The organism is Natronospira elongata (assembly GCF_034931365.1).
GTDB lineage: Bacteria > Pseudomonadota > Gammaproteobacteria > Natronospirales > Natronospiraceae > Natronospira > Natronospira elongata.
Genome location: NZ_JAYGII010000002.1, coordinates 1 through 115,343, shown reverse-complemented (window position 1 = coordinate 115,343; position 115,343 = coordinate 1). Strand labels below are relative to the sequence as shown.

Genomic DNA, 115,343 nt, shown 5'->3' with positions numbered 1-115,343 from the left:
ATCCACCGGCATGCCACGCCCATCGTCACGGACTTCCAGGGAGCCATCCTTGTTCAGGATCACATGGATCAGCTTGGCATGGCCGGCGATGGCCTCGTCCACGCTGTTATCAATGACTTCCTGGGCCAGGTGGTTGGGGCGCGTGGTGTCGGTATACATGCCCGGCCGCTTGCGGACGGGCTCGAGGCCGGTGAGAACCTCGATACTGGCGGCGTCGTAGGTCTGGTTCATGGGACCTCAGTGTTCCAACGTGGCGATTGGCCGGATTCTAAACGAGGGCCCGGCTCGACAACAGGGCTTGACGGGAAGGCTTTTCCCGGCTCTCGCCGTTCACTTTCAATTGGGATCCGCGACCGAACGCTTTTGAAGGGGCCCAGCAAATGAGTCATGACGTAGCCAAGGGGTGGATCCGGCGTATCGAGTTCCATCAATAAAACACAGGCCCTGCCCACCGAAAGGGCAGGACCTGCATCAACGAGACTCAGTCGCCGTGGACATCTTCACCCGGCGATCCGGTGAACAGGCCTGACAGTCGCTCCAGCTCGTTGACATCCAGTTGGCCAACAGCGCGCTGCAGGCGAAGGGTATCCAGCAGGTAGGCATAGCGAACCTGGCTGAGCTCTGCGCGGGCATTAGCCAGCTCCCGGCGGGCATTGAGCAGGTCCACAGTGCTGCGACTGCCCACTTCCACGCCGACTTCCGTGGCCTCCACCGCGGTTTCCCCTGACCTCACGGCCTGCCGCAGGGCACTGACCCGGGCGACCCCGGAACGAATCCCCAGGAAGGAATCCCGCGTCTCGCGCCGAACTTCCCGGGTCGCCAGTTTGACGCCGGACCAGGCCTCCCGCTCGGCAGCCCGCGCCTCACGGATCCGGGACGTGTTTTCTCCGCCCGTGAACAGGGGCACGTTCAGCTGCAACTGAATGTTGTCATCAACGGTATCCCGATTGACGAAGGGGTTATCGTCACTGCTGGTATCCACCCAGCGCCGGCTGGCTACCAGATCCAGGGTGGGATAACGCCCTCCCCTGGCCTGCCGGACGCGTTGCTGGGAGGCCTCGGCCACGAACTCCGTGGCCTTGAGTTCCGGGTTGGTCTCCAGGGCTCGCGACACCCAGAAATCGATGTCCTCGGGATCCGGCAGGCGCGGCTCCACTTCCCGCACCGGCGGTTTCACGTCCCGGATGTAGCGCCCGGTGAGCTCCAGGAGGGCTTCCCGGGCCACCTCCACCTCCCGCTCGGCGGCGATTTCATCGGACAGCGCCCGGTCATGAGCCGCCCGGGCCTCTTCCACATCCGTGCGCGAGGCAGTGCCAACCTCACGAGCAAACTCGGCCCGCTCCTTTTCCATCTCGAAGGCTTCCCGGGTGGTACGCCGAGTGTCCAGGGTGTCCTTGGCCGCCAGCAGATCGAAATAGGCACCGGCGGTGCGAATCAGCAGGTCCTGCAGGGCGCCTTCATACTCTGACTCGGCCTGTGCCACCCGGGCATCGGCCTCGCTTAGACCTACCCAGCGATCCCAGCGAAACAGGGTTTGACGCACTTCGATGCCATAGCTGGTGGAATCCACGGTGGTCTCAATATCCTGCAGGCCAAGATTCCCCTGGGCATCAAACCCGATCTGCTCACCATCCTGCCGTGATTGCTCCACCGCGGCAGTCAGTGACACCGACGGCAACAAGGCTGCGCGAGCCTGGGGCCTGGCCTCCCTGGCCTGGTCCAGACGTGCCCGAGCCTGGGCAATGCGTGGATCGTTGTCCACGGCCAGCTGATAGACCGCCATCAAGCCAGGTGTCTCATCATTGCCATTATCGGCGGCCAACCCTGGGCCCGTCGGCAGGGCTACCAGCAATGACAGCGTCACCGTGATCAAGCCTTTCCCTAGAACGCTCATTTCTCAATCCCCCATCAAGAGGTGGACAGATCCGGCTGGGCACGCTTGCGAGCAAGCCGGTTCTCCACAAGTGAGTAGGCGCTGGGAATCACGACCAGCGTCAGCAGGGTGGAAGCCATCATGCCGAAGATGATGGAGACACCCATGGCGGTATTTCCCTGAGCACCCGGCCCTGTATCCAGAGCTGCCGGCACCATGGCCAGAATCAGAGTCAGCGAAGTCATCAATACGGGCCGAAGACGAATGGGGCAGGCTTCCTGCAAGGCCTCATCCACACTCATGTTCCGTTTATCCCTGAACTGGTTGGTCAGATCGATGAGAAGAATCGAGTTCTTGGTCACCACGCCGATCAGCAGCACCATCCCGATCATGGAATAGATATTGAGGCTTTGTCCGGTGATGAACAGCCCAATAAAGGCCCCAGTGATTGCCAACGGCATGGCCAGCATGACGATGACCGGCTGAATGAATGAGTTGAACTGGCTGCCCAGCACCATGTAAACCAGAATAATGGCCACCGCAAAGACAAACAGGATGGCCGTGATGGTGCGCTGGAATTCTCGAGCCTGGCCGATAATGGAGACGTTGTATCCCAATGGCAGGGCCTCTGCCGCCAAGGCATCCACTTTCTCCACTGCCTCGCCCAATGGAACTTCAGGATCCACATAGAAGGCGGCACCATACTCGAGATTGAAACGGGTAATGACAGCCGGACCCACGTCCTCCTCGAGGCTGGCGAGTTCATCCAGTCTCACCAGACCGCCATCGCCGGTTCTCAGCTGAATGCGCTCGATGTCCTCGATGACCCGGAACTGATCTTCCCGGCCTTTCAGACGAACGTCATAGCGTTCACCACCACCAAAGTCGTCGTCATAACGGGCCACATCGATGCCACCGACCAGAACATTCACCGCCCGGGCAACGTCAAAGGTGCTGATCCCCAGCTGCCTGGCCTTGTCACGATCCACATCAAGACGCAGTTCTGGCTGGTCCAGGCGAAGATCCAGATCCACCCGACCCATCCCCGGTTCATCGTTCAGTCGATTCTCGAAATCCCGAGCCAGTCTGGCGACCTCGTCCATATCCGGACCCTGAAGGAAAAACTGCAGGGGTTCGCCACGCTGGCCACCAATCAGGCTTGGGGGCGCTGCAAAGGCACGAACACCGGCCAGGTCCTGAAACTCTGCCGAAACTCGAGCCATGACCTCCTGCTGGCTGGCCTCCCGATCGGCGTAGTCCTTCAGGCGTACGAAGAGAATCCCCTGGTTGACCTGCCCCTGGCCCTGACCCAGACCAATGGCAGCAAAGAAGCGATCAACCTCGGGCTGTTCAGCGATGATGGCTTCGATCTCACGCAGCTTCTGATCACTGTAGTTGATGCTGGACCCCAGGGGGACGCGGTAACTGACCACGAACTGCCCCTCGTCTTCTTCGGGCGCGAATTCGCCCCCCAGGCTGCCGGCCAGATAGAAGGCCGGGATCACCAGCCCCAAAGCCAGCAGCAGCACCATGCCCCGATGCCTCAACGCCCGTTCCAAAAGCCCCCGATAAAAGCGATCCATGGCCCGGAAACCGTTCTCCAGCACCCAATAGGTCTTGCCGTGGGCCTTGGGCACATGAAGGAAACGGGAACACAACATGGGTATGAGCGTCAGCGCCACGAAGGTGGAAGCAATGATCCCGAAGACCACCACCACGGCAAATGACTCGAAGAACCGACCGATGATCCCCTCCATGAAGATCACCGGACCAAAGATGGATATCAGAGACAGGGACGAGGCAATGATGGCAAAGAAGACCTGATTCGAGCCTTCCACTGCTGCCACCACGGCATCTTCATTGCCCTCTTCCCGGTGTCGGTACACGTTTTCCAGCACCACAATGGCATCATCCACCACCACCCCGATCAGGAGCAGGATGGCCAGCATGGTCATGGAATTGAGCGTATAGCCGAAGAAGTAGATCACCGCCACCACGGCCAGCAGAGAGACCGGTATGGAGGCGGCAATGATCAGGGTGGAGCGCATGCTCTTGAGAAAGACCCACATCACCAGGGCTGCCAGAAGCACGGCGATAATCAAGGTCCTTTCAAGATTGTCGATCAGGCTATTGATAAAGATGGATTGGTCGGAGGAAACCGTTAGCGTCATCCCAGGGGGTAGCTGGGGACGGATTTCCTCATCCACTCGCTTGCGAATCTCATTGACGATTTCCACGGTATTGGTGCCGGCAATCTTGACCACACCAATGCCAATCGTGGGTTCCTGATTGAATCGCGCCAGACGGCGGTAGTCTTCCAGGCCATCCACCACTTCGGCCACATCACCGAGCCGGACCAGATGGCCGTCACGCTCGGCGAGAATCATCTGCTCCAACTCTCGTGGATCGTCGTATTCCAGATCCAGCTTGATCAGATGTTCCCGCTGATCTCCCACCAGGAAACCACCCGGCAACTGAAAGTGTTCCGCCTGAAAGATGTCGATGACATCGTTGACGGTCAAGCGCTCGGCAGCCAGGGCAATCATATCCAGCTCCACCCGGATATTACGCTCCCGGCCACCGCCGATAATCACATCACCCACGCCCGACACGGTTTCCAGGCGGCGGCGGATATTGTTGTCCGCATAATCGGATAACTGCTGCAGCGTCCGATCACCCTGGAGTGACAGCCACATGATGGGGCTTGCATCCGCCTCCACCTTGCTGATGATGGGGTCTTCTGCGTCCGCCGGAAGCTGATTGACCACTTCGCGAACCTTGGCCTGGACCTCATTGAAGGCCACGTCAATATCCACGTCCAGGTCAAAGGTGATGGTGACGGCCGAGGTACTGGGCGATGAAGTGGATTGAAGGTCATCAATGCCCGGCACGGTATTCACCGCCCGCTCAATCTCCCGGGTCACGCTGGCATCCATGATATCCGGGTCGGCGCCCGGCATGACGGTAACCACCGAGATAATGGGGAAATCAATATCCGGCAGGCGGTCGGTACCAATGTCGTTGTAGCCAATGAGCCCGAACAGGACCAGAACGGCGCTCATCATGAACGCCATTACATGACGTCTGACGGAAAACTCCGGCAAGGTCATATCAGCCCTCCTCCCGGACGCGGACACGGGCGCCATCGGAGAGGAAATTGGCTCCTTCGGTGATTACCTGTTCCTCACCGTCCAGGCCTTCCCGGATCTCGACCCATTCGGATGTACGCACACCCACTTTGACCGACCGCTCCCGGGCCTCACCATCTTCGACGATGTAAACCACTTGCCCGCCCGGGCGCTGGACCAGACTCAGGACCGGAACCCGCATGGCATCGGCTCGCTCTTCCAGGACCACCCTGGCTTCAACCGTCATGCCGGGCCTCCAATTGCCGGGATTGTCGAACTCGACGATGACCCGCAAAGACCGGGACGATGGGTCCACCGCCGGCCGCAGGCGGGTCACGCGGCCTTCTGCCTCGCCATGACGACCACCCCGGGGGGAGAGGTGGACGACCATGTCTCGCTCAATGCGATCCGACAACCGCTCGGGGAAGGACACCACCGCGCGAAATCGGTCCATGGGTTGAATACTGAAGGCGGGATTGCCCGCCTGGATGAATCCCCCTTCGGACACCATGCGCTCGTCCACGATCCCGTCCACGGGAGCGTGAATGTCGGTCAACCGCAGATCCCGCTCTGCCTGGCGGAGCTGATTGCGCGCACTCTCCAACTGCTGGCGAGCGCCATCCAGCTCGGCTTGCACCCCATCCTTGTCCTGCTCGGTGGCGTACTCTCGTTCGGATAGGCGCTGCAGTCTTGCCAGGTCCAGTTCGAGCTGGCGAATTCGCGCTTCAAGACGACCCACCTCAGCCGCCGCCACCGCCCGGCCGAGCTCAAAGGGCTCACGGTCGATTCGGGCCAGAACCTCGCCTTCGGCGACCTCGTCCCCGACATCATGCTCGATGCGCACGATCCTGCCGGAAACCTCGGCGGCCACCACGGGGCGAGTAAATGTCTCCACCGTTCCCACCGACCGTTCCTGCTCCTGAACAGTGGCCCGTTCCACCGTCTCGGCACGAACCGGTGTCCCAGGACTGGATTCCTCGTCGTTGCCGTTCTCTTCCTGCTCACCACAGGCGATCAGCAGCAGCGGCAGAATCAACAGGCTCAATAGTCCGAGTCTCGGCTGGATCTTGTTCATCAATCGTCCTCACGCTTGGATGGGTGCGATTCGTCCCTGGACTTGTCGTTTCGGGGGGCATTACATAAACAACCGGTGACCAACAGGCCGGCCATTCGGCGACTGAAGAGATCCGGATCGCTGCCCGCCTCCAGGCCGGGCAGACCGGAAACCACACAGCAGCCCTCGTGGAACTTGACCCCGGCATCCATCAGAATCCAGGCCAGAAGGGCCGTATCGGTATCGGGATGCAACTCGCCGCGCTGGGCCCGCTCATCGAGCAGCCCCTTGAGCCGGCAATAGGGCCGACTGAAGACCTCGCCCACCAGGGCCAGACCATCCGGGCTGCCCTGGAGGAGCTCTCTGCGCACCAGCCGCAACAATTGGTCCCCTTCCGCCAGAAGGTCAATCTGCTGGCGGATGAAGCCAGCCATGCAATCACTCAGATCACCGTCTCGCCAGGCCTGCTCTTCCACCAGCCACAGGGCCCGCTCGGCAACCTGCCACAGAACCCCCTGGTACAGCGCTTCCTTGCTGGGGAAGTGATGGAAGATGGTCGCCTTGCCGACACCGGCCTCACGCGCAATTCGGGCAATGGACACCCCGTCCACGCCATGCTCGGCGAAGAGATCGGTGGCCACCTCGATGATGCGGTGGGCCCCCTCAGACAGGGACTGCGCTGACTGGCTGGCGTTCATGTATGATTGATCCCGATTGCATAGACCGACCGTTCGGTCGGGTGCGGGCCAGTATAGCGGCTGGCGCAATAATGTCCAGTCAAAGCGCAAGCCCTGTACAATAGTGGGCTTTCGTTGAACGTCCAAGGCTCCCGGGCAGGAAGCAAATCATGGCCGAGAAGAAAGAAAAACTCGATTTTGAACAGTCCCTTGCAGAGCTGGAAGGTATCGTTGAACGGCTTGAGGGGGGTGAGCTGAGCCTGGAGGAATCCCTCAAGGCCTTCGAGAGCGGCGTCGGTCTGACGCGCCAGTGCCAGAAGGCCCTGGAGGAAGCCGAGCAGAAGGTGAGCAAGCTGGTGGGCAACGGTAGCAAGGCAGGATTGGCACCGTTCGGGAATGAGGATGATGGCGACAAGGGCTGACAGCGCGCAGGCAAGCGCCACGCTGCGGGAGCGAATCGAGTCGGTGCTGTCAGCCTCTCTGCCCCGAGAGGGTGATCCCCGCTTGCTGGAGGCCATGCGCTACGCCGTAACCGGCGGCGGCAAGCGCTTGCGTCCCTTGCTGGTCTACCATGCCGGCCATATGGCCAATGCCCCCATGGAGCGGCTGGATGCCGTCGCCGCCGCCGTGGAAATGGTCCACGCCTATTCCCTCATCCATGACGATTTGCCGGCCATGGATGATGACGACCTCCGCCGCGGCCAGCCCACCTGCCATGTGGCCTTCGACGAGGCCACGGCCATCCTGGCCGGGGATGCCCTGCAGGCTCGGGCCTTCGAGATCCTCGCCGGAATCGAGCACCCGGAAGCCTCCCGGGTGGTGGAGATGATTGGCCGACTGGCTCGAGCCGCGGGCCCGGCAGGCATGGCCGGCGGCCAGGCCATGGACCTGGCCCTGACCGGACACAGTGGCGACCTCGCTCACCTGGAGCACCTGCACCGACTGAAGACCGGGGCACTGATCGAGGCATCGCTGATGCTGGGGGCCCTGGCCGCGGACCAACGCAAGGGGGCGCTGGAACAGCAATTGGACACGCTGGGCCAGACCATCGGCCTGGCCTTCCAGATCCAGGATGACGTCCTGGATGTGATCAGCGATACCGATACCCTGGGCAAGGCCCAGGGCGCGGATGCGGCCCGGGACAAACCGACCTTTGCCTCCCTGCAGGGCGTGGAAGCTGCCGAGACCCGCTTCCGTTGCCTTTACCAGGAGGCCATGGAGCAGCTCGCCGACGCCGGCCCCCGAGCAGTCGGCCTACAGGAACTGATTCGACAGATGCGCGACCGGCGCCATTAGGCACCGTTTGATAGACGCCCCCCGCTCAGCGGATAATTGACCTCCTGACCCGACAACGCAGGCGACGATGACCGACAGCGACCACCAATACCCCCTGCTCGACCGGATCCAGACACCGGCCGATCTCCGTGCCCTGCCCCGCAGCGAACTGCCTCGGGTCGCCGAGGAACTGCGTCAGTACATGGTCCAGACCTTGAGCGGCAATGGTGGCCATTTTGCTGCCGGCCTCGGGGTAGTGGAGCTCACCCTCGCCCTGCACTATGCCTATCAGACGCCCGAGGACCGGATCGTCTGGGACGTAGGCCACCAGGCCTACCCCCACAAGATTCTCACCGGGCGGCGGGAACAACTGGCCACCATTCGCAAAGTCGGCGGCCTGGCCCCCTTCCCCAAGCGCGAGGAGAGTGAGTACGACACCTTCGGTGTGGGCCATTCCAGCACCTCGGTGAGCGCGGCCCTGGGCATGTCCCTGGCCAACCGCGCCCAGGGCGGCAGCCGCAAGGTTGCTGCAGTCATCGGCGACGGCGCCATGACCGCCGGCATGGCCTTCGAAGCCCTCAATCACGCCGGCTCCACCAAGGCGGACATGTTGATCATTCTCAATGACAACGACATGTCCATTTCAGAAAACGTGGGCGCGCTGTCCAATTACTTCTCCCGCGTCCTCTCCAGCCGCCTCTATGGCGGTTTCCGGGAAGGCAGCAAGAAGGCGCTCGAAGCCTTGCCCCCCCTGCGGGAACTGGTTCGTAAATCCGAGGAGCACTTCAAGGGTCTGGTGGCGCCGGCCAGCCTGTTCGAAGAGCTGGGCCTGAATTACATCGGCCCGGTGGATGGCCACGATGTGGAGACCCTGGTGGAAACGCTGGAGAATCTCCAGCAGCGGCCCGGCCCCCAGTTCCTGCATGTGGTCACCCGCAAGGGCAAGGGCTATGGCCCGGCCGAGCTGGACCCGATCACCTGGCATGGTCCCGGCAAGTTTGATCCGGAGACCGGGGAAATGGCACCCAAGGGTGGCGGCGGGCCCAGCTATTCCCAGGTCTTTGGGCAATGGGCCTGCGACATGGCGACCGAGGATGAGCGTTTTGCGGCCATCACACCGGCCATGCGGGAGGGCTCCGGTCTGGTGGAATACCACAAGCGCTTCCGGGACCGTTACTACGATGTGGGCATCGCCGAACAGCACTCGGTGACCCTGGCCGCCGGCCTGGCCTGCGAGGGCATGAAGCCGGTGGTGGCGATCTACTCCACCTTCCTGCAGCGGGCCTATGACCAGGCCATTCATGATGTGGCAGTCCAGAACCTGCCGGTGCTGTTCGCCATTGACCGGGCGGGCCCCGTGGGCGGCGACGGCGCCACCCACGCCGGCAGTTTCGATATCAGCTTCCTGCGCTGTCTGCCCAACATGAGCGTGCTGGTGCCGGCGGATGAAAATGAATGCCGGCAACTGCTCTACACGGCCTGGCAGCACAATGGCCCCACGGCGGTGCGCTATCCCCGCGGCAAGGGGCCCGGTGTGGCCGTCAGTGAGACCATGGAGGCCCTGCCCTGGGGGCGGGCGGAACAGCGCCGCACCGGCAAGGGCCCGGCACTGCTCAATTTCGGCGCCCTGCTGGACCGCAGCCATGAGGCCGTGGAATCCCTGGACATGGGCGTCTGGAACATGCGCTTCGTGAAACCCCTGGACCTGGAAGCGGTCCAAAAAGCCGCACAAGACCATGGCGCCCTGGTGACGCTGGAAGACAACAGCAGCCAGGGTGGCGCGGGTACGGCAGTACTGGAAGCCCTGGCGGCAGCCGGTATTCGTTGCCCGGTGCTTACCATCGGCTTGCCGGACGCCTATCTGGGACATGGCTCCCGGGACGATGTGCTGGCCGAGGCCGGCCTGACTGCCGAGGGCATCCGGGAAAAGATCGAGAAATGGTGGGCGGGACTGGACCGCAAGGGCAACAAACAGCGCCTGGTTTCCTGAAGCCGAAACCTGAGCAAAGAATCATGAACGCGTAAGGATGGAACAATGAGCAAGCCGACCGCACAGCAGGCCAAGGTGACCGTGATCGACGATGTACAGGGCAGCGCCGATACCCGGCGAATCCCCATCAACAAGGTGGGTATCAAGGATATCCGCCACCCCGTGCGCGTGCGCGACCGCTCGGGGGGCGAGCAGCACACCATTGCCAACTTCAACATGTATGTGGACCTGCCCCATGACTTCAAGGGCACCCACATGTCCCGCTTCGTGCAGATCCTGGAAAACCAGGAACGGGAAATCACGGTCCGGTCCTTCAAGGACATGCTCTCCGGCATGACCGAACTGCTGGAGGCCGACTCCGGTCACATTGAAATGAGCTTCCCTTACTTCGTCAACAAGAAGGCGCCGGTCTCCGGCGTGGAAAGCCTGATGGATTACGAGGTGAGCTTCATCGGGGAACGGATCAAGGGAGAGAACCGCATGACCACCCGTGTAGTGGTGCCGGTCACCAGCCTCTGCCCTTGCTCCAAGAAGATCTCCGATTACGGCGCCCACAACCAACGCTCCCACGTCACCGTGACTGCCCGCACCCGGGACTTTGTCTGGATTGAGGAGCTGATTGACCTGGTGGAAGCGGAGGCTTCCTGTGAGTTGTTCGGCCTGCTCAAGCGGCCCGATGAAAAATGGGTGACCGAGCGGGCCTATGACAACCCCAAATTCGTCGAGGACATCGTTCGCGATATCGCCGTCGCCCTCAACAAGGATGATCGCATTGCGGCCTACACCGTGGCCTCGGAAAACTTCGAGTCCATTCACAATCACTCCGCCTACGCCCTGATCGAGAAGGACAAGGAGGCGGAGGAAGGCTGAGGTAAGCTCTAAGGAACCTCTGATTATCGGGCCGGCAGCCTTCCCGAAGACTGCCGGCTTTTTTGTGGCTGTGAATTGCCTGCCACGCACTTGGCTCGCGGCTGAATCCACTCCTGCATTGGCTGCGATGGAAACCTGGGGTCACGCATGCTGAAAATATCCAACAGCGTTGTCATTCCGGAGGACGAGATCGAGCTGACGGCGGTTCGCTCACGTGGCGCGGGCGGGCAAAACGTGAACAAGGTGGCGACAGCAATTCAGCTACGGTTCGACATCGCCGCGTCCTCCCTGCCGGCTGTCTACAAGGAACGCCTGCTGGCCCTGAGCGATCATCGCATCACCAAGAGTGGCCTGGTGGTGATCAAGGCGGACGAGACCCGCAGCCAGGAAGACAACAAGGCTGCCGCCCTCGCCCGCCTGCAGCAACTCGTTCGCAGCGTCGCCGCCACCCGCAAGAAACGCCGCCCCACCAAACCCAGCAAACGGGCCAAGGCCCGCCGGGTGGACGAAAAAAAACAACGGGGCAAGAACAAACGACTCCGCAAACCACCTTCCATGGATTAAGGCGGCCTCACGCAAAGACGCCAAGACGCAAAGAAATTCAAAAGAATAATTTATCGCGCGGAGACGCGGAGGCCCAGAGAATGATTATTGTGGTCGTCGACAAGGAAGGCAGGTGCTGGAAACGCTCCAACCTCTCGGCAGTGCTATCGGCTAGCGAGGATCGAGGCTAAAGCCTCTCCCACAGTCAGGTAATGAAAGCTGACCCTGGCAGACAATGGCCATTGCCCTGGAATGGTCGGGGCAGAAATGCCCCTCCCACAACACAGACTCCTCTCTGCGCCTCCGCGTCTCTGCGCGAGAAAAATAAAATTCCTTCTTTGCGTCTTGGCGTCTTTGCGCGAGGCAATCTTTTGAATGTCTTCACCTAAGGCGCTCAGCTACTCAGGCGGGCCAGGAGCATGCGGAGGAATTGGCGCATGAAGCGGAGCTGACAGTCGGTGGAGCAGCGGTCGATGGCGGTGGCGGTAAGGCGGAGGACTTCGGTGTCCTCGTCGGCGACGATATTGTGCTCCCGTCGAGCACCCTCCAGATAACCGGCCTCGCCAAAGCACTGCCCCTGCTGGAAGCGACCAATCACCTGGCCATCGCGGTAAACACTGGCAACGCCGTTGACCACGATGAAGAAGCTTTGATCCAGCTCCCCGGCCTGGACGATCACATCGCCCGCCTTGTACTCCTCCCAACTGCCGGCGTTGAGCAGCTCCCAGATATCCGGATAGGCGAAATCCCGAAAGAAATCACGATGGCGCAACTGCCGGAAACGCTCCTGCTCGACCATCTGCTGGCGCAGGCGGGCGGCCTGCTTGAAGGCCTGGGACAGGTCGGCGGCAAACTCCAGACCCGAGCGATAACGGCGGGCGGGCTGCTTTTCCAGGGCCCGATTGACGATGCGCTCCAGGGCCGGCGGCACTTCTTCACGGAGACGATGCACGGGCAGCGGCGAGGCGTAGGTCACCTGCTGGCGGAGCTTTTCCAGGGAATCCCCGTAGAAGGGGCGCTTGCCGGTCAGCAGTTCATAGAGAACCACGCCCAGGGCGTAGAGGTCCGTTTCCCGGGTGGCAATGTGCTTGCCCAACTGCTCGGGGGCCATGTAGCTGGGCGAGCCGATCAGGCCACGCACCTTGCTGAGACTGCCCTGTTCGGTACGGGCCACACCAAAATCCGCCAGTCGGATGTCGCCATTGCGCGTGACCAGGATGTTGCCGGGCTTCACATCCCGGTGGATCACCCCCTGACGATGGGCGTATTCCAGGGCGCGGGCACACTTGAAGGCCACTTCCACCGCCTTGCCGATGGGCAAGAGGCGGTCGGGATGAGTGTGCTCGGTCAAGGGCCGGGCCCCGTCCACATACTCCATGACGATGTAGCGGGCATCGTCCAGTTCACCGGCATCGAGAATGGGGAGAATATTGGGATGATCCAGCATCCCCGCCATCTGGGCTTCGTTGAAGAACAGCCGGCGGCGGACATCGGCCTCTTCGGGGGTGAGTTCGCTGTCGGAGGCGTAGAGCTTTACCGCTACATCCTGCCCCCGATAGGAGTCGTGGCAGAGATAGACGGTACTGGTGGTACCACGCCCCAGCTCACGGGCAACGACATACTTGCCAATACGTCTCGGTGCCGGTTTTTCCAGCGCAACAATGCGATTCTTGCCCGACCCTGAACTCATTTCGTCCCCTCAGAGCATGGCGTGAGTGAAGTCCCCCACGTGCCAACTATAGCCTATCCAGAGCACCAGTCCGGCCATGACTGCCGCGATGATGTCATCCAGCATGATACCCAGCCCGCCATGGACATGGCGGTCCAGCCAGCGGATGGGCCAAGGCTTGACGATATCGAAAAAGCGGAACAACAGATAGCCCGCCACCAGGGTGAGGGGGTTGATGGGTACCAGCAGCATGGTCACCAGCCAGCCGCCGATCTCGTCCCAGACGATACCGGGATGGTCATGGCTGTCCAGGCGCCGGGCGCTTTCACCGCAGATCCATATCCCCACCAGACACACGGCTACGGCAAGGGCCAATTGCGCCATGAAGTGCCATTGGGCCGAGAGCAGCAGAAAAGGCAGTGCCGCCAGGGTCCCTACCGTTCCCGGCGCCTTGGGAGACAGGCCCAGGCCGAAACCGAAGGCAAGAAAATGCACCGGGTCAGTAAAAACCTGCCGTGCCGGGGGCATGGGCGCGTGCTTACGCATCCGTCTCTCCAAAATGGGAAAAGCCCGTTGGCGGGCTGACCCGCTCACCCTCGGCATTGCGGATCTGGAGCCCGCGCTGCTCGACGATGCGACCGATCCGCTGCAGGGTCAGCCCCGCCGCCTGAGCCGAGGACTCCAGGGCCTCGACCTGATCCGGTCCGGCGGTGCAGAGGATTTCGTAATCATCGCCGCCGGCCAGGGCCAGCTCCGGCGCTTCCTCGGCCGCATGGGCGCGCAGGGCCGGGGAGAGCGGCAACTGGTCCAGGGCCAGCTCGGCCCCAACGCCGCTCTCCCGCAAAAGATGGCCGAGATCGGCACAGAGACCATCGGACAGATCAATGGCCGACGTCGCATATCGGGCCAGGGGTTCACTCAGGCCCAGACGGGGCTCCGGGTAGAGATAGCGGGCCAGCAGGCTGCGCTCATGCTCATTGATGACATGATCGTCGCCCAGGGCGATATCCAGGCCGGCGCGGGCATCGCCCAGGGTGCCGGAGACCAGCAGCCAGTCACCGAGACGGGCGCCCCGCCGCGTCACCACCGCCTGCCCCGCCCGCCCCAGCAGGCTGACCGAGGCCGCCAGCGGACCGCGAGTCATGTCACCGCCGCCCAGCACGACCCCGGCTCGCTCGGCCAGCTCAAAGAATCCCGCGCAGAAACCCTCCAGCCACTTCTCATCCGGCGTTTCATCCAGGCTCAGGGACAGCAGGGCCCAGCGCGCCGTGGCGCCCATGGCCACCAGATCACTGAGATTGACGGCCAGCACACGATGGCCGACGGCATGAGCGGGGGCATCCGTGGGAAAGTGAACCCCGGCATTGATGGTGTCGATCGCCCAGACCAGTTCCCCGGCCTCGACCCGAAGTACGGCTCCGTCATCACCAATCCCCACCGGGAGATCGTCGGCGGCCTGGACCCGCTCGCGGAATAGCCTTCTGATCAGCTCGAATTCCCGCTGACTCATGACTCGCCTTCGGATCTGGTCGGCTTTCGATACCAGCGGGGGTAGTGCTCGCGAACCACGGGTCCGTCGGAGCGCAGGGCGTGGCAGGAATCGATATGGCGGGGCTTGCCGCGACTTTCCACGGTGGGGTCCTTGCGCTTCAAGGGCGCAATGGTCTGAAAGGCGACAATGGCCAGATTATCCAGCAGGGTCACCAGATGGGTGCAGCCCTGCACGCCCCCGACCCGCTCGCGCATGGCCCTGGACCAGCCGGGCTTGACCACCAGCCCCTCGACACGGCGGAAGGCGGCTACAATCTCCGGACAGACCGCGAAGGGATGGTCGCTCATCATGGCCTCGACCCGGTGGATGCGAAAGTCATCATCCAGGGTCATGCGCAGACCCATGCGGTGAATGAACTCCCCCGGTTCCAGGCGGCCCCGGTACTGATTCTCGAAGGGATAGGCCTTTTCGTCGGTCAGCCGTCCCTCGATGTCCCAGAGACCGTCCTCACGCTGAAAGCCTTCACAGATGATCCGCCGCTCGTGAATCTTGCGGCGGGCAGCGGGTTGGCTGAGCTCCTGTGCACTGGCCTGAGTCATGGCAGTCCCGCCCCGTCAGCGGCCGGCGCCGCGTTCCAGTTTGCGCAGTTCGGCGGAGGCCTTGTCGAGCACGGCATTGATGAAGCGGTGACTGTCCTCGGCGCCGAAACGCCGGGCCAGGGACACCGCCTCGTCCAACACCACCCGCCAGGGCACCTCCAGGTGTTCCTGCAGTTCGTGGGCGGCCACCATCAGGATGGCCCGCTCCACCGGGTCCAGCTGCACCTCCGGGCGATCCAGATAATCGGCATAAACGCCCTTGAGCCGGTCCGGGTCACCAATGCAGGCCCGCACCAGCCCGTCGAAATACTCGCCGTCGGCCTTGTCCATGCCCTCGTCCTCATGGAACTGGGCGAGCAGATCAGCGGTGTCGGTGGCCGCCAACTGCCACTGATAGACCGCCTGCACGGCCAGATGGCGGGCCTTGCTCCGGCGCTTGATCAGCTCCCGCTCACGGAGCTGGGCCTGTTTGTCCTGGGGGCTTTGTTCGCTCATTTGCCCTCGATCCGGCGCAGCAGGTTAACCATCTCGATCACGGCCGTGGCCGCTTCCACACCCTTGTTGCCGGCCTTGGTGCCGGCCCGCTCCACCGCCTGTTCGATGGTGTCAACGGTCAGCACGCCAAAGCCCACCGGCAGACCGCTGTCGTCGGCGACCCGCCCCAGGCCACGGCTGCATTCGCCACAGACATAATCGAAATGGGGCGTGGCGCCACGGATCACGCAGCCCAGGGCGACGATGCCATGGTAGTCGCCCGTGGCCGCCACCCGGCGAGCCACCAGGGGCAGCTCCCAGGCACCCGGCGCGCGAATGATGTCGATATCCGCATCAGCCGCGCCGTGACGCTTTAGGGCATCCACGGCCCCCTCCACCAGGCGCTCCACGATGAAACCGTTGAAGCGGGTGGCAAGCACCGCGAAGCGGGCCTTTTCGACCACCATCTCGCCTTCGATCGTCTTTCTCTCGGTCATTTTTCTGATTCCTGCTGTAAAAGGGTCTTCACCACAGACTACACAGGGTAGCCCGGAGATACCTCACAAGGACACCGCGATCAGCTATCGCTGGTACCCACGTATTCCACCACTTCCAGGCCGAAGCCGGAAATGCCCTGCATGCGCTTGGGTGCCGACAGCACCTTCATCTTGCGCACCCCAAGGTCAGCCAGGATCTGGGCCCCGATGCCGTAGGTCCTGAGCACCGTGGCACCGTCCTCGCCCGGGGCCTCGTCGGGCTCGGGCAGGTCGGGGCCGTGCTGGAGGCGCTCGATCAGATCCCGGGGGTTATCCTCGGGCCGCAGAATCACCAATACCCCGCCATCCTCGGCAATGCGGCGCATGGCATTGCGCAGCGGCCAGCCCATGGACTTCCATTCAATGCCCACCACATCGCCGAGCGTGTCCTGCAGATGCACGCGCACCGGGGTGGGGGTCTCCGGCTTGATCTCCCCCCGGGTCAGGGCGATGTGCACGGTCTTGTGCAGATGATCCTCGTAGGCGTGCAGATCGAACTCCCCGAACTCGGTGGGCACCTTGCGGGAATAGATCCGCTCCACGGTGTGCTCCGTGTCCATGCGGTGCCGGATCAGGTCGGCAATGGTGCCCATCTTGAGCCCGTGCTCCCTGGCGAACTTCTCCAGATCCGGCCGCCGGGCCATGGTCCCGTCCTCGTTGAGGATCTCGACAATGGTGCAGGAGGGAATCTGGCCCGCCATGCGCCCGAGATCACAGCCGGCCTCGGTATGGCCGGCCCGGGTCAGCACGCCGCCCGGCTGGGCCATGATGGGAAAGATGTGCCCCGGCTGAACCAGGTCCTCGGGGCGGGTCTCGGGGTCCACCGCCACCTGCACGGTACGGGCCCGGTCATGGGCGGAAATGCCGGTGGTGACCCCCTCGGCGGCCTCGATGGAAACCGTGAAGTTGGTGCCGAAGGAGGCATCGTTCTCGCTCACCATCAGGGGCAGGCGCAAGCGCTGGCAACGCTCCCGGGTCAGGGTGACGCAGATCAGGCCCCGGCCATAACGGGCCATGAAGTTGATGTCCTCGGGGGTGACCTTTTCCGAGAGCATCATCAGATCGCCCTCGTTCTCCCGGTCCTCGTCATCCACCATGATGACCATCTTGCCGGCCTGCAGGTCGTCGATGATTTCGCTGATGCGGTTGAATGCCATGATTATCCAGCTAGTCCAGAGGTAAGAATCAGTTGCCCTTGTCCGCCAGCAGATCCGTGCGCAGGCTGCCATCGGGCTGACGGGCATCCAGGCCCATGAGGCGTTCCAGATAGCGGGCCACCAGATCAATCTCGATATTGACCCGGGTGCCCACCTGGCAGCGGTCCAGATTTGTCTTTTCCAACGTATGGGGAATGATGTTGACCCCGAAGCGTCGACCGCTGACTTCATTGACGGTCAGGCTGATGCCGTCAATGGCAATGGAGCCCTTGCGGGCCACGTACTTCTCAAGCCTGCCGGGCAATTCAAAGCCAAAGCGCCAGGAGGCCCCCTCGCGCCGGCGTTCCACGCAGCGCGCCAGCCCGTCCACATGCCCGGTGACAAAATGCCCGCCCATGCGAGTACTCGGGGTCAGCGAGCGTTCCAGATTGACCGGGTCGCCCTCGCGCAGATCACCCAGGCTGGTCAGGGACAGGGTCTCGCCGGAGACGTCGGCGGCAAAGCCGGCCTTGTGCGGCGCCAGCGCCGTCAGGCAGCAGCCGTTGACGGCCACACTGTCGCCCTCGGCAATGTCCTCCATGCCAAGACCGCTGGTATCAATGTCCAGGCGCGCATCCTGCCCCTGGCGACGCAGGGCCCGAACCCGCCCCTGGCCTTCAATCAAACCGGTGAACATCAATCGTCTCCGTTTCTCGGCCGCAGCAACAGCCGCAGATCCTCTCCCACCTGTCGCAGATCCCGGATCTCCAGCCGCACTCGATCCTGCATGGCCTCCAGGCCCGGCAGCTCAAACAGCCCGCGCCCATCGGCGCCCATGAGATGGGGCGCCAGATAGAGGCAGATTTCATCCACCAGGCCCGCCTCGAGCAGGCCACCGGCAAGACCGGCACCCGCCTCCACCATGACTTCATTGGCCTCGTCCTGTTTCGCCAGACTGGCCAAAACAGCCGACAGGGCCGGGCGGCGGCCGGGAAAATCCCGCACCGTGGCCCCCGCCGCGGTCAGCGCCTGGCGCCGCTCCGGGGCGGCCTGCCCGGCGGCCATGATCAGCACCGGGCCGGCAGTGGAAAACAGGGCGGCATCCGGCGGCGTGCGCAATTCACTGTCCAGTACCACCCGCAGCGGCTGGCGCTCCAGCCCCGGCAGGCGCGGATTGAGGCGCGGGTCATCCGCCAGGACCGTGCCAATCCCGCTCATGACCGCCGAGGAGCGGGCCCGGCGACGGTGGACATCGTCCCTGGCCGCCTCGCCACTAATCCAGCGGCTCTCGCCGCTGGCCATGGCGGTGCGCCCGTCCAGGCTGGCGGCCAGCTTGACCGTGACCCAGGGCCGCCCATGCCGCATGCGGTGGAAAAAGCCCCGGTTGAGCGCTTCGGCCTCGGTCGCCAGTACGCCGGTCAACGTGTCGATGCCGCGCTCGGCCAGATAGGCCATGCCCCGGCCGGCCACCTGGGGATTGGGATCCGCTACCGCCGCCACCACCCGAGCCACGCCGGCCTCGGCCAGCGCCACACAGCAGGGCCCGGTCCGCCCCTGATGAGCACAGGGCTCCAGGCTGACATAGGCGGTCGCCCCGCGGGCCGCCCCACGGGCGGCCTGGATGGCATGAATCTCGGCATGGGCCTCGCCGGGGCGCTCATGCCAGCCCTCACCCACCATCTCGCCGTCACGAACCAGCACACAGCCCACGCGCGGGTTGGGGTCGGTGCTGTACTCGCCGCGAGCGGCCAGTACCAGGGCCCGCCGCATCCAGCGGATATCCGCGGAGGTGGGTGCGGCGGTCATTTCCGCCACTTGCCCCGATTGCCGTTGGCATCCGGCAACAGGGTCAGTTGTTGCCGCTTGAGCGCCGGGTCCGGGGTGGCGCGCAGGCGTTCGATTTCCTCGCTGAAGGCCTCCACGTCCTGGAAGCTGCGATAGACCGAGGCGAAGCGCACATAGGCCACCTCATCCAGGCCCCGCAGCTCGTCCATCACCCATTCCCCGATCTGTCGGGACTTGACCTCCCGCTCGCCGGTGGCGCGAATGCGGTGCATGATCCGCGCCAGGGCCGCGTCCACCGCCTCGGTATCCACGGGGCGCTTTTCCAGCGCCCGGGTCATGCCGGCCCGGAGTTTCTCTTCATCGAAGGGCACCCGTGAGCCGCCCTCCTTCACCACCCGGGGCATCACCAGCTCGGCGCTCTCGAAGGTGGTAAAGCGTTCGCCGCAGCGGCCACACTCCCGCCGCCGGCGCACCTGACTGCCCTCGCCCGCCAGCCGGGAGTCGATCACCCGGGTATCCTCGAAATTACAGAAGGGACAGTGCATCGCTCACCACCGGTCAGGCCGGTTGCCGTTCAGTCGCCGTAGACAGGGAAGCGCCGGCACAGCTCCAGGACTTCCTGCTTGACGCGCCGGACCCGGCCCTCGTCGTTGACGTCTTCAAGCACCACCGCAATCCAGTCGGCAAGCTGCTCCATCTCCGCCTTGCCCATGCCGCGGGTGGTCACCGCCGGCGTGCCGATACGCAGACCGCTGGTCACGAAGGGCGAGCGGGGGTCATTGGGCACGGTGTTCTTGTTGACCGTGATATTGGCCCGGCCGAGTGCTGCATCCGCGTCCTTGCCGCTGATGTCCTTGTCGATCAGATCCAGCAGGAAGAGATGGTTGTCGGTCCCGCCGGACACGATCTTGTGGCCACGAGCGGCCAGGGAATCGGCCAGGGTGCGGGCGTTGTCGATCACCTGCTGCTGATACTGCTTGAACTCCGGCTTCAGGGCCTCCAGGAAGGCCACGGCCTTGGCCGCGATCACATGCATGAAGGGCCCGCCCTGGGTCCCGGGGAAGATCAGCGACTGCAGCTTCTTGGTGATTTCCTCGTTCTTGCGCGCCAGGATCAGCCCGCCACGAGGCCCGCGCAGGGTCTTGTGGGTAGTGGTAGTCACCACATCGGCATGGGGCACCGGGTTGGGGTAGAGGCCCGCGGCGATGAGGCCGGAGACATGGGCCATGTCCACCACCAGATAGGCGCCCACGCTGTCGGCGATCTCCCGGAATTTGGCCCAGTCCATCACCCGGGAATAGGCCGAGAAACCGGCAACGATGACCTTGGGCTTCTGCTTGCGGGCCAGCTCGGCCACCTGATCGTAGTCCACCTCACCCGTGTCCGGGTTGAGGCCATACTGCTCGACGCTGAACAGCTTGCCGGAGAAATTGGGCTTGGCGCCGTGGGTCAGATGCCCACCGTGGTCCAGGCTCATGCCCAGCAGGCCGTCGCCGGGCTTCATCAGGGCCAGATAGGTGGCGGCATTGGCCTGGGAGCCGGAATGGGGCTGCACATTGGCGTAATCGGCCCCAAAGAGCTGCTTGGCCCGCTCAATGGCCAGATTTTCGGCCACGTCCACATGCTCACAGCCACCGTAGTAGCGCTTGCCCGGATAGCCCTCGGCGTATTTATTGGTCAGCACCGAGCCCTGAGCGGCCATGACCCGCGGGCTGGTGTAGTTCTCCGAGGCAATCAGCTCGATATGCTCTTCCTGGCGGCGGCGCTCGGCCTCCATGGCCTCGTGAAGTTCGCTGTCGAATCCGGCAATCGTCATGTCTTTGCTGAACATGGCGTGATTCCTTGGTCTGGGCGATGAACGGGAAAGCCCGCATTGTAACCGAGACGGGCGGCGAGCCCTAGCCAGGGGCGGGATGGGGGGCAGGGGTCAGGGGTCAGGGGTCAGGGGTCAGGGGTCAGGGGACCAGTGGAAAGCCACGGAGAAGAAGTGGCGATCCATTGCGCAGGGAGAGCCTGGACATTTCCGTCCATATAAAGACTGAAAGAAAAGACAGGAGTGAAGTGGATTGTATTTGTCCGACAATCGGCCCCGAAAAGGGCGTCATTGGGAGCCCGGGCAGATTGGTTGCGGCACTGAGAACTACCAGGGAAATTCCCGATAGCCATAACCGCACGGAACACCAAGCGCAAACTGTGGCTGCTCCCACTGGCCAAAATCTACAGATCATGGGCTACCACCGGCACACCCCCCTACCAACCCAAGAAGTCCTTGCAGGCACTCAAGATGAACAACTGTAGTGGGAGAAGCCACCAAGATTGAACAATTCCAGTGGCTTCCGCTGATTGTATTGCGATTCCACTGCGCTGGACTGTTCAGCATAGGGCTGGGTCAAGACCGCCTGGAGGTCTCTCAGGGGCTGGTATTCTCCCTGTGCGGCTTTTTGATAGGTGGGCACGACCAGCCATTCGCGCATGGTGTATTTCGGGTTCACGGCCTTCATCCGGCGTGAGCGTTCTTCCATTGAAGTCGAGCCTGTACTCTCCTCGGCTTTGATTCTTGCTCTCCACGCTGAAAGCCATTGAGTCCATCGCTCCGGGATGCCCTCCCAATTCCCACCGCGGGCTTCGTGGACTGAGCGATAGAAACCTTTCTCGAGTGATTCGATCGTTTCCGGAATCGACGAGAGCTCCCGGAAGAAGATCGTGTAGTCCACCGGGGTTTCCATCATTAGCTGGACCAGTTGCTTGAACAGCTCGGGCTCGAATTCATCGAGCCCCAGTTTCGCGGCCCACATCGTTCGCATTTCGGTCCCCATTACCTGGGGGAATTCGCTTCGAATGCCTTCGAGCTGCTCCAGTTCATCGGGATGATCTACCAATAGAGGCTGCATGGCCGAGCAGAAGCTGTCGAAGTTCTTCTCCGCCGCGACGGGCTGGTTGAAGAATGAGAAATGCTGGCCCCCACCGGTCCAGGGCTGAAAATACGCATCAAAGGCCTCGCAGAACCCGAAGGGCCCGTAATCCAGGGTGTATCCACCCGCGGCACAGTTGTCGCTGTTGAAGTTACCCTGGCAGTAGCCAACCCGAATCCAATTGGCCACCAGAGCCGCAAGACGGCTGCGAAACTCGCGGGCGAGCATCAACACCCTGGCAGGCACCGGCAAACCCTGATCAATTGCAGCTGGGTATTCACGATCAATCAGATGGGTCACCAACTGCCCCAGTTCGCCCAATGCGCTGGGGTGTGCCTGCTGTCTGGCCCGCCGAGCGAACAGCTCCAGTTGCCCCACGCGAATAAAGGAAGGGGCAACTCGGGTGGAGATGGCAACCGGTTCTTCAAGCAGCTGATCGGGTTCCCTCGAACGGGATCCCTCGGAGTACCAGGGACGCATCACTGTCTCGGTTTTGGATACGTAAAGGCTCAGGGAGCGCGAGGTGGGTACGCCAAGCGCGTGCATATGTTCCTGGGCCAGGAATTCGCGCACACTGGAGCGAAGAACGGCACGACCGTCCGCGCCCCGACAGTATGGGGTTCTGCCGCCGCCTTTTAGCTGCATCTCCCAGCGCCGGCCATTGTTGACCATTTCCAGTACCGAGATGGCCCGCCCATCGCCATAGCCATTGCCCGTCTGGAAGGGGCACTGCTGGGTAAATTCCGTGCCGTAGATGGAGAGCGCATAGCCGCATGCCCAACCGACGGGTCTCATGGACTCGGGCACGACGGAAAGGTCTCCGGAGAACATGGCCATGAAGTCCGGTGATTGGGCCAGGCGGTCAGAAAAGCCCAGCTCCCGAAACAGTTCCGGGCTGTGGGCCGCATAGGCCGGGTTTTCGATGGGTGTCGGCCTGACCGGAACGTAATGGCCTGAAAACACCTGCCTGGGCTGATGATCCTGGCCCTCGGGGTCCGCATCCGGATCACGGACCAGATTCTCCATCAGTGAATAGTCTGCCAGTGGAGCCACGTCTTCGAGGCAGGTGATGTCTGTTTCGCCTTGGCGAACGGCTTGATTGCTCATCGCGGACTCTCCAGATCGGGGCAACAACCACTCTACTCCACCGGTCAAGTGGCTCCAATCACCTGGCCGTCACCCCCACCATGCTCAGAAGACATTTGCGAGGATCAAGCCGAGCAACAGCAGCCCAATGCAGGCCCAGCCGAAAATATTGATGTACTGCCTGTTCTGAACGATCAGCGATGCTGGCGCAATCAATGCAGGCAGCACCCACCACAACGACAGGAAAAGCGCCTGGTTTCCGGTAACACCGGATACGCCGATCAGGTACAGGCCGCATCCGAATGCCACGGCAACGGCAAGTGCGATGAATCGACGCTTGGGCGGCAGGCCTTGTGAGGGGGCATCTTTGTCTTCGCGCACACGGGAGAAGAAAATCACGAAGGCTGCGATGGCAAAAAGCGTCGACAGTGACCCGACGGCAAAAGCCGTAAGCACCACCGGACTGTCGATTGTGGCAACCGTCGCGGTGAGGCTCATCCAGGAGAGCAGGGTCAGGACAAGCGCTACGACAATCAGCCCTGCCAGCCGCTTCCCATAGGAGTCATTACCCAAGCTATCCATTTTTCTTCTCCTTGCACATGCTTCCACGAAGCCAATCGCTTGTGGCTATCCATTCTCTGTGGTTGAAGTCAGATCCAGAACAAGCAATACATTGTCCGTCCTCTGCCTGTCTCCCCCCTGGCAGCATTTAAGCATCATTGCTCTCTATCAGGGCCGACAGAACCGCTGACCAGGCAATACCGATGTTCTGGCGGTTGTAGCCTCCGCCGCCGGTGGCCAGGAGGCGGCCCTGGGCGTGGCGGTCGGCGATGCGGGCGAGGCTGAGGGTGGCGTGGCGGTGGGGCTCGTCGCTGAAGCGCAGGTGAGTGATGGGGTCGCCGGCGAGGGGGTCGGCGCCGCACTGAAGCAGGATGAACTCGGGCTGGTGGGACTCGAGGAAGTCTTCCACCTGGGCCCAGGCTTCGAAGAACTCGCGATCCCCCGCGCCCGGTGCGAGGGGGATATTGAGCTTGCTGCCGGCGGCGGCGCCCTCGCCGGTCTCTTCGGCGGCGCCGGTGCCGGGGAAGAGGAAACGGCCGTCTTCGTGAATATCGGCGAAGATCACTGCCGGGTCATCCTCGAAGCCGTAATAGACCCCGTCGCCATGGTGGGCGTCAATATCCACATAGGCCACTCGCGCCAGGCCATACTGGCGGCGCAGGTGCTCGATGACGACGCCGCAGTCGTTGTAGACGCAGAAGCCGGAAGCGGCGTCGCGGGCGGCATGGTGGAGGCCGGCGATGGGGACGAAGGCGCGCCTGGCCTCGCCGCGCATCAGGGCATCGGCGGCGGCCACGGCGGTGCCCACCACCCGCAGGGCGTCCTCGTGAATGCCGGCCTGGGCCGGGGTGTCACCCCCGTCCAGGTAGCCGAGGCCATCCGCACTGCGGCGGGCGACAAAATCCACATACTCGTCGGTATGGAACAGGCGAGCCTGGAAATCATCGCCCTCCACCGGCTCACGGTGGCTGACGCGCGCCAGCAGGCCCTGATCGTCGGCCGCCTTGAGAAAGGCATCCTGGCGATCCGGGCCGAAGGGATGACCGTCGCCGAAACCGTAGCGGCGCAGACTCTCGCCACTAAAAAGCAGCACCGAAGGCTCGTTTGGGTCCACAGACCGTGCTGACATGAATGACTCCCTTGGAGGTTCCCTGAAACCGAGCGGCCCCAGTATAGTGGCAGACTGATCAGCGCTGACAATCGGATGGAGATCATAGCCCGTGTCCTCGAAACGGAAAAACCGGGAACTGCTGACCGTTGGCTGGCGTGAATGGCTGGCCCTGCCGGAGCTGGGCCTGCCCCGGATCAAGGCCAAGGTGGATACCGGCGCACGCACCTCCTGCCTGCACGCCTTCGACGTGAAGAGTTTTGAGAGAGACGGGAAAACCTGGGTCCGCTTCGGGATCCACCCGGAGCAACTGCGCACGGATATCGAGATATTCTGTGAAGCACCGGCGGTGGACCAACGCCTGGTCACCGACTCCGGCGGACACAGCGAGGAGCGCTTCGTGATCCAAAGCCCGGTGACCGTGGGCGGGGAAACCTGGCCCATTGAAATGACGCTCACCAGCCGCGATACCATGCGCTTTAGAATGCTGCTGGGGCGAACCGCCATGCGGGGCCGAGTGCTGGTGGACCCGGCTCGCTCTTTCCTGGCAGGGGCAGAATCAGCCGACGATGACAACAATGACGAAACCGTCGAAGAAGACTGAGAGGTTTGCATGAAGATTGCCGTGCTATCCCGCAATCCGCGCTTGTACTCCACCCGCCGTCTGGTGGAGAGCGCCCGTGAACGGGGACATGAAATCCGGGTGATTGATCCCCTGCGCTGCTACATGAGCATTGCCGGGCACAATCCCGAGATTCATTACAAGGGGGCTCAACTGGACGCAGTGGATGCGGTCATTCCCCGGATCGGGGCCTCCATCACCTTCTACGGCACCGCGGTGCTGCGGCAATTCGAGATGATGGGCGTCTTCCCGCTCAACGAGTCGGTGGCCATCAGCCGCTCCCGGGACAAGCTGCGTTCCCTGCAGTTGCTGTCCCGCCGGGGAATCGGCATGCCGGTGACCGGCTTTGCCCACTCCCCTGACGATACCCAGGATCTGCTACGCCTGGTGGGCGGCCACCCGGTGGTCATCAAGCTCACCGAGGGCACCCAAGGCGTGGGAGTGGTTCTGGCCGAGACCCGCAAGGCGGCGGAATCGGTGATTGATGCCTTCCGGGGGCTCAACGCCCACTTTCTGGTGCAGGAGTTCATCAAGGAGGCCGGCGGTGCCGACATTCGCTGTTTCGTGATCGGGAACAAGGTGGTGGCCTCCATGAAGCGCCAGGCCAAGGAGGGGGAATTCCGCTCCAATCTCCACCGGGGCGGGCATGCCGAGCTGATCAAGATCACCCCCGAGGAGCGCTCAACGGCGGTTCGCGCGGCCCGCATCATGGGCCTCAATGTGGCCGGGGTGGATATTCTTCGCTCCAACCACGGGCCGGTGGTCATGGAAGTGAATTCCTCGCCGGGCCTGGAAGGTATTGAAAGAGCGACCAACAAGGACATCGCCGCGCGCATAATCGAGTTCATGGAAAAGAACGGCAAGGCGGGCAAGACCCGTACGCGCGGCAAGGGATAAGAGACCATGGCCAGAGCCCCAATGCGGATTGCCAATACCGAGGTCGCCGCCGGCCAGCGGGAGACCATCAATGTCCCCCTGGGGCATCTCTACACCCACAACCCCATTACCATGCCGGTGCATGTGGTCCATGGCCGCCGTGAGGGGCCGGTGCTGTTCGTCTCCGCGGCTGTCCACGGGGATGAACTGAATGGCATCGAGATCATCCGCCGGGTGCTGCTGCGGCGCAATCTGCAACGGCTGCGGGGCACGCTGATCGCGGTGCCCATCGTCAATGTGCTGGGCGTGTTGCACATGTCCCGCTACCTGCCCGACCGCCGTGACCTCAACCGGAACTTCCCCGGTAGCAATCAGGGCTCCCTGGCTGCCCGTCAGGCGAGTATCTTCATGCGGGAAATCGTCTCCAAGGCCACCCACGGCATCGACCTGCACACCGCTGCCATTCACCGCTCCAACCTGCCCCAGATCCGCGCCGACCTGGACGACCCCGAGGTCATGGCGCTGGCGGAAGCCTTCGGTGCACCGGTGATGATGAGCTCCGACCTGCGGGAAGGCTCCCTGCGGGAACAGGCCTCGGCCAAGGGCATCAAGACCCTGCTCTACGAGGCCGGCGAGGCGCTTCGCTTTGATGAAGTCTGTATTCGTGCCGGTGAGCGAGGCGTCATCAATGTCATGCGCAAACTGGGCATGCTGCCGGCGGTCCGCGGCCGCAAACCCCGCAAGCAGCCGGTCGTGGCTCGCTCCAGTCTCTGGGTGCGGGCACCGGCCAGCGGCATCGTCCGAATGAATCTCGCCCTGGGCGCCCATGTGAAAAAAGGCCAGGTCCTGGGCCGGATCGCCGATCCTTTTGGTGAGTCGCAGAACGAAATGCAGTCCCCGGTCTCCGGAGTGATCATCGGCCGCTCCGAACTGCCCCTGGCATACGAAGGCGAGGCCCTGTTCCATATCGCCCGCTTCGAAAGCGTCAAGGATGCCGCCGCCAGCGTGGAGGCCTTCCAATCCAGCTACGACCCGGACGCCAATGAGTTCGGGGAACCCCCGATCCGCTAGGGGGAGCGGCGAGCTGTGAGCGACGAGCGGCGAGCTGGCCGTGCATGCGGGACAGCCGTGCTGCTTCGGCAGACCTTGGGGTTCTCATAACTTGTCATTGGAAGGTGGCCAGTAGAATACAGTAGGCCTTTCAGCTTGCACGGCCAGCTCGCCGCTCGTCGCTCGTCGCTCGTAGCTCGTAGCTCGTAGCTCGCCGCTCCTTACCCTTGTCCCCCGCCCCCTCCTCCGGGATAATCCGCTCCCATCTTCTTCCCGCAACACTAATTTCTGGCGAGAACCATGGCTCAATACGTCTACACCATGAATCGGGTGAGCAAGGTTGTTCCCCCGAAGAAAGAGATCCTGCGCGATATTTCCCTGTCCTTTTTCCCGGGCGCCAAGATTGGTGTGCTGGGGCTTAACGGGGCCGGGAAGTCCACGCTGCTGCGGATCATGGCCGGCATCGATACCGAGATCGAGGGCGAGGCCCGGCCGCAGCCGGGTATCAATATCGGCTACCTGCCCCAGGAGCCGGAACTGGACGAGAGCAAGGATGTGCGCGGCAATGTGGAAGAAGGCATTGCGGAAACCAAGGCCCTGGTGGACGAATTCAATGCCGTCTCCGAACAGATGGCCGATCCGGACGCCGATTTCGAGGCCCTGATGGCCAAGCAGGCGGAGCTGCAGGACAAGATCGAGGCGGCCAATGCCTGGAACCTGGAGCGCACCCTGGAGCAGGCGGCCGATGCCCTGCGCCTGCCGCCCTGGGATGCCGAGGTGAAGAATCTCTCCGGCGGTGAGAAGCGCCGGGTGGCCCTCTGCCGCCTGCTGCTGTCGGCGCCCGACATGCTGCTGCTGGACGAGCCCACCAACCACCTGGATGCCGAATCCGTGGCCTGGCTGGAGCGCTTCCTGGAAGAGTTCCCGGGCACCGTGGTGGCGGTCACTCACGATCGCTACTTCCTGGACAATGTCGCCGGCTGGATCCTGGAGCTGGACCGGGGGCACGGTATTCCCTGGGAAGGCAATTACTCTTCCTGGCTGGAGCAGAAGGAACAGCGCCTGAAGCAGGAAGAGAAGCAGGAGACCGCCCAGCGCAAGGCCATGCAGGCGGAACTGGAGTGGGTACGCCAGAACCCCAAGGGCCGCTCGGCCAAGTCCAAGGCCCGTCTCAAGCGCTTCGAGGAACTCTCCTCCCAGGAATTCCAGAAGCGTAACGAGACCAAGTCCCTCTACATCCCGCCGGGCCCGCGCCTGGGGGATCTGGTGGTGGAAGCCAACGGCGTGCGCAAGGCCTTCGGTGACAAGCTGCTGTTCGATGATCTGAGCTTCAATCTGCCCCCGGGCGGCATTGTCGGGGTGATCGGCCCCAACGGCGCCGGCAAGACCACCACCTTCCGCCTGATCACCGGCGAGGAGAAGCCCGATTCCGGCGAGATCCGGGTGGGCGAAACGGTGGAACTGGCCTATGTGGACCAGAGCCGCGATGCCCTGGATGACAGCAAGACGGTCTGGGAGGAAATCTCCGATGGCCAGGACATCATCCAAGTGGGCAATTACCAGACCCAGTCCCGTGCCTATGTGGGCCGCTTCAACTTCAAGGGCTCAGACCAGCAAAAGCGGATCGCTGAACTCTCCGGCGGTGAGCGCAACCGAGTTCACCTGGCCAAGTTGCTCAAGTCCGGCGGCAATCTGCTGCTGCTTGACGAACCCACGAACGACCTGGACGTGGAGACCCTGCGTGCCCTGGAAGAAGCCCTGCTGGATTTCCCCGGCTGTGCGGTAGTGATCTCGCACGATCGCTGGTTCCTGGACCGCATTGCTACCCACATCCTGGCCTTCGAGGGCGACAGTCATGTCGAGTGGTTCGAGGGTAACTACGCCGAATACGAGGAAGACAAGAAAAAGCGTTTGGGCGCCGATGCCGAACAACCACACCGGATCAAGTACCGGCGGCTCGCCAGCTAAGGCCCAAAAAAGGGGGGCTTCTTTTCAATCGTGGCTCCATCGGGGGGCTAACGAACGAAAGGAGTAACAAGCATGAGAAAGACAAGCCTGCTCAGCTTGATGGGACTCACCCTGGCCGTGGCCAGTGCGCCGGCGGCCGCCTTTTTCGGAGATGCCGAAGGCGAGCGCTATTACGTTGCGAAGGTCAACAACGTGCAACTGGATGCCGACGACAGTAGTGATGCCACCAGCATTGCCTTTGCCTTCGGCCAGTATCTGGGTGAACGCCAGGTTGCGGCTTCGGAATCGGAGATCGGCATTACCGTTTCCAACGGCAGCGTCAGCAACAGTGGCTTTCTAGGCGGCAGCAGCGAGGCCGACTGGGAGCTACTGCACCTGGGCAGTTTCATTGCGTTCCAGAACCCGGGTGATTTCAAGATCAAGGGCAAACTGGGATTCGCCTTTACCCAGCTCGAGGTGGGCAATAACACGGAACAGGATTTCAGTGCCGCCTACGGTATTGGCGGCGTCTTCGGCCCGGTCGAGGTGGAAATAACACAATTTGGCAGTGACTTTACCCTGCTTTCTGCCGGTTTCCGATTCTGACAGTAGCCGGGGAGCGGGCAAGGCTCCGCTCCCCGGCCCCTAGCTGCCAGGGCACCTCTGCACAGAGGTTCCCTAATTGGAAGAAATGTACTTCTCCCGCCGGATATTCTGCACCGGAAAGCCCAGCTCTTTCAGCTTCAGAGCCGCCGTATCAATCATTTCCGGATTACCGCAGAGATAGGCAATATCCCGCTCCGGGTCCGGCTTGACCCGGTCGATCTGATCCTGGACGTAGCCCTGATAATGGAAAGCCGTGGGGGATTCCGGCATGACCCGGCTGAAGCAGGCATGGAAGTTGAATCCGGCATGCTTCTCGGCACACTGCTGAAAGTCCTCTCCGTAAAGCAGCTCTTCAGGATTACGCACGCCGAGAAACAGCTCCACGGAGAAATCTTCCAGGTCAATTCGTCGCTCCAGCTCCGGGAGCATGGCCCGATAAGGGGTCACCCCGGTGCCCGTGCCGATCAGCAGATAGCGGCAGGGCGAATCGTCACGCAATACGAAACGGCCAAAGGGCCCGACTGCATCCACGGCATCCCCCGGCTCCATGGCAAACAGACGCTCGGTAGCCCGCCCACCATCCACATGGGTGACCGCAATGGCAATGGACTGGCTGCTCTCTTCCGGAATGGACGCAATACTGTAGCTGCGCCGCAGCATCTGCTCTTCATGGGGCATGTGAAGGGTGACAAACTGCCCCGGCTGATAATCGATAAGCTCACCGTCGCGTCGGGTGAAAGTGAGCTCCCTGACCCGTGGCGTCACCATCCGGGCTGACTCCAGCACCAGTTCGAACTTGCGAATCGCCATGTAAACCGTCCCCTGTGGATGGGCAAGACAAAACCCGCGCGCCTGGCACGGACCGAAAAATGGTCCCATATGCTAACAAAGGCCGCGCCGGCTGGAGCGCGCCATTTGCCATGCCGAGCAATAATTCGCCTTCCCGGGTTTGACACGGGCAATCGATGGGCGTAAAAACAACGTGGTGCTATGAATTCATTCGTACAGTAATGCTCGTATCCTGAGCCATAAAGGGAGGCCAAGAGGGAGCCATTATGTTGAAAATGCAACACTTTTCCGTTCTCGGACTGACCCTGCTGCTGAGTGTCCTGCTGGGCGCTTGCGCCGGCAACCACCTGCGCACCGTTGATCGTCAGGTTGTGGGTGTGGACGAGTTCCTCACTCACATCAATGCCCTGACCGAAGAGGTCATCGAAGCCGACGACGACGAATTCAGCGAAGACCAGGTCCAGAAGATTGCCCGCCTCAATGAACAGCTCAATCAGCGCCTGGCCGATGTAAGCGAGGTGGAAGAGCTCAGTGACAAGGAGCGGGATGAAATCTTCGCCATGAGCGAGGACTTTTATGCCACGGTATTCCCGGACCGGGAAGACACCCGGACCATCTGCCGCAATGAAGCGCCCACCGGCAGCCGAATTCCGGAAACCCGCTGCACCACCGTCAAGGACCGCCGCCAGGAAACCGAGCAGACTCAGGACCGGGTCCGTGAAATGCAGCACCGGCCGCAGCAGACCGGCGGCGACGGCTGAGTTTTCAGCTTTTGAAGCAAGGCGGGGACCGTGTCCCCGCCTTGCGCATTCTCCCAGCCTTTGCTTAACCTCCCCGCTTTAACTCACGGCCGTGACCGACTACTCTAAGCTCTTCGTCTTGGGCCACTAGCCTGAGGCATTGCCGTGGTTCACTGATGCAAGTGGCACCTGGCCCCTTCCAAACTGCCCGCGGAGGCCGACATGAATGCATTGAATGCGAGATCTGTTCTTCTTTCCGGTGTTTTCATCGGCCTGATTGGCTGTGCGGCGGGACCGGAGCCGGCCCGGGATGCCGAAGCCGTGCGAGCCGCCGTGGCGGAAGCCGCCGAAGGCGATCACCGTTCCGACGCCCATCGTGAGCGAAATGACGCTCGCAACCCGGTCGAGACCCTGGACTTTTTCGGTCTTGCCGCGGATCAGCATGTGGTCGAACTCTGGCCGGGTGGCGGCTGGTATACCGAGATCCTTGCTCCGGTGCTGGCCGAGCACGGCAAACTGACTGCCGCGAGCTTTGATACCGAGTCAGAAGTGGCCTATCAGGCCCGGCTGGGCAAAGCGTATCTGGAAAAGCTGGCGGAAGAACCCGACATCTACGGCAATGTGGAAGTGCTGCCCTTTGACCCGCCGAGAAAGACCCGCCTCGGGGAGCCCAACTCCGCCGATCTGGTGGTGACGTTCCGCAGCCTCCATGGCTGGGTCAACGACGAGGTGGCCGAGGAAGTCATGCGGGCGGCGCTGGAGGTACTACGCCCCGGCGGCAGCTTCGGCGTTGTTCAGCACCGGGCGCCGGCCGGTGAGGACCCCATGGAATGGGCGCAGCGTGGCTACGTCCCCGAGGAATATGTCATCCAGCTGGCCGAACGCGTGGGTTTTCGTTTTGTGGACAGCAGTGAGATCAATGCCAATCCACGGGATGAAAAGGACCATGATTTCGGCGTCTGGACCCTGCCCCCCAGCCTGCGCGCCTGCCGGGAAATGGACGAAGGCGCGGAACGGGATGACTGCATTGCCCATTTTCAGTCCATTGGCGAGTCCGACCGCATGACCCTGCGCTTCGTCAAACCGGATTGATCAAAGCGGCTGAACGGATGACAAACCCGGTGCCCGCGGCACCGGGTTTTTTATGGAGCGGCAATCAAAGCCCCTTGACCACATCCTGGATGACGGCGCGAAGGATCTGGCGGGTCTGATCGAAGCGCTCGTGTCGGGGACCGCCGGCGGGATCCAGTTCATTCATGTAGACCCGTTGCGCCATTTCGATCTGGACGGCATCAACCTGTTCCATGGCCCCGTAGTGGCGGGTGATATACCCCCCCTTGAAGGGATAGTTTCTCGCCACCCGCAGCCCGGCTGCCTCGAAGCCGGCCTCCAGACCACCAATCAGCCACTCATCACAGCTAACGCCCTCACCGTCGCCGAGGTAAATATCCTTGAGCAACTCGTCGTTGATCCGGGTGGGTGAGGACATGATGCTGTGGGCATCGATCAGTACCGCCCTGCCGAACTCCTCCCGGGTCTGTTCGAGAAGCTTCTGAAGCTGTTCATGGTAAGGGGCATGGTAAAGCTGCCGACGCCGTTCCACTTCGTCTTCATCGGGCTCATGGGTCCAGACAGGCTCGCCATGGAAGGTATGCAGGGGCACCAGGCCGGTTTCGAAGCGGCCCGGATAGAGTGGCCGATTCTCCGGCGGGCGGTTGAGATCAACCACAAAGCGGTTGTAGACCGCATGGATGGTGGTTATGCCGAGCTCCGGCAGAAAGTCATAGAGTTCATGCAAATGCCAGTCGGTGTTGGGTAGTTCATGCAGATCATCGCTGGCGAAGAAACGGGATATGCCCTCCGGCACCCGGGTGCCCGTATGGGGAATACTGACCACCACGGGCAATCGCTCGGTATTTGGCTCGCGGATCACATATGGGTTTTCTTGCTCGTTTTCACTCATTTTTCCTCCCCGTAAATCGACTTCACTACCCCGGCAAAGGCCTGCCGACGAGCATCCGAGTCAGGCAGCGCGCCCTGGCTGACCTGCTTGTGCCCGGCCACATAGACGTCGCGCACGGCGCCGCGCGCGCCCCCTATGAGCAGGGCATCCACCGCCGTATCCGGCCCATGACCGGCGACAGCGGGATGGTCTTCATCCACCACCACCAGGTCCGCGAACGCCCCGGACTGAATGGCTCCGCCGCCAGCCTCACCGTTGTAGCCGTGATCACCCAGGGCGGCGGCACCGGCTACCGCCATCTCGCTCCACATGGCCTGCCCGATACCGCGCTCGTCGGCCAGCAGCAAGCGCCGCTCCCGACGCAGACGTTGGCCGTATTCCAGCAAGCGCAACTCCTCCACCGCATCGATACGGCAATTGCTGTCGGAACCGATGGCCATCGACCCACCCTGCCGGCGAAACTCCGCCGCAGGAAACAGGCCGTCGCCCAGGTAGGCCTCGGTCAATGGGCAGATCACCACACGGGCATCGGCCGCCGTCACCCGCCGCAACTCATCCGGGCCGGCATGGGTGGCGTGGACCAGATTCCAGTGGCGGTCCAGTTCGACGTGATCGGCCAGGACGGTGACCGGCGACCGACCGTGTCGGGCCTGGCAGTCGGATACTTCGGCACGCTGCTCGGCAACGTGGATGTGGATGGGGATATCCGGGCCCAGTACGCCCCGGGCGCCGGCCACCAGATCCGCCAGCTCCTCGGGCGGGACCGCTCGCAGGCTATGGGGTGCGATACCTGGTGACAGATCCTTGAGCTTGCTCAGCAGCTCGAGGAAATCATCCAGGTGTCGATGCACGAAGCGACGCTGGCCCTCGCCAGGCTCGCGATCGAATCCGCCCTTGCGGTAATAGACCGGCAGCAGTTTCAGGCCAATGCCCACATTGTCGGCCGCTTCGGCCACCGCGCGCGCCATCTCCTCGCCCGCGCTGCCGTCGGGCAGGTGATGCAGATAATGAAACTCGGCCACCCGGGTGAAGCCGCCCATCAACATTTCCGCGAACGCCTGCTCGGCAATGATGCGCATCTGCTCGGGGGTGACCACCGAGGCCAGGCGGTACATGTGGTCCCGCCAGCTCCAGAAGGAATCCTGCCCCGCCGGGACCTCCCCGAAACCGCTCATCGCGCGCTGAAAGGCATGGCTGTGGGCATTGGGCATGCCCGGCAGGGCCAGCCAGCCGTCATAATCCAGGGGCCCGCGAGCGGCATCCAGCACATCCAGGGCCTGAATTCGGCCTGCCGAGCTGACGACAACCGCGCAGTCGTTTACCATCCCTTCCGGCGTCAGCACATGCCGAAAGGTGAGTCGCTGAGTCATTGCCTACTCCACTGCCAGTTCAAATGGGGCCGAAGCGTGTACGACCTGATCATTCGCAACGCGAGAGTATATCCAATGGACGGCACCCTTCGTCAGGGCGGCTTTGACAGCATCGCCGTCCAGGACGGACGAATCGCCGCCCTGGGCGTGGACAAGGATGCCGTCGCCCTGGAGACGGTGGATGCCGACGGCCGGGTCCTGATGCCGGGCCTGATCGACTGCCACACCCACGTCCTCTACGCCGGCCATCGCATGGACGAACATGCCCGCAAGCTGGAGGGCGCCAGCTACGAGGAGATCGCCCGCAGTGGCGGCGGCATTCTGTCCACGGTGCGTGCCGTGCGCGAGGCGGACGAGGAGCGCCTGGTGCGGGAGAGCCTGCCCCGGGTATCCGCCCTGCTGGCCGAAGGGGTGACCACGGTCGAAGCCAAGAGCGGCTATGGCCTGGACACTGAAAACGAGCTCAAGATGCTGCGGGCCATCCGCCATCTTGACCGGGAGACCCCGGTCCACCTCTCTCCCACGTTCCTGGGCGCCCATTCCATTCCGGCCGACCGCTCCCGGGAAGATTACATGGACGAGCTGGTCGAGAAGACCCTGCCGGCGGTGATCGAGCAGCAACTGGCCGAGACCTGTGACATCTACGTGGAACGCATCGCCTTTACCGTGGCTGACATGGAGCGGCTGTTCGCTGCGGCCCGAGACGGCGGGCTGCGCCTGCGCGCCCATACCGACCAGCTCTCCAACATGCAGGCCACCCGGCGCGCCGCCGAGCTCGGAGCCCTGTCCTGCGATCACCTGGAATACACCGAAGAAGCCGATATCCGCGCCATGGCCGAGCACGGGACCGCCGCCGTGCTGCTCCCGGGGGCCTTTTATTTCCTGCGGGAAACCAAATTGCCGCCGATTGCCGGCTTTCGGAAGGCCGGCGTGCCGATGGCGGTTTCCACCGACATCAACCCGGGCAGCTCTCCGGTGGTCAGCCTGCAGGCGGCCATGCACATGGCTGCCATCTTCTTCGGCCTGACCGCCGAGGAAATCCTGCTGGGCGTGACCAGCAATGCGGCCGCCGCCATGGGCGAGGCCGAAGACCGGGGCAGCATCGAGGTGGGCAAAGTGGCCGATCTCACCCTCTGGGACATCCCCGGGCCGGAATTTCTCATCTATCAACTGGGCGGCATCCGCCCGGACCGAACCTACATCGGAGGTCATCCCGCGTGAGCGAACAAGCCCTGATTCTTGACGGCGAAAGCCTGACTCTGGATGCCCTGCGGGACTGGGAAGCCACGCCCCGTCCCGCTGCCCTGGCAGAGAGCGCCCGTGAACGCATGCAGCAATCCGTGGCTGCGGTCGAGCGGGTCATTGACCAGGAACGGGTCAGCTATGGCATCAACACCGGCTTCGGGGCCCTGGCCCGCAAGCGGATCTCCCGCGACCAGGTGGTGCAGCTTCAATACAACCTGGTGCGCAGCCACGCCTGCGGCGTGGGCGAGGCCCTGGCCCCCAATGCCACCCGTCGGCTGATGCTGCTCAAGGCCAATGCCTTGGCCGTTGGCCATTCCGGCATCCGCCCGGAAGTGGTGGAAACCCTGCTGGCGCTGCTCAATGCTGATGTGCTGCCCCTGATCCCCGAGCGCGGTTCCGTGGGCGCTTCCGGGGATCTGGCGCCTTTGGCCCACCTCACACTGGCACTGATCGGCGAAGGCGAGGCCCTCCACCAGGGTGAAGTGCTGGAAGGCCGCGATGTGCTGGCAGCGGTGGACCGGGAGCCGGTGGTGCTGCAAGCCAAGGAGGGCCTGGCCCTGCTCAACGGCACCCAACTGTCGGCAAGTCTGGCCATCGAGGGCCTGTTCCGCCTGGAGCGGCTCTGGGATGCGGCCATCGCCGCCGGTGCCCTGAGCGTGGAGGGGCTGGCCGGCAGTTACAGCCCCTTTGATCCGCGACTGCACGCGGTCCGGCGCATGCCCGGGCAGATCGCCGCTGCCGAAGCCCTGCGCGGCTGGCTCAGTGACAGCGAGATCCGCGAGAACCACCGCAACTGCAGCCGGGTCCAGGACCCCTATGCCCTGCGCTGCATGCCCCAGGTCATGGGTGCGGCACGGGACACCCTGGACCATGCCCGGCGCATACTCGAGTGTGAACTCAACGGCGTCTCCGACAATCCCCTGATCTTCGATGACGAAGTGATCTCCGGCGGCAACTTCCACGCCGAGCCCATTGCCATGGTGTCGGATTTTCTTGCCGTTGCCGGGGCCGAGATCGGCAGTATTTCCGAACGCCGAAGCGATTGCCTGGTTCGCGGAGTGAATCCGGACATGCCCCTGTTCCTGACCGAAGAGGCCGGGGTGGAAAGTGGTTTCATGATCGCCCACGTCACCGCCGCCGCCCTGTGCTCGGAGAACAAGACCCTGGCCCACCCAGCCTCGGTGGATTCCATCTCCACCTCCGCCGGCCAGGAGGACCATGTCAGCATGGCGCCTTGGGCCGGACTGAAGCTGGTCCAACTCTGCGAGAACCTGGCCCGCATTCTGGCCATTGAGCTGATGGCCGCGGCCCGGGCGGTGGAGCTGCAGGCGCCGCTCAAGACCACCCCGGAGCTGCAAAAACTGTTGAAGTGGTTGCGCGATATCTCACCGGCACACACCGGCGACCGCCGCATGGATCGGGATATCGAGGAACTTGCCGAGGCCTTGCTGGGTCTGCCTGAGTTCAAGTAGGAATTCTCAGCCGGACCACATCTAGCGAAAAGGAATCGGCGAATGCGGTTTCCCAACAGGCGATGCCCGGCGGCAATGCTGACCGCCCTTTGCATCATGCCGGCCCTGACTCAGGCCCAGGTCACATCCGAGGAAAAGCCCACGGACGAAGCACTGGAGCTGGAACGCATCATCACCAGCACCAGCCGAGCCGAGCGGGCCCTGGCAAGGGAACCGGCCAGTGTGTCCCGGGTGGACGGGGTGGAGATCGAGCGGGTCGCCCACACCCATGTCAGTGAGCTGATGTACCGGGTGCCGGGAACCTGGGTCACCCGCAATAGCGGCCAGGAACACCTCACCGCGATTCGCTCCCCCGTGCTCACCGGGCCGGGGGCCTGCGGCGCCTTCCAATTCCTGGAAGACGGCATCCCCATCCGCGCGGCGGGTTTCTGCAACGTCAACGCCCTGTTCGAGGTCAACACCGAGCAGGCCGGGGCCGTGGAAGTCATCCGCGGGCCGGCCAATGCCCTGTACGGCTCCAACGCCCTGCACGGGACCATCAACGTCATCAGCCGCCGCCCCCTGGATCCACCGGCCCGCCAGGCCAGCCTCGAGGCCGGCCCGGACCGTTATTGGCGTGGCCAGGTCTCCGGTGGTGGCAGCCAGGGGAATACCGACTGGCGGGCCTCGGCGACGCTTACCGAGGACGGCGGCTGGCGGGATGACAGCGGCGTCAGTCAGCAGAAACTCAATACCCGGATTCAGCATCCCCTGGCCGGGGGCGAACTGAGCTGGTTGTTTGCCGGCAGCTGGCTGGACCAGGACACCGCCGGTTTTCTGGAAGGCTTCGAGGCCTATCGCCAACGCCCCACCGACAATGACAATCCGGAGGCCTTTCGCAAGGCCGAGGCCCAGCGGCTGGCAGCGCGCTGGGACCGGGGGCTGGCATCGGGCTGGGAGCTGGAAATCACGCCCTATCTGCGCCGCACCGACATGGACTTTCTCCAGCATTTCCTGCCCGGCCAGCCGCTGGAACAGAACAGCCAGGAAAGTCTTGGCCTGATGAATCGGCTGTCTTACCAGGGGGATCGCTGGTGGACCCAGGCCGGCATGGATCTGGAATACACCCGCAGTGCACTCAGCCAGTATCAGGACGGCGAAGTGGACGCCGACAATGATTTCCTGCGCGAAACACGGCCGCCGGGGGCCCACTACGATTATCGCGTCAGCGCCCAGCATGCCGCGGCCTACACCCAGGCCAGTCGCCAACTGGGCGAGCGCAGTACCCTGGAAGCCGGGGCCCGGCTGGAGTATCTCAACTACGACTACCGAAACCGCCTGGAACCGGGCAACCGGCGGGACGACGGCAGCGAGTGCGGCTTTGGCGGCTGTCTCTATACCCGCCCCGACGATCGCAGCGACAGCTTCACCACCACCACCCTGAATCTCGGTCTGACCCGGGAGCTGGGCCAGGACCAGGCGCTGTTTACTCGTCTCGCCCAGGGCTACCGGGCGCCCCAGGCGACCGAACTCTATCGCCTGCAGTCAGGCCAGACGGTGGCCGACCTGGATTCGGAGGAACTGGATTCGGTGGAAGCGGGGCTGCGCGGACGACTGGGCATCCTGCGCTATGAACTGGCCGCCTATTACATGGAGAAGGACAACTTCATCTTCCGTGATTCGGATGGCTTCAATGTCAGCGATGGGGCCACCCGCCACCGGGGGATTGAACTCGACCTGCGGCTGCCCCTGTCCACCGAGTGGTCCGTGGCGCTCAATGCCAGCCGCGCCCGCCATACCTGGGCCTTCGACCGGACCGATGGCGAGCCAATCGAGCGGGGTGATGAAATCAGCTCGGCACCCCGCGGGCTGGGCTCGGCCCGCCTGCTCTGGCAGCCCCATAATGGCCGGCAAATCGAGTTGGCCGCCAATTATGTGGGGAGTCATTACCTGGACAATGCCAATGAGCGCCGCTATCACGGACACACCGTTTTCAGCCTGAAGGCAAGCCAGGCGCTCCGGGAGGACTGGTGGCTGCATGCACGGGTACAAAACCTCAGCGACCGCCCCCACGCCGAGCGCGCGGATTTTGCCTTCGACGAATACCGCTATTTTCCGGGCCGGGACCGGAGCCTGTTCCTGGCACTGGAGTACCGTCGCTGAGCACCGGGGGAGTGGTCTGACCCGTCCAAGTCCGGTAATATTCCGGGTTTTATCATCACCAGAGCGCCGGAATGTCCCATCGTACCCGTCATTTGCCAGAAGCCCGTAACCCGGTTCACAAGCTGATCCGGGAAATGCGTTATCACGAGCCGTCTCGCCAGCTACTGGCCATGGCCTACATCCTGGTACTGGCCATCATGGCCGAGCCGGGCCTGGTCAGCCTCTACTGGGTAGGCTTCAGCATCGCCGGCCTGGGCATTCTGATTCGCCTGTGGGCCTCCGGCCACGTCAAGAAAAACAAGGAACTGGCCACCGACGGCCCCTACGCCTACGTCCGCCATCCGCTTTACGTGGGCAATATCCTGGTGCTGGTCGGCTTCTGCATTGCCTCCCAGCTTTGGTGGTCAATCCCGGTGATGATTGCCTTCCTGTGGTTTTACTACCCGCCCGCCATTTCCTATGAGGACCGCAAGCTGCACAAGCTCTTTGGTGAACAGTGGGAAAACTGGTCGCGGGATACCTATGCCCTGTGGCCGAAATTCAAGGGTCGGGGTTTTCGCTTCGGTGGCTGGTCCTTTCGCCAAAGCCTGATGGGCAACGGCGAACCCCTGCTGGTGGCCTACATGATCTACTGTGCCTGGCATCTGGTGGTCTTCTAAAGCCGCTTACATGCGCCCAACGGCTTTGACGGAATCGGAACAAGGAGAGCTTCTCTCCTGGACCCAGGCAGCCATTGAGTCGGGACAGCACAAGCTGTCCCGAGGATATCAGGGCCAGGTTCTCCTTTACCAGGACGGTGACCGGGCACTGGTGATCAAGGCACCCCCCCGTTCTCTCTATCGCTGGCTGTCGATCCGGATGCTGCGCCGGGAGGCGCGGGTCTATGAGCAGCTTGAGGGCATCGAGGGCATCCCGCGTTGTCTCGGCCTGCTGGGCGGTCGTTTCCTGGTGCTTGAGTACATTCCCGGCGACAGTCTGCGCCATGCCCAGATCCCCGACCCGGCGGACTTCTTCCAGCGCCTGCTGCGCATCATCCGCCGCATGCACGCTGCCGGGGTCGGGCACGCTGATCTGAAGCGCAAGGACAATATCCTGGTGGATGAGCAGGGCCGACCCTGGGTCATCGATTTTGGCGTGGCCACTCTGCGACGCCGGGGATGGCGACCGATCAATCGCTTCCTTTTCAATACCGCCCGCCGCTTTGACCTCAATGCCTGGGTCAAGCACAAATACCGCCGCCGCCTCGATCAGGTCGATGAGCGCGACCGGCGTTATCTGCATTACACCTGGATGGAACGCTGGGGACGCCGGATCAAGCAGTTCTGGCGCAAGCTCACCGGACCTCGGATTCGGGAACGGGACCGACGGTAGCTGCCGGGCTTCGACTGGGTTTTGACCGTCTGTTGTCGGTGACGGGGTGCATCCCGGCTTCGGTCCTGGTGCCATCCGGAGGCTCTTGGTCGCGAATAAATTCGCTCCTACGGTGCCTATAGCGTATGCCGAAACCGCCGTAGGAGCGGATTCATCCGCGATTTCCCCAGCCGAATCGAAGGCAATCTGCTCATCAATTCAAATTCGCCATCAGCGTGCACGGCCCAGGTGACCCCCGCCAAGGGTGAGCCTTGGTGGGGGTCACCTGGGCCGTGCTAACGGAGGATTGGTTCAGGCCTATGTCGTGGTGCTACCCGGAGGCTTTTAATCGCGAATAAATTCGCTCCCACGGTGCCATTAGCGCGCCGAAGCCACCCGTGGGAGCGGCTTTAGCCGCGATTAAGAGCCTCCGGATGGCACCAAGGCCCGTGGCCGGGACGCACCCCGTCACCGATATCGAAGGGCCCTACCTGTAAGGAACCTGTGGTCGCTAGCGAAACCGCCCGACCCCGGCAAAGCGTGAGGCCCAGTAGCCATTGTCGAGGCTGGCCCAGGACACGGTGCTGCCCGGTGAGGGAGCGTGGAGAAAGCGACCATCGCCCGCATAAAGGCCCACATGGCTGATGCTGATCCCGTCCACGGCGAAGAAGATCACATCTCCCGGCCCCATATCATCCCGCTGCACGGGCCGGGCCTCGCGGAACTGGCGGCTGGTGGTGCGGGGCACATCGATGCCCACCTCCCGGTGCGCGAACTGGATCAGACCGCTGCAATCAAAGGCACCCGGCCCGTTGGCCCCCAGCCGATAGGGTCGCCCCTTTACCGCCAATGCGGCATCCACAACCGCCGACTGCCCGACCCGGGGCGTGAAATCAGCGTCGACTTCGTCCCCTTCCGGACCGGACGGCCAGCTCAGAAGGCTGCTCCGGGCCACATCCCGGCTATCCACCACCGGGCCGGACCAATTCAACCAGCCGCCCCCATTGCCGGCGGAGGCACCCTCCTCCTCCGGCCAGTTGGCGCAGCCTGTCAGCATCAGGCCGGCTATCAACAGGGGCAGCCAACGTTTCACGATATCCTCACTCCCGATTCAGCATCGGCAGATCCACGCCACGTTCACGGGCAACCCGCCGGGCATGATCATAACCGGCATCCGCATGCCGCATGACGCCCGTGCCCGGGTCATTCACCAACACCCGGGACAAAGCCTGGTGGGCCCGCTCACTGCCATCGGCAACGATCACCACGCCGGAATGAATGGAGTAGCCCATGCCCACACCACCACCATGGTGAAGACTGACCCAGGAGGCACCACTGGCGGTGTTCAGCATGGCGTTGAGCAATGGCCAATCGGCGACCGCATCGCTGCCATCGGCCATGCCTTCGGTCTCCCGGTTGGGCGAGGCCACCGACCCCGAATCCAGATGGTCACGGCCGATCACGATGGGTGCCTTCAGTTCGCCCTTGCGTACCATTTCATTGAAGGCCAACCCCAACTGGTCACGTTCCCGATAGCCCACCCAGCAAATCCGGGACGGCAGGCCCTGGAACTGGATACGCTCGGCGGCAGCATCCATCCAGCGCATCAGTGCCGTGTTCTCCGGCAACAATTCCTTGACCTTCTCATCGGTCTTGCGAATGTCTTCCGGATCACCGGAAAGGGCCACCCAGCGGAAGGGGCCAACCCCTTCACAGAAGCGAGGACGGATGTAGAGTGGAACGAACCCTTTGAAATCAAAGGCGTTTTCAACCCCCGCATCCTGGGCCATGGCACGGATGTTGTTGCCGTAGTCAAAGGTGGGGATACCCCGCTCATGGAAGCCGAGCATGGCCCGGACCTGATTGGCCATGGAGGCCTTGGATTTTTCCACATAGGCCTTGGCATCCCGCTGACGCAGCGCCGCGGCATCTTCCAGGCTGTAACCCTCGGGGATGTAACCGTTCAAGGGGTCGTGGGCGGAGGTCTGATCGGTGACCAGATCGGGATGGCGGTCGCCCTTGAGGATCTCGGGAAACACCTCCGCGGCATTGCCGAGCAAGCCGATGGAAGTGGCCTCGCCCTTCTCCAGCGCCTGGTCCAGCAGTTTGAAGGCTTCTTCCAGGCTGTCGGCCCGGCAGTCCAGGTAGCCGGTTTCCAAGCGCTTGTCGATTCGGCTGGGGTCCACTTCCACGGAAATGGAGGCCAGGCCGGCAATCGAGGCGGCCAGGGGCTGGGCGCCCCCCATGCCGCCGAGGCCGCCGGTGAGCAGCCAGCGCCCGCGGGGCTTGCCGTCGAAATGCTGGCGGACGGCCTCGGCAAAGGTCTCGAAGGTTCCCTGAACAATGCCCTGGGAGCCAATGTAGATCCAGGAGCCGGCCGTCATCTGCCCGTACATCATCAGACCCTTGCGATCGAGCTCGTGGAAATGATCCCAGTTGGCCCATTCGGGAACGAGATTGGAGTTGGCCAACAGCACCCGGGGAGCCCCCTCATGGGTCTGAAAGACCCCAACGGGCTTGCCGGACTGGATCAGCAGGGTCTCGTCATCACCCAGGCGCTTGAGGGTTTCGACGATGGCATCGAAGCATTCCCAGTTCCGGGCCGCCCGACCGATGCCGCCATAGACCACCAGTTCCCTGGGATTCTCGGCCACCGCCGGATCCAGGTTGTTGTGCAGCATGCGCAAGGCGGCCTCCTGGACCCACCCCCGGCAGTGGCGCTGGTCACCCGTTGGGGCATGCAATTCCACATCTCGAAACCGTTCACTCACCAGCCATCTCCCCGAATGTCGATTGAAATTTCGCCGTTGCATTGCAGCAACAAGCTCTCCAGCCGACTATTTTACCAGCCGCGCCCATCACCCCGAAGCAGCCGGGCAAGCCCCGTCAAAGTTTTTGGAAAAAAGCTTTTCCCGTCGGCGTAAGGTAGTGGTACGATAGGATGCGTACAAGTTGCGTCTGCGCAATTTGGGCTTGTTGAAACCGGGGGGAATTACCCGAAAGGGCTAGCATTGGGAGGGCTAATGCCATGCATGTATCCAAGCCACCGACCCGGTCGGAACTGAAAATCCTGCAATATCTCTGGGACCACGGCCCCTCCACGGTGCGGGCGGTCTACGAAGCGATTGGCGCCAGTAGCGGGCTGAGCTACACCACAATCCTGAAACAGATGCAGATCATGAACGACAAGGGTCTGGTCACACGGGAAACCTCCAGTCGCGCCCACCTCTACGAGGCGGTCACGGGTCGCGATGAGACCCAGCAGGACATGCTGGACGACTTCATGACCCGGGTCTATCAGGGTTCCGCTTCGCGCATGGTCTTGCAGGCCCTGGGCATGTCGCGCCCCGCCAGCGAGGAAGAGCTGGAAGAGATCGAGAACATGGTCAGGGAGCTGCGCCAGCGCCGTTGAGCCAGCACCGCTGGTCAATTTCAGTGAACGGATGCACGCCGGAACTGCCAAAAGGCGTTCTGGTGTCCCATGTGAGGGTGACTGAAGGAAAAGGCAGATCGGCATGCCGGAGAACAGTCTGATTCACATTCTGGGAATGACCCTGCTCCACTCCCTGTGGCAGGGCGCCGCCGTTGCCCTGGTCTTCTGGCTCGGGCGGCTGGTGATGCGCCAACAGGGGCCCAACGGTCGCTATTTCTGGGCACTTTCGGCCCTGGCGACGGCCACATTACTACCGGTTGCCACTTTTTTCTGGCTTTGGTTTAACGCCAACCACGGTGCCCCGGGCGACGTCACCGCCGCCACCGAGACCGCGACTGCCATTTCCGCCGGGGCGGTGGCTCAGGGAGAGCCCCACCACCTGCTCACGCACATTCTCCCCTGGCTGGTCCTCGCCTGGGTGGCCGGCGTGGTCTGGTCGGCCTTTCGCATTCTCCTCGGCTGGCTGAACCTGAACGACCTACGGCGACAGGCATGCCATGACTTGCCCCCTGGCATGCAAGAGACCCTGGAATCGCTATGCCAACAGTTTCGTACCGGCCAGTCAGTTGGCCTTGCCATCTGCCGGCAGGTTGTCAGCCCGCTTCTGATTGGCGTCTTCCGACCGATTATTCTGATCCCCCCGTCACTGCTCACCGGGCTGAGCCCCGAGCAGATGCGCATGGTCCTGGCGCACGAGCTGGCCCATCTGAAACGCCATGACCACCTGGTCAACCTTTACCAGCTCGTGGTCGAGACCCTGTATTTCTACCATCCCGCCGTTCGCTGGCTGTCCCATCACCTGCGGGTGGAGCGGGAACTGGCCTGCGATGACCTGGCTGTTTCCCTGACCGGGGACAGGGCGACCTACGCCGAAACCCTGCTGTCTCTGGAGAAGCAAAGAATGGGTCGGCCGGGCCTTGCACTATCAATGAAGGATGCCGACATCGTTGGTCGGGTGCGGCGCCTGGCGGAAAGAAAGCCGGGCGCAGAGCAAGGCATGGTCGGACTGGGAACGGCCCTGCTCAGCATGACACTCGCAGCGGTGGGTTTCACCGTCAATCAGCTGTCCCCCGAACCCGCCGAGGAGCTGCTCGAGGTTTCCGAACCACTGATCACGCTGGAAGAGGATGGCCCGGACACGCCGGTGCCTGAAGAAATCAGCATCCAGGAATCAGCGCAGACACCGTCTCACCTGCCTCGACTGGCGAGCCTTCACCGGGAATCGGCCGCCGGCTGGCAGAGTCTGGATGACCTGGACGATCTGGAAGGGCTGGAAGCGGCGCCCGAATCGCCTGATGATTCGGCAAGTGCGCCGACAGTCAACGAAACGCCGGAGCCTGAGCCAATGGCAAACGATTCCGCCACTGAGCTTGCCGAGGCGATGACTGAAGAGGACGAAACGACGGCCTCCCTGCCATCAGAGCCGGAGACGGGCGTTGCCTCCGCCCAAGCGGCCCCGGATGCGGAGCCCCCATCCCGGGAAGACGGAAATCGTCGTGCATTGGTGGATCGAGAGCTCGATCTGGCCGCCACCCGCAGTGCCCATCAAAATGCGGAACTAACACTGGCTCAGGCGCGCACACAAGAGCCCATTGAGCAACCCCCTCCCCATGATCGGCGCCAGGACCTGCCCCCGACCATCAATGGCGGGCAAGTTGTAGAGAAAGTGGAACCCTATTACCCGCGTCAGGCGAGAATGCGAAACCTGGAGGGGTCCGTGGAAGTGGAGTTCACCGTTGATCGAAACGGCTCCGTCCGCGACATCGAGATTCTCCAGGAAGAGCCCCATGGCTTTGGCTTTGGGTCACAAACCATTCGCGCCCTGGAGGAATGGCGCTTCCAACCCTTCAAGCGCGGCGGTGAAAGAATCGAGTATCGGGTTCGAACCGGTTTCGACTTTGACTCTCCCCACGACTGCAAGCAGCGCACCGGGTCACGGCTGCCGATCTGCTAGGGGCTCACGGCGGCGAGGGCTCCGATTCCCCGCCAAGCCGTGAGCTGACAACCCCCTCAACCCAGCCACTGCCGCGCATTGCGGAACATGCGCAGCCAGGGGCCTTCGTCCATTGTCCAGTCAGCCGGCGCCCAGGAGTGATTCACCGTCCGGGTAATGCGCTCGGGGTGGGGCATCATGATGGTCACCCGCCCATCCGCGGTGGTGAGGCCGGTGATGCCCGCCGGGGAACCGTTGGGATTGGCGGGATACTGTTCCGCCACCTGACCCCGGTTATCCACATATCGCATAGCCACCAGGCCTTCGCCTTCCACTGCACGATGATCTGCCGGACTGGCAAAGGCCGCTCGGCCCTCGCCATGAGCAATTGCGATGGGCAGGCGTGAGCCGGCCATCCCCTGAAGGAACAGGGATGGGCTGTCTATCACTTCCACCAGGCTGTAGCGGGCCTCGAATTGCTCGGAGCGGTTACGCAGGAAGCGGGGCCAGGCCTCCGCCCCCGGGATCAATTCACGCAAGGCAGCCAGCATCTGACAGCCGTTGCAGACTCCCAGGGCAAAGCGGTTGCGGTCATCCAGGAAACGGGCAAAGGTCTCGCGCAAGCCGTCGTTGTAGAGGATGGATTTGGCCCAGCCCTGGCCGGCGCCCAGCACGTCGCCATAGGAAAAGCCGCCACAGGCCACCAGCCCCTGCATGGCAGACAGATCCCGGTCACCGCTGAGCAGATCCTCCATGTGGACATCCACGGCTTCAAAGCCGGCGCGATGGAAACTCATCGCCATTTCCACATGACCATTGACCCCCTGCTCGCGGAGAATGGCCACACGCGGTGCCGCCCCGGTTCCGATGAAGGGGGCAGCCACATCCTCGGCCGGGTCAAAACTCAATACGGGGCTTAGCCCCGGGTCTTCCCGGTCCATGATCGCTTCCAGGGCTTCATCCGCACAGGCCGGGTTGTCCCGAAGCCGCTGCATGCGGTGGCTGACCCGGCTCCACGGTGCCAACCACGCGAACAGAGACTCGGACAGCATTGGCTTTGCCGCATGGCTGATTTCAATACGATCATCCTCACGCGGACGTCCAAGCCAATGCAGACATTCTTCGATACCGGCTTCGGCAAAGGCCTGCAATACGGCGGGACGGTCGGCATCAGCCACCTGAAGCACCGCACCCAGTTCCTCGCAGAACAGAGCGGCGATGGCATCGTCACCGAGGCCGTCGAGGCTCACGGCCATGCCGCAGCGCCCGGCAAAGGCCATCTCCGCCAGCGTGGTCAGCAGGCCGCCGTCGGAACGATCGTGGTAGGCAAGCACTCGGCCATCGGCCAGCAAGCGCTGGATGGCCGCGAAGAAGCCGGACAGCAGGCGGGGCTCATCCAGGTCGGGGGCCTGATCACCGAATCCCCCTTCCACCTGGGCAAGGATGGAACCACCCAGGCGATTGCGTCCACGACCCAGATCCACCAACAGCAGCTCACTGTCAGTCCGCGGCAGCAACTGGGGCGTGACCGCCCGACGCACATCGGTCACCGGGGCAAAGGCAGAGACAATCAGCGATACCGGCGATACCACCGTGCCGGCACTGTCCTTTTCGTCCCATTGGGTCTTCATGGACAGGGAGTCCTTGCCCACCGGAATGGTCAGACCCAGCTCGCTGCAAAGTTCATGGCCAACCGCACGCACGGTATCAAACAGCACCGCATCCTCGTTGTCGTGATTGGCCGCTGCCATCCAGTTTGCCGACAGCCGGACCTTGCGAAGATCCTCGATGGGCGCGCAGGCAATATTGGTAATGGCTTCCGCCACTGCCATCCGCCCCGAAGCCGGGCCATCGATCACCGCCAGGGGAGTGCGTTCACCCATGGCCATGGCCTCGCCGTGACAGCCGCTGTAGCCAGCCAGGGTCACGGCGGCATCGGCCACCGGGACCTGCCATGGCCCTACCATCTGGTCGCGCACGCTAAGCCCACCCACGGTGCGGTCACCGATGGTGATGAGGAAGCGCTTGTCGGCAACGGTGGGGTGAGCCAGCACCGCCTCCACCGCCCGGGTCAGATCCAGCCCCTCGGTTTCAAAGCCCAGCGGACTGGGCTGGGCGCGGCGGGTATCACGGGACATCTTGGGCGGTTTGCCCAACAAGACTTCCATGGGCATGTCCACCGGCTGATTGCCGAAGTGGCTGTCCACCACGGTCAACTGGGGGTCAGCGGTGGCTTCGCCCACATCGGCATAGGGGCAGCGCTCCCGACGGCAGATTGCCTCGAAGCGAGCCAGGTCCGCCTCGCTCACCGCCAGGACATAGCGTTCCTGGGCCTCGTTGCACCAGATCCCCATGGGCGACATTCCCGGCTCCACACTGGGGATACGGCGCAAGTCGATGCGCCCGCCCCGCCCGGCATCGTCAAGAATTTCGGGAATGGCATTGGACAGGCCACCCGCCCCCACATCGTGGATGGAAAGAATCGGGTTGCCCTCACCCAGGGCCCAGCAACGGTCGATCACTTCCTGGCAGCGACGCTGAATTTCCGGGTTGTCCCGTTGCACGGAGGCAAAATCCAGCTCGGCTTCACTGGCGCCGCTGGTGACCGAGGAGGCGGCCCCGCCACCCAGGCCAATCAACATGGCCGGCCCGCCCAGCACGATGACTCTTGCGCCGGCAGGGACTTCACGCTTCTCGACGTGACCCTCACGGATATTGCCCATGCCACCGGCAATCATGATGGGCTTGTGATAGCCGCGGGTCGGCACATCGCCCTGCTCGGCCTGCTGCTCGAAACTGCGAAAGTAGCCGGCCAGATTGGGACGACCGAATTCATTGTTGAACGACGCCGCGCCGATGGGCCCATCCAGCATGATTTCCAGGGCGGAAGCCATGCGGTTGGGACGGCCGTTATCGGGCTCCCAGTTCTGAATCGCATCAGGAATCCTGAGTGCGGAAACGGAAAAACCGGTCAAGCCCGCCTTGGGCTTGGCGCCGATACCGGTGGCCCCTTCATCACGGATCTCGCCGCCGGAACCGGTAGCGGCACCGGGATAGGGGGAGATGGCAGTGGGATGATTGTGGGTCTCCACCTTCATGATCAGGTGAATGGGCTCTTCGTGCAACCGATAGACGCCCTCGGGATCGGGGAAGTAACGCCCGCTCACACTGCCCTCCACTGCCGCGGCATTGTCGCGGTAGGCGGAAAGCACGCCGTCGCTATTCGCCCGGTAGCTGTCGCGGATCATATCGAACAGGCTTTGAGCCTGGGCCTCGCCATCGATTGTCCAGTCGGCATTGAAGATCTTGTGGCGACAGTGCTCGGAATTGGCCTGGGCAAACATCATCAGCTCCACGTCGGCCGGATTCCGGCCCAGGCACTGGAAGTTCTCCGCCAGGTAGTCGATCTCATCGTCCGACAGGGCCAGCCCCAGTTGCTGGTTGGCTGTGACAAGGGCCTCCCGTCCCTCCGCCAGCAGCGGCACGCTTGCCACCGGCGCCGGCTCAGCCTGCCGGAACAGGGCTTCGGCATCGGCCAGTGTGGCCAGGGCGGATTCCGTCATCCGGTCATGCAGCGCTGCCGCCAATTTTTTCCAGGTCCCGGCGTCAGGGCGGTCATTCATGAACAGGCGATAGCGGATCCCGCGCTCAATACGCCGGACATGGCGCAGCCCGCAGTGGTGAAGAATATCGGTGGCCTTGGAGGACCAGGGCGAAAGCGTGCCGATGCGGGGCACCACCCAGACATCCGCCGCCTGCTCCCGGCGACCGTCTGCCGGCAGGGAACCGTCATCCAACAGCCGACCGAGAAGGGCCCGCTCATCCTCGGCCAGTTCGGCCTCCACATCCGCCAGGTACAGCCATTCGGCAGTCAGGTCGGTCAGTTCGGGAGCGATTTCTCGAAGTCGGATGGCGAGCTTCTCAAGACGGAAATCGGACAGGGCCTTGCCGCCGGGAAAGTGCTGCATGTCGGGTTCTCTGGATTACTGGGAAAAGGAGGCGAAGAAAGGCGGCAATTTTACCGGAGACCCGTTTTTCAAACCAGTGCCGCTGTCCGCGCCCAGAGGGCGCAGTATCACAGCTCATACCAGTCCGAGGCGCTGTCCTGTACTGCGACTTCCACGCGGCTGGAAGACCAGCCGATCCCATCGGCCAGGGTATCCCGGGCCAGGTCGGCATCGTTGTTCTTCTCACTGATATGAGCCGCAATCAGGCGCTCCAGAGACTGCATGTCCGATGCATCCAGAAAAGCAGCCGACTGCTCGTTGTTGAGGTGGCCGAAATCGCCTCCCACCCGACGCTTCAGGGCAGGTGGATAGGGACCGGATGCGAGCATGGCCCGATCGTGGTTGGCTTCCAGCACCAGGGCCTGACAGCCGCTGTAGCAGCGAACAACATGGGGAGTGACATGGCCCAGGTCGGTCAACAGACCCAGTCGGTGCTGACCGTCGCCAAGAATGAACTGCACCGGCTCGCGGGCGTCGTGCGGGACGGCCACTGGCGTCACTGCCAGCTTCCCCAGGAAAAAATCCTCATGAGAGGAGATCAGACGCCAGTCAAGATCATCGCCATCGCCGACGGCTGCACGGGTTCCGTGGGTGGTAAAGACGGGCAGGCCATGACGCCTGGCCAAACGCACCACGCCACTGGCGTGATCGGCATGCTCATGGGTGACCAGGATGGCATCCAGCTGCCCCGGTTCCAGATTGAGACCGGCCATGCGACGCGCGGTCTCCCTGGCGGAAAAGCCGCAATCCACCAGCACCCGCCGACCAGCCGCCTCCACCAGCAGGGCGTTTCCGCGGCTGCCGCTGCCCAGGAAGGCGAAGCGAAAGGTGCTCACTTGCCGCCCGGACCCGGCCCATAAACCGGGAAGGGGGTCACATTGCCACCTTCCCGATCGGTAATACGGGCACTACCCCGGCGGGCCACCTTGTCTATTCGAATCACGGCATGGAGAGGAATCTGGGTGGCTTCAACGCCCTCGAATTCATCCCTGAGCTTTTCCTCGCTGGGATCCACCACCACGGAACTGCGCTCACCGAACAGAAAGCCGCCAATCTCCACGAAACCAAAGATCGCGCCCTGATTCACGTAGCGGGCATACAATTCGTAAACCTTGTCCTGATTGTTGAATACAACACGGTAGATACTCTCAGACATGGTCTCCGTCCGACTAAGAGAGGGCGGCAGATTTTAACATGGCGGATACAGTGAACCGTAAAACCCTGATATTCTTGTCGGGAAGGGCAATGAACTGCCTGATGACGCGATGGACCGCCCCTTTCAGCCAATGATATCTACCAGGGGGTCCAGCCAGTGTCCGTCAATCGTGCCCGAGCCCGCCATCCCATCGCGCCGGTCCTGCTCAGCTGTTTCTTGCTGTGCCCATTGATTACCCCACTGGCTAAGGCCCTACCCCTGGACATCCCGGCCCACCATCTGGAGCAACAACGCTGGGCTGTTGCCGATGGCATGCCACAGACCACCGGCCAAACCGTCATTCAATCCCGGAGCGGTGCCATGTGGATCGGCACCCAGAATGGCCTGAGCCGTTTCGACGGCGTCGAGTTCGAGAACTTCATGACCGAGGACCACCCCGGTCTCCGGCATGGCTACATCAATGCCCTGCTTGAAGACGACAGCGGTCGCTTGTGGATCGGCACCGAGCGTGGCCTGAGCATCTTCGTCGATGGCGAATTCCATAACCTCGACGCCGAGCAGAGGACCGGACCGGTCCGGGACATCGTCGAGGCCAATGACCAAGGCGTGTGGCTGGCCGCAGATAACGGTCTTTATCGCGCCACCCCGGACCGCCTTGTGCAGCACCCGGATATCGATTCTTCCCTGTTCAGCCTGCTGCGGGATGACGACGCGCGCCTTTACATCGGTGGCCGGGGTCATCTGTGGCGATTGGCGGATGGTGAGCTGGAGCACTTTCCCTCCGAACACAGCGAACTCGAGCTGCGGGACATGGCCATCCGCGGGGACAAATTGCTGCTGGGAAGCTCGGATGGCCTGTGGGCATTGCCGTTGGCGGAGCCCGAACGGTGGCCGGGCGAACTACTGCTGGCGCGCGAGGTTGAGCGGCTGCTGGTGGATCAGGCTGGCAGCCTGTGGGCAGCCAGCGTCTCGGGCCTCTACCGGTACGCGCCTGACGCGGAACAGCCCCAGCCAATCGTCACAACATCCATCAGCGAGGCTGAATGGCTAAGGGACCTGACCCAGGACCATGAAGGCAACCTCTGGATCGGCACTCAGGCCCGGGGACTGGTCAGGCTGACAGCCGGCCCCTTTCAGCGCTTTGGCGAGCGGGACGGCCTGATTGACGACATTATCTGGGCAATGTTCGAGGACCCGGAGGGTCATGTCTGGGCCGGCACCAATGAGTATGGTGCCTACCGCATGCGGGAAGATCGCTTCGAGCAGTTTGCCAGCCCCGAGGAACTGCCTCATGCCATGACCATGGGCTTCCTGCTGGACAGCCAGGACCGCTTCTGGATTGCGACCCGTGGTGGGGTGGCCTGGTATGACTGGCCCGGTCTGGAGCCACTGCCGGTCCCGGAGGAACTGCCCACCGGCGGCATCTTCGGAATCACCGAAGACCGCGACGGCAGGATCTGGCTGGCGACGCGTGAAGGTCTCTATTGGTGGCGGGAGGGCGAACTGCAACGCATCGATGAAAGCCGTGGCCTCAGCCAGCAACGTACCCGCGATGTCCTCGAAGACAGCCAGGGACGAATCTGGGTGGCCACGGATACCGGCGTCTTCCGGGGAGATGCCGAAGGCGTGGAGCCGGTGGCACCGGAATCCAGCCTTCATGAATTCAGCGCCTCAGCCCTGTTCGAGCTTGATGGCACCGTCTGGGCCATGCTCCAGGGCGCCCTCGCCCGCTTCCCCGACGATGACTACCGCCTCTACCCCGATGGTCGGGGTCTGCGGGCGACGGTCAGTTCCTTCATGGCCCTGGACGGCGACGGCCATGTCTGGACAACGACCCATGAAGGCATCCAGCGCATTCCATTGAGACAGTTCGATGAGGTGGACCGGGGCGAACGGGAACTGTTCGAAGCCACGCTATTCGGCCGTCTCGGCGACCCCGTCCCAGCTCAGTGCAATGGGGGCCATGGTCAGGCCGGCCTTTTCCAGTCTGTTTCCAACCGGTTCTGGTGCCCCAGTCTGGAGGGGGCCCTCAGTCTCGACCTGAGCCGAGCCTCCACCACGCCACCCGCCCCCCTGCCCCGCCTGCGCAGTCTGCGTTCGGGCGGACAAATCTATCCCCTGGACTTCAAGCAGCAAGCCTCAGTGAAATTGCCGCCGGAAGCGCGGGATCTGGAGGTGGACTTTTCCGGCCTGCAGTTCCGTCATCCACGTGGGGTAAATTACCGCTATCGCCTTCAGGGTTTCGACCAGGACTGGCAGGAGGTGGGAGAACGTCGGACCGCCTTTTACACCAACTTGCCACCGGGGGAATACCGCTTTGAGCTGCATGCCCGGAATGAGCGGGGAGTGGAATCCACGCAAGCGGCAGAACTTGAGCTCTACCTGAGCCCACGAATTCATGAAACCCAATGGTTCCAGCTACTGGTCGGCCTCACCCTGTTGCTACTGGCCTATCTTGCCTGGAGCTACAGTGTCCGGCGGCTGCGCCAGCGGCGCATGGTTCTGGAACGCATGGTGCGAAAACGGACTCGGCAATTGAATGAACTCAATACCCAGCTCCAGGAAGCCAGCGTCACCGACCCGCTGACCGGCCTGCGCAATCGCCGCTATCTCAACCAGCAGCTACCCCATGACATCGCCCAGGTGGAGCGGGCCTACACCCGAAGCAGCGATTTTGCCAATCGGGATATCACCTTCCTCATGGTGGACCTTGACCACTTCAAGCGAATCAATGACCAGCATGGGCACCGCGCCGGCGACCGCATTCTGGAAGGCTTTGCGGAGATTCTGGCCAGCCAGGTGCGCGAATCCGACTATGTGATCCGCTGGGGTGGGGAGGAATTCCTGGTGGTGGCACGCCACAGCGAACGTGAACAGGCAGCCGCCTGCGCCGACCGCATCATCCGCGCCGTGCGGAAGCACCGATTCGAGCTGGACGAGGGGGAACTGCAGTGCAGCTGTTCCATCGGCGTGGCCTGCTATCCGGCACTGCCCGAGGCACCCGACGCCCTGGCCTGGGAAGAGGTGCTGGAAATCGCGGACGCCGCCAACTACATCGCCAAGGAAGAAGGCCGCGACCGCTGGGTTCAGATCATCCCTCGGGACGCCGCCCGGGAAGTCGATTTCATGCAGCGTTTTCGCCAAACCGCCCCGACGGCAATGGCCGCTTCGGGGGATTTGGACATTCGCCGGGAGCGTAGCCCGCAGGACGAATAGGCAGGACCGGCCTACTCGTCCTTGAGCCGCTCATAATCGCTGACAAAGCCCTCGGGCTTGATGGCGAGAACGTCACAGACCGTCCGGTCCAGGATGGCCTCGGCGGTGCTGCCGATGACTGCCCGCTTGAGGCCACGCCGGTTGACCGTACCCAGGATCAGCAAATCGGCACTGATATCCTCCGCCAACTCACTGATTACCGCCTCCGGACTGCCCTGACGCTGGTGGATGTGGGACGGGGACAGGCCACTGCCTTCACAGGCCTTGGCCAGGGCCTCTTCCTGGGTGCGGCGATAGTCCTGTTTCGCTGCTTCCAGGCCCTTGCCCCCTTCACCCATATGTTGCTCCAGCAATGCAGGCAAGGCCTCCACCGCATGACCCACATGGATTTCCGCCTGATAGAGCCCGGCAATCGTGCTGGCCGCGGCCAGGATGCTGCCATCCAGGCTCTCGGGTTTGCCCCAGGCGTGCATGGGATCAACCGCCGCCAGGACCCGAGAGACATTCGTCCCGGCCCTTGGCTGAACCAGCATCAGCGGCGAGGGGCAATGACGCAGCAGTCGCCAATCCGCCGGGGCCCAGCCCCGCCGGGGACCGGTCTCGGCATCCTTGACGATCAGGTCCGGTTCCAGCGTCAGCGCCATCTTGATGATTTCCCGGGACAGGGAGTCCGCCCAGATGACCTCGGTATGGACATCCAGGCCTTCATCCCGCAGGGGTTTGGCGCGCTCATTCAGCCACTGTCGACGTTCGGCCACATGATCGGCGATGGCCCGGTCCACGGTCTCCCGACGGGTGAAGATATTCCGCCTGACCCCGCGATCCCAGGCGAACACGAACAGGCTCAGCCTGGCATTGGCACGACGGGCGATATCCACGGCCCGATCCATGGCGCCGCCCTCAGGGCGGTCATCGCGAATGGCGGCAACCACATGCTTGATGGCTTCCATTTCTTACCCCTGTTGCATCGGGTGAATGAGCGAACTGCCTGCGGCGGCTGATGTCTTGAGGAATCAGCACCGGGCGACGGCATCAACATAGCCTATCATCGCCAGGATTGTTAAATTTGATCGTTATCAAACAAACAGCAGCCAATCGAGAGCTCCCATGCCCATTCCCCACTCTACCGTGCTAGTCGCCCTGGATCACTCCGAGAATGCCCTGGAAGCCGCCCGCCAGGCCGCGGCCCTGGCACAGGCGATGGGCACGGGACTGGTCCTTCTGCACGTCTTCGAGGGCCACCCCGAGGAGCTGCTGGAACTTGAGCAGATGCCGGAACGCTTCGAGGGGGTGGTTCATCTCTCGGACGAAGAAATCGCCAAGGCCGCGGAACGTGGCAGTCGCAAACTGTTTGCCCGGATCCGACAGGCCCTGCCGGATTTCGCCGGGCCGGTGGAAGAAGTCTGGCTCACGGGACAACCCGCCGACGCCCTGCTCGCCTACTGCCGAGCGCACCCTGACAGCCTGCTGGTGGTGGGCCGGCGTGGCCAATCCCGGCTCCGGTCGCTGCTCCTCGGGAGCGTCTCGGAGGCCCTGGTGCGGCAAGCCGACTGCCCGGTGCTGGTGATCTCGCCCTCGTGACTCGCTTTTTTGACTTTATTTATTGATGAGATTGATTTAAATCATATCAGCATTATCTAAACTTTTCGGCGACTGGTCGTTAAACTGAGCATGAGGCCCGCAGTGACCACATTGCGAGGCCGAAGCCACGGCCGTAAATGTGCGGCCCAAGCTCTAGTCGAGAGGTGAGTCACTGTATGTCACTAGCCGAGAAGCTCGGGATTAACCAGACCAACCTCGCCGAGCGCCTGAGTTTCCTCAAGCTTGGCCCCGCCGAGATCAACCGCCTTGCCAGTCTGAAGAAATGGATGGACCGGCGGGCACCAACGATCGCGCGCAGCTTCTATGACTTCCAGTTCTCCCACCCGGCCTCGCGGCGCTTCTTCGACGCGCACGCCCGCCAACACGGAATCAAGCTTGGCAAGCTGCGCAGTCACCTGGAGGTGGCTCAGAGCCAATACCTTCGGGATATCACCGACCACGCCGACCGCGGGGGGCTAGGTCCTGACTATTTCGAGAAGCGGCTGCAAGTCGGCAAGTTGCACAACGACATCGGCCTGCCGATGAAGCTCTACCTGGGCTCCTACGCACTCTATTGCGAGCTCATACGGCGCCAGCTGTGGCGGGATTTCTGGTATCGCCCCCTCTTCCGCGCCAGGGCGATGGAGGCCATTGAACGGGTGTTGCTCCTGGACATGCAGGCCGTGACCGATGGCTTTCTGATTGACCTGCTGGACACCCTTGATCTCTCGGAAAGCATCGCGGTCGAACGGCAGCATGAGGATGTAACCGACTACATCGGCGATTATCGAGCCAAGATGCGGGCCATGCTGTCAGGGATGCGCGAAGCGGCAGACGCCCTGGGTCGCGAGGGTGGCGAACTGGCCGGCATGGTGGAATCGCTGAGCAGCGCAGCGCAGGAGGAAGCGGCCGCCATTCAGGAGATGAACACCAACCTCAGCGGTATCCAGGAACTGACCCGACAGGGTGAGGCCCACAGCCGTGCCGCAGTCCTGACCGCTATTGGTGATGGCGAATCCAGCAAGAGCGCGGTCGGTGCCATGGATGAAATCAGCCGCTCGGCGGAGGAAATCACCAGCATTGTCGACATGATCAACGAGATCGCCTTTCAGACCAATCTCCTGGCCCTGAACGCTGCCGTGGAAGCGGCCCGGGCGGGACATGAGGGGCGGGGATTTGCCGTCGTCGCCAGCGAGGTCAAGCGACTGTCCGATCGCACATCGGAGTCCGCTGACCAGATCCGAAAATTGATTGCCCGCTCCTCGGCCAATATCGAGGAAGGCAGCGGCTATGTGAAACAGGTCTCCGAACAGGTGGAAGAGATTGCCACGGCCCTGCGAGAACAGAGTACGGCGGTCACCGAACTGGGCACCGCCGTACAGGAAATCGACCGGACTGCTCAGGCCAATGCCAATGACAGCCAGCGATTGCAGGATCTTGCCGGAAAGCTGGGCACTCGCGCCGAGCAGCTCAGCGGCATTCTGGACAACCGCTAGCCACAGCGCGCACAAGCGCCCCCATACTATTGAATGATTCGGGCATTCCGCTGTCCGACCTGATAGAAGGAGAGGCTGATACCTTTGGGCCAGCTGGAAATTGATGCGGATCAATGCAGCGGCCCCGGGAACAAGGAAGAATCAGAAAAGCTGCGGAATGGTGTAAAATCCCCGGCTGAAATCCAGACCATCGGGACAATGCGAGTGAGTGCGAAAAAGCCCCTGCCAGAAGTGACACCGGCCCTGCTCGAGAGCCTGCGGCCGGCCTACGAGAAGGTCCGCCATGTCATTCCCGAAGTGGAATGGGCGGTCCATGCCCCCTATATCGCCCGGATCAACGAGTTGAAGAAAGAACGCAACGCCGTGATCCTGGCCCATAACTACCAGACGCCGGACATCTTTTACGGCGTGGCCGACATCACCGGTGATTCCCTGGGTCTGGCCCGGGATGCCGCCGAAGTGGATGCTGATGTCATCGTCCAGTGCGGCGTGCACTTCATGGCCGAAACCTCCAAGATTCTGGCGCCGGAGAAAACGGTCCTGCTCCCGGACATGGATGCCGGCTGTTCCCTGGCCGAGGGCATCACCGGCGCGGATGTACGGCTCCTCAAGGAGCGCTATCCCGGTGTTCCCGTGGTGGTCTATGTGAATACCTCGGCGGAGGTCAAGGCCGAGGCGGATATCTGCTGCACCTCCTCCAATGCCGTGGAAATCGTGGAATCACTGGGTAGCGACCGGGTGATCTTTGCCCCCGACAAGTACCTGGGCCAATGGGTCGCCTCCCAGACCGATGTGGAAGTGATCCTCTACGAGGGCTCCTGCGAGGTTCACGAGCGCTTCACCGGCGAGGAGATCGAAACCTATCGCCGCCAGCACCCGGGCGTCTATGTTCTGGCCCACCCGGAGTGTCCTCAGGATGTACTCAAGGCGGCCGATTATGTGGGCTCCACCGGCCACATGATCAAGCATCTGGAGGAGACGACCGCGAAGCAGGTGGTGATGATCACCGAGTGCTCCATGAGCGACAACGTCTCGGCCGAGCATCCGGAAAAGGACTTCATCCGCCCCTGCAACCTGTGCCCCCATATGCAGCGCATCACCCTGCCCAAGATCCTCGAAGCGCTGGAAAACATGGCGCCCGAGGTTACCGTTCCCGACACCGTCATCGCCGGGGCGCGGGATTCGCTGCAGCGGATGCTCGACGTCGGCCGGAAGAAAGCGGCCTGATGGGGTAAGGGGTCAGGAGTGAGGGGTTAGGGGCGAGAAGACCCAGCCACAAAAGAAAGCCCTGCCAGTTGGCAGGGCTTTTTCAATTGGCGGGCGGCGTGCCAGAAGAAGGATTGTTATCGCGGATAAATCCGCTCCCACGGTGCCACCCTGAGGCCCGGATTTTGCTCCTTTATCCTGGCGGCCTTCGGCCGGCTACGCCGCCTGGCTTTCCAGGTTTTCACGGATGCGATCGGCGATGAAGCCATTGACCTCGCTCACCCCGTGCGCCTTTACCAGGGCAAAATACTCCCGCATGAGGACCGGGTCGCTCTGAATGCGGATGAATACCTGCTGGGAGATGGGACCGGAGAAACGCTCCAGCAAACGGTCGACGAATTGATTCAGGTCCATGCCTCACTCCTTTACCCACTACGGTTTGATCCAGGGTTAATTGGGCTGACAACCCCAGAATAGCCGCAGAAAGCAAAAAGTCAACAAATTCCTCAGCTTGGAAAAATGTCCTGAAACTTTACTCAAGAAGTGCTTTTATCAAAACCTGCAATAAGTGACTGAAATTCCTCGACTTCTCTCCGACTCAAGGGCAGCAGAGGCTGACGAACATCCCCGGCCTCGATGCCGAGGCGCACGCGCGTCCCCAGCTTGGCTTTCTGGTTGTAGCCCCCGCCTTCCATGTCCCGGATGATCGGCATCATGGCTGCCATGCCGGCCCGAACGGACTCGAAATCTTGCCGCTCGGCCGCCGCCAGCATGGCGGCCTGTTCGGCGGGGAAGACATTGGCCGAACCGCTGATCCAGGCACGCGCGCCCCACCAGAGGTGATCGGCGGCCTGGTCATCACAGCCGCAGATCAGCTGAAAATCAGAGGGGCATTGATCGCGCAGGGCCAGCAGTCGGCTGAAATCACCACTGCTCTCCTTGATCCCGACGATATTGTCCACCTCGGACAAGGCCAGCACGGTATCCACCTCAATCTGTACCCCGGCCCGCACCGGGAAATCGTAGAGCACCAGGGGCAGCGCCGTGGCCGCGGCGACAGCCTTGAAGTGCGCGAGGATCTCATGCTGCTCGGGGAGGCTGTAGGCGGGGGGTGACATCATCAGGCCATCACAACCCAGGTCCCGGGCCTGGCGGGCCCGCAATTCGCCCTCGCGGGTATTGAGGGCATTGATGCCGGCCAGGACGCTGACACGACCATTCACCTGCCGAACCACCCGCTCGATCAGGGCCTGGCGTTCGGACTCATCCAGAGTGTAGTACTCGCCGGTGGTACCACAGGCGATCAGCCCACTCGCTCCGGCTTCCAGCTGGGCTTCGACAATGGCATCCACCGCAGTCAGATTGAGCGCCCCGCTGGCGTCGAAGGGGGTCACGATGGGGGTGAACAGGCCTTTCAGGGTCATGGTGCCTCCTCCAACTTACAGCGCTTTGGGCTTGCCGAAGCGGGACAGACGATAAGGGTCAACTGGAATCGGGGGCTCGGCCTCATTGGCCAGCGCCGTGACAATACGGGCGGTAAAGGCGGACTGGGTCAAACCGAGGTGATGGTGGCCGAAAGCCAGCAAGAGCCGTCCGCCGGGCCCAAGCCGGTCGATGACCGGCAGGCAATCGGGCAAGGTCGGCCGGAAGCCCATCCAGGGCTCAGCCTCGCTATCCGCCAGGGACGACGCCAGCAAGGCATTGGCGTGCTCACGCAGAACCCAGGCGCGACGCCAGTTGGCCGGGCGTTCCAGCCCCCCAAACTCCACCGTGCCGGCCAGACGCAGGCCCCCGGACATGGGCGTCATGATGAAACGCCGTTCCGCCGAGGCAATGGCCATAGGCAGCCGTTCACCTTCGGCGGGCAGCATCAAATGGTAGCCACGCTCGGTATCCAGCGGCGGTTTCAGCCCCGTTGCCTGATGGACCAGGGGCCGGGAATGGGCACCGCAGGCAATCAAGACCTGGCGGGCATTGATCACACCCTGGTCGGTCTCAACATGGACGCCGTCATCGGTGAACCGGACCGCCCTGCCTTCGGCCTGCCGGTAATCAATCCCGTTCTGAAGGCAATGGGTCCAGATATGCTCGAGTACGGCCAAGGGATCGGTGACATGCCCGGTCGCGGTAAAGTGCAGCGCCCCACGCACACGCTCACCCAGGGCCGGCACCCGCTCTCTCGCCTCAGCACCATCAATGAGGGAAACAGGCACGCCATGCGCCTGCATTTGTTTCATCCCTCGTTCAAGCTTGCGGGCCGTGCCCTTTTTCTCGAACACCGTCAGCGATTCCTGGCTGCGGATCAGAGACATGCCCCCGGTTCGCCCCAGCAACTCCCGCCAGGCACCCAGGCTGCCCCCGCTCAGGGCCGCCAATCCCTCCGTGGTCCGCCGAACCTGGCTGGAACGCATGTTCCAGAGGAAACGCAGCAACCAGGGAGTAATGCGGTGCGCATAGCGCCAGTCGATGGCCAGCGGCCCGAGGGGGTCAAGCAGCAACTTGGGGACCTGCCAGAGAATGGAGGCATCGGCAATGGGGAAGATCTGCTCGGTGGCAAAATGGCCGGCGTTACCTCGGGATGCCCCCGCACCGGGAGCCTCTCGGTCGATCAGCAGCACCTGTCGACCGGCAGCCTGCAGTTCAAAGGCTGCCGTGACACCGACAATGCCACCACCGATAACGAGGAAATCGGTGTCTATAGTGGATTCAGTCATTGCCTTGTTCGTGGTTATTCTGGGGAAGAACGGATGTACGGCTTGCCCGCCTCGCCGACAGCTGTAATCCTACCTGACTTGAGCCATCCATACCGAGCCGGGAAGCACTGCAACATGAGACTTGGGACTTTTTTCTGCATTGATGCCCATACCTGCGGCAATCCAGTTCGCCTTGTCACCAGCGGTTACCCGAAGCTGCGCGGTGAAACCATGAGCGAGAAGCGCCAGGATTTCCTCGCTCACCATGACTGGATCCGCCAATCGCTGATGTACGAACCCCGGGGCCATTCGGTGATGTCCGGTTCACTGCTGTTGCCGCCTTGCTCGGACGACGCCGATGCCGCCATCCTTTTCATTGAGACCAGCGGCTGCCTGCCCATGTGCGGCCACGGCACCATTGGTACCGTCACGGCGGCCATTGAGGCAGGTCTGCTGCAGCCAAAAATTCCGGGCAAGGCAATCCTGGACGTACCCGCCGGACAGGTCCATATCGAGTACCAGATGGACGATGATCGTGTCCGCAGCGTGCGAATCAGAAATGTGGCCAGCTTTTTGGCCCATCGTGATGTATCGATCAATGTGGCAGGCTTGGGAGAACTGACCATCGACGTCGCCTACGGTGGGAATTTCTTTGCCATCGTCGAACCACAGACCAACTGGCCCGGGCTGGACGGAATGAGCGCGGATGACATCCTCCACCTGTCATCAAAGGTCCGCCAGGCCGCCCATGAAGCGTTGGATTGCGTCCATCCGGATGACCCCACGGTGCGGGGCGTGACGCACACCATGTGGACGGATGCCCCCCGAAACCCTGAAGCCCAGGCCCGCAACGCGGTTTTCTACGGCGAACGGGCCATTGACCGCTCCCCCTGCGGCACCGGCACCAGCGCCCGCATGGCTCAGCTGGCAGCCCGCGGCCGCCTGGGTGATGGCGAGGATTTCGTCCATGAAAGCATCATCGGCAGTCTCTTTCGGGGACGGGTGGAGGGCCGTACGCAGGTGGGACAACACGAGGCCATCATCCCCAGCGTGGAAGGCTGGGCCCGGGTCACGGGTCACAATACCCTCTTCGTCGACGACGACGATCCCTTCTGGCGCGGCTTCGAGGTCCGATAAGCCTGGCACCGAATTCAAAAGATGGCCTCGCGCAAAGACGCCAAGACGCGAAGAAAACCATTGCCTCGCGCGGAGGGCGCCAAGATCGCCAAGAAATTCCGTCTTTTGGCTGGGGGTCTGAAAGCCTGGCAGCAACTACAGCATAGAATGCTTTTTCTTTGCGTTCTTGGCGCCCTCTGCGCGAGGCCATCTTTTGAATTTCTTCACGTCTTGGCGTGAGGCTCTTCCATGCTTGCCCCGGGTTTAGCCCGGCTGACCGTCGGCGCGGGGGCCGGTGAGGATGGGGGCGTAGCTGATGGCGAAGATCAGCCAGGCCAGAATCCAGCTCAGGGCCGAGAGCCCGAATAGCCATTGCATGAGCAGTCCGATGGGAAAGCCGGTCATGAGCCGAAATACCGCCGCCAGGGAAACCAGCACGAAGGCCAGGACGATCCAGGGCTTGGCCTGAATCATCCGCCCGGTATGGCCCAGCGACACCCTGGCCAGCATGCCCAGGCCCAGCGCTCCCAGGGCGCCGACGCTGACCGCGTGACCGGCGGTGGAATAAGGCATCCAGCCGAAACCCAGACTGCCGGCACGTAGCACCAGCGCCAGAGCCAGCCACAGATAACCCAGATGGAGAATCCAGAGCATGGGTTCCGGCCAACTGCCCCAGCTTCGCCACAGGGTCATGTGAACCAGCAGAAGCACGGCGGCGGAGAGCATCAGGGCCATGGCCGGCATGGGCCAACCGAGGTAATTGGCCAGCAGGCCGGCCGCCACCACCATCGGTGTCAGCAGCATCAGCAGCGGTGACCGCCGGACCCCCAGATGCGGCAAGCGCCGTTCGGTGAAGAAGGGAATAATTCGCTGCCCCATGATCACCATCAGCAGCAACATCAGATCCAGGCCGATGCGCATGAGTGCAAAGCGAATATCCGATATGATCCCCGTAACGGCCAGGAAACAGGCCGTGGCAGCCAGCGCCAGCGCGGCCAACACCGCAATGAAGAGGTAGTTTCGGCGATTTCCTGCCCGCAGCAGCGCCACCCCCAGGGCAATGCATGCTCCCCACAGGGCAACAGCATCTGCCAACGTAACCAGGGCCCAGGGCAGCAAATCCGGCAGGAAACCCCCGAGCCGCGCGACGCACCAGGCCAGAAACAAGCCCAACGTGAGTGCCGGCGGGGAAACGGGCTTGCCAATCCAGTTGGCGGCCGCCGTCAATAGGAAGCCGATCACGATCGCCACAGCAAACCCGAAGACCATGTGATAGCCGTGCCAGAGGAAAGGATTCCCCTCAATGACCATGCTGCCGCTGGCCAACATGCCGCCCCACAGGGCCCCATGGAAGACGGCGAACCACGCGGCTGCCAGGAAAAAAAGCCGGAAAGGCTGCTGAAGCACCACCGGCCACCGGGCTCGTTGCGCCTCGAGGGAAAATCTGACGCTGCTCATAGGCTGTTTCCTCAACCCAAGTAGGAATCCAAATGCAACTGACCAAACAGACCGATTTCGCCCTGCGACTGCTCATGCTGCTCGCCGAGCGACCCGGTGAGCGACTGTCCGCCAGTACTGCTGCCCGGGAGCTGTCCGTTTCCTGGCATCACCTGCGCAAAATCGTGGCGCGGCTCAATCACCTGGGACATGTCACCAGCGTGCGCGGACGCAATGGTGGCCTGGTGCTGGCCCGGCGGCCGGAGGAGATCCGGATCGGCCGAATCGTGCGAGAATTCGAACCGGTACTGCAGCCGGTCAATTGCACCGAGCCCAGATGCCCCCTGCTGGATCGCTGTCGCCTGCGTAATGCATTGGCGGAAGCCATGCAGCATTTCCTCAGCCACCTGGATGAAATGACGCTGGCAGACGCCACCACGGCCTACGACAAGCGCTGAGGCCGAGTCTGGGCCCTGGCCACCCAGGGAACCATGATCTTCATCAAGGCCAGCCGGAATTGACGCGGTGGCCAGATTTGGCGACCATAGCCGCCGCCCTAATTAAGAGTGAGACCCATGAGCAATCGCCCCAATAGTCTTGATTACGACCAGCTCATTGAATGTGCTGAAGGAAAAATGTTCGGGCCGGGCAACGGCCGCCTCCCCCTTCCGCCCATGCTCATGTTCGACCGGATCGACGAGATCCGTGACGAGGGCGGGGAATATGGCAAGGGCATCATCCGCGCGACCCTGAACATCAAACCGGACCTCTGGTTCTTCCAATGCCACTTCAAGGACGACCCGGTCATGCCCGGCTGCCTCGGCCTGGACGCCCTGTGGCAGCTGGTGGGCTTTTATCTGGTCTGGGAAGGCAACCCCGGTCGGGGCCGTGCCCTTGGCGTGGGTGAGGTGAAGTTCACCGGCCAGGTGATGCCCGAGGCGAAGCAGGTCGAATACCGCATCGACATGAAGCGAGTAATTCGCCGTGGCCTCAAGATGGCCATCGCCGATGGCCAGATGAGCGTGGACGGTGAAGTCATCTATACCGCCAAGAACCTCCGCGTGGGGCTGTTCGGCGCCGACGAGGTCTGAATTTAGTACTGAGTGCTGGGTGCTGAGTACTGAGTAACTCCCGGCGGGAGCGACATTCCCCGCCTCAGCACTCAGCACTCAGCACTCAGCACTCAGCACTCGATTCTGACCGCCAATCGCGGATGAATCCGCTCCTACGGTTCCTTTGTGATTGCTGCGCGAGGCCTGCCTTGATGAGGGTCAAGGACTGACCCGACCCGCCCCTCGTAAGCTCCGGTTTCTGTTCCGATACCGGAGGCTGTCATGGACCTGGTCTGTCCGGCGGGTAGCTTGCCCGCCCTGAAGTCCGCGGTGGATGAAGGCGCTGATGTGGTCTATCTGGGCCTGAAGGACGCCACCAACGCCCGCCATTTTGCCGGCCTCAATTTCACGCCCAAACGTATCGCCGAGGCGGTGCGCTATGCCCATGACCGTGGCGCCTCGGTCTACATGGCCATCAACACCTATGCCCACGCCGACGGCGTCGAGCGCTGGCAGTCGGCCGTGGACCAGGCCGCGGACCTGGGCGCTGATGCACTCATCATGGCGGATACCGGGGTACTGGATTACGCCGCGCGACAACATCCCGACCTGCCCCGTCATCTCTCGGTCCAGGCATCGGCAACCACACGAGAAGCCCTGGACTTCTATTACCGCCATTTCGGTATCCGCCGGGCTGTTCTGCCACGGGTACTTGCTGTCCAGCAGGTGCGTGCCCTCGCCGAAGACAGTCCCGTCGAGCTTGAGGTCTTTGCCTTCGGCAGTCTCTGCATCATGGCCGAGGGGCGCTGCCAGCTGTCGTCCTATGTCACCGGTCAGTCCCCCAATACCGCCGGGGTCTGCTCACCGGCCTCTCACGTTCGCTGGGAGGAGAAAGGCGAGATACTGGAATCCCGTCTCAATGGCAAGTTGATTGATCGTTTCCAGCCCCAGGAGCGGGCAGGCTACCCGACACTCTGCAAGGGACGCTTTTACACCGAGGGCCACCGCCACCACGCCCTTGAAGCACCCACCAGCCTGAATACCGCCGAGCTGCTACCGGAATTGAAAGCCATGGGGATTTCGGCAGTGAAAATCGAAGGCCGACAACGCAGTCCCGCCTATGTGGCGGCGGTCACTCGCGTCTGGCGCCGTCTGCTGGATGCGGTGGACCGGAACCCGGCCCGCTACCAGCCCGATGCCGAAGGCCAAGCGACCCTCTCCCGGCTGTCGGAAGGCAGTCAGACGACGCTGGGGGCTTATGCAAGGACATGGCAATAGAGCGCTACGAGCGCCGAGATGATTCAAGGGCATCGGTGACCGGGATAGCTTGATTCAGGAGAGTTAAGGATGCGTATCAGTTTGGGGCCGGTGTTGTATTTTTGGCCGCGTAATGAGGTGCTGGATTTCTATCAGCAGGTCCGGGACTGGCCGGTGGATCGGGTTTATCTCGGCGAAACCGTCTGTTCCAAGCGTCGGGAGTTACGGGCGGATGATTGGCTGGAGATCGGCGCGGCGCTGATTGATGCGGGCAAGGAAGTTCTGCTCTCTTCACTCACCCTGATCGAGGCTCGTTCCGAAGCCGGCGCCTTGAAGCGCCTCTGTGATCGTGGCCTGCAAATCGAGGCGAATGATTATTCAGCCGTGTCGGTCGCCGAGGAAAAGGGGCTGGCCTTCGTCGGCGGTAGCAGTCTCAACCTCTACAATCGCCCGGCCATTGATGTGCTCAAGCGTGCCGGCATGTTTGCCTGGGTCCCGCCCCTGGAGATGCCCGCCCGGCAGTTGCAGGCGCTGCTTTCGGCAGACCTTGGGATCGAAACGGAAGTCTTTGCCTTTGGCCGCATGCCATTGGCCTGGTCGGCCCGCTGTTTCGCGGCTCGCGCCCAAAACCGACCCAAGGATGACTGTGGTTTTGTATGCAAAGCCTACCCGGATGGACTAGCCATGAAAACTCAGGAAGGTGAAGACTTCCTTGTCATCAATGGCATCCAGACCCAGTCCCATCACTGCGTGAACCTGATCCGACACCTGCCGATCATGAATCGCATGGGTGTGAACACGGTCCGGCTCAGTCCTCAGTCCCGGGACATGAACAAAATTGTCCATCGCTGGGCCGAGGCCATTGCCGGCTCGGCACCAATGCAATTGGAGCGGGAATGGCTGATCGCACCACCTGCGGATGGCTACTGGATGGAAGAGCCCGGCATGCTGGAAAGCGTTACAGCGTAGAACCCTCTGATTACCTTGCGCTGCCCTTGAAGCTGTTGTGTGGGTGGCATCTGAGCAAATGACGGCTCTGGAGCTGACGAGAAGCCCCCATGATCATGCGCAGAAACTGTTCCGCCCAATCACGGTCCAGGCCAAGGGCTGCAGCCTGCTGACGAAAACCAGACGTTTTCTCCAGCTCTCGCTCCGGCACACGAACGGGTAGACCCAAGGCTTGCTTGTAAACGGCCAGGTCACTGACGATTTCTGTCCGCCGGGCCAGCAGTTGAAGGATCTCCCGGTCTATTTCATCGATGGCTTTCCGGCTTCGAGACAGACCAGCAGCGGCGTCCATCGCTAAGCCCAGGACGCCCCTGCTTCCACGGCACGCCTTAGCAGGGGCGGCAGAGCAGTCAGTTCTATGGAGTCAAGCAGATTCTTGACCAGCAAACCCAGTTCAGTATCCCCCTCCACGGTGATACGACGTTCGAAGAACAAGGTATCCGGATCTTCTCTTCGACTGGCCAGTAGCAGGAACTCGGGCAAGCCGCCAGCCACCGTTACCGCGGGTCGGCCCCGGGGAATCAATCTGAGGCGCCCATCTTCGAGAGTCAGGAACCAGTGCAGGCCAATATCCGTAATGGCGATTTCCACGACCTCCCGACTGAGGAAATCCAGATCTCCATCCTCGATTCGATCGGCGAAAACCTGCTGGAGCAGTGGCTCCACCAACAGGGCCTGGCAACGCAATGGTGTAAATCGGGCAGGGATCGCGAGCAGACTGCTCAGTGACCTGCCCCCAACGGGGGAACGTATGGACCTTATCTGTTTCATGGAGACCGCACCCAAGAGGCAAAAAGAAACCCAAATCCTCGGCCCGTGGATAAAAGGCCGGCATCCTCAGTCCCTCAGTCTGGCCACAGAGGACCACTGGTTCATTGATACATATCAAGTCGGCCGCTCGGTAATCACACTAGTATTGGGAAGCTGGGAAACACAATGCTGGCAACAGCAGGAGCGCAAGGCTGGATGAAAAGAAGTCCTGAACTGAGACCCCTTTCCCGGGAACACAATGTGGCCCTCAAACTTGCCCGTGATGCGAAACAGGCAGCATCGAGCCGGGTGGAACGGAATATTTCCGAAGTCTGGCGACAGCTCAGTCGCTTCTGGCATGAAGAGATGGCAGCCCATTTTCGAGCCGAGGAAGATGTTATCTTCCCGCTGCTGAGAGGCCTGGGGCAACACGAGCTGGTAGAGCAACTTGACCGGGAACACGACGCCATGCGAGTCGTCCTGGAGGACCCTTCCAGGCAGGACCGGGTTCGCCTGGACGCACTGGGCCATGTGCTTATCGACCATGTACGGCGAGAGGAGCGAGAGGCATTCCCCATCCTGGAGAAGCTGATGGATGAGGAATCCGCCCAGCGGATTCGCTCCGGACTGGATCGCCTCCTCGCCCACGATCAGCGGGAGGCCTCATGAGTCACGGCCGTCACAAAGGGGAGCTGCCACTGGTCTATTCCTGTTCCGGCTGCTCCAGTGCTGCCCAGCTGTCCAATGAGCTGGCCCTACGCCTGGACCGGGCTGGCGAGGCGGAAATGTCTTGTATTGCCGGGGTCGGAGGCAATGTGCCCAAGCTGGTGAAGACAGCTCAAGCAGGCCGTCCCATTCTGGCGATTGATGGCTGCCCTCTGGCATGCACCAAGGCCTGCCTCGAGACACGGGACGTGTCACCGTCAAAACATGTGGTACTGTCAGAATTCGGGGTCAAGAAGCGTTACGGAAAAGATTTTGATCCCGTCGATGCCAGTAGACTATATTCCGAGATGGCCAGCCTGGCCCGTCAGTTGGGAGACTAAAAGGCAATGCAAAAGGCGGACCTGGAGCAACTCGAGAAAAACCCTGTCCTGGGCCCCCTCCCGGAGAGCGCTCGAAACGAGCTACTGGAGGACTCGCTCGAACTGGAGCTGCCCGCCGGCACTACCCTTTTTCGACAGGGTGAGGATGCCCGCTTCCTGAGCATAGTTCTCGAAGGCCGGGTTGCTCTCGTGGGGAGTTCAGACCACAAGGATGAAACCGTCGTAGAATTCTTTCAGACCGATGACGTCTTCATCATACCCGCGGTTATCCTTGAATTGCCTTTCCTGATGTCGGCCAAGACCGTGGAGGATTCAAGAATCCTCATGATTCCGGCTAACCGCTTCAGAGAGGTGATGGAACGGGAACAGAGCCTATCCCTTGCTGTTGCTCGGGAGCTGGGCCGTCACTGGCGACTCATGATCCGCCAGGTAAAAGATCTCAAACTTCGGTCCGCTCCGCAGCGGCTGGGATCCTACCTTCTCAGCCTTGCCGACACAGACCGCAAGCACGATGAGATCGAACTGCCCGAACAGCGAGGCATGCTTGCACGGCGGCTTGGCATGACCCCGGAGAACCTTTCCCGCGCCTTTTCCCGCTTGCAAAGCAGCGGTGTCCAGTCGCGTGGTCGTCTGATTGTCCTTTCCGATATCCCCGCCCTGCGCGAATTCTGCGCCTACGACGACCTCACCTGAAACAACAATCCCCCCCTGAAAGCTTGACCTTGATCAAGATCAAGGCGGGTTCCTGCGGCCTCAACAAAACACACTCCGAAATTTGATCTAGGTTTAGTGCCTCCTTGTCGTTAATCAAACCTTGTACGTCTTTGATACAGGTCAAGGCTGCACTTGCCCGCCTTTCTTACAGTGCACTCCAGAACGATCAAAACAGGAGTCAAGACATGGCCTCGGCCCGCTTCAAGCAATACTCGGTTCTCAGTGCCAATACCATCGCCTTTACCGTCTGTTTCATGGTCTGGACCATGTTTGGCGAGATTGGCGTGCCCATCGCCGATGAGCTGGGATTGAACGAAACCCAGTTCGGGATTCTCACCGCGGTGCCCATCCTGATCGGCTCCCTGGTGCGACTCCCCCTTGGCGCCTGGACTGACAAACTCGGTGGTCGCCCGGTTTTCTTCATTCTAATGCTGGTCACCGTACCAGCCATATGGCTCGTGCAGTTCGCCACCGAATACTGGCAGCTTCTGGTCCTGGGTGCCTTCGTGGGTCTGGCCGGCGGTTCCTTTGCGGTGGGCATCAGCTATACCGCCAAATGGTTTCCCCGTCATCAGCAGGGAACGGCCATGGGCATCTTCGGCGCCGGTAATGCCGGCGCTGCGGTCACCAAATACGTAGCACCCACCGTGATTGTGGTCTTGAGCTGGCAGCATGTGGCCAATATCTATGCTGCCATCATGCTCATCACCGCTATCCTTTTCTGGTTCTTTACCTACTCCAATCCGGAGCACAAAAACAAGTCAACCCCGACCCTGCGCGAACAGATCAAGGTCCTGAACGATGCCAAAGTCTGGAAATACTGCCAGTACTACTCTGTGGTCTTCGGCGGCTATGTGGGGGTCTCCCTGTATCTCACCCGTTACTACATGATGGAATACGGCATCGGCATTCAGCTTGCCGCGCTAATCGCCACTATCTTTGTGCTCCCTTCCGGTGTCATCCGTTCCTTTGGCGGCTGGCTTTCCGACAAATTCGGTGCCCACACCGTTACCTGGTGGTGCATGTGGTCAAGCCTGATCTGCTTCTTCTTCATGTCCTACCCCTACACCGAGTACGCTATTCAAACCCGGGATGGTGAGTTCCTCGAATTCTCCTTCGGACTGCCCATATGGCTATTCACGACTCTGCTGTTCATCGTCGGTATCGCGTGGGGTTTCGGCAAGGCCTCGGTTTTCAAGTACCTCTCTGACGAGTACGACCGCAACCTTGGCCTGGTGTCCGGCATGGTAGGCCTCGCCGGCGGCATCGGCGGCTTCCTGCTCCCGATCATGTTTGGCGCCCTGATCGATCTTACCGGCGTGACCACCACCATCTGGATGCTCTGTTTCGGCTTCACCCTGGTATCGATCATTTGGATGTGGTGGACAGAGCGGCGTGAACCAATTCTTACCCGCGACCGCTATCACCAGCCCACTGTGAAAAAAGCTGACTAAACCGCCTGATCAACAGAAATCATTGCAACGAGGAGTTTGCCCTGTGAAGACGAATCGGGATATTGAAAGTTGGGACCCGGAGGACAACGCCCTCTGGGAGCGGGAAGGAATGCGCATCGCTAACCGCAACCTTTGGATTTCCATACCCAACCTGCTCCTGGCCTTCGCGGTCTGGATGATGTGGGGAATGATTGCGGTCCAGATGCTGAACCTGGGATTTCCGTTCAGTGAAACCGAGCTCTTCACCCTGGCGGCGATTGCCGGCCTGACAGGTGCAACGCTGCGTATCCCGGCCTCGTTCATGATACGAATTGCCGGGGGCCGAAATACCGTATTCTTTACCACGGCATTGATGCTGCTCCCTTGCCTGGGTGCCTGGCAGGCGCTGCAGAATCCGGATACGCCCCTGTGGGTTTTCCAGCTGCTCGCCTTCCTGTCCGGTATCGGCGGCGGCAACTTCGCCGCATCCATGAGCAACATTTCCAATTTCTTCCCTAAGCGCCAGCAAGGCCTGGCCCTGGGATTGAACGCCGGCCTGGGTAACTTTGGCGTCACCACCATGCAGATCCTCATCCCACTGGTGATGATCGCACCGGTCTTCTGGCTGCTTTCCGGGGACCCCATGATCCTGGAACGGGCCAGCGGCACCCTGATTGGTCGAATCGAAGCCGGTACGGAAACCTGGATTCAGAATGCACCGCTGGTATGGGGACTACTGATCATCCCCGCGTGCATTGTCGCTTGGTTCGGCATGAACAACCTTCGCACAGTTACCCCCAGTCCGGGTCATCCCTTGCGCGCCTTCGCTACATTGACCGGACTATATGCGGCGGGTTTTCTGACCGCGGCCATTGGCCTTTACCTCTTCCTGCCCAGACCGGTAGGCCTTGGCGTCCTCAATATGTGGCTTGCTCTACCGCTCATCATTGTGCTGACGCTGGGGCTTCTACGCATCATGCCCGGCGAAGTCATCCGCCCCGGGATCAAGCGGCAGTTTACGATCTTCAGTGACAAACACACCTGGTCAATGACGATCCTCTACATTCTTACTTTCGGGTCGTTCATTGGTTTCTCTGCTGCGCTTCCTCTTTCCATTGAGGTTATTTTCGGCTACATGAACGAAGTCCAGGCCGACGGCTCGGTGGAACGGGTCGCCAATCCGGATGGCCCCAGTGCCTTGACCTTTGCCTGGATTGGCCCGTTTATCGGCGCCCTGATTCGGCCCATCGGTGGCTGGCTATCTGACAAGGTGGGCGGCTCCATCGTGACTCAGGCGATTTCAGTCGTCATGGTCATCGCTTCAGTTGCCGTGGGTTACGTGATGATGCTCGCCTATGGATCTGAAGCACCGCATGAGTACTTCGCGACCTTCCTCATCCTGTTCCTGATCATCTTCGCTGCCTGCGGCATCGGTAACGGCTCTACATTCAGGACAATCGGCGTGGTGTTCAGTCAGGAGCTCAAGGGTCCTGTACTGGGCTGGACATCGGCGGTGGCCGCTTATGGGGCATTCATTGCACCGCGGGTAATGGGTGAACAGATTGAAGCAGGCAGCCCGGAAGTGGCCATGTATGCCTTCGCTGCATTCTACTTCGTCTGCCTTTTCATCAACTGGTGGTTCTATCTTCGGAAGAACGCCTACGTCAAGAATCCATAAAGCGGGAAATAACGATGAGTCAGTTGATACTTAAACCCAAAGTCGTGCCTGACGGGCAAATCGGCCTGCAAGGAGTCAAAGCATGAGTCATTTTCTCGACAATCTGACCTTTTTCAAAAGGGAGAAGGAAACCTTCTCCGAAGATCACGGCGTCAAGACCGACGAAAGTCGGCGCTGGGAGGACAGTTACCGTGCTCGTTGGCAGCATGACCGAATCGTACGTTCCACCCACGGGGTGAACTGCACCGGATCCTGTTCCTGGAAGATCTACGTCAAGAACGGCCTGGTCACCTGGGAGACCCAGCAGACCGATTACCCGCGTACCCGCCCGGGCCTGCCCAATCACGAGCCCCGTGGCTGCGCCCGAGGTGCCAGCTATTCCTGGTACATCTACAGTGCCAACCGGGTGAAATACCCCATGATCCGCCGCCGCCTGCTGGAACTGTGGCGGGAAGCGAAGCAGAGTCACAGTGATCCTGTGAACGCCTGGCAATCCATCGTGGAAGACCCGAAGAAGGCCGAAAGCTACAAATCCCGGCGTGGCCTCGGTGGTTTTCTAAGGGCCGAGTGGAATGAGGCCAATGAGATCATTGCGGCGGCCAATATCTACACGGCGAAGCAATTCGGACCTGACCGGATCATCGGCTTCTCGCCGATCCCGGCCATGTCCATGGTCTCCTACGCCGCCGGTACCCGCTACCTGTCGCTGATCGGCGGCACCTGCATGAGCTTCTACGACTGGTACTGCGATCTGCCGCCGGCTTCGCCCCAGACCTGGGGTGAGCAGACGGACGTGCCCGAGTCTGCCGACTGGTTCAACTCCACCTTCCTGATGATGTGGGGCTCCAATGTGCCCCAGACCCGGACGCCGGATGCTCATTACATGACCGAGGCCCGCTATCGCGGAACGAAGACAGTCACGGTGACGCCGGACTATTCCGAGGCATCCAAGTTCGGTGACATCTGGCTCAACCCGAAACAGGGCACCGACTCTGCCCTCGCCATGGCCATGGGGCATGTCATCCTCAAGGAATGGCATGTGGAGGGAAAGAGTGAATACTTCGATGACTATGTCCGCAAGTACACCGACCTGCCTGGCCTGGTGATGCTGGACGAACAGGACGGCCGGGTGGTACCGGGCCGTTATCTGCGTGCCTCGGACCTGGCCGATAACATGGGCCAGAAGAACAATCCCGAGTGGAAAACCCTGGTCCGCGATGAGAGCAGCGGCAAGATCGTGGTGCCGCGCGGCTCCATCGGCTTCCGCTGGGGCGAGGAAGATCGCCGCTGGAATCTGGAGACCCTGGATGCCGATGGCAATGAGATCCGCCCCCAGCTCAGTGAGATCGACAGCAAGGACGAAGTGGTCACGGTGGCCTTCCCCTACTTCGGGGGTGGCGGCAATGCCCACTGGTCACACACCGAGCATGATCCTGTGCAACTTCGCAATGTCCCGGCCCGCAAGGTCAAGCTGGCCGATGGTAGCGAAGTCAAAGTCGCCACGGTCTTCGACCTGATGGTAGCCAACTACGGCATCGACCGGGGCCTGGGCGGTGGCAATGTGGCCGCCAGCTATGACGACGACGTGCCTTACACCCCAGCCTGGCAGGAACGTATTACCGGGGTACCGCGAGAGAAGGTCATCGCCGTAGCCCAGCAGTTTGCCGAGAACGCCCACAAGACCAAGGGCAAGTCCATGATCATCATTGGTGCCGCCATGAACCACTGGTACCACATGGACATGAACTACCGGGGCGTGATCAAGATGTTGATGATGTGTGGCTGCATCGGCGTCTCCGGCGGTGGCTGGGCCCACTATGTGGGGCAGGAAAAACTCCGTCCCCAGCCGGGCTGGACGCCACTGGCCTTTGCCCTGGACTGGAACCGTCCGCCACGGCATATGAACTCCACCTCATTCTTCTACAACCATACAAGCCAATGGCGGCATGAGAAGCTGGAGATTGGTGAAGTCCTCTCCCCCCTGGCCAAGGAAAGCGACTTCCAGGGCCACATGATTGACTTCAACGTCCGAGCCGAGCGCATGGGCTGGCTGCCTTCCGCACCCCAACTCGGGCGGAACCCCCTGGAGATCGGGAAGGCCGCCAAGGCGGCTGGGAAGGACCCCAAGGACTATGTGGTTGAACAGCTGAAATCCGGCGAGCTGGGCTTCGCCTGTGAAGACCCGGACAACCCCGCCAACTTCCCGCGCAATATGTTCGTGTGGCGCTCCAATCTCCTGGGCTCGTCCGGCAAGGGCCATGAGTACTTCCTGAAGTACTTGCTGGGCACCGAGACCGGCCTGCAGAACAAGGACCTGGGTGACGAAACCGACAAGCACCCCCGGGAAGTCAAATGGCGGGAAGCCGCCCAGGGCAAGCTGGATCTTCTGACCACCCTGGATTTCCGCATGTCCACCACCTGCATGTATTCCGACATCGTCCTGCCAACTGCTACCTGGTACGAAAAGGACGACCTGAATACGTCGGACATGCACCCTTTCATCCACCCGCTGACCGCGGCCGTGGATCCGGCCTGGGAATCCCGCTCCGACTGGGATATCTACAAGGGCATTGCCAAGCGCTTCGCGGAACTGGTTCCCGGTCATCTGGGAACCGAGACCGATGTAGTGACCCTGCCCCTGTTGCATGACTCGCCTGCGGAGCTGGCCCAGGCCCTGGATGTGAAGGACTGGAAGAAGGGCGAATGTGAGCCCATTCCGGGCAAGACCATGCCCAACATCGTACCGGTGGAGCGGGATTACCCGGCCACCTACGAGCGCTTCACCGCGCTTGGCCCTCTGATGGAGAAAGCCGGCAATAACGGCAAGGGCATGCAATGGGATACCAGTGAGGAAGTACAAGCGCTGCGGGATCTCAATGGCATCCAGAGCAAGGGTTCCGCCAAGGGTCAGCCGAAGATCGAGACAGCGGTGGATGCCGCCGAGACGGTGCTCATGCTGGCACCCGAAACCAATGGCAAGGTGGCCATGAAGTCCTGGCAGTCTCTGTCTGAAAAAACCGGACGCAGCCATACTCATCTGGTGGAAGGTCATGCGGCCGAAAAGCTCCGCTTTAACGATCTCAAGGCTCAGCCACGCAAGATCTACACCTCCCCCATCTGGTCCGGCATTGAATCGGAGAAGGTGAGCTACAACGCCGGCTGGACCAATGTGAACGAGATGATCCCCTGGCGCACCCTCACCGGCCGTCAGCAGTTCTACCAGGACCACCTCTGGATGCGGGCCTTTGGGGAGCAACTCTGCCTTTACAAGCCGCCAGTGGATCTCAAGACAACCGATGCCATGGAAGGCAAGCGCTCCAATGGCAACAAGGAAGTGGTGCTGAACTTCATCACGCCTCACCAGAAGTGGGGCATCCACAGCACCTATACCGACAACCTGCTCATGCTGACCCTGTCGCGGGGTGGTCCCATCATCTGGATGAGCGAGACCGATGCGGCCAAGGCAGACATCAAGGACAACGACTGGATTGAAGCCTTCAACATCAACGGTGCAATTACCGCCCGGGCTGTGGTGAGTCAGCGGGTTCCGGAAGGCATGTCCATGATGTACCACGCCCAGGAGAAGATTGTGAACACCCCCGGCTCGGAAATCACCGGCATGCGAGGCGGCATTCACAACTCCGTCACCCGAGCGGTGCTCAAGCCCACCCATATGATCGGGGGCTATGCCCAGCAGAGTTATTTCTTCAATTACCACGGAACCGTCGGTGCCAACCGTGATGAATTCATCATTGTCCGCAAGATGGACAAGGTGGACTGGATGGATAACGACGATGCCGGCGACGCCATGTATCTGGAGGGTGCCAAATGAGAATTCGAGCGCAAATTGGCAAGGTACTGAATCTTGACAAGTGCATCGGCTGTCACACCTGCTCGGTGACTTGCAAGAATGTCTGGACTTCCCGCGAGGGTATGGAGTACGCCTGGTTCAATAACGTGGAAACCAAGCCTGGCATTGGTTACCCCAAGGAGTGGGAAAACCAGGACCGTTGGAATGGCGGCTGGGTACGGAAATCCAATGGCAGCATTCAGCCCAAGATCGGTGGCCGCTGGCGAATCCTGGCGAACATCTTCGCCAACCCGGACATGCCGGCCATTGACGATTACTACGAGCCCTGGGATTACGACTACGGCTTCCTCCAGAATGCGCCGGACACCAAGACCATGCCCACGGCCCGGCCGCGCTCGGCCCTGACCGGCAAGCGTATGGAGAAAATCGAGTGGGGCCCCAACTGGGAGGAGATTCTTGGCACCGAGTTCAAACACCGCGCCAAGGACTACAACTTCGAGGGTGTGCAGAAGGAGATCTACGGGCAGTTCGAAAACACCTTCATGATGTACCTGCCCCGCCTCTGCGAGCACTGCCTCAACCCCACTTGCGTGGCATCCTGCCCCTCTGGAGCTATCTATAAGCGGGAAGAAGACGGCATTGTCCTCATCGACCAGGAGAAATGCCGAGGCTGGCGGATGTGCGTCTCCGGTTGCCCCTACAAGAAGATTTACTACAACTGGAAAACAGGCAAATCCGAGAAGTGTATCTTCTGCTACCCGCGCATCGAGGTGGGTGAGCCAACCGTCTGTTCTGAAACCTGTGTGGGCCGGATTCGCTACCTGGGCGTGCTGCTCTACGACGCCGACCGCATCGAAGGGGCCGCCAGCGTGCCCAATGAGCAGGACCTCTACGAGGCTCAGCTGGATGTCTTCCTGGATCCCAATGACCCGGAAATCATCGCCGAGGCCCGCAAGCAGGGTATTCCTGAGAACTGGATTGAAGCGGCCCAACAGTCGCCGGTCTACAAGATGGCCATGGACTGGAAGGTCGCCTTCCCATTGCATCCGGAGTACCGAACCCTGCCCATGGTCTGGTATTGCCCGCCCCTGTCGCCCATTCAGTCGGCGGCAGACGCCGGCAAGATCGGCTTCAACGGTGAGATTCCGGACGTGGATGCGCTACGGATCCCGGTACGTTATCTCGCCAATATGCTAACTGCGGGTGAGGAAGAGCCCGTCGTTCTGGCCATGGAACGCATGCTGGCCATGCGCGCCTTTATGCGGGCACGCCATGTGGATGGTGTGGAAAAGCCGGAAGTGCTGGAGCGGGTCGGCCTGGACGTGGAGACCGTGGAAGACATGTACCGTTACATGGCCATTGCCGACTACGAAGATCGCTTCGTGATCCCCACCAACAAGCGGGAGAACTCTGAATCCATCTACGATGGTATCAGTGAGCGTGGCGGCTGCGGCTTTAGCTTCGGTGGTGGCTGTGATGCTGGTCACAGTGACCCGGATGTCTTCGGTGGAAAACCGCTAGCACAGCGCAAGTTCTTCCCCATCAAAGCAGACAGGGAGAAGGCATGATGCTTACGCTGAAAGTCATATCCAGGCTCATGGCCTACCCTAGCGAGGAGACCGTTCAGGCTGCTCCGGAGATGCTGAAGGCACTCCGAAAAGAGCAGGCACTGAGCCAAGAGCGGATGACGACGCTGGAGGCATTCATCCAGCGCCTACAGGAAGCCCCGCTGATGACTTTGCAGGAAGAGTATGTGGCCCTGTTTGATCGGGGCCGCCATCTTTCCCTGCATCTTTTCGAGCATGTCCACGGTGAGTCCCGTGACCGGGGACAGGCCATGGTGGAGCTGATCAATTACTACCGTGAATCCGGCCTGGAACTGGATGCCCGGGAGCTGCCGGACTATCTGCCTCTGCTGCTGGAGTTTCTCTCCACCCGTTCCAGGGAGGAAATTCAAGCCATGCTGAATGACGCCATGGCCGTGATCGTGCTGCTCGGCGCCCGGCTGAGAGAAAAGGCTTCCGACCGGGCCGTGCTATTCGAGGCTCTGGTGGAAATCGGTGGTGAACCGGCCGAAGCAAAGGCCATGCGGGAGCAGGCTGCGAAGGAAGGCCCGGATGAAACCATCACCAAGATGGATGAAATCTGGGAAGAGGAACAGGTCACCTTCATGGCCAACCACGATCCGAGTCAGTCGGGCGAGGGCTGCCCCATCTCGCAAAGCGGCAAACCGCAACAGGAGGTTCCCATCCAATGGATGGAGAAACCCGGCCAATCACCATCCAACGGCGCTGGCCGTAGCTGACTGTCGGAGGACACATCATGGAAATCTATCTGAACCAATTCTTCTTCGGCGTCTTTCCCTACATCGCTGGCGCCATCTTCATCCTGGGTTCCCTGCTCCGTTATGAGCGGGGCCAGTACACCTGGCGGGCCATGTCCAGCCAGACGCTAAACAACAGCCGAGCCTTCCGCTGGGGCAGCGTGATGTTTCATGTGGGCATCATTTTGCTCTTCTTCGGGCATCTTTTCGGGCTGCTGACACCGCCGGAGGTTTATCAGGCCATCGGCATCACCACGGCGGCCAAGCAACAGATTGCCATCTGGGCCGGTGGCATCTTCGGCATGATCTGCCTGGCCGGGATGACCATTCTGGTATGGCGGCGATTGTTCAATGAAAGGGTCCGTGCCAACAGCGCCCCGGCAGACACTTTCATCCTGGTGCTGCTCTACCTGCAGCTGCTCACCGGCCTGGCCACCATTGCCGTATCCGTGGATCACCCCGACGGCTATGTCATGGTTCAGCTCGGTTCCTGGGCACAGTCCATCGTTACCTTCCAGGCCGGCGCCTGGGAGTATGTTGTGGACGTGCACTGGATCTACAAGCTGCACATGTTCCTGGGGATGATCATGTTCACCGCCTTCCCCTTCAGTCGGCTGGTGCACATCTGGAGCTGGCCGGTGGCATACGTTCGCCGGGCATACCAGGTCGTTCGGGCTCGCTGAGCCCGAATGACCAGCGTAGGAGCGGATTTATCCGCGATTGAAGCTGGGAATGCGATTGGGAAGCCATAACGGCATCTCATCGTGGATATCGCGAATGAATTCGCTCCTACGGGATGTTGAAAAACCGGAGGTTTTTCCAAAATGACAGTACAAATGCATGACCCCCGCGCCGGTTCAGCGGATATTCGGGTGAATGGCCGGGTGATCAGCGAAGACAGCATCAATCGGGAAGTGCAGTATCATCCTGCCGCCAATCTGCGCACGGCACGGCGAAATGCCGCCACCGCACTGGTTGTCCGGGAATTGCTACTGGATGAGGCCGAGCGCCAGGGTCTGAGTGAGATCACCCCGGAGGGGGATGAAACCCGCGAGGAAGCCATGATCCGGGAGCTTCTGGATCGCAATGTGGATCGACCGGAACCCACCGAGGCGGACTGCCGCCAATGGTTTGACGCCAATCGCGACAAGCTCCGGATCCCGGATCAGCATGAGGTCTCTCATATCTTGCTGCCGGCCCCGCCGGATGATGACGAACTGCGCGACCAGGCCAGGAAGCAGTCCAAGGAACTGATCCGTCAATTGCGAGAAGAGAATGCCAGCTTCCTGACCCTGGCCCGGGAGCATTCCCGCTGCCCATCAGCGGAAGAAGGCGGGCACCTGGGCATCATTGCACGCGGCCAGACCACGCCGGAGTTCGAACGCGCCCTGTCCCGCCTGCCCGTGGGTGAAGCGGCCGAGCATGCCGTGGAGAGCCGCTATGGCTTTCACATTGTTCTCATCCATCACCGTGATGAAGGCCGCCCTCTGGATTTCGAGGAAGCCCGCCCTCAGATCGAGAGTTACCTGGTGGAGTCTGTCTACCGTCGGGGAGTCAGCCAATACATCTCGATACTGGCTGGCCAGGCAGAGATTCAAGGCATTGACCTGGACGCGGCGACCTCACCGCTGGTTCAATGAATAGCACAGTAGGAGCGGATTCATCCGCGATCGGCTTCGGGCGGGCACGGCGCCCTCTCATTGTGGGAATCGCGAATGAATTCGCTCCTACGGTGGTCCTATGAAACGCTGTACAGATTCTTTACCGGGACAAATATGAACACAACTCAGATTGCCGAAAGAACCATCCACGGCTTCGACGACATGATCGCCATCGCCGCTGCTGAGCCGCAGCCGCACAAGCTGCTGACGGTATTGCTGCGGATTGACCATGCCTACGCCCAGGGTGAGGATGGCAAGACACGTCCCATCGAGAACGAGGGTGAGCTGGTGCCAATTGCCATAAAGAGCTTCGACATCAATGAGAAGCTGGATTTTGCCAGCCTCAAGCAGGATGCCGATGCCGGGGCGCCGGGCTGGGGCCTGATGATGACAGCGGTGCTGCCCGGCCAAGGCCCCAATCCGCCTTCCGAGGAAGACGTGGACAATCATCTCAAGCGCATGGCCCAGACCATCATGTCCGGCGGCAGCCTGGAGCGCTTCCTGTTCATTGACCGGGAAGGCAATCCGGTGAGCATGGAGTCACAACATGGCTGAGCCTGTCAGCTGCGACAGCAATGCGCACAAGCTGATGAGCGTGGAGGCCGCCCGGGACCAGCTTCTGGCGGCAGTCGCGCCATTGACTGGCGAGGAAACGCTGCCCCTGGCCGACTGCCTGGGCCGAACGTTGGCGCGATCGGTAATTGCCGACAGCCCCACGCCCCCGGCGGACAACAGCGCCATGGATGGCTATGCACTTCGTGCGGCTGAATTCGAAGCCGGTGAAGGGATGCCCCTGAGTCAGCGTATTCCCGCCGGCCATGCGCCCCCCCCGCTCGAACAGGGCACAGCAGCCCGGATCTATACCGGCGCAGTGATCCCGGCAGGCGCCGATACGGTAGTCATGCAGGAACGCTGCCGGGAATCAGATGGCCGGGTATGGATCGATGGTGCGATCAAAGTCGGCGACAACATCCGCCGGGCCGGCGAGGACATTGCGGCCGGTGACGACATCCTGCCTGCCGGGCGACGCCTGCGCCCGCAGGATATTGGCGTTGCTGCTGGCTCCGGCCTGGCTGAACTGACGGTCCGCCGCTGCCCGGTGGTGGCCATCCTGTCCACCGGCGATGAACTGGTCCAGCCGGGTCAGCCCCTGGGCCCGGCCCAGATCTACAACAGCAACGAAAGCATGTTGAGCGGCCTGCTCACTGAAATGGGCTGCCAGGTCCTGCCGGCCTGGCGTGTGGCGGACACCCCCGAAGCCACACACAAGGCACTGCAGGAGGCGGCCGCCCGATCGGATCTGATCATCTCCAGCGGCGGTGTTTCCGTCGGTGACGAGGATCACGTCAAAGCCGCCGTACAGGCACTGGGTGCCCTGGATTTGTGGCGGATAGCGGTCAAACCGGGCAAACCCGTGGCCTTCGGGCATGTGAGCCATCAAGATCGCCAGGTGGCCTTTCTGGGGCTGCCCGGCAACCCGGTCTCCCTGTTCGTGACCTTTCTGCTTTTTGGCGCTCCCCTGTTGCGCCATCTGCAGGGCCGGGACAGGATCGTCCCGGCACCTGTCCCACTGCCTGCCAACTTCGAGCGCCCGAAGCCCGGCAAGCGCGAGGAATACCTCCGCGTCCGCGTCGAGGACGGCCGCCTCCAGACCTATCCCCACCAGGGCTCCGGAGTGTTGAGCTCCGCCAGCTGGGCGGATGGTTTGGCGAGGGTGCCTGCCGGGGAGACAGTGGCCTTGGGCGATGCAGTGGCGTATTACGCCTTTGAAGCGTTGAATTGCTAATCAAAGCGTCCGTAGGAGCGAATTTATTCGCGATCACAGGCAAGGAAATGCCAACGTGCCCGCTGGCAGACCATCGCAGATAGATCCGCTCCCACGGAGGCGAACCTCGGTATCTTGCTAAGGAAAACCCATGTCACGTAAAGGTTGCGCCGACAAACCCTTCCGCCCCATCCGCATTGCGGTGCTGACGGTGTCCGATTCCCGTACCCGGGAAAATGACACCTCCGGTGATACCTTGCAGGAGCGGCTGGAAACCGCCGGGCATGAGCTGGCCGAGCGGATGATCGTGAAGGACGACATCTTCCAGTTGCGGGCCGTGGTCTCGCGCTGGATTGCCGATGAGGCGGTGGATTGCGTGCTGATCACCGGCGGCACGGGAATCACCGGGCGGGACAACACCCCCGAGGCCATCCGTCCCCTGCTGATACGGGACATTCCGGGCTTCGGCGAGCTTTTCCGCCACTACAGTCTTGAGGAGATCGGCACCTCTACCGTCCAGTCCCGGGCCTTCGCCGGCACGGCCAACGCCACTCTCGTCTTCGCCCTACCCGGCTCCACGGGGGCCTGCCGCACCGCCTGGGACCGGATTCTGGGCGACCAGCTCGACAGTCGAACCGGGCCGTGCAATTTTATTTCCCTGATTCCTCGCCTGAATGAGGTGTAATGAACCCCATTGCGTGGTGCGGAATTCCGGCCTTTGATCGCGGATGAATCCGCTCCTACGGTGCCTATGGTGCACGCCTATGCCATCGCAGGAGCGGATTAATCCACGATTCCCCTCTCAGTCTAAGACCCGGCTTCACAGGTCTGTCGGGCGATCCTAAGGCGACGTTTTTCCTCCAGGCTCTGCAACAGCAGGGGAATGACAATCATGGCCGAGCCAAGGTAGAACCAGACGTCCGGGACCTCGGCGAACCATAGCCAGCCCACAACCATGGCCCAGATCAAGCCGGTGTATTCGGCACTGGTGACCTGGTTGGCGGCGCAGTGGCGATAAGCCAGCAGAATGGTGATGTTGTAGCCGAGAATGAAGAAGGACGAGGCAAAGGCCGTGCCCAGCAGGGAGGGGTCAAAGGGCGCCCCTTCCAGCACGGCGAGCAGGATGGCCGCCGGCAGGACATAGGCATGGGTCAGCATCAGGGTATGCACCATGCTCTGCCCCCGGGGCAGCTTTCTCACCAGCAGGGCATTGATGGCCAGGGCAATGGCCAGACCCAGGGCACTCAGACTTTCCCAGCTCAGGTCCACCGGGCGCAGAATCACCACAATCCCGAGAAACCCGCTGATAACCGCCACCAGGCTCAGGCCTGTCAGGCGCTCACCAAAGAACCAGACCCCAAAGACCATCACCAGCACGGGGGCGGCGTAGAAGATGGCATTGGCGGTGGCCAGGGGCAGACTGTTCAGGGCCACGATCATGCACAGCACCCCGGCCAGCCCCACATGGGCGCGGATCAGGTGGATACGGCTGCCCTCGAACAGGCGGCGACGGTCAATCATGGCCAGAAAGGGCAGCAGCATGACCAGGGTGGCGATCACGCGCAGCAGCACGAACTGGAAGATGGCCACATCGCCACCCTGCCATTTGATGATGCTATCCGAGATGATGGCCAGGAAGTTGCCGATCACCAGAAGCAAAATTGCGCTGTTTACGGTGCGTCCGGACATGTCACGCCCTCGCTAGGGGATTCGCTGAAATTGAGGGCTCATTCTAGCCAGGCCCACCCATGATGTATAATGACCTTTATTGACCCTCTATTAGTTTTTCTCATAGGTCGATTATTGTGGAACTGCCACCCCTGAAGACACTCCCTGTATTCGAAGCCGTGGCACGCCTTCGCAGCTTTTCCCTGGCCGCCCAGGAACTTCATGTGAGCCAAAGCGCGGTAAGCCACCAGATCCGGCAACTTGAGGGCTTTCTCGGCGAAACCCTTTTCCACCGGGCTGGCCGACAGATCCGGCTCACGGACGAAGGGGCACAGTACTATGAGCAGATCGGCTCCGCCCTGGGCCAGATCCGCCGTGCCACGCAGCAATTGCAGGGTCAGCAGGACAGTCAGATTCGGCTAGCCGCTTACAGTTCCTTTGCCGTGAGCTGGCTGATTCCCCGAATGGAGGAACTACAGCGTCAGCACCCTCAACTGGATCTCGACCTTGAAATGCTCAGTGATTTGCCCAGAATGTCGGACCGGGTGGGCGACTGCTTCATCGCAATCAACCCTAAGCAACGCGGCTACAGCTCCGAGCTGCTCTATTCGGAGAAGATGTTCCCTGTCTGCAGCCGCCGTTACTGGCAGCAAATCTGCCGGGACCTGCAAGAACAAGGCCTGATCACTGAACCCGAACCGGAGCAGCTTCAGCCCGGGCATTTGAAGCAATACACCCTGCTCTCCGCGACCAGCATCTTCGAGAAAAAGAATGAAGACTGGCGTCGCTGGCTGGCCCGTGCCTCACTGACCATTTCGCCCGCCACCAGAATCCAGCATTTCAGTCATATGCTGCTGGCCCACGAAGCCGCCCGGCACCACCAGGGCATCGCCCTTAGTAACGATTATATGTTTGATTCAGGGGATGCCGAGCTGGTTCGGCTGCCCTGTCACATACTGGACACTGGCGACGAATTTCATTTCGCCTACAAGACCAGCCGCCGTCACGAACCCGCCATTCGCCTGCTCAAGCAATGGCTGATCACTCAGGCCGTCCAATCCGGCCTCCGCAGCCCCTAGGGAGCCTGCTTGCACACCCAATTCGCCCATGAAACACTGAATCTTCCAACAAGACTATGGGGGAGAGATAATGCGTCATTGCTGCCTGGGCCTGGTGGCTCTGATTCTGTCCGTCAGCAGCGGCACGGCCGTCGCGCTATCGGAGAAACAACGACCTGTTTTCCTGCAGGTGGACCAGAGCCAACCCCGAATGAGTGAAGCCCGCTCACCATCAGACAGTAAAGAGCGCCAACCCCTGATTGCCGATCTCGAGGCAATCAGCCAATACGAGCACCTGACCTTCCTGGACGCCAAGGGCCATGCCCTCGAGCTCCGCCAGACAGAAATCCAACAGCGCGGGCCCGGATCCTACGCCTGGCATGGTCAGGTACATGACTCTGACCAGCGCATCGGCTCAGCAACCTTCACAATCCGCCAGGAGCGGGTTCATGGCCTGATCAGCCTCCGGGAGGGGCGATACCGGGTCAGCACCGATGGTGAAAAACGCGTCTGGCTTGATCGGATTGACCCGGACGCCGCCCCGGCGCAACACCCGAAACACCTGGAGCAACTATTAACTGGATCGACCGAGCCCTCCCCTCAGGCTCGATCACAGACGGCCGGAGCAACGGCGAAAACCGCCGTGGTGGATGTACTTGCCTTTTACACCGACGACACCATCGCTGAGCATGAAGATGAAGCCGGACTGCGGCTTTTTCTGACCAATGCACTGGACATGGCCAATACGGCGCTAGTGGATAGTGAAGTGGATCACCGCTTTCGCCTCGTTGGCTTGATTCATTGGTCCTACCAGGAAGATCCCGAGGGCATGTTCCAGGCTTTGAACAGTTTCCGGAATGATAGCCAGGTCGAACAACTGCTGGATCTATACGCCGCAGATCTTGGTGCCGGCTCCGGGGTATTCGAAGACTTCTGTGGCGTTGCCTATCTGCTTACCGAGTACACTCGCAGCTTTAAAAACGGCTTATCCATTAACAATGTGAATAATGCCTATCCCTGCCAGGAAATACAGGTTCTGGCGCATGAGATGGGGCATAACCTGGGCCTGGCTCATGACCCGGACAACGCGGGTGACCCGGAAAGTCTCATTGAACCTTTTGCCTATGGCCACGTGGAAGTTGATGAGTTCAGCTCGGTCATGGCCTATCACCCCGGCTGCGGCGGCGGCGTCTACGACAACTGCTTTGGTGTCGACTTCTTCTCCAACCCGGATATCATCGATCCCGATTCCGGCCTGGCAGTCGGGATTGAGGGGGAAAGAGACAACGCAGAGGTCCTTCGTCGAAGTATGTCCTATGCCACTGATTGGCGTCAGCCACCGGCTTCCCTGGCCGACGCACTGGGCGTTTCCGGGCACGTTAGCACGGAAGGTGACGGACTATGGACGGCCCAGAACCAGGTGGCACTGAATTCCCATCCGAGCGTTATCAGTGGTCCAGTCTATGCCGAAGAAGAATCCTGGCTTCGCTGGGAACCTGATGCCGAGGGTATCGATTCGCTGGCGTTTTCCCTTCGTGGTACCCCTAACACACAGGGCAAGCTAAGAATCATGGCAGATGAGGAAGAGCTTCTGAGCCTGGAGGAATTCCCCGAAGAATGGGTCCGCCATGAGCTGGACATCCCGAAAGACGTGTCTCGGATTAGCTGGGTCTGGCAATCGCAGGAACGCCCCAGCACCGGCGGCAGTCTGTCCGCGGTTTACCTCGGCGACGTGAACCGCGAATCCTCACCGCCCATCAGTGGCGGTTCCGGGGGCTGCAGCCTCAATCCCAATGGCTCCCTGGATCCCACCTGGCTGCTTTTTCTCTTTGGCCTGCTACTCATGGCGTTTCGCAGAGCCTGGACACCGCGATATTCCTTGAACCTGGAGAAGCCGTATGTACCGTAGTATCCGCAGATCACTGGGCCTCACACTGGGCCTCGGCATCATCCTCCTCCCTGCCATGGGATGCACGGACCGCCCCGATACGCTCCGTATTGGCGCCACCATGTCGGAGAGTGGCGCATATGCGACCCAGGGCACCGCGGCCAGAAACGGTTATCTTCTCTGCCAGGAACATCTCAATGAAGCTGGCGGTATTCTGAACCGTCCTGTCGAGTTCACCATCCTGGACGACCGCTCTGATCCGGAACTGGCACCAGAACTGTACGAGAAACTAATTAGCAAGCATGAAGTAGATGCCGTCATGGGGCCATACGGCTCCACCTTGACCGAGGCCGTGGCACCGGTCACCGAAGCCCATGAAATGATCCATATCTCCCCACTGGCGGCAACGACCTCCATATGGGAACAGGGACGGGAGTATCTGTTCATGGTTCTGCCTCCGGCCGAGCTTTTCCTTGCCGGCGTCATGCATCTGGCCGCCGAGCGAGATCTGAACAGGATCGCGGTGGTCAAGGAGGATCAATTATTCCCCCGTGCTGCTGGAGCCGGCGCACAGCAAACAGCAGAGGACCTGGGCCTGGAGGTGGTATTCCACACCGCCTACGAGAGTGGCACGGAAGACTTCTCCTCCATTCTCCGTCAGATCCGCGATGGAGATGTTGAAGTGCTTGCCATGGCTGCTTCCAACCTGGATGACTTCATCCGGATGACTGAGCAGCTCCGGGATTCCAGCATTGATTTGAAGATGTTTGGCAGTTCCGGCGCAGTAGAGGAGTATATCGAGACTTTAGGTGAGGATGGTGAATACACCTACGGTCTTTCCGCCTGGGAACCGACACTCGATCGGCCGGGTATCGAAACCTTCGTGGCTGATTATCAGGAGCGTTTTGATCGGGCACCCAGTTTTCATGCCGCTGGAGCCTATGGCAGTTGCCGGCTGTTTGCCAAGGCAGCTAAGGAGGCAGGCAGCATTGAGTCGGGAGCGCTGCGTACGGCCCTTCTGGACATGAGAACGACGACCTTGTTTGGCCCCTTCGAAGTTGACAGTCGTGGTTACCAGATTGCCAATCAGGGTATCCTGATCCAATGGCAGGATGGCGAAAAAGCCGTCGTGTGGCCAGAAGAACAAGCGACAGCGGAACCCCGATTCCCCACACCACCGTGGGACGAGCGCGGCAGTGACTAAGCACAAGCTACTCAAGAAAGCCCGACGGCACGCCGGTGAGGTAATTGCTTTTCTGCGCGAGCATTTTTCCATTGTCGGCTTGCTGCTTGGTGCTATCTTCTTCGCTTTCTCGCTGACACCCTCTTTGTTGCCAAGAAGCGAGATGGTGCAAGGGCTTATTTCCGGCCTGTCCCTGGCTGCGGGATACGGACTGGGGGTGATGGGGACATGGCTTTGGGCCATTCTGGGCATCCCTTCACCACCGCGAAGGATCTTCTACGGAATCAAATCGTTTATCGCAGTCGTGTCCGGCCTGCTTATTGTGGTCTTCCTCTGGCGTGCGGATACCTGGCAGAACAATATTCGAGAACTCATGGGGATGGACCCTACGTCAGGCATTCGCTCTTTGGTAGTCGCTATCGTTGCCGTTCTCATCTTCTTTCTATGCCTTGCCCTGGCCCGTCTTTTCCGCAAGACCTTCCGCTATCTTGCTACCCAGCTGGAACGCATCGTACCGCCTCGGGTTTCCCATATCCTGGGACTCGCCACGGCCTTCCTGCTGTTCTGGGCGATCATCGACGGCATCCTGTTCTCACTGGCACTTCGAAGCGCCGACACGACCCATCGACAGCTGGACGCGCTGATGGAACCGGAGATAGAAGCACCCGACAATCCTTATCGTGCCGGTGGCCCCGACTCGCTCCTGGCCTGGGAGGACATGGGGCGACAGGGTCGTCGTTTCCTGGCAGGTGGGCCCACAAGGGAAGACTTTCAGGCCTTCGCGGAACAGGAAAGCAACGAAGTAATCCGGGTATACGTAGGCCTCAATGCCGCCGAAACGCCGGAGGAACGGGCCGGCCTGGCGCTCGCAGAACTCAAGCGACTGGGTGCATTTGAACGCTCCATGCTCGTTCTGATTACCCCGACAGGCACCGGCTGGGTGGATCCGGCCGGCATTAACCCCATAGAACATCTCAAGCGAGGGGATATTGCCAGCGTGGCGGCCCAGTATTCCTATCTGCCAAGCCCCGTGTCGCTCATGGCCGAGGGAGCCTATGGAATGGAGAGCGCCCGTGCCCTGTTCCAGGCCGTCTATGGCCATTGGAGCAATCTTCCGAGAGATGACCGGCCGGCTTTGTACCTCTTTGGCCTGAGCCTGGGCGCGCTCAACTCGGACCGTTCCTTTGATTTCTATGACATCATCGAAGATCCCTTCGATGGCGCCCTATGGAGTGGCCCTCCCTTCCGCAGCCCGACCTGGCAGGATGCCACGGAGCGACGCAACCCCGGATCCCCCGCCTGGCTGCCGAGATTCAGAGATGACTCGGTTATTCGCTTCGCCAACCAGCACGGGGGGCTCAGGAAGGGCGCCACAGACTGGGGCGATTTCCGTATCGCCTTCCTGCAATATGCCAGCGACCCCATTACCTTCTTCTCCCCCCAAAGCCTCTACAGCGAACCCGATTGGCTAAAGTCACCCCGGGGGCCGGATGTGAGCAAGGACCTCCGCTGGTTTCCGGTGGTGACCATGCTCCAACTGGCCGCTGACATGACTGCCGGCACGGCGCCCCCCGGCTATGGGCATACCATTGCTGCCGAGCACTATTTTGATGCCTGGCTAGCCCTTGTGGAGCCCAGGGGATGGACTGAGTCGGACCTCGAGATCCTGCGGGAGAAGTTCAGCCCCCACTGAGAATGAACTTACCGCCTGCTTGGGGGCTAGACGTGTATAAAGAATGGGACATATCGTACAAGGTGATAGCGCTCTCAATAACTGCTATGAGGCGTGACATGGCAAGGACGTTCTGCCAGTCCGGGATTTCATCCTGCCGATTTTAACCGTCCTTTCTTGTTCGGCGCTTCCCGACAACGCCCCAGCAAGTTCAAGGCCGGCTCTGCTCCCGTGCCGAGTCACCGATGTTTCCCTTGAGCGCCTCCATCTTGCCGGTATACCGGCGCTCGGTTGCCGGTCGCCCGGCCAGCTCCACCGCCCTGGAAAGCGCCTGAATGCTTCGCTCCGGCTCACCCAAGGCCTCGTAGACCATGGCTTTTCGCCACCAGGCTTCGTGCAGATACGGCGCCTGCTCCAGGCTCATGCGGAACCATCGCAGGGCCTGCCGGTAGTCCCCAGCCACCCTGGCGCTTTCACCCAGCTCGACCCAGTGGAAAGGGTTGGGATCCTCCATTTCCTCCAACCGCGCCTCCAAGCGCTCCGCCTCATCGTATCGTTCCTGCCGGACCAGGAGATTTCGATAATTGGTCAACACGCTTGGGCTGAGCCCGTGAACATTGATGATGTAGTCGTAATAATGCTCTGCCGAGACAACATCACCCCGCCTGGAATGAAGTATGCCCATTAGATTCAGGACATCCGGCTGATTCGGCTCAAACTCCAGGGCTCGATTGGCCAATGAAAATGCGCGATCAATCTCTTCTTTCAATAACGCGTCCACCGCCAGATTCCGGTAGTAGAAAGCGACAAACTCATCCCGAGACAAAGATCGGCTATTAACGCCGGTACGGAATGGAAAATAATCGATGATCACACTCGGGCGCTGGAGAACGACCACCCGCTCAGTGGCCCGATATTCCGGGTCCAGGATGCGGGTCCGTACATGATGGATGCTCAACAGGACGTGCTCGGTTCGGTCAAAGGCCGGCATGGTATCCAGAATCTCGATTTCATACTCAAGCCCGACGAGATCCGAAATGGCAATACTGATAGCAGCGACTGCCATGCAGTTCATCTCTCCCCGTTCGAGGGCATCACTTGCCGAGAGAGGGGAATCCACGTAGTCGAGGCGAAAGACGCGCGACTCGAGATAGTCCCGAATCCTGTAATGAGTGGGAACCCGGTCACCACGACGATGAAACACTTCAAGAAAGCGCTCTTCCTGTGACTTGGTCAGCCGAAATATCTGGTCAACGGGCTTCAGATCACCGACTGGTTCAAAGAGAGCGTGATTAGGCAATGGTGCCTGAGGCACAGACCCTGATTCATCTGAAGGAATCTCAGAGGCGGGGCGGGAAGCACAAGAAGCCGTCAGCAGGACCATGACAAAACTCAAGCAAATACCCGCTACGCTACTTCGAATCACGCTTCGCAATGACAGCTGATACATCTTCAAAAGAAGCCTCCAACTCCACCTGAGATTCCCCAACGAGCCCGGAAAGGTCGTGCTTGAGTCGCCAAATAAATTCAGCGGGATCACTCACGTCAGACTTATCGGTCCCATGAATTGCAACCCAGCCATCACGGCCAAGCCATTTTGCGAGATAGACTGCCACATCGGCGATATCCACGATCTGCTCCCAACTGAGCACATCGGGCTCTCCCGGCAGGAAGGGCAGATGTGACACGCCAATGGAGCAGGAACAGCTCAGATCGCGTCCCTCTCCTTCTATTTGACAACGGTGATTACTGGCCCTTTCGCGTATTCTCTCAACCATCACCCGACAGCGGGCGGCCTCGGTCTGACGGGCAACAATAAGAAATTCCTCGCCACCCCAGCGTACAACATAGTCAGAATCCCTGAGTTCATCATCAATGATTTCGGCATAGGCTTTCAGGATCTGATCACCCGCCTTATGGCCACAACAATCATTGATTTCCTTGAAATGGTCCAGGTCCACCATCATGAAGACAATATCCCGGTTTGGGTGTTCAGCATTCCCGGCATAGGCTCGACGGGTCTGAGCAACATCGGTCCCAATCTGATTATGGAGATATCGTCTATTTTTCAGACCGGTAAGAGGATCAGTGATGGCGGCGGCGGCCAATTGTGAATTTGCCGCTTCCAGGTCTCGCGTGCGATCCCTGACCAGCGTCTCCAATTCACGCCGCCTGACATCCAGCTGACGCCATCGCAATGAAACACCCGCCCAGAAGAGCCCAATTGTCGCAGGCGCTACTGCCAGCCAGAACCAGAGAGTCGCCCAAATGGGTGGCTTGACCTTGAAGGGGAAGCTGGCGGCTTCCTCGCTCCAGACGCCATGCGCATTGCTGGCCGTGACTTCAAAAACATAATCACCGCCCCCCAGATTGCCGTAGGTGACCGGCCTGTGGCTCTCCAGTTCATTCCATTGCTCTGACACTCCCTTGAGCCGATACCGGTAACGCACGGCATCTTCCGCCTGAAAGCTCAGGCCGGCAAAATGAAAATCCAGGCTACCCGCCCCATGGGGAATCTCACTGCCTGCCTCAATTCTCTCCCCTTCCAGCTCCACTGATTCGACTCTCGGGAGTGGTGCTGCGACATTCAAGTGATCATGCATCGGGTCGTACTGGACCAAACCATCGGCGGATCCAAACCAGATATGCCCTGTATGGCATTCGACAGCTGTTGTGGCCCCGCCTTCCAAATGCAACAGCCCATCTTCCAAACCGAAATTCCGGAAATTTCCATCCGAATCCAATCGGGACAAACCACGATTGGTATAAACCCAAACCTGGCCCTGCCGATCCCGAATCACCTGCCAGCCGAAATTATCGACAAGGCCGTCTTCTACGCTGTAGCGATTAATGTTGCCATCACCTGTCACATGAAAAAGACCATCCCCATTGCTAGCCAGCCACATGCCACCACTTTCATCAGGCGCCATGTCCCAAATGGTCTCGCCGGTGAGGCCATTGCCAGCATTGTACTGAGTCAGCGTGTCGCTCTCGCCGCCCGAATCGTCATAGACGTAGGCCCCCTCATCCACAGTCGCAATCCATAAACGTCCATGAGCATCTTCCTTGAAACGAATTGGATAGCTTACCTCCTCCAGGTGCGTTGGCGGGGGAAGTATCTCTCCGCCATCAAATCGAACGATCCCCTCGCGAGTGCCAATCCATGCCCGGTCTAGACTATCCACAAAAACGGAAAGTGTCCGATTACCTGGGAGACCATCCTGGTCGAAATAGCGCGCAATGATGCCTTCCCCCTCTCGCCAATGGTTGAGGCCGTTTACCGTGGCGATGAGTGCCTCCCCTGGAGCAGGAAAATCAATGGAAAATATTCTGGGGTCACTCAGGCCATCCTCTGAGAGAATCAACAGGCTGCGCTGAAAATCCCAACCCTCGTCGGTCTTTGGCACGACTTGAACGCCCTGCCTCGTGCCCAGCCACAGCCGGTGTCGTTCATCTTCAGCAATGGCCCGGACAAAGTCATGATGCATGCCATTGGAGCTGTCATAACCCCTGAACGGGCCCGGCACGAGTTTACTCAAGCCATAATCATGGCCCATCCAGGCGAGTCCCTCCCGGTCCACGAAGAGAGAGTGGACATTATTGTCGGCGAGACCACTTTCAGTGGTGATCTGCCTGATGCCATTGGAGGCTAGCTGATAGACGCCATAACCACTGGCGACCCAGAGATCGTCATCCTGGCCCAGGGCCAGGGATACGATGTCCACAGCACCGGATTTCCCGGATGGCAGGGGGGATACAAAAATACTGCCCTGGTAGTAGACAAATAGTCCTGCAGTCGTGCCAAGCCAGACCTTTCCATCCCGGGCCAGCATGGTGGCGACCGTCAGCTCGGCTCCCCCTTCAGGAATGGAAAACCCGTCATCTTGTGGAGGCTTCTGCGCAATCCCCTCCACCGTCCCGGCCACCACCGTGCCATCCGACAGAGTGACCACGCTTTGAACGGAACTGACAGGAAGCCCGTCCTTGTCCGTATACTGCTGATACAGCTCCCCTTGCACGCGGAACAATCCCCGATTGGAGGCTACCCAAAGCCTCTCCGGATCCAAATGCAAGTCATAGACATATGCCTCGTCAAGACCCGGCACATCAAGACAGGAAAAGCGCGCTTCGCCCGCTGACTTTTTGCACACGCCGGCACCAGTGGCCACCCAGATAGTCCCATCGGGATCGCTGGCAATGGCCTCCACTGCATTGGCGCCCAGCCCGCTGGCAGTCGTGAAAGTCTCAAACTGAACCCCGTTGTAGCGACTGACGCCGCCATAGGTACCGAACCATAGATACCCCCGGTAGTCCTGGTGAATACTCAGGACCTGGGTCTGGGGCAGACCATCCTGGACATCGTAGTGGTGAAAATTGAGCAGGCCCGCCTGGGCCGAAAAACTCAGAAGAAGAAGAACTGACACGAGCCAAAATCGTCGCGACGCAATCGATAATCTCGACAACTGCCCCATTCACTCCCCCCAAAAATCCCGCCTGCGCTCTGCGGCCCCCGAGTTGCCCTGCCGTGCCCGGCAACGAGGCATACCCTGGGCGCCTTCTCCAAAGCATAGCAGCATAATCTCCTGATTCCGACGCCGCCTTGCGCGGCAGCGAAACACCTGGAATCAGCCTGATAGGCCGCTGATTCCTGCCATCCCGTCAGCGCGCGAAGCAGCTTCCATGCCGCCCGACCAGGAAAAAAATTCGGGCGATGATTCAAACCTTGCCAGAACTGGGCGCATCCTATGGGCATGGATAACAAAAATGACAGCCAAAGCGTTGACTCAAAGCAGGCGTGGGTGGTTTCCGCCAGCCGGGGGGATCGGGAAGCCTTCGACCAGCTGTACCGCCATTACGGCGGACGGCTCCTCGCCACTGCCTGGCGGCTGGCCGGCGGTGATCGGGGCCGGGCCGAAGACTGGGTCCAGGACTGTTTCCTTCAAGCCTGGCAAAAGTTGGGCCAGCTGCGGGATCCCCAGGCCTTTGGCGGCTGGTTGCGGCGGCTGCTGGTCAATATCTCCCTGGCGGACAAACGGCGGCCGCGGCTGCTCACCCAGGAGAATCCCCCAGAGCAAGCTGCCGGGGAGCCACCCTGGCCCTGTGCCGACCGGGACCTGGAGCGTGCCATTACCGGGCTGCCTGACAATGCCCGCCTGGTGCTCGTTCTATTCCACCTGGAAGGGATGAGCCACGAGGAGATCGCGTCAACAGCGGGCATTGCGGTCGGGACATCGAAGGCGCAGTTGCATCGGGCTCGAAAACTGTTGAAGGAGGTGCTTTCCCATGACACTCACTGATCGGGAACTGGACCACAGACTGAACGCTCTTCCACGAGAGGCCGTGCCACCAGAGGGTATTTGGCAGGCCATTGAGCGGGGCATCAGGAGACAGTCAAGGCACCGTGTACTCAGCGGGCTGGCCGTGGCGGCTTCCGTATTGACCCTGGGATTGCTGGTCTGGCTAGCACCGTCACCACAATCACCGGAGGTGGAAAAGCAGCAATGGGCCACTCTTGAGTCAGCCAGTCAGGCCCTGCTGCAACACTCCCCGGCGGCCATCGCCGAAGCATTTGGTGGTCACAGCAACCCACCGGGCTGGGAAACCCATCGCGCCGCGGTATTGGAACTGGAGCAGGCCGTCGCGGAAAACCCTGGAGACCCTTTGCTGCTGGATCTGCTGATCGACGCCCGGCTGCGGGAAATGCAACTCATGAATCGTGTGGAACCGGAATGGAGAATATAACCATGAGAACCCTGATGCTTTTCTGGATTGTGCTGACGCTCCTGTTATTTAGCACAGCCACATTAGCCGAGCCCGTGCAGGAATCACGGCCCATAGCTGCTGATGCGCGGGTAAATATCAATGCCATGGTCGGCCAGATCAATATACAGGCTGAAAACACCGACGAGTTTCGGCTCACAGGCAAACTGGGCGAGGAAGTGGAGGAATTGGAGATCCGGGGCGATCGTGATGCCTGGGTAATCAATCTTCGGCCCAAGGATGAGAGCAGCAACACGCAGGTCAATGGGACCACATTGAATTTGACTGTCCCTAAAGGTATATCCCTGCAAGGCCGCGTGGTGAGCGGAGGATTCGCCGTCCGCGGACTTGAGGGTGAGCGACTGTCATTGAAAGCTGTCAGCGGTGACCTGAACGTGGACGCCCGCCCGGCCCGCCTGGATCTGGCTACCGTCAGTGGGGATATCCACCTAAAAGGCAGCGGTCAGGAAGAAAACCGATTGCGTTCGGTCAGTGGCCGCGTTCTGGCCAGGGATCTTCAGGGCCGGGTTGAGGCTGAGAATGTGTCCGGCGTCATCGAGATTGAAGGCCGGGATATCCGGAGTGCCAGGCTGCAAACCGTATCGGCAGCACTCCACGCCAGTCTGAAGCCCGAGCAACGTGCCAGTATCGAGGCCCAGAGCCATAGTGGTGAAATTCGCCTGGCCCTCCCCAGCGGTCTGCCTCTTAACCTGACTGCCCGCAGTCACAGTGGGCAGATTGAGAGTGAACTGGGCGGGGAAGCTGTCCGGAGCAGGCAGGGCCCCGGCAACACCCTGGAATTCCAGGACGGTGCTGGCTCCCTGAGTGTCCGCCTCCAGAGCTTCAGCGGCCACATCCGTCTGGAAGAACATTGAAAGAAGGAACCGGGCTCTGCTAGATGCGGAGCCCGGGTTTTCTCGGCAATCAGCCACTTGACTAGCGCTTAAGCCTTGCCAGCAGTGAATAATCGGGCAGCGTCCAATACGGTCGTATTGCACAAGTCTGCCTCGCTTTCTCCTTCAGTCGCCCTGCGATGCCTCGATCCAGGCATCTACCTGTTTGCTCAACAACGACAGGGGCATGGCACCGTTGCCCAGGACTACATCATGAAAGTCGGAGAGTTCGAAATGCTCCCCCAGGTCTTGCTCGGCGCGGTCGCGAAGGGATTGGATATGCAGCATGCCCACCATGTAGCTGCAGGCCTGTCCCGGCATTACCACATAGCGCTCCACCTCGGCCACGACATCGCCACGGGGCATGCCGGTGGTTTCAAACATGTAATCAATGGCCTCCTCGCGGGTCCAGCGCTTGTAGTGCAGGCCGGCATCCACTACCAGACGAACCGCCCGGAATAGCTGCGCCTGGAGCATGCCGAGGCGCTCGTAGTTATCCTCATACAGGTCCATTTCATCCACCAGGCGCTCGGCATACAGGGCCCAGCCTTCGGTGTAGGCACTGAACAGCGGGAAACTTCTGAAAGTGGGCAGGCCTTCCATCTCCATCTGCAGGGCAATCTGGAAATGGTGGCCGGGAATGGCCTCATGCACGGCAAGGGTGTGCATGCCGAACTTGGGCACCTCGGCAACGTCACGCAAATTGGCATAGAACACGCCCGGCCGGCCACCACCCATGGGCGGCGGCCGATAGTAGGCGCCGGCTGCTGTCGCCTCCCGGAACTCGGGCACCCGTCGGACCTCAACCGAGGCTTTAGGGAGGCGGCCGAAATAGGGTGACATTTCCTTTTCCAGGGCATCGACCATGGCCTGGTAATCGGCAATGATCTGCTCCCGACCCGCGTCCGTGTCCGGATAGAGGAAACGGTCTTCGGCTGCCAGGCGATCCATGCGCTCGCCCACCGTGCCATCTTCATAGCCCTGCTCCCGCAGTATGGCGTCCATTTCCGATAGGATGGAGTCCACCTGTTCCAGGCCCAGCTCATGGACCTCGGCCGGGCTCATATCGGTTGTGGTATTGCTGCGCAGCATATGGCGATAGAAGCGGTCGCCATCGGGCAATGTCCAGGCGCCCACCGCTTCACTCGTCTGCGGGCGAACTGCCTCGAACCAGGCAATCAAGTCCCGGTAGGCAGGATAGACATCCACCTGAAGGGCTTCACGGGCACCCTGAAGAATCGCCTGACGATCTTCTTCGGACAGTTCTTCCAGATCATCCAGGCTGTCAGCGAGGTGGGTATAGAGTTCGTTGCTTTCCACATCGGGCTCAATGAAGCCATTCATTTCGGTCAGCACACGATCCACAACAAAGCGTGGCGGGATAATGTCCCGCTCCAGCCGGTAATCCAGACCTACTATCACCTGGCCGAACTTTTCGGGGAAACGCGTCAGGCGAATGACGTAATCCTCCGCGCCGCGCTGATCATCGATGCGATGCGTTTCAATCATGAACTCCGGGAGATTGTTCTGAACACCAAACATCTGGTTCACCGGGAAGTTGTGAAACATGAACTCCCTTGCAGCCAGATTGGTGTCCATGAACCATTCCAGGATGTCGGCGGACAGGCGCTGCTGCTCTGTCATCCGATCCCGGCTGTAGGAGCGCAGGATCTCCATATCCCGAATGGCCCGGTCCACCTGGGCCTTCTGCCGCTCCACCGACACATCGGTCAGACGCCGGTTATGACCCCGTAGCGGCGTCCCCTCAAGAATGCCAAGCTGAGTCAGCATCTCCGGGTCTTGCAAGGCAAAGCGGATGAAAACCCGCTCATAGAAATGGTCAACACTGAAGGGCTTGCCCCAGACCAGCTTGTAGCCGAACACACCGCCAGCCGCGAGAACAAGGGCAATAAGCAACAACAGTACCTTGCCCACACTCCATTGAATCGTCTTCATTATCCCTGCCTCCCTAGCGACTGCCGGTCAGTTCGATCCGGCTGGTGACCTGCTCCACGCCTTCCACCTCAAGCGATACTCGCAGAGCGTGGCTGACCACGTCAGGATCACCGGTCCGGCCCAACAGCAGGACTTCCCCGTCCCGGCTGCGGGCCCGAATACCCGCCCGGCGGGTTTCGGCATCCCGGTTGAGGGCAGCCTGAACGGCCTGGCTCATGGCCCGGTCACTCCGGCTCTGCTCCTTGAAATCCGCCGGATAGGCCTCGTCCCAGCCGGTATTGCCCATCTCATTGCCAATCACCAGGGCACAACCGCCGAGACCCAGAGAAATTGCCAACAGCCCGCTCAGCAGGGCAGCACGCATTGCTTCCATCTTCCTTTCTCCTCGAACAATCAGGTGATTTACATAGATAATACAGCAGATCAGCTAATGCGCCCGGTCAAGCGTCATTTTCAGTGCCACCGGCCGGTGAATCCCTGGGTCTCCCGGGCCGGATTGGGTACACTGCGCCCTCCGCCGAATACCCTACTTCCTGGAGGCCCCCGATGACCGGATTCAAGGGATCCGCGCGCTATATCGCCGACGACAAGCTGCAACTGGCCGTCAACGCCGCCATGACCCTGGAGCGCCCCCTGCTGGTCAAGGGCGAGCCCGGCACGGGCAAGACCCTGCTGGCCGAGGAGATCGCCAGGGGTCTGGACATGCCCCTGATTCAGTGGCACATCAAATCCACCACTCGCGCCCAGCAAGGCCTCTACGAATACGATGCGGTCTCCCGCCTGCGGGACTCTCAGCTCGGCGATGACCGGGTCCACGACGTCAACAACTACATCCGCCCCGGCAAGCTCTGGGAGGCCTTCGCCAGCCAACGGCGGGCCGTTCTACTGATCGATGAAATCGACAAGGCCGACATCGAATTTCCCAATGACCTGCTGGTGGAACTGGACCGAATGGAGTTCCATGTCTACGAGACCGGCGAGACCATCCGCGCCCGGCATCGGCCCGTGGTGATCATCACCTCGAACAATGAGAAGGAACTGCCGGACGCCTTTCTGCGCCGCTGTTTCTTCCATTACATCGAGTTTCCGGACGCGGACACCCTCAAGGCCATCATTGACGTCCATTTCCCGGACATTGAATCAAAGCTGATAAGCGATGCCCTGCGCATGTTCTTTCAGGTCCGCGAGGTGCCAGGCCTGAAAAAGCCGCCCTCCACCTCCGAACTACTGGATTGGCTCAAACTGCTGGTCAGCGACCAGCTTGCGGCCAAGGCCCTGAAAGGCGGTGACATCCGCGAGGCCCTGCCACCCCTCTATGGTGCCCTGGTAAAGAACGAACAGGACGTGCAACTGCTGGAGCGCCTGGCCTTCATGAGCCGCCGCGCCTGAGTGCCACTGCCGCCCATGCTCATCCGTTTTTTCACAACCCTGCGCCAGCACGGGCTCCCCGTCACCCCCAAGGATCTTATTGCCTTGCATGAGGTGATGGAGGCCAACCTTGCCGCTTGTGACATGGATGCCTTCTATCACCTGAGCCGCATGACCCTGGTGAAGGACGAGACCCGCTTTGACCGTTTTGATCAGGCCTTTGCCCATTTCCAGGAAGGCCTGGAGGCCATGCCCGACCCGCTCGGCGGCGAATTCCCCGAGGACTGGCTGCGCCTGGAACTGGACCGGCATTTCTCCGAAGAGGAGAAGCGCCAGATCGAGGCCTTTGGCGGGCTGGAAGCCCTGATGAAGGCCCTGGAAGAACGGCTCAATGAACAAACCGGGCGGCACGAGGGCGGCAACCGCTGGATCGGTACCGGCGGGACCAGCCCCTTCGGCCATGGCGGTTACAACCCGGAAGGCATCCGCATCGGTGGACCGGGCCGCCATCGCCGGGCGGTCAAGGTCTGGGAGCAGCGTCGATATCGAAACCTGGACGACGAATCCGAAATCGGCAGCCGCAACATCCAGCTCGCCCTGCGCAAGTTGCGACGCTTCGCCCGCAGCGGGGCCCGGGAAGAGCTGGACCTGGATGCCACCATCCGGGACACGGCCCGCAATGCCGGCCTGCTGGACATCCGCACCCGACCGGAACGGCACAATGCCGTCAAGGTCCTGAGTTTTTTTGATGTAGGCGGTTCCATGGACGATCACGTCCAGCTTTCCGAAGCCCTATTCACCGCATGCCGTGCCGAGTTCAAGCACCTGGAGCACTACTATTTCCACAACTTCATCTACGAGCATCTCTGGCAGGCTAACGAGCTGCGCCACGACAATCTCACCCCACTGGATGAGATCCTCAACACCTACGGCCCCGACTACAAGGCGATCTTCGTCGGTGATGCCTCCATGTCGCCCTACGAAATTGCCGCCCCCTTCGGTGCCATCGACTTCATGAACCCGGAGCCGGGAGCGGCCTCCTTCGAGAAGATCAAACAGCGTTTTGAACGCCTGATCTGGCTCAACCCGGTACCCGAAGAAGACTGGGAACGGACTTACAGCATTGGCATGGTGCGGGAGCTGCTTGACGGGCGAATGTTCCCCCTGACCGTGGAAGGCCTGGAGCGGGCCATCACCTGCCTGCAAACCGGAAAAAAGCCAACAGATTGACGGCTTTCAATGAAGAACCCAGGATCAAAACTGGTAGTACAGGGAAACATGCATGAAGTTGAGCGTCTCCAGTCTCTGATGCGCCACATCAAAGCCTTCGATCACAGCCGAACTGCTGATTCTTGAATAGTAACCCCGCCCACCGATATCCATCTGCCAATGTCGGTTGAACTCGAGCAGCACACCAGCCTGAAAGCCAAAGATAAAGCCCTCCCCGCTCTCACCATCGAACATGGCCATGCGGTCCTCATCGAAGGGCACGTTCTCTGTCCACTTTTGCCGCCCATAGCCGGCGGACAGCCCAATATAGGGCCTTAGCACATCACCGTAGGCAAAGACATAATCACCAGCGAAGGTCGCCACAGTCAGATCGGCATCATCAAATGGCAATCGACCAAGCGTGCCGTAGAAGCGCAGATCCCGATCGATAGCACCGACCGATACCCATCCGCCCGTGCCCCTGAAATCGCGGGCAGAGAAAAGATTCCAGTCATCATCCTGGGTACCGGCACCGCCGTCCAGAATACCGCCCCCAACAAAAATATCGGTGGCACGGACACCATTGGCTGCAAACAGCAACAAGAAACACAAGCCCCCAGCAATCAAATTCCGGCTCACTTCCCTTCCCCCTCGATTTCGGACTTCAAATCATGGCAATCAGTATCATGGTCTATGCTACCGCTATTTTCCGGGTTGCAGGCCCCTCAAATCCAAGTGCAGAACCAGCCTTCCAGACCCTGTATCTAGCGCAAGGCCCGCTCAATGCGCCGCTGGGCATCCTGCAGATGAATTCGGGTCATCCGGTCTTTCACTCCATTATCCAGAAAGGAAGCGATCTCATCAGCCAGTAAAGCCAGTTGTTCACGGACTAAGGGCCGGATATCCGACTGGCTGATGTGCAGATCCGCATTCAAGGGCGGGTCGTCATTCCTGCCCACCCGGAGATTGCCGGAAGCAGGCGGCTGCCAGTGCTCGGACTCGGCCTGCTGCAACAGGTATTGGGCCTGTTCCAGGTAGGCTCGCTGCATGTTGCGCCGCCAGGTGTTGATGGCCTCACCTTCGCTCAACTCCCGCCAGATCATGGCCCGGGCATCATCCAACATATCGGTGGGCCGATAGGTTTCATCGCCCAGGAAGGCCTCGTGCTCGATCATCCGAGCCAGGCGGGCATGATTTAGCAGTCGCTGCACGGCCAGTTCCTGATAGGCCCGAATACGCTCCACCGCGCCGGCGTGCTCCAAGCGACGCAGGGTTTCCATGTCCAGTGCCCACTCCGGCGTGCTGAGGACATGCTCGTCGATGAAGGCCATGGCCTTGCGCTGGTAGTCGGGATCGATGGGGGTATAAACCGCGCCCTCCTCGCCAACTCGCTTGTGGTGGGTCCAGGAGCCGCCCACGGCCGCTGCGGCATGCTCGGCGTAGCGATTCCATTGGGTCAGATTCTGCAGGTAATGGGTTTCCAGCTCGTAGTAGTCATCGCCGGCCTTCAAAAGCCACTCACGCAGATTGCGGGTGGCCTCGCGCAAATTGCGCATGCCGTACTCAGCCGCTTTCACCGGATCATCGGAAATACCCTCGGTCATGCGGTAAGGGTCCCATTCCACGTCCATGCCAAACTGCGGATGGGCGGAACGGAACCAGGGCTTGTCCGCCCGCTCGACGATCCATTCATTGAGGGTTTCCAGTTCCTCTTCCGGCGTGGTGGCTTCCGGGATCGGCCGATAGCCCCACATGATGGCGAACTCATCCCACAGACCGATGCGGCGCTCCGGGGACACGTCGTCACCGGGCTGAGCGATGTAGTTATAACGAGTACGCCCGACTGATGAAGCCGAATGGCCCCACTCTTCCACGAAATCCGGGTCGCGCAGACTCTCCACCGGGTACACAAAATTGGCCCGCTGGTTATGGGGCAGCCCCATGGCATGGGCCATTTCATGGGAGACCACATAGCGCAGGGCCTCGCCGAGATCCTCTTCACTCAGTTCAGTGGTTCGGAAGCGGGGGTTGGCGGTGGCCACCTGAGACACCAGCCACCAACGCAAGCGCTCATCCAGACCGTGGTACATATTCATGTGACCGCGGATCACCTCACCGGAACGGGGGTCCACCACATCACCGCCGGCGTTGGCCGAGCGTACCGGGGTGGCCACGTAGCGAATCACGTTGTAGCGGGCGTCCAGCAGACTGAACTCCGGGTCTTCTTCCTCGGTGGGTGCCAGCTTCACATCCACCGCATTCTTGAAGCCGGCTTTTTCAAAGGCCGACTCCCACTCCATGATCCCGGCCTTGAAGTAAGGCACCCACTTCTCCGGCGTCGCCGGGTCGATATACCAGACGATGGGCTCCTTGGGCTCCACCAGCTCACCGCGCTTGAATGCCTCCATGTCCTTGGGCTCCAGACGGTAGCGGCGCAGGTATTCATAGGGCCGCACCCCCTGGAAATCCCGGGAATAATCGGTCTGCTGCTGGGTAATGTAGGTAACCCGCTCATCCGCCAGGCGGGGCATCATGGGTTCCTCCGGCAGCAGGATCATGGAGTGGTTGATCTCGAAGGAAACCGTACCGCCCCGACGATTGGAGGGCGGATTCTCCGCGTCATAACTGCGCACGGCCCGAATCTCGATGTTCCCGGGAAAAGCCCGGCTCCACTCCAGCCAGCTTCGCTCCGCATCAAACTGTCGGATACCCAGATCATCCCGGCGTTGGCGGGGAAAGGAGAAGGCCGGATGATCTCCCAGATACATTTCAGTGACATCAATCACCGCCCGTCCCTGTCGCTCCATCTCCACCGGGAAACTGGCAACGACCGGCGAGAAATTCGAATTGGCGACGGCCAGGGCCAGGGGGGAATCCGGATCAGCGGTATTGGCATGGCTCTGACTGCGAAGCACAACACGGTCACCGCGCCGCTCCCACTGCACCACCATATTCTCGGTCATGCGATCCCCGCCGCCACGGGCCGCCAGCCCTTCCTGGGCCTTGGCATAACGGCTCATCACCGCCATCTCGCGCCCGAGCATGTCCTGGGGAATCTCAAAAAGGATCCGCTCATCGATTTGATGCACCGTGAACAGGCCCTCGGCCGAGTCGGCATCACGCAGATCCCGCTCGGACAGACCATTGGATGAATCACCGGACGGTCCACAGGCTGTCAGGAACAGCCCAAGCAGCAAAAGAACAGGGAAACAGACAGGGGAGAAAGAGCCAGGCAGTTTATGCATAGGACACCACAAAGTCGGGATTCCAGACGGGCAATGGCAACCCATCCTCCCGGAACTCACGGATGACCGCAAGACGACAACGGGCCGGCAGGCAAGTTCCAATATCGCCCCGGCAACCAGGAGCCTCAGTGACGACCAGACATGAGGCCGGCTGGAGCCAAGGTGAAAGATGGCAAGCCGCGCTCAGCGCAAGCTAAGGACCTGACTTGACGCCCCTCGGGACCAAACCAAGAGTTACATCCCCGCCTCAAGCCGATTTTGAGTGGCAGCAAGGCCCCGGCAGGTCTAATATGTAAAAAGAAGGAGGGGATCGTTTCCGGGCTTTAGCAAACCCGGTGAAGGGAGTCAGTATGACCGGGCATCAGTACGGGAACCACCACACCCTGCGCCTTGCCGCTGATCGGCAACTTGGCTGGTCGGAATATGGCCTCGCCGACGGCAGAGGCATCGTCTACTGCCATGGAACGCCGGGATCACGCTGGGAATTTGCCCCGGCGGCCGATCTGGCCGCGATTTTCGGTTTGCGGGTGATCGTGCCGGACCGCCCCGGCTACGGTGCAAGCTCCCCTTCCCCGGGCCGTACCCTTGCCGATTTTGCCGACGACCTGGCCGCCCTGCTGGACCACTTGGCACTCGACCAGACTGGCCTTCTCGGCTTTTCCGGCGGCGGCCCCCATGCCCTGGCTGCCGCCCTGCGCCTACCGGAACGCATTAACCGACTGGGCCTGGTCAGCAGTCTTGCGCCATTCTCGGATGCCACCACGGTGGGCATGCCGGAATCACTGCAACAATTCTGGCAACTGGCCGGTAGCGATGCCGAGGCCTTTCTCGCCATGCTCAACGACGGTCTCGAATCCACCGACACCCCCTTGGACCTGCTTCTGGCCGGCGCACCGCCGGAAGACCAGGCCATTTTCGAAAAAACGGGTACCAGTGCCTACGCCGCAAGCCTCACCGAATGTCTGCGGCCCGGCCTGGAAGGCATGCTGGCGGACGCCCAGGCACTGACATCGGACTGGGGCATCACGCCCAAAGCACCGAATTGCCCGGTCCACCTCTGGCATGGCAGCCGAGACCTGAATGCGCCGATTGCCATGGGCCAATGGCTGTCAGCGCACCTTGGTGGTATCCCACTGAATCAATGGGCAGACAGCGCCCATTTCGCCTTGTTTGAGCGCTGGGACCAGGTCCTGGATACCTTTGACCAGAGTCCGTCGCAGTGAAGGGGCGGCCATGAGATCGACCCACGACATCGATAGATTTTCGAGCCAGGTGGAGTCTATCTACACCGCCGCCACCGACCCGGACCACTGGCAGGGTTTCATCGTTGACCTGGCCCAGACCCTGAATGCCAAGTCAGGCATCATCCGGGGCATCGATGAACGCAACACCGCCATTCGCAGCAACATTCACTACAACCTGGACCCGGCGCTGCAGCGAGCTCACAGCGAGTACTAAATCAAGCACGACATCTTCCTCGATGTACTCAAGACCGTCCCGGCCGGATTCATCGCCACATCCGAACAGCTATTCACACCCCGGGAACTCCGTAACAACGAATTTTTCGCTGATTACATGCGGCCCCAGGAGAATTATCACGTCTGTGGCGGTATTGCCGTGCGCACCGAGGACTGTGTTTTCAAGTTCGCAGTCCAGCGACACCTGGCCGCTGGACCGTTTGACCAGGAAGACAAAAACTATATGCGCCGCCTGGTCCCCCATATCCAGCGGGCCGTGAACATGGGCCAGCTCTTGAGGCTCACCCGGCAACAGGTCAATGCTGCCGAACATACCCTTAATGCCCTGTCCGTGGGTGTAGTGCTACTCGACGGGGAGCATCGCATTGTCCACAAGAACGACAAGGCCGAGGAGATTCTTCAACAACGTCATGGCCTGATGGCTGATACAGGCCATATCAGGGTGACCCACCCCAGAGACCGCAAGCGCTTCCGGGGCATGCTCGAGACTGTCAAAAACCGGATCGCCCTTTCCCAACCGCCTACCCCGGAGGCAATACTGCTCCAACATGAAGCGGGCCGACCCCACATTCTGGTGGTGGCCACGCCAGCCAGACCCGGCCCGATGGGCCTGGAGGGTCCATGGCCTGATGTGCAAACCGTCTGGCTCCTGAGCAACCTGGCGGACGCAGGCCTGGTCAATCGCGACATTCTCATGAGTCTTTACGGCCTTACAGCGGCCGAGGCCCGACTGGCCTGTGCCCTGGCCCAGGGTCACGAACTGTCCGAGCTCAGCGATCACTGGCAGCTGTCGCGGGAAACCCTGCGTAGCCACCTAAAGAGAGTACTCACCAAGAGCGGCACCGGGCGCCAGTCCGAACTGATACGCCTGCTGACCGGCAAACCCTGGAATATCTCCGCCAGCCCCTCCGACTCCACAAGCTAGCACCGCATCCCTCTCAGCGGCCTGCCCCACCCAGCCGCCAACCTCGAAAATTTCTCGCCAGAGTTCACCTATATGGGTGATGCGCCGGGGCGCCCGCCAGCCTAGCTTATCCATACGTCCCTCTCATTTTCCGTCACGGAATAGGAAGTCGGGCAGTCTGAAAACACTCCAAGGAGGTTGACAATGTCCCCATTCAATCCACGCATAGGTCTGTATTCCCTTGTCCTGGTCCTTCCCCTCGCTGCCTGCAATAGTTCCAGTTCGAGCAGCGACGATGGTGGCGACTCTGGTGATCCGGATGGCGAAGCCGTCTTTGCCGTCGCCGGGGAAGTCATCGGACTGAGCGGAGACCAGCTCATCCTGAGACTCAATGATGCGGAGTCATTGACCATCGATTCGGATGGCCCATTTGAGTTCGCCACGCAGCTTGAGGACGGTGAGAGTTACAGTGTTGCCACGCAGGTCCTGCCGGAAGCGCCGGCCCAGAACTGTGACCTGGAAAACACCGAAGGAACGATCGCCGGTGCCGACGTCAGCGACATCGCCGTTTCCTGTCATGGGGCCATCCAGATGATTGGCCGGGTCGCCGGCCCGATCATTGCCGATGCCGATATCGAGGCGCAGGTGGGCGAAACACTCTATGAGGCCAGAAGCGACGAACAGGGCATGTACAGCCTGCGCCTCAGCATTCGTGAACCGGATGAAATGGTGAGCCTTAAAGCCACTGACCCAACGGATGGTTTCATCCTCTTCCAGTCCTACCTTGGTGACATGAATCGACTGCAGGCCCTTGCCACCAACGACGGGCTTCTGACCCGGGAACAGAACGTGGGGGTCAATATCACCAATGTGAGTACCGCCAACGCCGCCCTGATGCGCTGGCAGAACGATGGTCAGGCACCGGAAACCGAGGCTGAACGGACAGCGCTGCGGGACCGCCTGTCGGCCAACCTGCTACTGCGCTCGTCGGCGTTGATCCTGCTTGCCGTGGAAGACCCGGATCGAACCATTGTCCCGGCAGCAGGTGCTTCCCTGGCGCAGGCGGGATTGGCCCTGGTGGGCAGTGATGACACCAGCAGCCTGATTGAGGAAGAGGAAAGCCGAAAGAGCTATGAGGAGCAGGTTCTGGAGAACGATCCGGACAGTATCGACAATGCCATTGGTGAGATCCTCTCCGACGAGGACCTGGTACAGGGAATCGACGAAGATGAGATACCCAATGACTGGTTCGGTATCACCGGCCCGGAGCCCAATATCATCACCGGCACTCAGTTCCGCTTCGAAAGAGGATGGGACTGGCCTCTACTCCAATCACGTGGATTCGGTCACTTTCCAGTGGGAAGTCGTCGACGGCATGCTGGAAGTGAATCTTGACGGAGAACTCACCACGGCAGCCTTTTGCTGGGTCGAAGACGATGAAGGCAATTCCTATCAAACCGCCTGCGTCACGAGTCTCAGTGAATTCGAGGCCTCACTGGTGGCCGAAGAAGACGGCATGGACATCGTCTCCGTCAGCCAGGCCGGCACCCGGGAATTCCCGGACGATCCCGACCGGGAAAGCATTGAGGTGGATTTCCGGACAGACCTTTACGGCCACCACCTGGACCAGCTCATGGCCTTCGAGGAAGCCGACATCGCTGATCAGACCTGGGGCATTCCGGGCGATTTCCCCGCGCTTGTCGGTGGCGAGGCGTGGTATGGCGACGAGCTGATGACCTTCACCAGCGGCGGGGTCGGCGAAGCCAGCGAATCCGGGGCCTTTAACTGGTCCTTGAGCGACAGCGGCTGGCTGCAGATCGAGTTTGGCAGCGGCACAGTCCATGAAATTGCGTTGAAGGCGGAACAGCACCTCCCCGTCTGGCGCTCCAGGGTCCTGTCCACAAACAGCAATGGTGAGGCCCGCTCCATTCGCTCCATGAACGCTCCACAAAGCGCCAATGGCGGGCTGGATGAGACCTTTGCCAGTGAATTGTTTGTCCAGTGGGATTACCAAACGGCGGGTGACTATGCCTTCGCCGTCGATCTCAGAGAAGATGGCTGGGGCAGCATCCGTTACATCGAGAAAGCAACCGACGAAGTACTGGGCATTGATTACGAAGTCGATTACCGCTTCGATAACGGGCGTCTCGTATTGGAAGCCTGGGCGCAACCGCGGGATGACGGTCCGGTCTGGTGGGGCCGGGAATCCATTTGTGACGATTCCCAGGAGGTCGATTGCTACCTGACCATGGTCCGAAGCTGGACCTTGCTGCATGACGACGGTGACTGGGTCTCCCTGCTGGAACGGATCGACAACTTGAACGAAGAAGGTGACCCCATCTCCATTTCACCCCGGGTCATCCAATACCGTCGTTTCTGATTCACCTCAGTACTGATGACTGGGCCGCGGCGAGACTGCCGCGGCCCTTTTCATTCCCTAAGGCAGCAATCAGGTCTTTTTCCAAACCTGCACTCTGGGCGCGGAGCTCTCGGCCTCCCGTTGACAAAATCCCAAAAGGCCCAGTAAATTCCAATCTCGATTCTCGTCAGAGTCCGCCAGGGCCATGATGCCCCATGGTGGCAGATTGAATAATAGATCCTTAGGGAGGGGGACCCCGTATGAGCCAGCAATCTGTATTCCGTCCTGCATTCGCCGTTGGCCTTATCGCTCTCATGAGCGCCTGCGCCAGCTCGCCGGAAACCTTTATTCCGGAGGAAAAAAAGGCGCTGCCAAAGGTTGAAGATCCGAACTCTTATTTCGCTGAAATAACAAGGGTTGCGCCCGAATGGCCTAGGAGCGCCCTCACAAAGGGTATCTCCGGCTCAGTGACAATGGGGCTGGTGATCGACGCCGATGGTCAGGTCACCCACATCGAGGTCATGGAATCCACGCCGGAGGGAATTTTCGATCGTGCTGCGATCCGGGCCGTCCAGCAATGGCGCTACCAGCCGGATGACGCTACGAATGCGCAATCGGTCCGAGTGGCTCAAACCATCGATTTTGTCCACTTCGGTGATGGTAAGAATCGCCCCGACCCACTATCGGAAGATGACAAAGCGCTGGAACAGCTTGAAATGAGCGATCCTGTGTTTGCAGCAGTTGATTCAGCTCCCGTGCGAATGAGCAAAGAAGCACGTGAACTCCTGCCCACCGGGTCAATCAAGGTACTGATGCGGGTCGAAGAGAACGGAGAAGTCTCACGTGCGAAAGTTGCTGAGGCGCAACCCAGTGGCGTTTTCAATGCCGCCGTGCTGGACTCCGTAAGCCAGTGGCAATTTCATTGGGAAGACGACACTGAGGCTAAACCTGTGCTGGTGGAAACGGAGTTCGAGTTTACATCCGAATCGGATTAAGTCGATGTCTGGCTGCACCTAAAAGCAGAGATACTCAAAGACACCGACATCTCAGAGTACAAAACCATGCTGTCCACTCTCCTCCTGCTGCTGAGCGCGCTTTCCGCGCCCTCATGTGACTACGATCATGATGCCATGATGGCCCTTGACCAGAATGCCTTCGATCAGGACATGGAGGGTGGATGGCGCACTCTGCATCGGGCCGGTTGCACGGAAGAAGCGGCTGATCTCATCCGGGACTACCGGCGTCACCATGATAACGACGCCCCTATCCTGCTGTTCCACGAAGGCCAGATGCGGGCCCAGGCCGGCCAGACCGAAAAAGCCATCCCGCTGATTGAGCAGACCTACCGTAACGACGAGGATCGAGGCGGCTGGAACTTTTATGTGGACGGCACAATCGCCTTTCTGGAGGGCGACCGAAAGGCCCTCAAGGCCGCAAGGGAGAGACTGGCGGACGTTCCCGAGCCCGAAGAATTCGCTCCAGTCGATACCCTCGGCAACCCGGTGGACATGCCCTGGCCACCCAACCTGCCCATGCTCGATCGCTTGATCGACTGTTTTGACAGCGACTACGCCGAGGCCTACCACGGCTGCTGACTGTCGTCTGGGTCATGGCTGATCACCTCCTCCCGGACAGCTCAGCCACGACCCAGCAGGCGTCGAAAGAAACCACCACCGGATTGTCTGGGCCGGTTAGCCACCGGCGAATCCGGTATCTCTGCTCGGCTGGGGTCTTCGGCGGCGACACAGGCCTGCAGTAGCCCGTGAATCATTTGCTTGTTGAACTCATAGGGCCGAAATGCCGACAGCCCATACTGATCCAGCAAGCGCTGGACCTGGCTTTCAATCGCAACGTACTTCATGGACCAGTCGAGGAACTTCCGCTCATCCACCTGCTCCATCTGCAATAGCCGCACATCCTCGTGGCGAGGGTCCTCCCCGATCCGCTGATAGACCTTATTCACCAGGCCCCGCTCACCCTCCAGGCACTGGAAGAAATAGCCATCACCAAAATGCAGAACCCCGCCAATGCGGTCGCGGGCATTATTGCGCCGGGACTGCATCAGGATTCTGGCCACGTTGGGCTCAATGCCGTTGGCATTCTTCTGGGGCTCAAATGTGGCCCGGCTGGCATAGACCAGCCTGACAGTCGCTTGCTCGCTCATGGGGCAACTCCAGTTCGGGAACCGCTGATGGACAATTTGCACAACATTAGCATACAATACCTGTACAAACCATATATTCCACAGCCGGATGCCGGTCGGGAAAGCGGACCCAAAACATCTGGCAACAGGAGTCGGTCTTATGAAGAACGCCCTGGTGATTGGTGCCTCCGGCGGCATTGGCAGTGCCCTGACCAAGGCCCTGGCAGCCGAAGGCCATGCCGTGACTGGCCTCTCCCGGTCCGAGCATGGGCTGGACATTACCGATGAGGATTCCATCCAGGCGCACTTCAGGAACCTCAGCGGGCCCTTCCACCGCATCCTGATCACCACCGGCGCCCTGCAGGTCGACGACCACCGGCCCGAGAAGACCCTCAGACAACTGAATCGGGAAGCGCTCACGGCACTGTTTCTGGTCAATGCCGTGGGCCCGGCCCTGGCGATCAAACACGCGCTTCCCCTGTTGGCCAAAGACGAGCCGGCGGTGCTGGCCGCCCTCTCCGCCCGGGTGGGTTCCATTGGCGATAACCGCGCCGGGGGATGGTACAGCTATCGTGCCGCCAAGGCTGCCCTGAACATGATCATCCACGGCGCCGCGATCGAACTCGGCCGCAGCCGAAAGCAGGCCATTTGCGTAGCCCTGCACCCCGGCACGGTTGCCAGCAGGCTGACCAAGCCCTATCTCGGCCGTCACCCCTCGGTCACACCGGAGACAGCAGCCAAGAACCTGCTGGCTGTCATCACCGGCCTGAGTCGAAATGACTCCGGGGGGTTCTTTGACTGGGCCGGGGAGACAATTCCGTGGTGAGGCTGGTTCTGATTCTGGGGGACCAACTGAGTGAAAGAATGGCAGCACTCAAGGCGGCCGACCAACGTCATGATGTGGTTGTCATGGCCGAGGTGGATAGCGAAACCGGCTATGTCGCCCACCACCCCAAGAAGATCGCCTTCACCCTGACGGCAATGCGCAAATTCGCCAGCCATCTGGAGCAGCAGGGTTGGACCGTGGCCTACACCCGCCTGGATGACCCCGACAATACCGGCTCCATCCCCGATGAACTCGGGCGCCGGGCCCGGGAATTCGAAACCCGGCAGGTCCTGGCCACCGAGCCCGGAGAGTGGCGCCTGCTCCAGGCCCTGGAGGCCAGCCCTCTGGATCTGAAACTGCTTGAGGACGATCGCTTCCTCTGCAGCCGCCAGGCCTTCGCTGACTGGGCGCGCGGTCGCAAGACCCTGCGCATGGAGCATTTCTATCGCACAATGCGACGCCACACCGGCCTGCTCATGGAGGGCAATAAACCCGTCGGCGGCAAATGGAATTTCGATCACGACAATCGAAAAGCAGCCAGCGAAGATCTGTTTCGCCGGCAGCCTCCCGCGCCCGGCTCGGACAACACCCTGGATGCAGTACTGGCATTGGTCGAGGAGCGATTCGCCGACAACTTCGGCACCCTGCGCCCCTTCAATTTCCATACCGACCGTAAAGGGGCACTCAAGGTCCTGGATCACTTCATCCGGCACGCCTTGCCGGACTTCGGCCGCTACCAGGATGCCATGCTCACTGGCGAGCCCTACCTCTACCACTCAGTATTAAGCCCTTATCTCAATGCGGGTCTGCTGGACCCGTTGGAAGTCTGCCAGGCCGCCGAGGCCGCCTATCATCAGGGCCAGGCACCCATCAATTCGGTGGAAGGCTTCATCCGTCAGATCATCGGCTGGAGGGAATTTGTCCGCGGCATTTACTTCCTTGAAGGCCCGGATTACAGCAAGCGCAATGCCCTGAAACACGATAAGGACCTGCCCCCCATGTACTGGGGTGCCAAGACCCATATGCATTGCATGGCCGAGGCCATCGGCCAAACCGAATCACTGGCCTATGCCCATCACATCCAGCGGCTGATGATTACCGGCAATTTCGCCCTCCTCGCCGGCATCGACCCGGCACAGGTCCAGGAATGGTATCTGGCCGTCTATGCCGATGCCTATGAATGGGTCGAAGCCCCGAATACCGCCGGTATGTCCCAATTTGCCGACGGCGGCCTTTTCGCCTCCAAGCCCTATGTCAGCTCCGGGGCCTATATCAACCGAATGTCCAACTACTGCCAGAGCTGCCCTTACCAAGTCACCCACAAAACCGGCGACAAGGCCTGCCCCTTCAACGTGATTTACTGGCATTTTCTCAACCGACACCGGAAGCGCTTCGAAGCCAACCCCCGCATGGCCACCATGTACCGCAACTGGGACAAGATGGATGCGGAGAAGCGCAAGACCATCATCGAGGAGGCCAGCGGTTTTCTGGACCGACTGCATCAGGGAGAAACCGTCTAGCGCGCTGGAGGAAGGGGCTTGCCTCGAGAATTGGAGTACACGCTCAAAGCGGTCACCGTGACCAGGATCAGGACCATACCCAAGACCTGAACCAGACCCAGGCTCTGATCCAGAATCACCACGCCAAACAGCGAGGCGGTGACCGGCTCCACCATGGCCACAATGGAGGCGACGGCGGGAGCAGTGTGATTCAGGCCGATAATGTAAAAAATGAACGACAGGCCCGCACCAATAACCCCCAGGATCAGAAATAGCGGCCAGCTCGAGGTGCTGAGCACATCGACGGTCTGCTCTGGATCACCGAGGAGAAAGAGAATGATTGCCATGACGGCAAAGGCAATCACCAGAATCGCTTGAGGGCTGCCATGGGGTGCGGCGCATTTGAACCCAAAGATGAAAACCGCGTAGGACAGGCCGGAAAGCAGACCGGCGCCAGCGGCAATCGCCGTCACCTCCCCGGCACCCACGCCGTAGATACCGGTAAGCAGTACCACACCGAACAACACCATGACGATGGCAACCCACTTGAACAGCGTGGGCTGCTCCAGCTTCAGGGTGAAGGAAACGAGATAGACAAAGACCGGCGCGCAATACATCAGGGTTGCCGCCACCGCCACGCTTCCCTCGGCGATGCTCATAAAATAAAAGGAGAAATTCCCCGCCACCCCCAGGCCGGCCAGCAGGGACCACAGCCAGAGTTTCTTGTTACCCAGGCCACTCCCTTGCGGCCGCAGGGCCAGCCAGGACAGAACGAAGACAAAACCGATCGCCCCCCGATAAAAGGAAACCACCACCGGGTCCCAGCCATCGCCGGTGAGAATCCCGCCTATGCCGCCAGACAAGCCCCAACACAGGGCAGCGAGGGCAACAAATAAGGTACTCAAACCAGCCACTCTTCCTGGCGACGACGGATTCAATGGAGACTCTGAATGATTAGGCATGCGGATAACTTACCAGATGCGCTATGCTCAGGGCTTTTGGCAGACAGTTGGAGATCCCCCATGAAAGCCTCGCGTTACTTGATATCCGTGACCTGCCTGGCCGTGATGATCTTGTCAGGGCCCGTCATGGCGGAGGAAACCATGCTGCCGGTGCATTACGAAGCAGACACCGGCCGGGTGCTGCTGGAAGTGCGAGACCTGGATGAGCCGCTGATCTACACCAACAACCTGGCAGCGGGCCTGGGCACCTCCGGCCCACTGTTGGATCGGGGCCAGATGGGCCACGAGACGTTGGTGCGCTTCAAGCGGCGCGGAAACCGCGTGCTGCTGGTGGATGACAACACCGATCACCGGGCGCTGGGCGACAATGAACAGTTGCAGCGCTCTGTTGAGCAGTCCTTCCCCCGCTCGGTCCTGGCCGCCTTCGAAATCCAGGAAGCGCGCAACGGGACCTTGATGGTCGATGCCACCGATTTCTTCCTCTCCGACGTCTTCGACATTGCCCAGCGGATGCGGAGCGCCAATCTTGGCCGCCCAAGCCTGGACACAGAGCGCAGCTA

At 61.1% G+C, this 115,343-nt stretch carries 103 protein-coding genes (1 of these 103 running past the window's edge); 60 read left to right on the top strand and 43 right to left on the bottom strand.

The genetic code is table 11. The features are described from left to right. From parE to VCB98_RS01595, 5 genes are all read right to left on the bottom strand, one after another. On the bottom strand, positions 1-231 hold the start of the coding sequence (parE, locus tag VCB98_RS01615; RefSeq protein WP_346049798.1) for a DNA topoisomerase IV subunit B. Its footprint begins 1,662 nt before the window's first position; only the first 231 of its 1,893 coding nucleotides appear in the window; its start codon is at positions 229-231; its stop codon lies off the left edge, out of view. Between the two features lie 250 nt (positions 232-481). After that, positions 482-1,894, bottom strand: coding sequence for a TolC family outer membrane protein (locus VCB98_RS01610; protein WP_346049796.1), 1,413 nt, complete (start codon positions 1,892-1,894; stop codon positions 482-484). Between the two features lie 14 nt (positions 1,895-1,908). Further along, positions 1,909-4,983: an efflux RND transporter permease subunit gene (locus tag VCB98_RS01605; protein WP_346049794.1), complete on the bottom strand. Its 3,075-nt coding sequence runs from the start codon at positions 4,981-4,983 to the stop codon at positions 1,909-1,911. 1 nt (position 4,984) lies between these two features. Continuing rightward, positions 4,985-6,076, bottom strand: coding sequence for an efflux RND transporter periplasmic adaptor subunit (locus VCB98_RS01600; RefSeq protein WP_346049792.1), 1,092 nt, complete (start codon positions 6,074-6,076; stop codon positions 4,985-4,987). Further along, entirely contained in the window at positions 6,076-6,753 is a 678-nt protein-coding gene (locus tag VCB98_RS01595; protein WP_346049790.1) for a TetR/AcrR family transcriptional regulator, read from the bottom strand. The genes VCB98_RS01600 and VCB98_RS01595 overlap by 1 nt, the downstream gene beginning before the upstream one ends. A 149-nt stretch (positions 6,754-6,902) precedes the next feature. On the opposite strand from VCB98_RS01595, the gene VCB98_RS01590 reads away from it, so the two are divergent. From VCB98_RS01590 to arfB, 5 genes are all read left to right on the top strand, one after another. Then, positions 6,903-7,154: an exodeoxyribonuclease VII small subunit gene (locus tag VCB98_RS01590; protein WP_346049788.1), complete on the top strand. Its 252-nt coding sequence runs from the start codon at positions 6,903-6,905 to the stop codon at positions 7,152-7,154. Then, complete coding sequence (locus tag VCB98_RS01585; protein WP_346049786.1) at positions 7,135-8,028, top strand: polyprenyl synthetase family protein; 894 nt, start codon at positions 7,135-7,137, stop codon at positions 8,026-8,028. Before VCB98_RS01590 ends, VCB98_RS01585 begins: the two co-directional genes overlap by 20 nt. A gap of 67 nt (positions 8,029-8,095) precedes the next feature. Beyond that, complete coding sequence (gene dxs / locus VCB98_RS01580; RefSeq protein WP_346049784.1) at positions 8,096-9,997, top strand: 1-deoxy-D-xylulose-5-phosphate synthase; 1,902 nt, start codon at positions 8,096-8,098, stop codon at positions 9,995-9,997. Between the two features lie 45 nt (positions 9,998-10,042). Beyond that, entirely contained in the window at positions 10,043-10,867 is an 825-nt protein-coding gene (folE2, locus tag VCB98_RS01575; protein WP_346049782.1) for a GTP cyclohydrolase FolE2, read from the top strand. 147 nt (positions 10,868-11,014) lie between these two features. Continuing rightward, entirely contained in the window at positions 11,015-11,431 is a 417-nt protein-coding gene (gene arfB / locus VCB98_RS01570) for an alternative ribosome rescue aminoacyl-tRNA hydrolase ArfB (RefSeq protein WP_346049780.1), read from the top strand. Positions 11,432-11,804: 373 nt separating this feature from the next. Here the strand turns inward: arfB and VCB98_RS01565 are convergent, their stop codons facing one another. The 14 genes from VCB98_RS01565 to VCB98_RS01500 form a co-directional block, all read right to left on the bottom strand. Further along, positions 11,805-13,100, bottom strand: a complete 1,296-nt coding sequence (locus VCB98_RS01565; protein WP_346049778.1) for a protein kinase domain-containing protein — start codon at positions 13,098-13,100, stop codon at positions 11,805-11,807. Between the two features lie 9 nt (positions 13,101-13,109). Continuing rightward, a complete protein-coding gene (locus VCB98_RS01560; RefSeq protein ID WP_346049776.1) occupies positions 13,110-13,625 on the bottom strand; it encodes a phosphatidylglycerophosphatase A family protein in 516 nt (171 codons plus the stop codon). Beyond that, positions 13,618-14,589 carry a thiamine-phosphate kinase gene (gene thiL / locus VCB98_RS01555; protein WP_346049774.1) on the bottom strand — a complete coding sequence of 324 codons (972 nt, stop codon included), beginning with the start codon at positions 14,587-14,589 and terminating at the stop codon, positions 13,618-13,620. Before thiL ends, VCB98_RS01560 begins: the two co-directional genes overlap by 8 nt. Next, a complete protein-coding gene (locus tag VCB98_RS01550; RefSeq protein ID WP_346049772.1) occupies positions 14,586-15,170 on the bottom strand; it encodes a DUF2889 domain-containing protein in 585 nt (194 codons plus the stop codon). Before VCB98_RS01550 ends, thiL begins: the two co-directional genes overlap by 4 nt. A 15-nt stretch (positions 15,171-15,185) precedes the next feature. Beyond that, on the bottom strand, positions 15,186-15,665 hold the full coding sequence (nusB, locus tag VCB98_RS01545) for a transcription antitermination factor NusB (protein WP_346049770.1): 480 nt from the start codon (positions 15,663-15,665) through the stop codon (positions 15,186-15,188). Continuing rightward, complete coding sequence (gene ribH, locus VCB98_RS01540; protein ID WP_346049768.1) at positions 15,662-16,141, bottom strand: 6,7-dimethyl-8-ribityllumazine synthase; 480 nt, start codon at positions 16,139-16,141, stop codon at positions 15,662-15,664. The genes nusB and ribH overlap by 4 nt, the downstream gene beginning before the upstream one ends. Positions 16,142-16,221: 80 nt before the next feature. Then, positions 16,222-17,337, bottom strand: coding sequence for a bifunctional 3,4-dihydroxy-2-butanone-4-phosphate synthase/GTP cyclohydrolase II (ribBA, locus tag VCB98_RS01535; protein ID WP_346049766.1), 1,116 nt, complete (start codon positions 17,335-17,337; stop codon positions 16,222-16,224). Between the two features lie 28 nt (positions 17,338-17,365). Then, positions 17,366-18,013 carry a riboflavin synthase gene (locus tag VCB98_RS01530; RefSeq protein ID WP_346049764.1) on the bottom strand — a complete coding sequence of 216 codons (648 nt, stop codon included), beginning with the start codon at positions 18,011-18,013 and terminating at the stop codon, positions 17,366-17,368. Further along, complete coding sequence (ribD, locus tag VCB98_RS01525) at positions 18,013-19,122, bottom strand: bifunctional diaminohydroxyphosphoribosylaminopyrimidine deaminase/5-amino-6-(5-phosphoribosylamino)uracil reductase RibD (RefSeq protein ID WP_346049762.1); 1,110 nt, start codon at positions 19,120-19,122, stop codon at positions 18,013-18,015. Before ribD ends, VCB98_RS01530 begins: the two co-directional genes overlap by 1 nt. After that, positions 19,119-19,646, bottom strand: a complete 528-nt coding sequence (nrdR, locus tag VCB98_RS01520; RefSeq protein WP_346049760.1) for a transcriptional regulator NrdR — start codon at positions 19,644-19,646, stop codon at positions 19,119-19,121. Before nrdR ends, ribD begins: the two co-directional genes overlap by 4 nt. A gap of 29 nt (positions 19,647-19,675) precedes the next feature. Further along, the gene (gene glyA, locus VCB98_RS01515; protein ID WP_346049758.1) at positions 19,676-20,932 is read right to left on the bottom strand and encodes a serine hydroxymethyltransferase; all 1,257 of its coding nucleotides are present in this window, start codon (positions 20,930-20,932) and stop codon (positions 19,676-19,678) included. Between the two features lie 448 nt (positions 20,933-21,380). Next, entirely contained in the window at positions 21,381-23,120 is a 1,740-nt protein-coding gene (locus VCB98_RS01510; protein ID WP_346049756.1) for a protein adenylyltransferase SelO, read from the bottom strand. Positions 23,121-23,204: 84 nt separating this feature from the next. Beyond that, the gene (locus VCB98_RS01505) at positions 23,205-23,681 is read right to left on the bottom strand and encodes a hypothetical protein (protein ID WP_346049754.1); all 477 of its coding nucleotides are present in this window, start codon (positions 23,679-23,681) and stop codon (positions 23,205-23,207) included. 127 nt (positions 23,682-23,808) lie between these two features. Then, positions 23,809-24,789 carry an acetoin utilization protein AcuC gene (locus VCB98_RS01500; protein WP_346049752.1) on the bottom strand — a complete coding sequence of 327 codons (981 nt, stop codon included), beginning with the start codon at positions 24,787-24,789 and terminating at the stop codon, positions 23,809-23,811. A 118-nt stretch (positions 24,790-24,907) separates the two neighbouring features. On the opposite strand from VCB98_RS01500, the gene VCB98_RS01495 reads away from it, so the two are divergent. The 5 genes from VCB98_RS01495 to VCB98_RS01475 all read left to right on the top strand — a co-directional run bounded on the left by VCB98_RS01495 (position 24,908) and on the right by VCB98_RS01475 (position 29,869). Continuing rightward, positions 24,908-25,372: an ATP-dependent zinc protease family protein gene (locus VCB98_RS01495; protein WP_406672772.1), complete on the top strand. Its 465-nt coding sequence runs from the start codon at positions 24,908-24,910 to the stop codon at positions 25,370-25,372. Between the two features lie 9 nt (positions 25,373-25,381). Further along, the gene (rimK, locus tag VCB98_RS01490; protein ID WP_346049748.1) at positions 25,382-26,287 is read left to right on the top strand and encodes a 30S ribosomal protein S6--L-glutamate ligase; all 906 of its coding nucleotides are present in this window, start codon (positions 25,382-25,384) and stop codon (positions 26,285-26,287) included. A 6-nt stretch (positions 26,288-26,293) separates the two neighbouring features. Continuing rightward, positions 26,294-27,337: a succinylglutamate desuccinylase/aspartoacylase family protein gene (locus VCB98_RS01485; protein ID WP_346049746.1), complete on the top strand. Its 1,044-nt coding sequence runs from the start codon at positions 26,294-26,296 to the stop codon at positions 27,335-27,337. Between the two features lie 279 nt (positions 27,338-27,616). Beyond that, positions 27,617-29,284: an energy-dependent translational throttle protein EttA gene (ettA, locus tag VCB98_RS01480; protein ID WP_346049744.1), complete on the top strand. Its 1,668-nt coding sequence runs from the start codon at positions 27,617-27,619 to the stop codon at positions 29,282-29,284. A gap of 72 nt (positions 29,285-29,356) precedes the next feature. Continuing rightward, positions 29,357-29,869 carry a hypothetical protein gene (locus tag VCB98_RS01475; protein ID WP_346049742.1) on the top strand — a complete coding sequence of 171 codons (513 nt, stop codon included), beginning with the start codon at positions 29,357-29,359 and terminating at the stop codon, positions 29,867-29,869. A gap of 72 nt (positions 29,870-29,941) precedes the next feature. Here VCB98_RS01475 and VCB98_RS01470 read toward each other — a convergent pair whose 3' ends face one another. Beyond that, positions 29,942-30,679 (bottom strand): ferredoxin--NADP reductase, encoded by a 738-nt coding sequence (locus VCB98_RS01470; protein ID WP_346049740.1) that lies wholly within the window; start codon positions 30,677-30,679, stop codon positions 29,942-29,944. A 245-nt stretch (positions 30,680-30,924) separates the two neighbouring features. On the opposite strand from VCB98_RS01470, the gene VCB98_RS01465 reads away from it, so the two are divergent. Together VCB98_RS01465 and VCB98_RS01460 are read left to right on the top strand one after the other, a co-directional pair. After that, positions 30,925-31,419 carry a hypothetical protein gene (locus VCB98_RS01465; RefSeq protein WP_346049738.1) on the top strand — a complete coding sequence of 165 codons (495 nt, stop codon included), beginning with the start codon at positions 30,925-30,927 and terminating at the stop codon, positions 31,417-31,419. Between the two features lie 201 nt (positions 31,420-31,620). After that, positions 31,621-32,490 carry a class I SAM-dependent methyltransferase gene (locus VCB98_RS01460; RefSeq protein ID WP_346049736.1) on the top strand — a complete coding sequence of 290 codons (870 nt, stop codon included), beginning with the start codon at positions 31,621-31,623 and terminating at the stop codon, positions 32,488-32,490. Positions 32,491-32,554: 64 nt separating this feature from the next. On the opposite strand, the gene VCB98_RS01455 is transcribed toward VCB98_RS01460, so the two are convergent. Both VCB98_RS01455 and hutF read right to left on the bottom strand, forming a co-directional pair. Next, positions 32,555-33,361: an N-formylglutamate amidohydrolase gene (locus VCB98_RS01455; RefSeq protein ID WP_346049734.1), complete on the bottom strand. Its 807-nt coding sequence runs from the start codon at positions 33,359-33,361 to the stop codon at positions 32,555-32,557. Next, positions 33,358-34,731 carry a formimidoylglutamate deiminase gene (gene hutF / locus VCB98_RS01450; RefSeq protein WP_346049732.1) on the bottom strand — a complete coding sequence of 458 codons (1,374 nt, stop codon included), beginning with the start codon at positions 34,729-34,731 and terminating at the stop codon, positions 33,358-33,360. The genes VCB98_RS01455 and hutF overlap by 4 nt, the downstream gene beginning before the upstream one ends. Before the next feature lie 75 nt (positions 34,732-34,806). Here hutF and hutI point away from each other — a divergent pair, with 75 nt between their 5' ends. From hutI to VCB98_RS01425, 5 genes are all read left to right on the top strand, one after another. After that, a complete protein-coding gene (gene hutI, locus VCB98_RS01445; protein WP_346049730.1) occupies positions 34,807-35,952 on the top strand; it encodes an imidazolonepropionase in 1,146 nt (381 codons plus the stop codon). Next, positions 35,949-37,448 (top strand): histidine ammonia-lyase, encoded by a 1,500-nt coding sequence (gene hutH, locus VCB98_RS01440; protein ID WP_346049728.1) that lies wholly within the window; start codon positions 35,949-35,951, stop codon positions 37,446-37,448. The genes hutI and hutH overlap by 4 nt, the downstream gene beginning before the upstream one ends. A 42-nt stretch (positions 37,449-37,490) precedes the next feature. After that, positions 37,491-39,590: a TonB-dependent receptor gene (locus VCB98_RS01435; RefSeq protein WP_346049726.1), complete on the top strand. Its 2,100-nt coding sequence runs from the start codon at positions 37,491-37,493 to the stop codon at positions 39,588-39,590. Positions 39,591-39,661: 71 nt separating this feature from the next. Continuing rightward, complete coding sequence (locus VCB98_RS01430; protein ID WP_346049723.1) at positions 39,662-40,249, top strand: methyltransferase family protein; 588 nt, start codon at positions 39,662-39,664, stop codon at positions 40,247-40,249. A gap of 10 nt (positions 40,250-40,259) precedes the next feature. Then, positions 40,260-40,961 carry a protein kinase domain-containing protein gene (locus VCB98_RS01425; protein ID WP_346049721.1) on the top strand — a complete coding sequence of 234 codons (702 nt, stop codon included), beginning with the start codon at positions 40,260-40,262 and terminating at the stop codon, positions 40,959-40,961. A gap of 490 nt (positions 40,962-41,451) precedes the next feature. Here VCB98_RS01425 and VCB98_RS01420 read toward each other — a convergent pair whose 3' ends face one another. Both VCB98_RS01420 and hutU read right to left on the bottom strand, forming a co-directional pair. Next, positions 41,452-42,033, bottom strand: a complete 582-nt coding sequence (locus VCB98_RS01420; protein ID WP_346049719.1) for a C40 family peptidase — start codon at positions 42,031-42,033, stop codon at positions 41,452-41,454. Between the two features lie 7 nt (positions 42,034-42,040). Further along, positions 42,041-43,711, bottom strand: a complete 1,671-nt coding sequence (gene hutU / locus VCB98_RS01415; RefSeq protein WP_346049717.1) for a urocanate hydratase — start codon at positions 43,709-43,711, stop codon at positions 42,041-42,043. 257 nt (positions 43,712-43,968) lie between these two features. Between hutU and VCB98_RS01410 the strand changes: the two genes are divergently transcribed. Both VCB98_RS01410 and VCB98_RS01405 read left to right on the top strand, forming a co-directional pair. Beyond that, positions 43,969-44,352, top strand: a complete 384-nt coding sequence (locus tag VCB98_RS01410) for a BlaI/MecI/CopY family transcriptional regulator (RefSeq protein ID WP_346049715.1) — start codon at positions 43,969-43,971, stop codon at positions 44,350-44,352. A gap of 103 nt (positions 44,353-44,455) precedes the next feature. Continuing rightward, complete coding sequence (locus tag VCB98_RS01405; RefSeq protein WP_346049713.1) at positions 44,456-46,327, top strand: TonB family protein; 1,872 nt, start codon at positions 44,456-44,458, stop codon at positions 46,325-46,327. Positions 46,328-46,383: 56 nt separating this feature from the next. Here VCB98_RS01405 and purL read toward each other — a convergent pair whose 3' ends face one another. The 3 genes from purL to VCB98_RS01390 form a co-directional block, all read right to left on the bottom strand. Next, complete coding sequence (gene purL, locus VCB98_RS01400) at positions 46,384-50,274, bottom strand: phosphoribosylformylglycinamidine synthase (protein ID WP_346049711.1); 3,891 nt, start codon at positions 50,272-50,274, stop codon at positions 46,384-46,386. A gap of 107 nt (positions 50,275-50,381) precedes the next feature. Continuing rightward, positions 50,382-51,149 carry an MBL fold metallo-hydrolase gene (locus tag VCB98_RS01395; protein ID WP_346049709.1) on the bottom strand — a complete coding sequence of 256 codons (768 nt, stop codon included), beginning with the start codon at positions 51,147-51,149 and terminating at the stop codon, positions 50,382-50,384. Beyond that, positions 51,146-51,469 carry a DUF1820 family protein gene (locus tag VCB98_RS01390; protein WP_346049707.1) on the bottom strand — a complete coding sequence of 108 codons (324 nt, stop codon included), beginning with the start codon at positions 51,467-51,469 and terminating at the stop codon, positions 51,146-51,148. Before VCB98_RS01390 ends, VCB98_RS01395 begins: the two co-directional genes overlap by 4 nt. A 156-nt stretch (positions 51,470-51,625) precedes the next feature. Here VCB98_RS01390 and VCB98_RS01385 point away from each other — a divergent pair, with 156 nt between their 5' ends. After that, complete coding sequence (locus tag VCB98_RS01385; protein ID WP_346049705.1) at positions 51,626-54,685, top strand: diguanylate cyclase; 3,060 nt, start codon at positions 51,626-51,628, stop codon at positions 54,683-54,685. A gap of 11 nt (positions 54,686-54,696) precedes the next feature. Here the strand turns inward: VCB98_RS01385 and VCB98_RS01380 are convergent, their stop codons facing one another. Next, positions 54,697-55,635 carry a universal stress protein gene (locus VCB98_RS01380; protein WP_346049703.1) on the bottom strand — a complete coding sequence of 313 codons (939 nt, stop codon included), beginning with the start codon at positions 55,633-55,635 and terminating at the stop codon, positions 54,697-54,699. A 157-nt stretch (positions 55,636-55,792) separates the two neighbouring features. On the opposite strand from VCB98_RS01380, the gene VCB98_RS01375 reads away from it, so the two are divergent. The 3 genes from VCB98_RS01375 to nadA all read left to right on the top strand — a co-directional run bounded on the left by VCB98_RS01375 (position 55,793) and on the right by nadA (position 58,989). Beyond that, positions 55,793-56,266 (top strand): universal stress protein, encoded by a 474-nt coding sequence (locus VCB98_RS01375; protein ID WP_346049701.1) that lies wholly within the window; start codon positions 55,793-55,795, stop codon positions 56,264-56,266. A 176-nt stretch (positions 56,267-56,442) separates the two neighbouring features. Then, complete coding sequence (locus tag VCB98_RS01370) at positions 56,443-57,762, top strand: methyl-accepting chemotaxis protein (protein WP_346049699.1); 1,320 nt, start codon at positions 56,443-56,445, stop codon at positions 57,760-57,762. Between the two features lie 198 nt (positions 57,763-57,960). Further along, positions 57,961-58,989: a quinolinate synthase NadA gene (gene nadA, locus VCB98_RS01365; protein WP_445353987.1), complete on the top strand. Its 1,029-nt coding sequence runs from the start codon at positions 57,961-57,963 to the stop codon at positions 58,987-58,989. A 195-nt stretch (positions 58,990-59,184) separates the two neighbouring features. On the opposite strand, the gene VCB98_RS01360 is transcribed toward nadA, so the two are convergent. From VCB98_RS01360 to VCB98_RS01350, 3 genes are all read right to left on the bottom strand, one after another. Then, on the bottom strand, positions 59,185-59,382 hold the full coding sequence (locus VCB98_RS01360) for a hypothetical protein (RefSeq protein WP_346049695.1): 198 nt from the start codon (positions 59,380-59,382) through the stop codon (positions 59,185-59,187). Positions 59,383-59,504: 122 nt separating this feature from the next. Then, entirely contained in the window at positions 59,505-60,392 is an 888-nt protein-coding gene (locus VCB98_RS01355) for a dihydrodipicolinate synthase family protein (RefSeq protein WP_346049693.1), read from the bottom strand. A 15-nt stretch (positions 60,393-60,407) separates the two neighbouring features. Beyond that, the gene (locus tag VCB98_RS01350) at positions 60,408-61,682 is read right to left on the bottom strand and encodes an NAD(P)/FAD-dependent oxidoreductase (RefSeq protein ID WP_346049691.1); all 1,275 of its coding nucleotides are present in this window, start codon (positions 61,680-61,682) and stop codon (positions 60,408-60,410) included. Between the two features lie 114 nt (positions 61,683-61,796). Here VCB98_RS01350 and VCB98_RS01345 point away from each other — a divergent pair, with 114 nt between their 5' ends. After that, entirely contained in the window at positions 61,797-62,798 is a 1,002-nt protein-coding gene (locus tag VCB98_RS01345; RefSeq protein ID WP_346049689.1) for a 4-hydroxyproline epimerase, read from the top strand. Positions 62,799-63,041: 243 nt separating this feature from the next. On the opposite strand, the gene VCB98_RS01340 is transcribed toward VCB98_RS01345, so the two are convergent. Then, positions 63,042-64,235, bottom strand: coding sequence for an NnrS family protein (locus tag VCB98_RS01340; RefSeq protein ID WP_346049687.1), 1,194 nt, complete (start codon positions 64,233-64,235; stop codon positions 63,042-63,044). Positions 64,236-64,267: 32 nt separating this feature from the next. Between VCB98_RS01340 and VCB98_RS01335 the strand changes: the two genes are divergently transcribed. The 4 genes from VCB98_RS01335 to VCB98_RS01320 all read left to right on the top strand — a co-directional run bounded on the left by VCB98_RS01335 (position 64,268) and on the right by VCB98_RS01320 (position 67,492). Next, positions 64,268-64,672: an Rrf2 family transcriptional regulator gene (locus VCB98_RS01335; protein WP_346049685.1), complete on the top strand. Its 405-nt coding sequence runs from the start codon at positions 64,268-64,270 to the stop codon at positions 64,670-64,672. A 117-nt stretch (positions 64,673-64,789) separates the two neighbouring features. Beyond that, positions 64,790-65,305, top strand: a complete 516-nt coding sequence (gene fabA, locus VCB98_RS01330; RefSeq protein WP_346049682.1) for a bifunctional 3-hydroxydecanoyl-ACP dehydratase/trans-2-decenoyl-ACP isomerase — start codon at positions 64,790-64,792, stop codon at positions 65,303-65,305. 243 nt (positions 65,306-65,548) lie between these two features. Continuing rightward, a complete protein-coding gene (gene ubiU, locus VCB98_RS01325) occupies positions 65,549-66,544 on the top strand; it encodes a ubiquinone anaerobic biosynthesis protein UbiU (RefSeq protein WP_346049680.1) in 996 nt (331 codons plus the stop codon). A 69-nt stretch (positions 66,545-66,613) separates the two neighbouring features. Beyond that, positions 66,614-67,492, top strand: coding sequence for a U32 family peptidase (locus VCB98_RS01320; protein ID WP_346049678.1), 879 nt, complete (start codon positions 66,614-66,616; stop codon positions 67,490-67,492). Between the two features lie 10 nt (positions 67,493-67,502). Here the strand turns inward: VCB98_RS01320 and VCB98_RS01315 are convergent, their stop codons facing one another. Both VCB98_RS01315 and ubiT read right to left on the bottom strand, forming a co-directional pair. After that, positions 67,503-67,823, bottom strand: coding sequence for a chorismate mutase (locus VCB98_RS01315; RefSeq protein WP_346049676.1), 321 nt, complete (start codon positions 67,821-67,823; stop codon positions 67,503-67,505). Positions 67,824-67,825: 2 nt separating this feature from the next. Then, complete coding sequence (gene ubiT, locus VCB98_RS01310; RefSeq protein ID WP_346049674.1) at positions 67,826-68,218, bottom strand: ubiquinone anaerobic biosynthesis accessory factor UbiT; 393 nt, start codon at positions 68,216-68,218, stop codon at positions 67,826-67,828. Between the two features lie 279 nt (positions 68,219-68,497). Between ubiT and VCB98_RS01305 the strand changes: the two genes are divergently transcribed. From VCB98_RS01305 to moaB, 13 genes are all read left to right on the top strand, one after another. Further along, on the top strand, positions 68,498-68,950 hold the full coding sequence (locus tag VCB98_RS01305) for a hemerythrin domain-containing protein (protein ID WP_346049672.1): 453 nt from the start codon (positions 68,498-68,500) through the stop codon (positions 68,948-68,950). Continuing rightward, positions 68,947-69,327 carry a putative zinc-binding protein gene (locus VCB98_RS01300; RefSeq protein WP_346049670.1) on the top strand — a complete coding sequence of 127 codons (381 nt, stop codon included), beginning with the start codon at positions 68,947-68,949 and terminating at the stop codon, positions 69,325-69,327. Before VCB98_RS01305 ends, VCB98_RS01300 begins: the two co-directional genes overlap by 4 nt. 6 nt (positions 69,328-69,333) lie before the next feature. Continuing rightward, a complete protein-coding gene (locus VCB98_RS01295) occupies positions 69,334-70,020 on the top strand; it encodes a cyclic nucleotide-binding domain-containing protein (RefSeq protein WP_346049668.1) in 687 nt (228 codons plus the stop codon). A 206-nt stretch (positions 70,021-70,226) separates the two neighbouring features. After that, on the top strand, positions 70,227-71,495 hold the full coding sequence (locus VCB98_RS01290; RefSeq protein ID WP_346049666.1) for an MFS transporter: 1,269 nt from the start codon (positions 70,227-70,229) through the stop codon (positions 71,493-71,495). A 109-nt stretch (positions 71,496-71,604) separates the two neighbouring features. Continuing rightward, positions 71,605-73,152: an MFS transporter gene (locus tag VCB98_RS01285; RefSeq protein WP_346049990.1), complete on the top strand. Its 1,548-nt coding sequence runs from the start codon at positions 71,605-71,607 to the stop codon at positions 73,150-73,152. 82 nt (positions 73,153-73,234) lie between these two features. Beyond that, positions 73,235-76,984 (top strand): nitrate reductase subunit alpha, encoded by a 3,750-nt coding sequence (locus VCB98_RS01280; RefSeq protein ID WP_346049664.1) that lies wholly within the window; start codon positions 73,235-73,237, stop codon positions 76,982-76,984. Continuing rightward, on the top strand, positions 76,981-78,531 hold the full coding sequence (gene narH, locus VCB98_RS01275) for a nitrate reductase subunit beta (RefSeq protein ID WP_346049662.1): 1,551 nt from the start codon (positions 76,981-76,983) through the stop codon (positions 78,529-78,531). The genes VCB98_RS01280 and narH overlap by 4 nt, the downstream gene beginning before the upstream one ends. Continuing rightward, positions 78,528-79,268 carry a nitrate reductase molybdenum cofactor assembly chaperone gene (gene narJ, locus VCB98_RS01270; protein WP_346049660.1) on the top strand — a complete coding sequence of 247 codons (741 nt, stop codon included), beginning with the start codon at positions 78,528-78,530 and terminating at the stop codon, positions 79,266-79,268. Before narH ends, narJ begins: the two co-directional genes overlap by 4 nt. A gap of 17 nt (positions 79,269-79,285) precedes the next feature. Continuing rightward, entirely contained in the window at positions 79,286-79,969 is a 684-nt protein-coding gene (gene narI / locus VCB98_RS01265; RefSeq protein WP_346049658.1) for a respiratory nitrate reductase subunit gamma, read from the top strand. A 141-nt stretch (positions 79,970-80,110) separates the two neighbouring features. After that, on the top strand, positions 80,111-80,926 hold the full coding sequence (locus VCB98_RS01260; protein WP_346049656.1) for a peptidylprolyl isomerase: 816 nt from the start codon (positions 80,111-80,113) through the stop codon (positions 80,924-80,926). 135 nt (positions 80,927-81,061) lie between these two features. Beyond that, entirely contained in the window at positions 81,062-81,502 is a 441-nt protein-coding gene (locus VCB98_RS01255) for a hypothetical protein (RefSeq protein ID WP_346049654.1), read from the top strand. Continuing rightward, the gene (locus tag VCB98_RS01250) at positions 81,495-82,733 is read left to right on the top strand and encodes a molybdopterin molybdotransferase MoeA (protein ID WP_346049652.1); all 1,239 of its coding nucleotides are present in this window, start codon (positions 81,495-81,497) and stop codon (positions 82,731-82,733) included. The genes VCB98_RS01255 and VCB98_RS01250 overlap by 8 nt, the downstream gene beginning before the upstream one ends. A 130-nt stretch (positions 82,734-82,863) precedes the next feature. Beyond that, the gene (gene moaB, locus VCB98_RS01245; RefSeq protein ID WP_346049650.1) at positions 82,864-83,397 is read left to right on the top strand and encodes a molybdenum cofactor biosynthesis protein B; all 534 of its coding nucleotides are present in this window, start codon (positions 82,864-82,866) and stop codon (positions 83,395-83,397) included. A gap of 122 nt (positions 83,398-83,519) precedes the next feature. On the opposite strand, the gene VCB98_RS01240 is transcribed toward moaB, so the two are convergent. Continuing rightward, positions 83,520-84,401, bottom strand: coding sequence for a DMT family transporter (locus VCB98_RS01240; RefSeq protein WP_346049648.1), 882 nt, complete (start codon positions 84,399-84,401; stop codon positions 83,520-83,522). A 116-nt stretch (positions 84,402-84,517) separates the two neighbouring features. Here VCB98_RS01240 and VCB98_RS01235 point away from each other — a divergent pair, with 116 nt between their 5' ends. From VCB98_RS01235 to VCB98_RS01220, 4 genes are all read left to right on the top strand, one after another. Continuing rightward, positions 84,518-85,459 (top strand): LysR family transcriptional regulator, encoded by a 942-nt coding sequence (locus VCB98_RS01235; protein WP_346049646.1) that lies wholly within the window; start codon positions 84,518-84,520, stop codon positions 85,457-85,459. 70 nt (positions 85,460-85,529) lie between these two features. Beyond that, positions 85,530-87,347, top strand: coding sequence for a zinc-dependent metalloprotease family protein (locus VCB98_RS01230; RefSeq protein ID WP_346049644.1), 1,818 nt, complete (start codon positions 85,530-85,532; stop codon positions 87,345-87,347). Continuing rightward, entirely contained in the window at positions 87,337-88,530 is a 1,194-nt protein-coding gene (locus VCB98_RS01225; protein WP_346049642.1) for an amino acid ABC transporter substrate-binding protein, read from the top strand. The genes VCB98_RS01230 and VCB98_RS01225 overlap by 11 nt, the downstream gene beginning before the upstream one ends. Continuing rightward, positions 88,523-90,202 (top strand): alpha/beta hydrolase, encoded by a 1,680-nt coding sequence (locus VCB98_RS01220; protein ID WP_346049640.1) that lies wholly within the window; start codon positions 88,523-88,525, stop codon positions 90,200-90,202. Before VCB98_RS01225 ends, VCB98_RS01220 begins: the two co-directional genes overlap by 8 nt. A 190-nt stretch (positions 90,203-90,392) precedes the next feature. On the opposite strand, the gene VCB98_RS01215 is transcribed toward VCB98_RS01220, so the two are convergent. Both VCB98_RS01215 and VCB98_RS01210 read right to left on the bottom strand, forming a co-directional pair. Next, a complete protein-coding gene (locus VCB98_RS01215) occupies positions 90,393-91,481 on the bottom strand; it encodes a tetratricopeptide repeat protein (protein ID WP_346049638.1) in 1,089 nt (362 codons plus the stop codon). Between the two features lie 112 nt (positions 91,482-91,593). Beyond that, positions 91,594-94,503, bottom strand: coding sequence for a diguanylate cyclase (locus VCB98_RS01210; protein ID WP_374729182.1), 2,910 nt, complete (start codon positions 94,501-94,503; stop codon positions 91,594-91,596). Positions 94,504-94,932: 429 nt separating this feature from the next. Here VCB98_RS01210 and VCB98_RS01205 point away from each other — a divergent pair, with 429 nt between their 5' ends. From VCB98_RS01205 to VCB98_RS01195, 3 genes are read left to right on the top strand one after another with little or no spacing between them, the layout of a single operon-like run. After that, complete coding sequence (locus tag VCB98_RS01205) at positions 94,933-95,478, top strand: RNA polymerase sigma factor (protein ID WP_346049636.1); 546 nt, start codon at positions 94,933-94,935, stop codon at positions 95,476-95,478. Beyond that, on the top strand, positions 95,465-95,923 hold the full coding sequence (locus VCB98_RS01200; protein WP_346049634.1) for a hypothetical protein: 459 nt from the start codon (positions 95,465-95,467) through the stop codon (positions 95,921-95,923). Before VCB98_RS01205 ends, VCB98_RS01200 begins: the two co-directional genes overlap by 14 nt. Before the next feature lie 2 nt (positions 95,924-95,925). Then, on the top strand, positions 95,926-96,816 hold the full coding sequence (locus tag VCB98_RS01195; protein ID WP_346049632.1) for a DUF4097 family beta strand repeat-containing protein: 891 nt from the start codon (positions 95,926-95,928) through the stop codon (positions 96,814-96,816). 144 nt (positions 96,817-96,960) lie between these two features. Here the strand turns inward: VCB98_RS01195 and VCB98_RS01190 are convergent, their stop codons facing one another. Together VCB98_RS01190 and VCB98_RS01185 are read right to left on the bottom strand one after the other, a co-directional pair. After that, positions 96,961-98,790 (bottom strand): DUF885 domain-containing protein, encoded by a 1,830-nt coding sequence (locus VCB98_RS01190; RefSeq protein ID WP_346049630.1) that lies wholly within the window; start codon positions 98,788-98,790, stop codon positions 96,961-96,963. A 13-nt stretch (positions 98,791-98,803) separates the two neighbouring features. Next, positions 98,804-99,163 (bottom strand): BON domain-containing protein, encoded by a 360-nt coding sequence (locus tag VCB98_RS01185; RefSeq protein ID WP_346049628.1) that lies wholly within the window; start codon positions 99,161-99,163, stop codon positions 98,804-98,806. 173 nt (positions 99,164-99,336) lie between these two features. On the opposite strand from VCB98_RS01185, the gene VCB98_RS01180 reads away from it, so the two are divergent. Both VCB98_RS01180 and VCB98_RS01175 read left to right on the top strand, forming a co-directional pair. Further along, a complete protein-coding gene (locus VCB98_RS01180) occupies positions 99,337-100,179 on the top strand; it encodes an AAA family ATPase (RefSeq protein ID WP_346049626.1) in 843 nt (280 codons plus the stop codon). Positions 100,180-100,194: 15 nt separating this feature from the next. Further along, on the top strand, positions 100,195-101,388 hold the full coding sequence (locus tag VCB98_RS01175) for a vWA domain-containing protein (RefSeq protein WP_346049624.1): 1,194 nt from the start codon (positions 100,195-100,197) through the stop codon (positions 101,386-101,388). A gap of 24 nt (positions 101,389-101,412) precedes the next feature. Here the strand turns inward: VCB98_RS01175 and VCB98_RS01170 are convergent, their stop codons facing one another. Then, on the bottom strand, positions 101,413-102,006 hold the full coding sequence (locus VCB98_RS01170) for a hypothetical protein (RefSeq protein ID WP_346049622.1): 594 nt from the start codon (positions 102,004-102,006) through the stop codon (positions 101,413-101,415). Positions 102,007-102,131: 125 nt separating this feature from the next. Then, positions 102,132-104,612, bottom strand: a complete 2,481-nt coding sequence (locus tag VCB98_RS01165) for a zinc-dependent metalloprotease (RefSeq protein WP_346049620.1) — start codon at positions 104,610-104,612, stop codon at positions 102,132-102,134. A 350-nt stretch (positions 104,613-104,962) separates the two neighbouring features. On the opposite strand from VCB98_RS01165, the gene VCB98_RS01160 reads away from it, so the two are divergent. The 7 genes from VCB98_RS01160 to VCB98_RS01130 all read left to right on the top strand — a co-directional run bounded on the left by VCB98_RS01160 (position 104,963) and on the right by VCB98_RS01130 (position 110,948). Beyond that, the gene (locus VCB98_RS01160; protein WP_346049618.1) at positions 104,963-105,835 is read left to right on the top strand and encodes an alpha/beta fold hydrolase; all 873 of its coding nucleotides are present in this window, start codon (positions 104,963-104,965) and stop codon (positions 105,833-105,835) included. A 10-nt stretch (positions 105,836-105,845) separates the two neighbouring features. After that, positions 105,846-106,070, top strand: coding sequence for a hypothetical protein (locus VCB98_RS01155; RefSeq protein WP_346049616.1), 225 nt, complete (start codon positions 105,846-105,848; stop codon positions 106,068-106,070). Positions 106,071-106,187: 117 nt separating this feature from the next. Beyond that, a complete protein-coding gene (locus tag VCB98_RS01150; protein ID WP_346049614.1) occupies positions 106,188-107,015 on the top strand; it encodes a helix-turn-helix transcriptional regulator in 828 nt (275 codons plus the stop codon). Positions 107,016-107,198: 183 nt separating this feature from the next. Continuing rightward, complete coding sequence (locus VCB98_RS01145) at positions 107,199-108,389, top strand: hypothetical protein (protein ID WP_346049612.1); 1,191 nt, start codon at positions 107,199-107,201, stop codon at positions 108,387-108,389. After that, the gene (locus tag VCB98_RS01140; RefSeq protein ID WP_346049610.1) at positions 108,370-109,374 is read left to right on the top strand and encodes a hypothetical protein; all 1,005 of its coding nucleotides are present in this window, start codon (positions 108,370-108,372) and stop codon (positions 109,372-109,374) included. Before VCB98_RS01145 ends, VCB98_RS01140 begins: the two co-directional genes overlap by 20 nt. Before the next feature lie 239 nt (positions 109,375-109,613). Then, positions 109,614-110,348, top strand: a complete 735-nt coding sequence (locus VCB98_RS01135) for an energy transducer TonB (RefSeq protein WP_346049608.1) — start codon at positions 109,614-109,616, stop codon at positions 110,346-110,348. 66 nt (positions 110,349-110,414) lie between these two features. After that, positions 110,415-110,948, top strand: coding sequence for a hypothetical protein (locus VCB98_RS01130; RefSeq protein WP_346049606.1), 534 nt, complete (start codon positions 110,415-110,417; stop codon positions 110,946-110,948). Positions 110,949-110,989: 41 nt separating this feature from the next. Here the strand turns inward: VCB98_RS01130 and VCB98_RS01125 are convergent, their stop codons facing one another. Beyond that, the gene (locus VCB98_RS01125) at positions 110,990-111,517 is read right to left on the bottom strand and encodes a BLUF domain-containing protein (protein WP_346049604.1); all 528 of its coding nucleotides are present in this window, start codon (positions 111,515-111,517) and stop codon (positions 110,990-110,992) included. A gap of 139 nt (positions 111,518-111,656) precedes the next feature. Here VCB98_RS01125 and VCB98_RS01120 point away from each other — a divergent pair, with 139 nt between their 5' ends. Both VCB98_RS01120 and VCB98_RS01115 read left to right on the top strand, forming a co-directional pair. Beyond that, positions 111,657-112,322, top strand: a complete 666-nt coding sequence (locus VCB98_RS01120; protein WP_346049602.1) for an SDR family NAD(P)-dependent oxidoreductase — start codon at positions 111,657-111,659, stop codon at positions 112,320-112,322. Continuing rightward, the gene (locus tag VCB98_RS01115) at positions 112,316-113,842 is read left to right on the top strand and encodes a cryptochrome/photolyase family protein (protein WP_346049600.1); all 1,527 of its coding nucleotides are present in this window, start codon (positions 112,316-112,318) and stop codon (positions 113,840-113,842) included. The genes VCB98_RS01120 and VCB98_RS01115 overlap by 7 nt, the downstream gene beginning before the upstream one ends. On the opposite strand, the gene VCB98_RS01110 is transcribed toward VCB98_RS01115, so the two are convergent. Next, a complete protein-coding gene (locus VCB98_RS01110) occupies positions 113,839-114,783 on the bottom strand; it encodes a DMT family transporter (RefSeq protein WP_346049598.1) in 945 nt (314 codons plus the stop codon). The two genes, VCB98_RS01115 and VCB98_RS01110, sit on opposite strands and share 4 nt — an antisense overlap. Positions 114,784-114,843: 60 nt before the next feature. Here VCB98_RS01110 and VCB98_RS01105 point away from each other — a divergent pair. Then, positions 114,844-115,343: DUF5117 domain-containing protein (locus VCB98_RS01105; protein WP_346049596.1), on the top strand; the 500-nt coding region annotated here is incomplete at its 3' end.

Bases quoted from the DNA above. Each gene is read 5' to 3' on its own strand.
- nrdR (WP_346049760.1), bottom strand. From the start codon at position 19,646: ATGCACTGTCCCTTCTGTAATTTCGAGGATACCCGGGTGATCGACTCC.
- VCB98_RS01375 (WP_346049701.1), top strand. From the start codon at position 55,793: ATGCCCATTCCCCACTCTACCGTGCTAGTCGCCCTGGATCACTCCGAG.
- ubiU (WP_346049680.1), top strand. From the start codon at position 65,549: ATGGACCTGGTCTGTCCGGCGGGTAGCTTGCCCGCCCTGAAGTCCGCG.
- VCB98_RS01135 (WP_346049608.1), top strand. From the start codon at position 109,614: ATGAGCCAGCAATCTGTATTCCGTCCTGCATTCGCCGTTGGCCTTATC.
- narI (WP_346049658.1), top strand. From the start codon at position 79,286: ATGGAAATCTATCTGAACCAATTCTTCTTCGGCGTCTTTCCCTACATC.
- thiL (WP_346049774.1), bottom strand. From the start codon at position 14,589: ATGAGTCAGCGGGAATTCGAGCTGATCAGAAGGCTATTCCGCGAGCGG.
- VCB98_RS01595 (WP_346049790.1), bottom strand. From the start codon at position 6,753: ATGAACGCCAGCCAGTCAGCGCAGTCCCTGTCTGAGGGGGCCCACCGC.
- VCB98_RS01410 (WP_346049715.1), top strand. From the start codon at position 43,969: ATGCATGTATCCAAGCCACCGACCCGGTCGGAACTGAAAATCCTGCAA.
- arfB (WP_346049780.1), top strand. From the start codon at position 11,015: ATGCTGAAAATATCCAACAGCGTTGTCATTCCGGAGGACGAGATCGAG.
- moaB (WP_346049650.1), top strand. From the start codon at position 82,864: ATGTCACGTAAAGGTTGCGCCGACAAACCCTTCCGCCCCATCCGCATT.
- VCB98_RS01160 (WP_346049618.1), top strand. From the start codon at position 104,963: ATGACCGGGCATCAGTACGGGAACCACCACACCCTGCGCCTTGCCGCT.
- VCB98_RS01510 (WP_346049756.1), bottom strand. From the start codon at position 23,120: ATGAGCAATCAAGCCGTTCGCCAAGGCGAAACAGACATCACCTGCCTC.
- VCB98_RS01255 (WP_346049654.1), top strand. From the start codon at position 81,062: ATGAACACAACTCAGATTGCCGAAAGAACCATCCACGGCTTCGACGAC.
- VCB98_RS01600 (WP_346049792.1), bottom strand. From the start codon at position 6,076: ATGAACAAGATCCAGCCGAGACTCGGACTATTGAGCCTGTTGATTCTG.
- ribD (WP_346049762.1), bottom strand. From the start codon at position 19,122: ATGACCGCCGCACCCACCTCCGCGGATATCCGCTGGATGCGGCGGGCC.
- ribBA (WP_346049766.1), bottom strand. From the start codon at position 17,337: ATGGCATTCAACCGCATCAGCGAAATCATCGACGACCTGCAGGCCGGC.
- VCB98_RS01200 (WP_346049634.1), top strand. From the start codon at position 95,465: ATGACACTCACTGATCGGGAACTGGACCACAGACTGAACGCTCTTCCA.
- ettA (WP_346049744.1), top strand. From the start codon at position 27,617: ATGGCTCAATACGTCTACACCATGAATCGGGTGAGCAAGGTTGTTCCC.
- hutF (WP_346049732.1), bottom strand. From the start codon at position 34,731: ATGACTCAGCGACTCACCTTTCGGCATGTGCTGACGCCGGAAGGGATG.
- VCB98_RS01290 (WP_346049666.1), top strand. From the start codon at position 70,227: ATGGCCTCGGCCCGCTTCAAGCAATACTCGGTTCTCAGTGCCAATACC.
- hutI (WP_346049730.1), top strand. From the start codon at position 34,807: ATGGACGGCACCCTTCGTCAGGGCGGCTTTGACAGCATCGCCGTCCAG.
- VCB98_RS01185 (WP_346049628.1), bottom strand. From the start codon at position 99,163: ATGGAAGCAATGCGTGCTGCCCTGCTGAGCGGGCTGTTGGCAATTTCT.
- dxs (WP_346049784.1), top strand. From the start codon at position 8,096: ATGACCGACAGCGACCACCAATACCCCCTGCTCGACCGGATCCAGACA.
- VCB98_RS01565 (WP_346049778.1), bottom strand. From the start codon at position 13,100: ATGAGTTCAGGGTCGGGCAAGAATCGCATTGTTGCGCTGGAAAAACCG.
- VCB98_RS01205 (WP_346049636.1), top strand. From the start codon at position 94,933: ATGGATAACAAAAATGACAGCCAAAGCGTTGACTCAAAGCAGGCGTGG.
- VCB98_RS01560 (WP_346049776.1), bottom strand. From the start codon at position 13,625: ATGCGTAAGCACGCGCCCATGCCCCCGGCACGGCAGGTTTTTACTGAC.
- VCB98_RS01110 (WP_346049598.1), bottom strand. From the start codon at position 114,783: ATGCCTAATCATTCAGAGTCTCCATTGAATCCGTCGTCGCCAGGAAGA.
- VCB98_RS01335 (WP_346049685.1), top strand. From the start codon at position 64,268: ATGCAACTGACCAAACAGACCGATTTCGCCCTGCGACTGCTCATGCTG.
- narH (WP_346049662.1), top strand. From the start codon at position 76,981: ATGAGAATTCGAGCGCAAATTGGCAAGGTACTGAATCTTGACAAGTGC.
- VCB98_RS01145 (WP_346049612.1), top strand. From the start codon at position 107,199: ATGTCCCCATTCAATCCACGCATAGGTCTGTATTCCCTTGTCCTGGTC.
- VCB98_RS01475 (WP_346049742.1), top strand. From the start codon at position 29,357: ATGAGAAAGACAAGCCTGCTCAGCTTGATGGGACTCACCCTGGCCGTG.
- rimK (WP_346049748.1), top strand. From the start codon at position 25,382: ATGAAGATTGCCGTGCTATCCCGCAATCCGCGCTTGTACTCCACCCGC.
- VCB98_RS01260 (WP_346049656.1), top strand. From the start codon at position 80,111: ATGACAGTACAAATGCATGACCCCCGCGCCGGTTCAGCGGATATTCGG.
- VCB98_RS01465 (WP_346049738.1), top strand. From the start codon at position 30,925: ATGTTGAAAATGCAACACTTTTCCGTTCTCGGACTGACCCTGCTGCTG.
- ribH (WP_346049768.1), bottom strand. From the start codon at position 16,141: ATGACCGAGAGAAAGACGATCGAAGGCGAGATGGTGGTCGAAAAGGCC.
- VCB98_RS01460 (WP_346049736.1), top strand. From the start codon at position 31,621: ATGAATGCATTGAATGCGAGATCTGTTCTTCTTTCCGGTGTTTTCATC.
- VCB98_RS01350 (WP_346049691.1), bottom strand. From the start codon at position 61,682: ATGACTGAATCCACTATAGACACCGATTTCCTCGTTATCGGTGGTGGC.
- VCB98_RS01140 (WP_346049610.1), top strand. From the start codon at position 108,370: ATGCTGGAAGTGAATCTTGACGGAGAACTCACCACGGCAGCCTTTTGC.
- folE2 (WP_346049782.1), top strand. From the start codon at position 10,043: ATGAGCAAGCCGACCGCACAGCAGGCCAAGGTGACCGTGATCGACGAT.
- nusB (WP_346049770.1), bottom strand. From the start codon at position 15,665: ATGAGCGAACAAAGCCCCCAGGACAAACAGGCCCAGCTCCGTGAGCGG.
- VCB98_RS01315 (WP_346049676.1), bottom strand. From the start codon at position 67,823: ATGGACGCCGCTGCTGGTCTGTCTCGAAGCCGGAAAGCCATCGATGAA.
- VCB98_RS01470 (WP_346049740.1), bottom strand. From the start codon at position 30,679: ATGGCGATTCGCAAGTTCGAACTGGTGCTGGAGTCAGCCCGGATGGTG.
- VCB98_RS01130 (WP_346049606.1), top strand. From the start codon at position 110,415: ATGCTGTCCACTCTCCTCCTGCTGCTGAGCGCGCTTTCCGCGCCCTCA.
- VCB98_RS01360 (WP_346049695.1), bottom strand. From the start codon at position 59,382: ATGGACCTGAATCAATTCGTCGACCGTTTGCTGGAGCGTTTCTCCGGT.
- VCB98_RS01585 (WP_346049786.1), top strand. From the start codon at position 7,135: ATGATGGCGACAAGGGCTGACAGCGCGCAGGCAAGCGCCACGCTGCGG.
- VCB98_RS01505 (WP_346049754.1), bottom strand. From the start codon at position 23,681: ATGGATAGCTTGGGTAATGACTCCTATGGGAAGCGGCTGGCAGGGCTG.
- VCB98_RS01340 (WP_346049687.1), bottom strand. From the start codon at position 64,235: ATGAGCAGCGTCAGATTTTCCCTCGAGGCGCAACGAGCCCGGTGGCCG.
- VCB98_RS01435 (WP_346049726.1), top strand. From the start codon at position 37,491: ATGCGGTTTCCCAACAGGCGATGCCCGGCGGCAATGCTGACCGCCCTT.
- VCB98_RS01180 (WP_346049626.1), top strand. From the start codon at position 99,337: ATGACCGGATTCAAGGGATCCGCGCGCTATATCGCCGACGACAAGCTG.
- VCB98_RS01500 (WP_346049752.1), bottom strand. From the start codon at position 24,789: ATGTCAGCACGGTCTGTGGACCCAAACGAGCCTTCGGTGCTGCTTTTT.
- VCB98_RS01150 (WP_346049614.1), top strand. From the start codon at position 106,188: ATGCGGCCCCAGGAGAATTATCACGTCTGTGGCGGTATTGCCGTGCGC.
- VCB98_RS01280 (WP_346049664.1), top strand. From the start codon at position 73,235: ATGAGTCATTTTCTCGACAATCTGACCTTTTTCAAAAGGGAGAAGGAA.
- VCB98_RS01320 (WP_346049678.1), top strand. From the start codon at position 66,614: ATGCGTATCAGTTTGGGGCCGGTGTTGTATTTTTGGCCGCGTAATGAG.
- VCB98_RS01430 (WP_346049723.1), top strand. From the start codon at position 39,662: ATGTCCCATCGTACCCGTCATTTGCCAGAAGCCCGTAACCCGGTTCAC.
- VCB98_RS01380 (WP_346049703.1), bottom strand. From the start codon at position 55,635: ATGGAAGCCATCAAGCATGTGGTTGCCGCCATTCGCGATGACCGCCCT.
- VCB98_RS01425 (WP_346049721.1), top strand. From the start codon at position 40,260: ATGCGCCCAACGGCTTTGACGGAATCGGAACAAGGAGAGCTTCTCTCC.
- VCB98_RS01530 (WP_346049764.1), bottom strand. From the start codon at position 18,013: ATGTTCACCGGTTTGATTGAAGGCCAGGGGCGGGTTCGGGCCCTGCGT.
- VCB98_RS01155 (WP_346049616.1), top strand. From the start codon at position 105,846: ATGAGATCGACCCACGACATCGATAGATTTTCGAGCCAGGTGGAGTCT.
- VCB98_RS01230 (WP_346049644.1), top strand. From the start codon at position 85,530: ATGCGTCATTGCTGCCTGGGCCTGGTGGCTCTGATTCTGTCCGTCAGC.
- nadA (WP_445353987.1), top strand. From the start codon at position 57,961: ATGCGAGTGAGTGCGAAAAAGCCCCTGCCAGAAGTGACACCGGCCCTG.
- VCB98_RS01165 (WP_346049620.1), bottom strand. From the start codon at position 104,612: ATGCATAAACTGCCTGGCTCTTTCTCCCCTGTCTGTTTCCCTGTTCTT.
- VCB98_RS01300 (WP_346049670.1), top strand. From the start codon at position 68,947: ATGAGTCACGGCCGTCACAAAGGGGAGCTGCCACTGGTCTATTCCTGT.
- VCB98_RS01355 (WP_346049693.1), bottom strand. From the start codon at position 60,392: ATGACCCTGAAAGGCCTGTTCACCCCCATCGTGACCCCCTTCGACGCC.
- glyA (WP_346049758.1), bottom strand. From the start codon at position 20,932: ATGTTCAGCAAAGACATGACGATTGCCGGATTCGACAGCGAACTTCAC.
- VCB98_RS01455 (WP_346049734.1), bottom strand. From the start codon at position 33,361: ATGAGTGAAAACGAGCAAGAAAACCCATATGTGATCCGCGAGCCAAAT.
- VCB98_RS01485 (WP_346049746.1), top strand. From the start codon at position 26,294: ATGGCCAGAGCCCCAATGCGGATTGCCAATACCGAGGTCGCCGCCGGC.
- VCB98_RS01295 (WP_346049668.1), top strand. From the start codon at position 69,334: ATGCAAAAGGCGGACCTGGAGCAACTCGAGAAAAACCCTGTCCTGGGC.
- VCB98_RS01610 (WP_346049796.1), bottom strand. From the start codon at position 1,894: ATGAGCGTTCTAGGGAAAGGCTTGATCACGGTGACGCTGTCATTGCTG.
- VCB98_RS01240 (WP_346049648.1), bottom strand. From the start codon at position 84,401: ATGTCCGGACGCACCGTAAACAGCGCAATTTTGCTTCTGGTGATCGGC.
- fabA (WP_346049682.1), top strand. From the start codon at position 64,790: ATGAGCAATCGCCCCAATAGTCTTGATTACGACCAGCTCATTGAATGT.
- VCB98_RS01405 (WP_346049713.1), top strand. From the start codon at position 44,456: ATGCCGGAGAACAGTCTGATTCACATTCTGGGAATGACCCTGCTCCAC.
- VCB98_RS01125 (WP_346049604.1), bottom strand. From the start codon at position 111,517: ATGAGCGAGCAAGCGACTGTCAGGCTGGTCTATGCCAGCCGGGCCACA.
- VCB98_RS01550 (WP_346049772.1), bottom strand. From the start codon at position 15,170: ATGACTCAGGCCAGTGCACAGGAGCTCAGCCAACCCGCTGCCCGCCGC.
- narJ (WP_346049660.1), top strand. From the start codon at position 78,528: ATGATGCTTACGCTGAAAGTCATATCCAGGCTCATGGCCTACCCTAGC.
- VCB98_RS01305 (WP_346049672.1), top strand. From the start codon at position 68,498: ATGAAAAGAAGTCCTGAACTGAGACCCCTTTCCCGGGAACACAATGTG.
- VCB98_RS01605 (WP_346049794.1), bottom strand. From the start codon at position 4,983: ATGACCTTGCCGGAGTTTTCCGTCAGACGTCATGTAATGGCGTTCATG.
- VCB98_RS01370 (WP_346049699.1), top strand. From the start codon at position 56,443: ATGTCACTAGCCGAGAAGCTCGGGATTAACCAGACCAACCTCGCCGAG.
- VCB98_RS01175 (WP_346049624.1), top strand. From the start codon at position 100,195: ATGCTCATCCGTTTTTTCACAACCCTGCGCCAGCACGGGCTCCCCGTC.
- VCB98_RS01190 (WP_346049630.1), bottom strand. From the start codon at position 98,790: ATGAAGACGATTCAATGGAGTGTGGGCAAGGTACTGTTGTTGCTTATT.
- VCB98_RS01120 (WP_346049602.1), top strand. From the start codon at position 111,657: ATGAAGAACGCCCTGGTGATTGGTGCCTCCGGCGGCATTGGCAGTGCC.
- VCB98_RS01225 (WP_346049642.1), top strand. From the start codon at position 87,337: ATGTACCGTAGTATCCGCAGATCACTGGGCCTCACACTGGGCCTCGGC.
- purL (WP_346049711.1), bottom strand. From the start codon at position 50,274: ATGCAGCACTTTCCCGGCGGCAAGGCCCTGTCCGATTTCCGTCTTGAG.
- VCB98_RS01590 (WP_346049788.1), top strand. From the start codon at position 6,903: ATGGCCGAGAAGAAAGAAAAACTCGATTTTGAACAGTCCCTTGCAGAG.
- VCB98_RS01390 (WP_346049707.1), bottom strand. From the start codon at position 51,469: ATGTCTGAGAGTATCTACCGTGTTGTATTCAACAATCAGGACAAGGTT.
- VCB98_RS01195 (WP_346049632.1), top strand. From the start codon at position 95,926: ATGAGAACCCTGATGCTTTTCTGGATTGTGCTGACGCTCCTGTTATTT.
- VCB98_RS01285 (WP_346049990.1), top strand. From the start codon at position 71,605: ATGCGCATCGCTAACCGCAACCTTTGGATTTCCATACCCAACCTGCTC.
- VCB98_RS01345 (WP_346049689.1), top strand. From the start codon at position 61,797: ATGAGACTTGGGACTTTTTTCTGCATTGATGCCCATACCTGCGGCAAT.
- VCB98_RS01250 (WP_346049652.1), top strand. From the start codon at position 81,495: ATGGCTGAGCCTGTCAGCTGCGACAGCAATGCGCACAAGCTGATGAGC.